At 68.9% G+C, this 86,927-nt stretch carries 74 protein-coding genes (1 of these 74 running past the window's edge); 56 read left to right on the top strand and 18 right to left on the bottom strand.

Translation table 11 applies throughout. The annotated features are described in order from the left end of the window. Nucleotides 1-645, bottom strand: partial view of an Rv2578c family radical SAM protein gene (locus tag AB0269_RS11610; protein WP_366211357.1) — the 5' portion only. Its footprint begins 399 nt before the window's first position; only the first 645 of its 1,044 coding nucleotides appear in the window; it begins with the start codon at nucleotides 643-645; its stop codon lies off the left edge, out of view. 82 nt (nucleotides 646-727) lie between these two features. On the opposite strand from AB0269_RS11610, the gene AB0269_RS11615 reads away from it, so the two are divergent. The 4 genes from AB0269_RS11615 (at nucleotide 728) to AB0269_RS11630 (ending at nucleotide 3,614) form a co-directional block, all read left to right on the top strand. Continuing rightward, on the top strand, nucleotides 728-1,654 hold the full coding sequence (locus tag AB0269_RS11615; protein WP_366211358.1) for a M15 family metallopeptidase: 927 nt from the start codon (nucleotides 728-730) through the stop codon (nucleotides 1,652-1,654). A gap of 153 nt (nucleotides 1,655-1,807) precedes the next feature. Then, nucleotides 1,808-2,971, top strand: coding sequence for an acyl-CoA dehydrogenase family protein (locus tag AB0269_RS11620; protein WP_175986697.1), 1,164 nt, complete (start codon nucleotides 1,808-1,810; stop codon nucleotides 2,969-2,971). A gap of 62 nt (nucleotides 2,972-3,033) precedes the next feature. Next, nucleotides 3,034-3,255 carry a ribbon-helix-helix domain-containing protein gene (locus AB0269_RS11625; RefSeq protein WP_366211359.1) on the top strand — a complete coding sequence of 74 codons (222 nt, stop codon included), beginning with the start codon at nucleotides 3,034-3,036 and terminating at the stop codon, nucleotides 3,253-3,255. Nucleotides 3,256-3,257: 2 nt separating this feature from the next. Continuing rightward, nucleotides 3,258-3,614, top strand: a complete 357-nt coding sequence (locus tag AB0269_RS11630) for a type II toxin-antitoxin system PemK/MazF family toxin (RefSeq protein ID WP_366211474.1) — start codon at nucleotides 3,258-3,260, stop codon at nucleotides 3,612-3,614. Nucleotides 3,615-3,623: 9 nt separating this feature from the next. Here the strand turns inward: AB0269_RS11630 and AB0269_RS11635 are convergent, their stop codons facing one another. Genes AB0269_RS11635 through AB0269_RS11655 form a run of 5 tightly spaced genes read right to left on the bottom strand, consistent with a single transcriptional unit; the run spans nucleotide 3,624 to nucleotide 8,212 of the window. Continuing rightward, complete coding sequence (locus AB0269_RS11635; RefSeq protein WP_366211360.1) at nucleotides 3,624-4,178, bottom strand: ECF transporter S component; 555 nt, start codon at nucleotides 4,176-4,178, stop codon at nucleotides 3,624-3,626. Then, nucleotides 4,175-5,050, bottom strand: coding sequence for a siderophore-interacting protein (locus AB0269_RS11640; protein ID WP_366211361.1), 876 nt, complete (start codon nucleotides 5,048-5,050; stop codon nucleotides 4,175-4,177). The genes AB0269_RS11635 and AB0269_RS11640 overlap by 4 nt, the downstream gene beginning before the upstream one ends. A 10-nt stretch (nucleotides 5,051-5,060) precedes the next feature. Beyond that, the gene (locus AB0269_RS11645; protein ID WP_366211362.1) at nucleotides 5,061-5,894 is read right to left on the bottom strand and encodes an energy-coupling factor transporter transmembrane component T; all 834 of its coding nucleotides are present in this window, start codon (nucleotides 5,892-5,894) and stop codon (nucleotides 5,061-5,063) included. Further along, nucleotides 5,891-7,609 carry an energy-coupling factor transporter ATPase gene (locus tag AB0269_RS11650; protein ID WP_366211363.1) on the bottom strand — a complete coding sequence of 573 codons (1,719 nt, stop codon included), beginning with the start codon at nucleotides 7,607-7,609 and terminating at the stop codon, nucleotides 5,891-5,893. The genes AB0269_RS11645 and AB0269_RS11650 overlap by 4 nt, the downstream gene beginning before the upstream one ends. A gap of 60 nt (nucleotides 7,610-7,669) precedes the next feature. Then, the gene (locus AB0269_RS11655; RefSeq protein WP_366211364.1) at nucleotides 7,670-8,212 is read right to left on the bottom strand and encodes an ECF transporter S component; all 543 of its coding nucleotides are present in this window, start codon (nucleotides 8,210-8,212) and stop codon (nucleotides 7,670-7,672) included. A 169-nt stretch (nucleotides 8,213-8,381) separates the two neighbouring features. Between AB0269_RS11655 and AB0269_RS11660 the strand changes: the two genes are divergently transcribed. From AB0269_RS11660 to AB0269_RS11720, 13 genes are all read left to right on the top strand, one after another. After that, entirely contained in the window at nucleotides 8,382-10,667 is a 2,286-nt protein-coding gene (locus AB0269_RS11660) for a carbon starvation CstA family protein (protein WP_366211365.1), read from the top strand. A 14-nt stretch (nucleotides 10,668-10,681) separates the two neighbouring features. Next, on the top strand, nucleotides 10,682-10,918 hold the full coding sequence (locus AB0269_RS11665) for a YbdD/YjiX family protein (protein WP_366211366.1): 237 nt from the start codon (nucleotides 10,682-10,684) through the stop codon (nucleotides 10,916-10,918). 198 nt (nucleotides 10,919-11,116) lie between these two features. After that, a complete protein-coding gene (locus AB0269_RS11670; protein ID WP_366211367.1) occupies nucleotides 11,117-14,005 on the top strand; it encodes a glycoside hydrolase family 3 N-terminal domain-containing protein in 2,889 nt (962 codons plus the stop codon). A 56-nt stretch (nucleotides 14,006-14,061) separates the two neighbouring features. Beyond that, complete coding sequence (locus AB0269_RS11675) at nucleotides 14,062-16,485, top strand: glycoside hydrolase family 3 C-terminal domain-containing protein (RefSeq protein ID WP_366211368.1); 2,424 nt, start codon at nucleotides 14,062-14,064, stop codon at nucleotides 16,483-16,485. After that, nucleotides 16,485-17,102 carry a hypothetical protein gene (locus AB0269_RS11680; RefSeq protein WP_366211369.1) on the top strand — a complete coding sequence of 206 codons (618 nt, stop codon included), beginning with the start codon at nucleotides 16,485-16,487 and terminating at the stop codon, nucleotides 17,100-17,102. Before AB0269_RS11675 ends, AB0269_RS11680 begins: the two co-directional genes overlap by 1 nt. Further along, on the top strand, nucleotides 17,099-18,154 hold the full coding sequence (locus tag AB0269_RS11685) for a glycosyltransferase family A protein (RefSeq protein ID WP_366211370.1): 1,056 nt from the start codon (nucleotides 17,099-17,101) through the stop codon (nucleotides 18,152-18,154). The genes AB0269_RS11680 and AB0269_RS11685 overlap by 4 nt, the downstream gene beginning before the upstream one ends. A gap of 10 nt (nucleotides 18,155-18,164) precedes the next feature. Beyond that, the gene (locus AB0269_RS11690) at nucleotides 18,165-18,887 is read left to right on the top strand and encodes a LytTR family DNA-binding domain-containing protein (protein WP_366211371.1); all 723 of its coding nucleotides are present in this window, start codon (nucleotides 18,165-18,167) and stop codon (nucleotides 18,885-18,887) included. Next, nucleotides 18,884-20,203: a GHKL domain-containing protein gene (locus AB0269_RS11695; RefSeq protein WP_366211372.1), complete on the top strand. Its 1,320-nt coding sequence runs from the start codon at nucleotides 18,884-18,886 to the stop codon at nucleotides 20,201-20,203. The genes AB0269_RS11690 and AB0269_RS11695 overlap by 4 nt, the downstream gene beginning before the upstream one ends. Beyond that, nucleotides 20,196-21,386 carry a sensor histidine kinase gene (locus AB0269_RS11700; protein ID WP_366211373.1) on the top strand — a complete coding sequence of 397 codons (1,191 nt, stop codon included), beginning with the start codon at nucleotides 20,196-20,198 and terminating at the stop codon, nucleotides 21,384-21,386. Before AB0269_RS11695 ends, AB0269_RS11700 begins: the two co-directional genes overlap by 8 nt. Further along, the gene (locus AB0269_RS11705) at nucleotides 21,383-22,102 is read left to right on the top strand and encodes a LytTR family DNA-binding domain-containing protein (RefSeq protein ID WP_366211375.1); all 720 of its coding nucleotides are present in this window, start codon (nucleotides 21,383-21,385) and stop codon (nucleotides 22,100-22,102) included. The genes AB0269_RS11700 and AB0269_RS11705 overlap by 4 nt, the downstream gene beginning before the upstream one ends. Further along, nucleotides 22,099-22,497, top strand: a complete 399-nt coding sequence (locus AB0269_RS11710) for a heavy metal transporter (protein ID WP_366211376.1) — start codon at nucleotides 22,099-22,101, stop codon at nucleotides 22,495-22,497. Before AB0269_RS11705 ends, AB0269_RS11710 begins: the two co-directional genes overlap by 4 nt. Next, nucleotides 22,494-23,951 carry a cation acetate symporter gene (locus AB0269_RS11715; RefSeq protein WP_366211377.1) on the top strand — a complete coding sequence of 486 codons (1,458 nt, stop codon included), beginning with the start codon at nucleotides 22,494-22,496 and terminating at the stop codon, nucleotides 23,949-23,951. The genes AB0269_RS11710 and AB0269_RS11715 overlap by 4 nt, the downstream gene beginning before the upstream one ends. Nucleotides 23,952-24,123: 172 nt before the next feature. Then, the gene (locus AB0269_RS11720; RefSeq protein ID WP_366211379.1) at nucleotides 24,124-27,165 is read left to right on the top strand and encodes a S8 family serine peptidase; all 3,042 of its coding nucleotides are present in this window, start codon (nucleotides 24,124-24,126) and stop codon (nucleotides 27,163-27,165) included. A gap of 238 nt (nucleotides 27,166-27,403) precedes the next feature. Here the strand turns inward: AB0269_RS11720 and AB0269_RS11725 are convergent, their stop codons facing one another. Both AB0269_RS11725 and AB0269_RS11730 read right to left on the bottom strand, forming a co-directional pair. After that, the gene (locus AB0269_RS11725) at nucleotides 27,404-29,014 is read right to left on the bottom strand and encodes a DUF222 domain-containing protein (protein ID WP_366211380.1); all 1,611 of its coding nucleotides are present in this window, start codon (nucleotides 29,012-29,014) and stop codon (nucleotides 27,404-27,406) included. Between the two features lie 83 nt (nucleotides 29,015-29,097). Continuing rightward, nucleotides 29,098-29,424, bottom strand: a complete 327-nt coding sequence (locus AB0269_RS11730) for a GNAT family N-acetyltransferase (RefSeq protein WP_366211382.1) — start codon at nucleotides 29,422-29,424, stop codon at nucleotides 29,098-29,100. Nucleotides 29,425-29,511: 87 nt separating this feature from the next. Here AB0269_RS11730 and recQ point away from each other — a divergent pair, with 87 nt between their 5' ends. Next, complete coding sequence (gene recQ / locus AB0269_RS11735) at nucleotides 29,512-31,515, top strand: DNA helicase RecQ (protein WP_366211384.1); 2,004 nt, start codon at nucleotides 29,512-29,514, stop codon at nucleotides 31,513-31,515. 1 nt (nucleotide 31,516) lies between these two features. Here the strand turns inward: recQ and AB0269_RS11740 are convergent, their stop codons facing one another. Beyond that, complete coding sequence (locus AB0269_RS11740; RefSeq protein WP_366211475.1) at nucleotides 31,517-31,924, bottom strand: OsmC family protein; 408 nt, start codon at nucleotides 31,922-31,924, stop codon at nucleotides 31,517-31,519. 272 nt (nucleotides 31,925-32,196) lie between these two features. On the opposite strand from AB0269_RS11740, the gene AB0269_RS11745 reads away from it, so the two are divergent. From AB0269_RS11745 to AB0269_RS11870, 26 genes are all read left to right on the top strand, one after another. Continuing rightward, the gene (locus AB0269_RS11745; protein ID WP_366211386.1) at nucleotides 32,197-34,251 is read left to right on the top strand and encodes an acyl-CoA dehydrogenase; all 2,055 of its coding nucleotides are present in this window, start codon (nucleotides 32,197-32,199) and stop codon (nucleotides 34,249-34,251) included. Nucleotides 34,252-34,279: 28 nt separating this feature from the next. Next, nucleotides 34,280-34,852, top strand: coding sequence for a DNA-3-methyladenine glycosylase I (locus AB0269_RS11750; RefSeq protein WP_366211387.1), 573 nt, complete (start codon nucleotides 34,280-34,282; stop codon nucleotides 34,850-34,852). A 118-nt stretch (nucleotides 34,853-34,970) separates the two neighbouring features. Next, on the top strand, nucleotides 34,971-41,054 hold the full coding sequence (locus AB0269_RS11755; RefSeq protein WP_366211388.1) for an Ig-like domain-containing protein: 6,084 nt from the start codon (nucleotides 34,971-34,973) through the stop codon (nucleotides 41,052-41,054). A 26-nt stretch (nucleotides 41,055-41,080) separates the two neighbouring features. Then, the gene (locus AB0269_RS11760; RefSeq protein WP_366211390.1) at nucleotides 41,081-42,052 is read left to right on the top strand and encodes a MoxR family ATPase; all 972 of its coding nucleotides are present in this window, start codon (nucleotides 41,081-41,083) and stop codon (nucleotides 42,050-42,052) included. Continuing rightward, a complete protein-coding gene (locus AB0269_RS11765; RefSeq protein ID WP_366211392.1) occupies nucleotides 42,052-43,311 on the top strand; it encodes a DUF58 domain-containing protein in 1,260 nt (419 codons plus the stop codon). Before AB0269_RS11760 ends, AB0269_RS11765 begins: the two co-directional genes overlap by 1 nt. Then, nucleotides 43,308-45,707, top strand: coding sequence for a transglutaminase-like domain-containing protein (locus tag AB0269_RS11770; protein WP_366211394.1), 2,400 nt, complete (start codon nucleotides 43,308-43,310; stop codon nucleotides 45,705-45,707). The genes AB0269_RS11765 and AB0269_RS11770 overlap by 4 nt, the downstream gene beginning before the upstream one ends. Further along, entirely contained in the window at nucleotides 45,704-47,011 is a 1,308-nt protein-coding gene (locus tag AB0269_RS11775; protein WP_366211395.1) for an RDD family protein, read from the top strand. Before AB0269_RS11770 ends, AB0269_RS11775 begins: the two co-directional genes overlap by 4 nt. Further along, nucleotides 47,008-47,823, top strand: coding sequence for a protein phosphatase 2C domain-containing protein (locus tag AB0269_RS11780; protein WP_366211397.1), 816 nt, complete (start codon nucleotides 47,008-47,010; stop codon nucleotides 47,821-47,823). The genes AB0269_RS11775 and AB0269_RS11780 overlap by 4 nt, the downstream gene beginning before the upstream one ends. Further along, the gene (locus tag AB0269_RS11785) at nucleotides 47,823-49,211 is read left to right on the top strand and encodes an FHA domain-containing protein (RefSeq protein WP_366211399.1); all 1,389 of its coding nucleotides are present in this window, start codon (nucleotides 47,823-47,825) and stop codon (nucleotides 49,209-49,211) included. The genes AB0269_RS11780 and AB0269_RS11785 overlap by 1 nt, the downstream gene beginning before the upstream one ends. Next, on the top strand, nucleotides 49,208-50,851 hold the full coding sequence (locus tag AB0269_RS11790; RefSeq protein ID WP_366211401.1) for a serine/threonine-protein kinase: 1,644 nt from the start codon (nucleotides 49,208-49,210) through the stop codon (nucleotides 50,849-50,851). The genes AB0269_RS11785 and AB0269_RS11790 overlap by 4 nt, the downstream gene beginning before the upstream one ends. Further along, nucleotides 50,848-52,203: an RDD family protein gene (locus AB0269_RS11795; RefSeq protein WP_366211403.1), complete on the top strand. Its 1,356-nt coding sequence runs from the start codon at nucleotides 50,848-50,850 to the stop codon at nucleotides 52,201-52,203. Before AB0269_RS11790 ends, AB0269_RS11795 begins: the two co-directional genes overlap by 4 nt. Before the next feature lie 13 nt (nucleotides 52,204-52,216). Beyond that, nucleotides 52,217-56,779, top strand: coding sequence for an FtsK/SpoIIIE domain-containing protein (locus tag AB0269_RS11800; protein WP_366211405.1), 4,563 nt, complete (start codon nucleotides 52,217-52,219; stop codon nucleotides 56,777-56,779). Nucleotides 56,780-56,860: 81 nt separating this feature from the next. Then, complete coding sequence (locus AB0269_RS11805; protein WP_366211407.1) at nucleotides 56,861-57,139, top strand: WXG100 family type VII secretion target; 279 nt, start codon at nucleotides 56,861-56,863, stop codon at nucleotides 57,137-57,139. 100 nt (nucleotides 57,140-57,239) lie between these two features. After that, nucleotides 57,240-57,464 carry a hypothetical protein gene (locus AB0269_RS11810; RefSeq protein ID WP_366211409.1) on the top strand — a complete coding sequence of 75 codons (225 nt, stop codon included), beginning with the start codon at nucleotides 57,240-57,242 and terminating at the stop codon, nucleotides 57,462-57,464. Nucleotides 57,465-57,474: 10 nt separating this feature from the next. Further along, nucleotides 57,475-59,151 (top strand): hypothetical protein, encoded by a 1,677-nt coding sequence (locus tag AB0269_RS11815; protein ID WP_366211411.1) that lies wholly within the window; start codon nucleotides 57,475-57,477, stop codon nucleotides 59,149-59,151. Between the two features lie 91 nt (nucleotides 59,152-59,242). Next, nucleotides 59,243-59,944, top strand: coding sequence for a hypothetical protein (locus tag AB0269_RS11820; RefSeq protein ID WP_366211413.1), 702 nt, complete (start codon nucleotides 59,243-59,245; stop codon nucleotides 59,942-59,944). Next, nucleotides 59,944-60,528: a hypothetical protein gene (locus AB0269_RS11825; protein ID WP_366211414.1), complete on the top strand. Its 585-nt coding sequence runs from the start codon at nucleotides 59,944-59,946 to the stop codon at nucleotides 60,526-60,528. The genes AB0269_RS11820 and AB0269_RS11825 overlap by 1 nt, the downstream gene beginning before the upstream one ends. Further along, on the top strand, nucleotides 60,525-61,118 hold the full coding sequence (locus AB0269_RS11830) for a type VII secretion system-associated protein (protein ID WP_366211416.1): 594 nt from the start codon (nucleotides 60,525-60,527) through the stop codon (nucleotides 61,116-61,118). Before AB0269_RS11825 ends, AB0269_RS11830 begins: the two co-directional genes overlap by 4 nt. Next, on the top strand, nucleotides 61,115-61,531 hold the full coding sequence (locus AB0269_RS11835) for a hypothetical protein (RefSeq protein ID WP_366211417.1): 417 nt from the start codon (nucleotides 61,115-61,117) through the stop codon (nucleotides 61,529-61,531). Before AB0269_RS11830 ends, AB0269_RS11835 begins: the two co-directional genes overlap by 4 nt. Before the next feature lie 128 nt (nucleotides 61,532-61,659). Further along, the gene (locus tag AB0269_RS11840; protein ID WP_366211476.1) at nucleotides 61,660-62,361 is read left to right on the top strand and encodes a hypothetical protein; all 702 of its coding nucleotides are present in this window, start codon (nucleotides 61,660-61,662) and stop codon (nucleotides 62,359-62,361) included. A gap of 2 nt (nucleotides 62,362-62,363) precedes the next feature. After that, nucleotides 62,364-62,996 (top strand): hypothetical protein, encoded by a 633-nt coding sequence (locus AB0269_RS11845; RefSeq protein ID WP_366211418.1) that lies wholly within the window; start codon nucleotides 62,364-62,366, stop codon nucleotides 62,994-62,996. Nucleotides 62,997-63,121: 125 nt separating this feature from the next. Continuing rightward, nucleotides 63,122-63,793 (top strand): hypothetical protein, encoded by a 672-nt coding sequence (locus AB0269_RS11850; RefSeq protein ID WP_366211477.1) that lies wholly within the window; start codon nucleotides 63,122-63,124, stop codon nucleotides 63,791-63,793. Then, nucleotides 63,793-64,434 carry a polymorphic toxin type 15 domain-containing protein gene (locus tag AB0269_RS11855; protein ID WP_366211419.1) on the top strand — a complete coding sequence of 214 codons (642 nt, stop codon included), beginning with the start codon at nucleotides 63,793-63,795 and terminating at the stop codon, nucleotides 64,432-64,434. Before AB0269_RS11850 ends, AB0269_RS11855 begins: the two co-directional genes overlap by 1 nt. 10 nt (nucleotides 64,435-64,444) lie before the next feature. Then, a complete protein-coding gene (locus AB0269_RS11860) occupies nucleotides 64,445-65,005 on the top strand; it encodes a GAD-like domain-containing protein (RefSeq protein WP_366211420.1) in 561 nt (186 codons plus the stop codon). A 130-nt stretch (nucleotides 65,006-65,135) separates the two neighbouring features. After that, nucleotides 65,136-65,864, top strand: coding sequence for a hypothetical protein (locus AB0269_RS11865; protein WP_366211478.1), 729 nt, complete (start codon nucleotides 65,136-65,138; stop codon nucleotides 65,862-65,864). Between the two features lie 34 nt (nucleotides 65,865-65,898). Continuing rightward, nucleotides 65,899-66,588, top strand: a complete 690-nt coding sequence (locus AB0269_RS11870) for a hypothetical protein (protein WP_366211422.1) — start codon at nucleotides 65,899-65,901, stop codon at nucleotides 66,586-66,588. A 46-nt stretch (nucleotides 66,589-66,634) separates the two neighbouring features. On the opposite strand, the gene AB0269_RS11875 is transcribed toward AB0269_RS11870, so the two are convergent. Both AB0269_RS11875 and AB0269_RS11880 read right to left on the bottom strand, forming a co-directional pair. Then, nucleotides 66,635-67,081: a dehydrogenase gene (locus tag AB0269_RS11875; protein WP_366211423.1), complete on the bottom strand. Its 447-nt coding sequence runs from the start codon at nucleotides 67,079-67,081 to the stop codon at nucleotides 66,635-66,637. Nucleotides 67,082-67,122: 41 nt separating this feature from the next. Further along, nucleotides 67,123-68,112: a malate dehydrogenase gene (locus AB0269_RS11880; protein WP_366211424.1), complete on the bottom strand. Its 990-nt coding sequence runs from the start codon at nucleotides 68,110-68,112 to the stop codon at nucleotides 67,123-67,125. A gap of 46 nt (nucleotides 68,113-68,158) precedes the next feature. On the opposite strand from AB0269_RS11880, the gene AB0269_RS11885 reads away from it, so the two are divergent. Further along, a complete protein-coding gene (locus AB0269_RS11885) occupies nucleotides 68,159-69,034 on the top strand; it encodes a neutral zinc metallopeptidase (protein ID WP_366211425.1) in 876 nt (291 codons plus the stop codon). Nucleotides 69,035-69,141: 107 nt separating this feature from the next. Then, nucleotides 69,142-70,107: a prolyl aminopeptidase gene (gene pip / locus AB0269_RS11890; RefSeq protein ID WP_366211426.1), complete on the top strand. Its 966-nt coding sequence runs from the start codon at nucleotides 69,142-69,144 to the stop codon at nucleotides 70,105-70,107. A gap of 2 nt (nucleotides 70,108-70,109) precedes the next feature. Here the strand turns inward: pip and AB0269_RS11895 are convergent, their stop codons facing one another. From AB0269_RS11895 to AB0269_RS11905, 3 genes are read right to left on the bottom strand one after another with little or no spacing between them, the layout of a single operon-like run. Further along, a complete protein-coding gene (locus tag AB0269_RS11895; RefSeq protein ID WP_366211427.1) occupies nucleotides 70,110-71,897 on the bottom strand; it encodes an aldehyde dehydrogenase family protein in 1,788 nt (595 codons plus the stop codon). Between the two features lie 29 nt (nucleotides 71,898-71,926). Continuing rightward, a complete protein-coding gene (locus AB0269_RS11900; protein WP_366211428.1) occupies nucleotides 71,927-72,085 on the bottom strand; it encodes a hypothetical protein in 159 nt (52 codons plus the stop codon). Nucleotides 72,086-72,134: 49 nt separating this feature from the next. Beyond that, nucleotides 72,135-72,398 (bottom strand): glutaredoxin domain-containing protein, encoded by a 264-nt coding sequence (locus AB0269_RS11905; protein ID WP_175986817.1) that lies wholly within the window; start codon nucleotides 72,396-72,398, stop codon nucleotides 72,135-72,137. Between the two features lie 142 nt (nucleotides 72,399-72,540). Between AB0269_RS11905 and AB0269_RS11910 the strand changes: the two genes are divergently transcribed. From AB0269_RS11910 to AB0269_RS11945, 8 genes are all read left to right on the top strand, one after another. Continuing rightward, nucleotides 72,541-73,749, top strand: coding sequence for a glycosyltransferase (locus AB0269_RS11910; RefSeq protein ID WP_366211429.1), 1,209 nt, complete (start codon nucleotides 72,541-72,543; stop codon nucleotides 73,747-73,749). A 123-nt stretch (nucleotides 73,750-73,872) separates the two neighbouring features. Further along, nucleotides 73,873-74,859 carry an intradiol ring-cleavage dioxygenase gene (locus AB0269_RS11915; RefSeq protein ID WP_366211430.1) on the top strand — a complete coding sequence of 329 codons (987 nt, stop codon included), beginning with the start codon at nucleotides 73,873-73,875 and terminating at the stop codon, nucleotides 74,857-74,859. Nucleotides 74,860-74,889: 30 nt separating this feature from the next. Next, a complete protein-coding gene (locus tag AB0269_RS11920) occupies nucleotides 74,890-75,141 on the top strand; it encodes a twin-arginine translocase TatA/TatE family subunit (RefSeq protein ID WP_366211431.1) in 252 nt (83 codons plus the stop codon). A 3-nt stretch (nucleotides 75,142-75,144) separates the two neighbouring features. Beyond that, the gene (gene tatC / locus AB0269_RS11925) at nucleotides 75,145-75,942 is read left to right on the top strand and encodes a twin-arginine translocase subunit TatC (RefSeq protein ID WP_366211432.1); all 798 of its coding nucleotides are present in this window, start codon (nucleotides 75,145-75,147) and stop codon (nucleotides 75,940-75,942) included. A gap of 1 nt (nucleotide 75,943) precedes the next feature. Next, the gene (locus AB0269_RS11930; RefSeq protein WP_366211433.1) at nucleotides 75,944-76,366 is read left to right on the top strand and encodes a Sec-independent protein translocase TatB; all 423 of its coding nucleotides are present in this window, start codon (nucleotides 75,944-75,946) and stop codon (nucleotides 76,364-76,366) included. A 211-nt stretch (nucleotides 76,367-76,577) separates the two neighbouring features. Then, complete coding sequence (locus tag AB0269_RS11935) at nucleotides 76,578-76,847, top strand: hypothetical protein (RefSeq protein ID WP_366211434.1); 270 nt, start codon at nucleotides 76,578-76,580, stop codon at nucleotides 76,845-76,847. Nucleotides 76,848-76,971: 124 nt separating this feature from the next. Next, nucleotides 76,972-78,084, top strand: a complete 1,113-nt coding sequence (locus tag AB0269_RS11940) for an acyl-CoA desaturase (RefSeq protein ID WP_366211479.1) — start codon at nucleotides 76,972-76,974, stop codon at nucleotides 78,082-78,084. A gap of 28 nt (nucleotides 78,085-78,112) precedes the next feature. After that, nucleotides 78,113-79,525 (top strand): amidase, encoded by a 1,413-nt coding sequence (locus AB0269_RS11945; RefSeq protein WP_366211435.1) that lies wholly within the window; start codon nucleotides 78,113-78,115, stop codon nucleotides 79,523-79,525. Between the two features lie 312 nt (nucleotides 79,526-79,837). Here AB0269_RS11945 and AB0269_RS11950 read toward each other — a convergent pair whose 3' ends face one another. The 3 genes from AB0269_RS11950 to AB0269_RS11960 form a co-directional block, all read right to left on the bottom strand. Beyond that, entirely contained in the window at nucleotides 79,838-81,238 is a 1,401-nt protein-coding gene (locus tag AB0269_RS11950; RefSeq protein WP_366211436.1) for a threonine/serine exporter family protein, read from the bottom strand. Between the two features lie 58 nt (nucleotides 81,239-81,296). Next, complete coding sequence (locus AB0269_RS11955) at nucleotides 81,297-81,713, bottom strand: hypothetical protein (RefSeq protein WP_366211437.1); 417 nt, start codon at nucleotides 81,711-81,713, stop codon at nucleotides 81,297-81,299. A 104-nt stretch (nucleotides 81,714-81,817) separates the two neighbouring features. Then, nucleotides 81,818-82,624 (bottom strand): class II glutamine amidotransferase, encoded by an 807-nt coding sequence (locus AB0269_RS11960; protein ID WP_366211438.1) that lies wholly within the window; start codon nucleotides 82,622-82,624, stop codon nucleotides 81,818-81,820. A gap of 125 nt (nucleotides 82,625-82,749) precedes the next feature. On the opposite strand from AB0269_RS11960, the gene AB0269_RS11965 reads away from it, so the two are divergent. Beyond that, the gene (locus AB0269_RS11965; RefSeq protein ID WP_366211439.1) at nucleotides 82,750-83,901 is read left to right on the top strand and encodes a glutamate--cysteine ligase; all 1,152 of its coding nucleotides are present in this window, start codon (nucleotides 82,750-82,752) and stop codon (nucleotides 83,899-83,901) included. Here the strand turns inward: AB0269_RS11965 and AB0269_RS11970 are convergent. Beyond that, nucleotides 83,879-84,205 carry a hypothetical protein gene (locus AB0269_RS11970; RefSeq protein WP_366211440.1) on the bottom strand — a complete coding sequence of 109 codons (327 nt, stop codon included), beginning with the start codon at nucleotides 84,203-84,205 and terminating at the stop codon, nucleotides 83,879-83,881. The genes AB0269_RS11965 and AB0269_RS11970 overlap by 23 nt on opposite strands. A 398-nt stretch (nucleotides 84,206-84,603) precedes the next feature. Here AB0269_RS11970 and AB0269_RS11975 point away from each other — a divergent pair, with 398 nt between their 5' ends. Further along, the gene (locus AB0269_RS11975; RefSeq protein ID WP_366211441.1) at nucleotides 84,604-86,067 is read left to right on the top strand and encodes a hypothetical protein; all 1,464 of its coding nucleotides are present in this window, start codon (nucleotides 84,604-84,606) and stop codon (nucleotides 86,065-86,067) included. Nucleotides 86,068-86,927: the final 860 nt, after the last annotated feature.

The raw sequence follows: 86,927 nt of genomic DNA on the forward strand, positions 1-86,927 counted from the left end.
ATCCGTCAGCGCACGGACCGTGTCGAGACGCGCCTGCGTCGACGGCGTGCCCGGTTCGATCGAATGCTGCAGATCGTCGTCGTACATTGCGATCGACATCTGCACGTCGACGGGCACCGACTTCGCGGCGTCGACCAGCAGCGGGATGTCGCGACGGATCAGCGTGCCCTTCGTGAGGATCGAGAACGGCGTGCCCGACTCCGCCAGAGCCCGGATGATGTCGGGCATGAGCCGGTAGCGCCCCTCCGCCCGCTGGTACGGGTCGGTGTTCGTGCCGAGAGCCACGGTTTCGTGGTTCCAGTTGCCGCGGCGCAGCTCGCGCTGCAGGACCTCGGCGACATTCGTCTTCACGACGATCTGCGAGTCGAAGTCTCCGCCGCCGTCGAGATCGAGGTACTCGTGCGTCCCACGAGCGAAGCAGTAGACGCATGCGTGAGAACATCCCCGGTAGGGGTTGATCGTCCAGCTGAACGGCATCCGAGATCCGCCCGGAACATGATTGAGCGCCGACTTCGCCAGGACCTCATGAAAGGTCATGCCGGCGAACTCGGGCGTCGTCACCGAGCGGACGATGCCGGTGCGGTTCTCAAGGCCGGGGAGCGCTGCGGCATCCTCGTCGTCGATCGTCTGTCCCTGCCACCGCATGCGAATATTCGAACAAAGAATCGATAACAAGTCAACCCGACGTGCGAATTATGTTCGATCCGACTTAAGCGACAATGGAACGATGAGCGACGCCCGGTACCCGCGGCACGCGTCGCGTCCGCACCGTGCACTCCCCATCGCCCTGCCGATCGGGATCGCGGTCACCGCTCTTGGAGCGCTGTGGGCGCTGGCCGACGTGCCGATGGCCGTCGACGCCGCCGTGCCGCCGGCCCCGGCGGCCGCGGCCCAGCTTCCTGGTGTCGAGGTCGCGTCGACCCTCGCCGCCGATCCGTGCGCCGACGCGTCCGTGGCCGGAGCGCTCGAGGCAGGAGACGATGAGGCGGTGGTGGAGGCCTTCGGCGGAGGCGTCGTGTTCCGCGATGCGGTCGTCGCCGGCAATGCTCCCTGCATCTCGCTCGCGGACCCCGCCCGCGCGTGGGTGGTCGTCAACAAGGCCCGGCCCCTCGCCCCGACCGACTACGTCCCCGCCGATCTCGTCGTCTCCCCGATCCAGCAGACGACGGCATCCCGCCTGATCCACCCGGATGCCGCCACCGCCCTCGGCGCGATGGCCACCGATCTCGCGGACGCCGGCGCGGGTTCGCTCGGCATGAACAACTCCTACCGCTCCTATCGGCTCCAGGTGTCGAACTACACCGGTTTCGTGAGCACTGAGGGGCAGGAGAACGCCGACCGGGGCTCCGCGCGCCCCGGGTTCAGCGAGCACCAGACCGGTCTCGCCGTCGACGTCGTCGCATGCAGTGCCGGATGCGGCGAGATCGCCGGGTTCGGCGGTACGCCCGAGAGTGACTGGGTCGCAGCGCACGCGTGGGAGTACGGGTTCATCGTGCGGTACGAATCGGGCGCGACCGGCACGACCGGCTACGAACCCGAACCCTGGCATCTGCGGTACATCGGCCCGTCGCTGGCCGCCGCGTATCACGAGGGCGAGTATCGCACGCTCGAGGAGTTCTTCGGACTGCCCGCCGCCCCCGACTACGCGCACTGAATCCGCGTGATCCGGCGGTTCTGTGGCATCCCACAAACGCGGAACCCGGTCTCACGCATCGTGGGATGCATTCTCACAACGCCCTGCCGCGGCATCCGCACTCCGGCATAGACTCACCGGAGCAAAGAAGCCAGACACGTTCGGGAGGACGGCATGGAACGCGACATCTACGACGAGGACCACGAGGCATTCCGCGACCTGGTCAAGGACTTCGTCAAGCGGCACGTGAGCACCGAGAGCATCGAGAAGTGGGAAGCCGCAGGCGAGATCGACCGCGAGACCATGCTCGCCGCCGGCGAGGCGGGCCTGATCGGCCTCTCCGTCCCCGAGGAGTTCGGCGGCGCCGGGATGCTGCAGGACTACCGCTTCCGCACGATCGTCATGGAAGAGGTCATCGCGGCCGGTGCCGGTTCCCTCGCGGGGGCCTTCGGCATCCAGGACGACCTGGCCGTCCCCTACCTCGTGCACATGGGCACGCAGGAGCAGAAGGAGAAGTGGCTGCCCCGCATGGCCAGCGGCGAGGTTCTCGGCGCTCTCGCGATGACCGACCCGGGTGCGGGTTCTGACCTCCGTGGCATCAAGACCAATGCGAAGAAGGTCGACGGCGGTTACATCGTCAACGGCGCGAAGACCTTCATCTCGTCCGGCACCACCGCCGACATCGTCGTCACGTTCGTCAAGACCGGCGAGGGCAACCGTCCCGACGCGTTCAGCCTGCTCATCCTCGAGAAGGGCATGGAGGGCTTCGACCAGGGCAAGAAGCTCAAGAAGATGGGCTTCCACGGCTGGGACACCGCCGAGCTCAGCTTCACCGACGTCTTCGTGCCCGATGAGAACCTCATCAGCGGCAAGGAGGGCCAGGGATTCATCCAGCTGATGATGAACCTGCCCCTCGAGCGCCTCTCGATCGGCGTCGCCGCGGCCGCTGCCGCGCAGGCCGCGACCGACTGGACCATCGCCTACACGAAGGACCGCGAGGCATTCGGCGAGCGGATCGCCGACTTCCAGAACACCCGCTTCCAGCTCGCCGACATGGTCACCACGACCGAGGTCATGTGGGCGTACATCGACCGCGCGCTGCTCGCCTACAAGGACAGCAAGCTCACCGCCGAGGATGCCGCCAAGGTCAAGTACTGGGCCACCGAGCGCGAGTGGGAGGTGCTCGACACGGGTGTGCAGCTGCACGGCGGTTACGGCTACATCATGGAGTACCCGATCGCCCGGGCCTTCACCGACGCCCGCGTGCACCGCATCTACGGCGGCACGAACGAGATCATGCGCGACCTCGTCGGCCGTCAGATCGCCGGCAAGCGCTGACGCGCTTGCCGGCCATGCTACTCCGGTAGCACTCTCGGTGCCACCGGAGTAGCATGGCCCGCATGGGCACCACGAAGATCAGTCTCAGCCTGAGCGAATCCGACCTGGCGTTCCTCGACTCGGAAGCGCTGGGCGGGCGGTACGCGTCGCGCTCGGCGGCAGTGCAGGACGCTGTTCGACTTCTGCGGGAGAGCCGCCTCGCGGACGCCTACGCGGAAGCGTTCGCCGAGGGCTACGACGAGGACTGGGACCTCGCGGCCGACGACGGACTGGCGTCGGCGTGACCGTGAGCCTGTTGCGCCGGGGCCAGATCGTCGTGGTGTCCTTGGATCCGGCGGTGGGGTCGGAATCCCGCAGAACGCGGCCCGCAGTGATCGTCAGCAACAACGCTGCGAACGGCGTGGCCGCGCGCACTCCGAACGCGACGATCACCGTCGTGCCGGTGACGTCGAACATCACGCGGGTGCTGCCTTTTCAGGTGTTGCTTCCGGCAGCGACGACGGGTCTCGATCGGGATTCGAAGGCTCAGGCCGAGCAGATCCGCACGATCGCGGTGGAACGAGTCATCCGTCCTGTCGGCTGGGTTCCCGCCGAGCTCATGGGCGCGATCGACGAGACGCTCCGGACGCATCTCGCGCTGTGAGCAGCGCCCTCAGCGCCGCCCTACGCCGGCGGCGCGCAGCCGGTCGGCGATGAGGATGCCGAGTGCGGTCGCGCCGATGCAGCTGGCGAAGGTGACCGCGAAGAAGAGGATCTGCGACCACAGCGGCTGCGATCCCATGTGGAAGAACTCCCACGAGAACAGCGGGTAGACCACACCGAGCACGGCCGCTCCGGCGTAGTGCATCCAGGTCTTCCAGTAGCGCCACAGCACGAGCATGAACGGCAGCTCGGCCGGCAGCGCCCAGGACGCGTTCGTGATCACGCTGTAGAAGCCGTACCCTGAGAACGGCACGATCACGAGGCCGGCGATGATGCCGACGAGGATGCCGACCAGGGGCTGGCGCAACAGGCGCAGCGCGATCACCGACGGCAGCACCCACAGTCCCGTGATCGCCACGGACAGCGTCGGGTTGCCCAGCGACAGCAGCACGGTTGAGAGCCAGTTCGCGGGCGCCAGCAGCAGCCCGCCGGCCACGCCGAGCGCGGCGCAGGTCAGCAGCAGCGTCGTCGGCATCGCCGATCTGCGCGGCGCGGTGCCGCTCATGCCAGCGGCTCCGCGGCGATCTCACGGGCGGTCTTCGAGCTCGGCGATGCGGCGCCGACCTTCCAGTACCCGCAGAAGCTGACGGCGTTCCGATCGACGCCGCGCTCGGTGACGAGCTGTTTGCGCGCTCCGGATGCGAGGGCCTGTTCGCCCGCCGCATACGCGTGGAACGGGGCATCCGGCAGTGTGATCCCGCGCAGCGCCTCGAGCGCGAGCGACCCGGGTTCGGCAGTGTGCGGCCGCACGATCCACTGAACGGTGATGCCGACCGGATGCGCGAAACCGAGCGCATCGTCCTGGCTCGGCACCTCGATGATGACGGTTCCGGATGCCGTCTCCGGCAGCGATGCGCAGATCGAGGCGATCGCCGGCACCGCGGTCTCATCGCCGACCAGGACGACGCGATCGGTGCCGCGCTCCGGGTTGAACATCAGCCCTTCGTCGATGATCAGCACGCGGTCGCCCGGCTCGCAGGTCTCCGCCCAGCGGGATGCCGGACCCGCCGTGCCGTCGGCGGCCGAACCGTGCAGGACGAAGTCGACGTCGATCTCGGCTCCGCGATCGCCCGCGGCCGGCCGGTACGCGCGCACGGTGTAGTTGCGCATGACCGGTCGCTCGCCGTCGGGGATCCGCAGGAACTTGAGGTAGCCGAACAGCTTGTGCGCCTTCGCCGGTACGCGTTCGAGTCCGGCGTCTCCGGCGACCGGGATGAACAGCCGGAACCACTGGTCGTAGCCCATCGGACGATACTTCTCGATCTCGCCGCCGCCGAGGGTGACGCGCATCCAGTGCGGCGCGAGCCGTTCAGTGCGGAGCACCTCGAGGGGGATGAGCTCCGTGCTGTGCGGCTTGACCTGTTTGCTGAATGCCATGCTGTGCCTCTCAGGCGGGTGCCCACGGGAACGTGAGCGCGAAGATCAGGGCGGATGCCGCGATGAAGGCGGCGATGAAGACGGTGTCGCGGGTGCGGAACGGCACGAGGTGCCGCTCGGTCCGTGTCGGGTGGGCGCCGAAGGCGCGGGCATCCATCGCCAGGGCGACGCGCTCGGCATGCCGGATGGCACCGGCCAGCAGCGGCACGATGTACCCCCAGCCGCGGGCCAGGCGCGCGAACGGCCCGCCGCCGCCGTGATGGCCGCGCACCCGGTGGGCTGCGCGGATCACGCTCAGCTCGTACCCGAACCGCGGCACGAAGCGGTAGGCGGCCAGCGCCGTGTAACCGATCCGGTACGGAACGCGCAGCTGTTGGATGCTCGCGCGCACGAGGTCGGGCCCGGTCGTGGTGAGCCCGCCGATGAGGGCGAGGGCGAGGATGGATGCCAGTCGCAGGGCGGTCGCGAACCCGATCTCGAGGGCGCCGGTGAACAGCGTCCACCCGCCGACCCGGAGCAGCGGCGCGGTGCCGTCGACGCCGGCGGCGTCCACCCACAGCGAGAACCCGAATCCGATGAGTGCGACACCGAGAGGGATCGCGAGGAAGAGCAGCGCCGCCGTGCGCGCGGCGATGCGGGTGCCGGACAGGATCAGCGCATAGGCGAGCGCGATGAACCACAGCGGCGTCTCGAGATCCTGCACGAAGACGAGCAGGACGATCGCCGGCAGGACCGCCGCCACCTTGGCCAGAGGATTGAGATGGTTCAGGTAGAGCCGTGCCGGGGCCGGGACTCCGGGCGAATACGGGTCGACGGTCGCCGTGGGCGAGGTGATGGCGGTCATCCGGCGGCCTCCGCGAGGATGCCGCGCAGCCGCGGGTTCAGGGCGCGGTGCAGCGCGGGGAGGCGGAGGCCCGCCGACTCAAAAAGCCCGTCCGCGGCGAACAGCTCGGCGGTCGGTCCCGACGCGTGCACCCGCCCCTCGGCGAGGATCACGGTATGCGTCGCGTGGTCGGCGACGAGCTGCAGGTCGTGCGTGACGATGAGGACCGTGGTCCCCTCGGCGCGCAGGTCCTCCAGCAGGCGCAGCAGTTCGTCGGCGCGGGCGCGGTCCTGCCCGAAGGTCGGCTCGTCGAGGGCGAGCACACCGGGGCGGGCGATCAGGGCTGTGCCGACCGAGAGCCGCCGCTTCTCGCCGCCGGAGAGCAGGAACGGATGCACCTCCGCCTTGTGCTCGAGTCCGAACCGTCGGAGCATCTCGGCGACGCGGTCCGCGATCTCGGCATCCGGCACGCGGCGAAGGCGGAGCCCGTGGGCGAGCTCGTCGAAGACGGTGTGCGCGATGAACTGGTGCTCGGGGTTCTGGAACACGAATCCGATGCGCGAGGCGATCTCGCGCGGGGATGCCCGACCCGGGTCGAGGTCGTCGATCATGACGCGGCCGCGTGGCGGAGGGACGACCCCGGCCAGCGCCTGGATGAGCGTCGTCTTGCCGGCGCCGTTCGCGCCGACGACGGCGGTGAGGGAACCTGCGGGGATGTCGACGTCGATGCCGTGCAGGATCTCGGCGCGTCCGCGCTTCACGGTGAGGTTCCGGGCGTGGACGATCGCCGCGGCCGATTTCGACTCGCCTTCGGCTCGCTCAATCCGTTTCGTCTCGCTGCGCTCGCTCAACGCCCCGTGGGGGAGATCCCCCTGCGGGTCGCCCACCATCCCCGCCAACTCATCCGGCGTGAGCGGCAGCGATGCCTCCGCCGGCAGGATGCCGCGTTCGCGCAGCATCCGACCCGCGAGTGTCGCGGCGGGCAGCCACACGCCCATCGTCAGCAGTTCGTCGGTGTGCTCGCGCAGCACCTGCCCGACCGGGCCGTCGAACGCGAGTCGCCCCTGCTGGTCGAGGACGATCGCCCTGGTCGCGAAGCGCATCGCGGCATCCAGGTTGTGCTCGACGAGGATGATCGCCCGATCGCCGGATGCGACGAGATCTGCGAGCGCCTCGTAGACGTCGTCGATGCCCTGAGCGTCGAGGTTCGCGGTCGGCTCGTCGAGCACGATCACGGGCGATCCCATCGCGATGGCGCACGCGATCGCCAGACGCTGGCGCCCTCCGCCGGAGAGGCGATCGGGGTTCCACCCGCGACGGTTCCACAGGCCGACACGGCGCAGTGCCTGCTCCGACCGCGAGAGCACCTCGTCGACCGGAAGGAGGAGGTTCTCGAGCGCGAACGCGACCTCGTCGAGCAGGGTGCCCGTGACGATCTGCGCATCCGGGTCCTGGAACACCATCGCGACGTCGGCGCTGAGGTCGGCCACCGGGGTCTCGGCGGTGCTCCGGCCCCGGACCTCGACCGAGCCGGTGACGGTCGCGGGCACCGACTGGGGGATGAGGCCGTTCAACGCCAGCGCCAGGGTGGACTTGCCCGATCCGCTCGGGCCGAGCACGAGCACGACCTCGCCGGGCGCGACATCGACGCTGACGGACCTCGGCGAGGGGTGCGTCGCGCCGGCGTGGGTGATCGACAGATCACGCACGCGGAGAAGAGGCGCGGACGGAGGCACCCCTTCAGGTTAGCTGAGCCTTACCTGATGCGCATACGACCGCATGCGGGGCGCGACGGGTCAGACGCGGATGACGCCCGCTCTGCGCAGGGCGCTGCCGATCGCGAGCCCGATCAGGGTCCACACCACAGGGCCGATGACGAAGAGCACGGCGAAGCCGGCCGCCGCCCATGGTGCGAGCGTCGAGACGTGGAATGCGAACCACAGCGGCACGGCGATCACGACTCCGGTGACGGCGGAGGACAGCAGGAACCGCCAGGGCTCCCAGTGCCGGTACCGGGTGAGGGCGGACACGCCCTCCTGCACGCCCCCGAACACGACGGCGGCGAGCAGATAGCGCCCCGCCATGGCGGGGACGAAGGCGAGGCCGATCAGTGCGGCGATCGCGTGCGTGATGAGTGCCACCCACGGCGCCCGCAGAACCTGTTGGGCGATGACCCCGGGGAGGACGTGGAATCCGAGGACGAGTCCGTACAGCGGAATCGCGCCCGCTGCGGCGATGACGTGGAGGCCCGCCCATCCGGCCGAGACGAGTCCCGTCGCGACGCCGACAGCGGCGCAGATGAGCAGCACGCGGGTCGACGGGACGCGGTTCTTCGGCACCAGATCAGCCTAGCGGCGCGGTCGTCGCACGGGCCCGGCGGCGACCGGTGAAAAGCCGTTCGTCGCCCGGTCGGTGCCGCTCGTCGCATCCGCCCGCCGATCGCCCCGCATCGGCACCGTCCGGTTCCTAGCGTTGGATCACGCAATGACGCGCACACAAGGAGCATCCATGTCATCACCTTCTTCGCGCCGCTCACGGGCCGGCGCCACCCTGGACGGCGAGCCCGAGCTCGTCGGCGACCCGAACCTCCCGCCCACCTCTCTCACTCCTGAGCAGGACGCCAAGGAATCCCGCTGGACCCTGCCGAAGATCATCCTCTGGGCCGCGATCGCGCTGCTGGGCGCCGTCGCCTGGACGATGCTCGCGATCGTCCGCGGTGAGACCGTCAACGCGATCTGGTTCGTGTTCGCCGCGGTCTGCACCTACCTGATCGGCTACCGCTTCTACTCCAAGGTCATCGAGCGCTACATCACGCGCCCGAACGACCGGCGTGCGACGCCCGCCGAGGTCAAGCAGGACGGCAAGGACTTCGTCCCCACCGACCGGCGCATCCTCTACGGCCACCACTTCGCCGCGATCGCCGGCGCCGGCCCGCTCGTCGGGCCCGTGCTCGCCGCGCAGATGGGCTACCTCCCCGGCACGATCTGGATCATCGTCGGCGTCGTGCTCGCCGGTGCCGTTCAGGACTACACCGTGCTGTTCTTCTCGATGCGCCGCGGTGGGCGCACCATCGGCCAGATGGCTCGCCAGGAACTCGGCAAGATCGGCGGCACGGCCGCGATCATCGCCGCGCTCCTCATCATGATCATCATCGTGGCGATCCTCGCCCTGGTCGTCGTCAACGCGCTCGGCGAGAGCCCGTGGGGCGTCTTCTCGGTCGCGATGACCATCCCGATCGCGCTGTTCATGGGCGTCTACCTGCGCTTCCTCCGCCCGGGCAAGGTCACCGAGGTCTCGATCATCGGCTTCGTGCTGCTCATGGCCGCGATCGTCGGAGGCGGCTGGGTTGCCGGCACCGAGTGGGGCGCAGCGATGTTCCACCTCGACCGCGGCGTCATCGCGTGGGGCATCATCATCTACGGCTTCATCGCCGCGATCCTGCCCGTCTGGCTGCTGCTCGCACCGCGCGACTACCTGTCGACCTTCATGAAGATCGGCGTGATCGTGATGCTCGCCGGCGCGATCGTGATCGTGCGCCCGGAGATCTCGGTCCCCGCCGTCACGGTCTTCGGCGAGAACGGCCTCGGCCCGGTGTTCGCCGGGCCCCTGTTCCCGTTCCTGTTCGTCACGATCGCCTGCGGTGCTCTGTCGGGCTTCCACGCCCTGATCTCGTCGGGGACGACCCCGAAGCTCATCGAGAAGGAGCGTCAGACGCGCTTCATCGGCTACGGCGGGATGCTCATGGAGTCGTTCGTCGCGATCATGGCGCTCGTCGCCGCGATCTCGATCGACCAGGGCATCTACTTCGCGATGAACGCGTCGGCGGCATCCACCGGCGGCACGGTCGAAGGAGCCGTGGCATTCGTGAACTCGCTGGGGCTCACGGGCGTGAACATCACGCCGGAGATCCTCACCGGCACGGCCCAGGCCGTCGGCGAGCCGTCGATCGTCTCGCGCACCGGTGGCGCCCCGACGCTCGCGCTCGGCCTCGCGCACATCATGCAGCAGGCGCTCGGCGGTCAGGCGCTCATGGCGTTCTGGTACCACTTCGCGATCATGTTCGAGGCGCTGTTCATCCTCACGGCTGTGGATGCCGGCACCCGTGTCGCCCGCTTCATGCTGCAGGACACGATCGGCGCCTGGTTCCCGAAGTTCCGCGACGTCTCGTGGCGTCCCGGCGTCTGGATCTGCACCGCGATCATGGTCGCCGGCTGGGGCTACATCCTCATCCTCGGCGTCACCGACCCGCTCGGCGGCATCAACACGTTCTTCCCGCTGTTCGGCATCGCCAACCAGCTGCTGGCGGCCATCGCGCTCGCCGTGGTGATGGCGATCGTCGCCAAGCGCGGCAAGAACTACCTGCGCTGGCTGTGGATCGTGGCTCTTCCGCTCGCCTTCACCGCCGTGGTCACCATCACGGCATCCATGTACAAGATCTTCTCCCCCGTGCCCGCGATCGGCTACTGGGCGAACAACTTCAAGTACCAGGAGGCGCTCGCGTCGGGCGACACGAGCCTCGGTGAGACCGCCGTGCTCGAAGCCGTCATCCGCAACACCGCCGTGCAGGGCACACTGTCGATCATCTTCGTGGTGCTCGCGATCATCGTGATGATCGTCGCGATCCTCGTGACGATCAAGGCGATCCGGAACGGCGGCGGCGAGAACACCGAGGACGAGCCGGTGGCGTCCCAGCGCTACGCGCCCGCCGGCTTCATCCCGACCAAGGCCGAGCGCGAGCTCGAGAAGGAATGGGAGCCGATCCTGGCAGACGAGCGCCGGACGTCGGCGCACTGAGAGGATCACATTCCATGACGAATCAGACGGATGCCGTGACCGACCCGCTCCGCGCGCTCGCCGCGTGGGCGGTCAGGGCCGGTCGCGGCATCCGCTGGTACATGCGCAATCTCATGGGCGACACCGCCTACGAGACGTATCTCGCGCATCACCGGCGGACGCATCCGGACGAGCAGCCCATGACCGAGCGGCAGTTCTGGCGCGACCGCATGGACGAGCAGGACCGCAACCCGGGAGCCCGCTGCTGCTGAGAAGGCGCCGGGCAACCTATGCTTCGGATGCAGTTCATGCGTCCAAAGCGACAGGTTAGGAAATCGACGAGGTCTCGGCCCTGCTGAGCAGATGAGATGGATGAAGGAGTACGGCGCAGGCCGTCATCATCCGCCTCCATCGTGGGAGGCGTCTGCACAGAGGAGACAGCATTGGGCTCTCACACGGCTAAGGCGCCGATGTCGAACAAGAAGTTCCTTGCCATCTGGATTCCGATCGTCGCTTTCGTGGCGATCCTCGCCGTCGGGGTGAACGTCGCCATCGGCATGTTCCGCGGCGCGATCGAGTCCTACATGGGTACGGGAACGTACACGGTCAACAAGGCCGAGGGAACGGACGACCTCGACACCGACTACTACACCGCCGACTACGAGACGGTGGACGAGGCGAAGGCCGCCTCGTCGCAGCTCGTGGCCGACATCGCCGACGAGGGCATGGTCCTCGTCAAGAACAACGGCACGCTGCCGATCCAGACCGGTGCGGTCACGCTGCTCGGGCGCGGTGCGGCCGACCCGGTGTACGGCGGCTCCGGTTCGGGGACGGCCGACACCCGCACGGCCGTGAACATCCGTCAGGGCATCGAGGATGCGGGCTTCACCGTCAACGACACGGTCTACCAGCAGCTCGCAGACTTCGCCGAGGCCAACCCCGCCTCCGAGGGCGGCCGCACAAACATCGTGATGGACGAGCCGGAGAAGTCGAACTACAACATCGGCGAGATGCCCGTCTCGGAGTACTCCTCCGCATCGCTGGACAGCTTCGCCTCCTTCGCGGACGCAGCGGTGATCGTCATCGGTCGCGGCGGCGGCGAGGGCGGCGACCTGGCGACCAACATGGAGGCCTGGGACGAGAACGCCGAGCCCGGTCAGCATCAGCTCGAGCTGAACAAGGACGAGAAGGACCTGCTCGCCCTCGCGAAGGAGAACTTCGAGAACGTCGTCGTGGTCGTCAACGCCTCGACCTCCATGGAGCTCGGGATCCTCGAGGAGGACGAGGGCGTGGACGGCATCATCCTCGCCGGCTCGCCCGGAGCCGCAGGATTCAGCGCGCTCGGCCGCATCCTCTCCGGTGAGGTGAACCCCTCCGGCCGCACGGTCGACATCTTCTCGTCCGACTTCACGGCCGACCCGACGTTCGTGAACTTCGGCGATTTCGCCTACTCGAACATCGACTCCGCCTACTTCGTGGACTACGAGGAGGGCATCTACTCGGGTTACCGGTACTACGAGACCGCAGCGGAGGAAGGGTTCATCGACTACGACGAGGCCGTCGTCTACCCGTTCGGATTCGGTCTGAGCTACACGACCTTCGACTGGGCGCTGACCGGTCAGGAGCTCGGCGGCACCGACGGTGAGATCTCGGTCGACGTCGAGGTCACGAACACCGGAGATGTCGCGGGCAAGGACGTCGTGCAGCTCTACTACTCGGCCCCGTACACCCCCGGCGGCATCGAGAAGGCGCACGTCGTTCTCGGCGCGTTCGGCAAGACCGGTCTGCTCGAGCCCGGAGCATCCGAGACCGTGACCCTGACGTTCGCGGTCGAGGACATGGCGTCCTACGACAGCGAGGGTGCGGGAGCATACGTGCTCGAGCAGGGCGAGTACGAGATCACGGTGCAGAAGGACTCGCACACCGTGGCCGACGGCATCGCCCCGATCGCGTACGAGGTGGGCTCGACCGTCGAGTACACGGACGGCCGCGCGAGCGACGACACCCCGGCCACGAACCGGTTCGATGACATCACCGAGGAGTTCACCTCCGGGGCTCGCACTGCGTTCTCCCGCGCGGACTTCGCCGGTACGTTCCCGACGGCACCCGAGGGCGACGACCTCGTCGCGAGCGACGCCACGGTCGCGGCCTACGAGCCCTACGACGCCGCCGCGGCGGCATCCGACTCCGACGCCGAGGAGCCGACCTGGGGCGCCGAGAACGGCCTGTCGCTGATCGACCTGCGCGGTCTCCCGTGGGACCACCCGGCCTGGGAGCAGCTGCTCGACCAGCTCGACGAGGACGAGGTGGTGGCGCTGCTGACCAGCGGCGCGTACAACACCGCCGCGATCGAGGACATCGGCAAGATCCGCACCGACGATCTCGACGGACCGGCCGGCTTCAGCTCGTTCATCAACCCCGATCTGTGGACCGGGACGGCGTTCCCCTCCGAGTACCTGATCGCACAGACCTGGAACGTCGACCTCGCCGAGCAGATGGGCGTCGCGATCGGCAACGAGGCTCTGACGATGGGCTCCAACGGCTGGTACGCGCCCGCCGTGAACCTGCACCGCTCGCCGTTCGCCGGCCGCAACTTCGAGTACTACTCGGAGGACCCGCTGCTCTCGGGTGCGCTCGGTACCGCCGTCGTCGACGGCGCGCTCACCAAGGGCGTCTACAGCTTCACGAAGCACTTCGCCATGAACGACCAGGAGACCAACCGCGTCAACGGCAAGGGGCTGTCGACCTGGGCGACCGAGCAGACGATCCGCGAGCTGTACCTGAAGCCGTTCGAGCTCATCGTGAAGGACGCCGCCGGTGAGGTGACCTACTACGACGCGGACGGCGAGGCGCAGACCACCGAGATCGGCAGCACTGCGGTGATGAGCTCGTTCAACCGGATCGGCGCCACCTGGGCCGGCGGTTCTGCGGCGCTCATGAACGACGTGCTCCGTGAGGAGTGGGGCTTCCGCGGCATGGTCATCACGGACTTCAACCTGTACGACTTCATGTACACCGACCAGGCCTGGGCGGCGCAGGGCACCGACCACATGCTGACGTTCGAGAACTTCAAGACGGTGGAGGACACCGACAGCGCGTTCGCGCAGCAGAACCTGCGCTTCGCGATCCACAACGTCCTGTACACGGTGGCGAACTCGAACGCGGTCAACGGCATCGCCCCCGGCGCCTCCCTCACGTACAACCCGGCGCCGTGGGAGATCTGGGTGCAGATCCTCACGATCGCGCTGTGGGTGCTCGTGGCGGCCGGCATCGCATGGATCCTGTTCCGCACGCTGCGCAGTCGCAACCGGCCCGCGGTGGAGACCGTCGATTCCGCCGTATCCGAGTCCGTCGACTGACACCTGAACGATGCGCGGCCGGGGGCTCCCCGGCCGCGCATCAGGAGATCGAGAACGTGAAAGACACCGCGGCGCTGCTCGCCGACCTCAGCCTCATCGAGAAGGCCGCCCTGCTCAGCGGGGAGAACACCTGGCAGACCAGGACCATCGAACGTCTCGGCATCCCGCCGGTATGGATGTCCGACGGACCGCACGGCGTGCGCAAGCAGGTCGGGTCGGCCGACCACCTCGGTCTGAACGACTCCGAGAAGGCCACCTGCTTCCCGACCGCGGCGACCGTCGCGTGCAGCTGGGATGAGGGGCTGGCCGCCGAGATCGGTGCGGCGCTCGGCCGCGAGGCGTCGTCCCAGGGCGTCGGCGTGCTGCTCGGACCCGGGCTGAACATCAAGCGCAGCCCCCTGGGCGGGCGGAACTTCGAGTACTTCTCCGAGGACCCCGAGCTCGCGGGACGCCTCGCGGCCGCGTACGTGCGCGGCATCCAGAGCGAGGGCGTCGCAGCGACCCCGAAGCACTTCGCCGTCAACAGCCAGGAGCTGCGCCGCATGGTGAGCGACTCGGTGATCGACGAGCGCACGCTGCGGGAGATCTATCTCACCGCGTTCGAGATCGTCGTCCGCGAGGCCGAGCCGTGGGCCATCATGTCCTCGTACAACCTCATCGGCGGCATCTACGCGCACGAGCACCCGCACCTGCTCACCGACATCCTCCGTGAGGAGTGGGGCTTCGACGGTGCCGTGATCAGTGACTGGGGCGGCGGGAACGACGCCGTCGCCGCAGCGGCCGCCGGTGGAACGATCGAGATGCCCTCGCCCGGATTCGACTCCGCGCGTGAGATCGTCGCCGCGGTCGAGAGCGGGCGCCTCGCACTCTCCGACCTGGATGCGCGGGTCGCCGAAGTGCTCACGCTCGTCCGCCGAGTGCACGAGCGCGTGGAAGCCGCCGTCGTCGACGCCGATGCCCACCATGCGCTGGCCAGACGCGCCGCCGCCGAGTCCGCGGTGCTCCTGCGCAACGAGGGCGACCTTCTCCCGCTCGCAGCCGGGACGCCGGTGGCGCTGATCGGCGACTTCGTGCGCCGCCCGCGTTATCAGGGCGCCGGCTCCTCTCTCGTCAACCCGACCCGCCTCAGCACGCTCGCCGATGCTGCCGAGGCTTCCGCGCTGGACGTGATCGGTATCGCCGACGGGTTCCGCCGCGACGGCACCGCCGACCCGCAGCTCGTCGCCGAGGCCGTCGCCCTGGCCACCGAGGTCGACGTGGTCGTCCTCGCACTCGGGCTCCCGGAGATCTCCGAGTCGGAGGGGCTGGACCGCTCCACGCTCGCGCTCCCCGAGGCCCAGCAGGTGCTGCTCCGCGAGGTCCACAGGGCCAACCCGCGCACGGTCGTCGTCCTCAGCGCCGGCGGACCGGTCGAGACCGCGCCGTGGATCGGATCGGCAGAGGCCCTCATCCACGCCCACCTGGGCGGGCAGGCGGGCGCCGAGGGGATCGTCGACGTGCTCACCGGTGCGGCGGGCCCCGGTGGGCGGCTCGCCGAGACGGCTCCGGTCGCTCTCGCGGACACCCCGACCGCTGGTCGGTTCCCCAGCACTCAGCGCACCGCGGAGTACCGGGAGGGCCCGTTCATCGGCTACCGGCACTATCTCAGCGCCGGCGTTCCGACCTCGTTCCCGTTCGGTTTCGGACTGGGGTACACGACGTTCGAGCTGACGGACTTCGAGGCGGATGCCGCGGGCGTGACCGTCACCGTCACCAACACCGGCGCCCGCGCCGGCAGCGAGGTCGTGCAGGTCTACGTCGGGCGGGTCGGTGACAGCCGCGTCGCACGGGTGGCCACCGAGCTCAAGGCGTTCACGAAGGTGCGCCTGGAAGCCGGTGCGTCCGAACGGGTGCACCTGCCGTTCACCGACCGCGCGTTCCGGTACTTCGACGTCGTCGAAGACCGGTGGAGCATCGAACCCGGTCGCTACCGAGTGACGGTCGGGCGCCATGCGGAGGACGATGAGCTCGCCGCCGAGATCGACGTCGTCGGCGATGATTCGTCGGTCCAGAGCGCTGCGGCCGGCACGTACGGCGGGTCGGACGCGGAGTTCGAGCGTGTGCTCGGGCGTCCGCTGCCCGAGGCGCAGTGGGGCACCGGGCCGCTCGGCATCAATGACCCGATCGACCGTCTGGCGGTCGCGCGGAACGGCCTCGCCAGAGCCGCGTTCCGCGTTCTCGACCGACGCCGACGCAAGGCCGAGGATGCCGGCACTCCGGACCTGAACATCCTGTTCATCTTCAACGGGCCGTTCCGCGTGATCTCGAAGATGAGCGGAGGCCTGGCGACCCGCGAGGTGACCGACGCCGTCCTGTCGCTCGTCAACGGACGCACGATCCCCGGTCTCGCCCGCGTCGTCGCCGCGTTCTTCCGCGGCAGGCGCGCCGAGAGGAAGACCCGCGCGGAGTTCCGATCCGCGAGTTCCGAGAGGAGTCGCTGATGCTGACCGCGATCAAGAAGTGGTGGGGCGAGTTCCAGATCAAGCATCCCGAGCTGTCCAAGTTCGGCATGTTCTTCCTGCTCTCCAACGGCGTGACGGTGCTGCAGCTGGCGCTCATGCCTCTCTCGCGCTGGTCCTTCGACACGTTCACGAACCTGACCGACGTCGACTTCCAGGTGCTGCCGGTCGGCTCCGACGTCGACGGCGGCCAGTACTACATGTTCGACTACGCGGCGGGGGCTCTCCCGGCCGGAGGAGGCGGCCTCGCCTACTTCCTCGCCGTGCAGCTGACGCTGCTCGTCGCGCAGGTGATCAACTTCTTCCTGCAGCGCAACATCACCTTCAAGTCGAACACCTCGGTGTGGGTCGCAGCGGCCTGGTACGCGGCGGCGTACGTCGTGATCACGTTCATCGCGGCCGCGGCGCAGGGGTTCTACAAGGCGCCGATCTACGATCTCCTCATGAACATCTGGGGATGGGGTGCGACGGGTGAGGTGATCGCCGATGTGATCACGATGATCATCAACTCGGCCATCTCGTTCTGGGTCTTCTACCCGATCTTCAAGCTCATCTTCCGTCAGCAGGCGCCCGTGGCCGCTCAGGCGGACGCGCCGTGAGCCGCGAGGGTGCGCAGGGAGCGACGCCTCAGCCGGTTCTGACGGTCGTCGTGCCCGCCTACAACGCCGAGGACTACCTGCGCCGGGCGCTCGATCCGCTGCGGACGGTGCGCGGCGTCGAGGTCATCGTCGTCGACGACGGGTCCTCCGACGGGACGGGTGCGATCGCCGACGAGTACGAGGCCGCCGAACCCGGTGTGTACCGCGTCATCCATCAGGTCAACGCCGGGCACGGCGGCGCGATCAACACCGGCCTCGCGCATGCGCGCGGCCGGTACTTCAAGGTTCTCGACGCCGACGACTGGTTCGATGTCGGATCCCTCGTGCGGACCATGAGCACGCTGGAGTCCCTCGAGACAGAGGGCGGCGTCGATGCGCTGTTCACGGACTACGTGCACGAGCGTCTCGGCAAGTCCGCCAAGCGCACGCGTTTCGGATCGGCGTTCCCGGCAGGGCGCGTGTTCGCCTGGGACGAGGTCGACCGGCTCGGCCGCCGTCAGATCCTGATGATGCACGCCGTGACGTACCGCACGGACCTCCTGCGCGAGATGGGCCTGCACCTGCCGGAGCACACGTTCTACGTCGACAACCTCTTCGTGGTGGCACCGCTGGCGCGGGTCCGGCGCATGTACTACCTGCCCGTCGAGCTGTACCGGTACTTCATCGGGCGAGCGGATCAGTCCGTCAATGCCGGGGTGATGCTGCGCCGGGTGGATCAGCAGCTGCATGTGAACCGCCTGGTCCTCGCGGCACTGCCCTCGCACGTGGACGTCGCCGGAGGGTCCGTGCCGACCCAGGCGTACGCGACTCTGCTGCAGTACGTCGAGGCGGTGTGCGCGGTCACGTCGGCGACGCTCGCGCGCGGCGGCACGGCCGAGCACCGCGCGCAGCGCGATGCTTTCTGGGCCGAGATCCGGGCGGACAACCCGTGGCTGTACACCCGGCTCCGCCGGACGTTCGTCGGTGCCAGTGCGAACCTGCCCGGTGAGGCCGGGCGGCGCATGACCACGCTCGCCTATCATGTAGCCCGACGTGTCGTGGGGTTCAGCTGACGGAGGTGGCGTGATACGCATCGGGGTCGTCGAGGACGAGCCGGACAGCATCGACCGGCTCCTCTCGCACCTCGACCGCTTCCAGCGCGAGAGCGGTGAGAGGTTCCATGTCGGCGCGTTCTCCGACGGCGCCGAGGTGATCGCGGACTACCGTCCGGAGTGGGACGTGCTGTTCCTCGACATCCGCATGGCGAAGGTCGACGGCATGACGGCGGCCCGCCGCATCCGCGAAGTCGACTCGCAGGTGATCATCGTCTTCATCACCAGCTCGCCGCACTACGCCGTCAGCGGGTACGAGGTCGACGCGCTGAGCTACCTGCTCAAACCGCTCGCGTACGCATCGTTCGAACAGGAGATGCGACGCATCCTCTCGAGGCTGCGGCAGCGCGAGCGGCGCGAACTGCTGTTCACCGCGGTGGACGGCGTGCACCACCGGGTCGCCGTGGACGAGATCCTGTACATCGAGAGCGCGGGACACCGCGTCGAGGTCCGAACCATGGACGCCGACCATCAGGTCGTCTCGACTCTGAGGGCGATGGAGGCAGAGCTCGCCGGCGACGGGTTCATCCGATGCCACAGCGGACTGCTGGTGAACCTCCGTCATGTCACCGGGGTCGAGGGCAGCGACTGCCGTATCCGCGGAGGGGCCCGCCTGCCGATCAGTCGCCCGCGCAAGAAGGACTTCCTCGCCGCGCTCACCGAGCACATCGGCTCCCGGGGGAGCACGGCATGAACGGTGCGGCCGAGGCCGTGCTGGCGGACATCCCGCGCCACCTCACGGCTCTCGCCGAGTGGAGCGCCTGCATGGTCTACGTGTGGCTCGCGGGTCGTCGGCGCGGACGGTGGACGACCGCGGGGATCGCCGTGGTGGGACTCGCGGTGCTGCTCGCCGTGCAGTGGTGGGCGGGGACGTTCCCGCTTGCCCTGTGGATTCCGGGGATGCTGCTCGCCGCCGCGACGATGTTCGGGCTCATCCACGTCTCGGCCCAGGCGACGGCGGTCACCTCCGGGTACCTCACGGCGCGGGCATTCGTGCTCGCCGAGCTCGCGGCATCCGCGTACTGGCAGCTGGACCGGTTCTACGGGATCGGCGACTCGCCGCTCGGCCAGACGATCGCCTGCCTGATCCTCTACGCCGTCGTCTTCGGCGCGGCCCGGTGGGTCGAGCGGTACAACTTCAGATCCGCCCCGCTCGTCGCCGCCCGCGGGGAGCTCATCGGGGCGATCGCGATCGCGGTGGGCACGTTCGGCATGTCCAATCTCAGCTTCGTCAGCGTGAACACGCCGTTCAGCGGCCGCTTCGGCCCGGAGATCTTCTACATCCGCACCCTCGTCGATCTTGCAGGCTTCATCGCCCTGTACGTGCAGCAGCGCATGCGCAACGAGGCCCGTGCGCGTCGGGACGCGGAAGCCATGGCGCAGCTTCTGCGCAGCCAGCACGATCAGTACGAGATCACCCGCCGTTCGATTGACGACGTCAACAGCAAATACCACGACATGAAGCACCACCTGGATGCGCTGCGGGCCGAAGGGGATGCCTCGGCGCGGGGCCGCATGCTCGACGAACTCGAGGACTCCCTGCGCGGCTACGGCGCGGTCGTGCACACCGGGAACCACGTGCTCGACGCGATCCTCACCGCCAAGCGCGGCTTCGCGAAAGAACACGACGTCGACGTCTCGTACGTCGCCGACGGCACGCTGCTCGACTTCCTGCGTCCCCTCGATCTGACCGCGATCGTCGGCAACGCGATGGACAACGCGATCGAGGCCGCCCGCGCACTGACGGACCCTGATCGCCGCATGGTTCGCCTCGCCCTGTTCGCACAGGACGATTTCGTGATGCTGCGCGTGGAGAACACCTACGACGGCGTCGTCGAACGCGAGAACGGGCGCATCGTCACGCTCAAGACCGGCGAGGGTCACGGCTACGGCCTCCGCAACATCGAGACCGCGGCCCTCGCGTACGACGGCACCGTGACGATCGTCGACGGAGACGAGTGGTTCTCGCTCCGCCTGCTCTTCCCGCGCGGGGCTGTGCGCCATGACTGACGCCGTCGTGCTCGCCGCCATCCTCGGCGTGCTCGGCGGCATTGTCCTGACCGTGCTGCTGCTGCTCGCGTGGCGGCTCGCACGCGGAACCGCGGATCTCGGCAGCGCCGCCGAACGGGCCTCCTACGAGGTCATGCACCATGCGAGCCTCGCCGCCCGCGACCTGCGCGGCGGGCTGAACGGGCACGACGTCGCTCGCGCGGCGCGGCACTTCCGTGTGCTGCTGGGCAGCGCTGCTGTCGCGATCGTCGCCGACGACGACTCGGTGGCGATCGACGGCGCCGCCGACGGGCTCGAATCGTCGGCCGTGCGGATCGCGGCCCGCGTCCGCGAGTCGGGCAAGCGGCAGGTCTTCCCGAATCCCGACGGCGAGGAGCTCGAGGCGGTCGGCGCTCCGATCGTCGTGGACGGTGCCGTCGTCGGCGTGGTGGTCGCCTTCGCGGCGCCGGTCCGCGCCGCGCTGGTGCGGGCGGCGGGCGAGGTCGCCGACTGGTGCGCGGCGCAGGTCGAGCTCGGCGAGCTGGATGCTTCGCGCACAGCACTCGCCGAGGCCGAGCTGCGCTCCCTACGCGCCCAGATCTCACCGCACTTCATCTACAACGCGCTCACCGCGATCGCGTCGTTCATCCACGCCGACCCGGAACGCGCGCGCGACCTGGTGCTCGAGTTCGCCGACTTCACGCGCTACTCGTTCCGGCGCCAGGGGGAGTTCACGACTCTGGCGGAGGAGCTGCAGAGCATCCACTCCTACCTCACCCTCGAGCGTGCCCGCTTCGGCGACCGTCTCGAGGTGACGCTGCGGATCGCGCCGGAGACCCTGGCCACCGTCATCCCGTTCCTGTCGGTCCAGCCGCTCGTCGAGAACGCCGTGCGGCATGGTCTGGAACCGGGCGAGGGCGGCGGGACGATCCGCATCGCGTCGGTGGACGACGGAACCCATACCGAGATCACGGTCGAGGACGACGGCGTGGGGATGGATCCCGAGTCGCTGCGGACGCTCCTGACCTCGGCGGTCGACGGCGCGCACGTGGGCCTGCGCAACGTCGACACGCGCCTGCGTCAGATGTACGGCAGCGACGGGGGACTGGTCGTGGAGACGAACACCGGCGCGGGTACGCTGGTGCGGATGCGGGTCCCGAAGTCGCAGCCGATGCACGACCCCGCATTGGATGGAGTGCGATGATCGACGTCCTCGTCGCCGATGACGAGCAGCCCGCGCGAGACGAACTGGCCCACCTGCTGCGGCGAGATCAGCGCATCGGCGAGATCGTCCTCGCGGCATCCGGCGCGCAGGCGCTGCGCGAGCTCACCGAGCGGGCCGTGACCATCGCCTTCCTCGACATCCACATGCCGGGGCTGGGCGGCATGGACCTGGCCCGCTCGCTCGCGGCGCTCGCCGAGCCGCCCGCCGTCGTGTTCGTGACGGCAGACGACGCGCGCGCGGTCGACGCGTTCGACGTGCGCGCCGCCGACTACCTGCTCAAGCCCGTGCGCACCGATCGGCTCCGGCGCGCGATCGACCGCGTTCTCGAGCTGGGCGGCGCGGCGGCGGCCCCGTCGGGCGACGAGGTCCTGACCGTCACCGTCGGGTCGAGCGTGCGCTTCGTGCAACGCAGCGAGGTGCGCTGGGTGCAGGCTCAGGGCGATTATTCGAGGCTGCACACGGCCGACGGGACCGGTCATCTCGTGCGCATCCCGATCTCGGAGCTCGAGCAGCGGTGGGCCGACGGCTTCGTCCGCGTGCACCGCTCCTATCTGGCAGCGGTCGCGGCGATCGACGAGGCGCGGCTGTCGGGCGCCGAACCGTCCGTGTCGGTCGGCGCGGTCGCGCTGCCGGTGAGCCGTCGTCTGCTCCCCGGCGTCCGTGAGGCGCTCGTCCGGCGCGAGGGTGCGCGATGACCGAGCATCCCCCGCGGCGTGTGCGGGTGACCGCCGACGCGCCGTCCGTCGCCCGCTCCCTGAGCCTGTCGAAGGGTGCCGCGGCCACCCGGGGCATCGCTCTGCCAGGATCGCCGGTCGACGATGCGGATGCCGTGTACGCGCGCGCCCTGCGCCGCAGCCAGCTGCGCCTCGCGCTCGGCACGGTCGCGGGCTTCGTCGTCGTCACGGCGGTGCTCACCCTCGTCATCGTGCTGATCCCCGAGATCGATCAGGTGATCGTCGCGGGGCTTCCGCTGTCATGGATCCTGCACGCCTTCGCCTTCTACCCCGTGATCATCCTCTTCGCGCTGCTGTACGCGCGCGGGGCCGCACGCAACGAGCGGGCGTTCCAGACGCTCGACGAGCGCGGATGAACCCCGTCTTCGACCTGGTCGGGGTCACGCTGGTCATCATCGCGACGCTGCTCATCGGCGTGTACGGGCTGCGGGTGTCGCGCACGACGGGCGACTTCTTCGTCGCCTCGCGCACCGTGCGGCCAGTGTGGAACGCCTCGGCGATCAGCGGGGAGTACCTCTCGGCCGGCACGTTCCTGGGGCTGTCGGGCCTCGTGCTGCTCGAGGGGGCCCGGGGGTTCTGGTTCCCGATCGGGTACGCCGCCGGCTACCTGCTCGTGCTCGTCTTCGTCGCGGCTCCCCTGCGGCGCAGCGGCGCGTACACGATCCCGGACTTCATCGAGGCGCGGCTGGAGTCCCAGCGCGCGCGACGCGTGACCAGCCTCGCCGTGCTCGTCATCGGATGGCTCTACATCGTTCCGCAGCTGCACGGGGCAGGCCTCACCCTGACCGTCGTCGCAGGGCTCCCGCCCTGGGCCGGCGAGGTGGCGATCGCCGTGCTCGTGGCGGGTTCCGTGGCGGCGGGAGGCATGCGTGCGATCACGTACGTGCAGGCGTTCCAGTACTGGCTCAAGCTCCTCGCCCTGCTGATCCCGCTCGTGTGCATCGTCTTCGCGCTGACCGGCGGTCCGCACGACATCGATCCTGTGGCGGTGTTCCCCGTCGAGGCGGGGCCCGCAGGGTTCGGGCTGTACGAGACCGTCTCGCTCATGCTCGCCCTGCTGCTGGGAACCATGGGCCTGCCGCACGTCCTGGTGAGGTTCTACACGAGCCCAACCGGCGTCTCGGCGCGGCAGACGACGGTGCTCGTGATCGTCATGGTGAGCGCCTTCTACGCGGTCTCGAGCGGAATGGGCCTGGTCTCGCGGATGGTGGCTCCCGACCTCGCCGATCCGGCGGTCGCCGACACCGCCGCGCTCGTCCTGCCGTCGCGGGTGTTCCCCGGCCTGTTCGGCGAGCTGCTCACGGCACTCGTCGTCTCCGGCGCCTTCGCGGCGTTCCTGGCGACATCGGCCGGCCTCATCGTGTCGCTCGCGGGGGTGGTGAGCCAGGACGTGTTCTCGGGATCAGTTCGCTCGTTCCGGATCTCGGCCGTGCTCTGCGCGGCCGTTCCGCTCGCGATCGCCCTCCTGACGGCCCCGGCCGGGCTGGGCTCGAGCGTCGGGATGGTGTTCGTGTTCGCGGCATCCATGCTCTCGCCCGTCGTGCTGCTCGGCGTCTGGTGGGCGGGGTTGACGGCGCGAGGCGCCGTCGCCGGCATCGTGACCGGGGGCGTCGCCTGCGCGCTGTCGCTCGTCGTGCACGCGGCCGTGGGCGGCATCGGTGTCGCCGCGCCCCTGCTGGCTCAGCCCGCGGCGTGGACCATCCCGCTGGCGACGGCGGTGAGCGTCGGCGTCTCGCTGCTCGACACCCGGGGCACGCCGAGCCGGGCCGACCGGTACCTCGCCCGGCTGCACACCCCGGAGCGGGGATAGGCTGCGGGACCCGCAGATCGCGGACCCACGCAGACAGGCGAAAGGCCCCGGTGGTCCCTGTCATAGGTCGCATGGTCTCTGGCGAATCGGCCAATAGCGTCCTCTCCGAGGCGCCATTAGCTTGAGCGACAGTGCCGGTCACGGGACCGCACACGATCATCGGAGAACCTCTATGGGTCGATCACCTCTCCGGTTGACGGTCGGCGTCACACTCGCCGCTCTCGTCATCGGATCCTCGGCAACCGCAAGCTTCGCAGGCGTCGAGGGGGTGACACATCCGACACCCGTCGACGGGACGCCAGGTCATTACATCGTCGTGATGAAGGCCGACCCGCTCGCCACCTACGAGGGCGACACCGCGGGGCTGCGTCGCACCAAGCCCGACAAGGGCAAGTCGCTCGACGCGCACTCCGCCGATTCGCAGAAGTACGTCGCCCACCTGAAGAACGAGCAGCGCAAGCTCGCGGAGACCGAGGGCGTCACACCGGATGCGACCTATCAGGTCACGCTCAACGGCTTCAGCGCCGACCTCTCGGGCGAGCAGGTCGATGCGCTGCGCTCCTCGAAGGACGTCCTGGGCGTGTTCCCCGACGAGATCCGTCACCCGGACGCGCAGTCCTCCACCGACTTCCTCGGTCTCGGGGACGACGAGAAGGGCAAGGGCGGCGTCTGGGAGGAGACCGGAGGCGTGAAGAACGCCGGCGAGGGCGTCGTGGTCGGCGTCGTCGACACCGGCATCGCTCCGGAGCATCCGTCCTTCAAGGGGGACAAGCTCAAGAAGAAGAACAACAAGAAGAGCGACGGCCAGCCGTACAGCGACGGCTCCTACGTCTACTTCGACAAGTCCGACGGCACGCAGTTCCGCAGCGCCATCGTCGGCGGCCAGGACTGGGACAAGCACGACTACACGACCAAGCTCGTCGGCGGACAGTACTTCTCCACCGGCGCCGCCGCGGCGGGCTTCGACTTCCAGTACGACTACCTCTCGCCGCGTGACGGCGACGGACACGGGTCGCACACCGCCAGCACGGCCGCGGGCAACTTCGGCGTCGAAGCGCAGGTCGAGGATGTCGAGTTCGGCACCGTCTCGGGTGTCGCACCGGCGGCGAAGGTCTCGGCCTACAAGGCCTGCTACGTCGGCCCGGATCCGCTGGTGACGACCGACGACATCTGCGCGCTCAGCGACCTGATCGCCGCGATCGATCAGGCGGTCGCCGACGGTGTCGACGTGATCAACTACTCGATCGGCGGCGGCGCGCCCTCTTCGGTGCTGCAGCCGGACGACATCTCGTTCTTCAACGCGGCCGCTGCGGGGGTCTTCGTCTCCGTCAGCGCCGGCAACTCCGGACCGGACGCCTCGACCGCCGATCACGCTTCGCCGTGGTACACCACGGTCGCGGCATCCACCATCCCGACCTGGGAGGGCACGGTCAGCTTCGACGGTTTCGAACAGGCCGGAGCATCCGTGTCGGTGCCGTTCGGCGAGACCGTCACGGGACCGGCGATCTATGCGGGCGATGCGGCGGCAGCAGGCGCCGCGGACCCGCGGCTGTGCCAGCCCGGCGCCCTGGACCCCGCCAAGGTGAGTGGTCACATCGTGGTCTGCGACCGCGGTGTCAACGCTCGTGTCGAGAAGTCGCAGGTCGTGAAGGATGCCGGCGGAATCGGCATGGTGCTCGTCAACGTGCCCGGTGAGGCGGACTCGCTCGACAACGACTTCCACGCCGTTCCGACCGTCCACCTCTCGTCGGTGCACCGCGAGGCCGTGCTGGCGTACGTGCAGGGCGGGGCGGACCGCCCGATCACCCTGACGGGTGAGAACACGACGGATGAGACCACTCCGGTCCCGCAGATCGCGGGCTTCTCGAGCCGTGGACCCATGCAGGCCGACGGCAGCGACGTCATGAAGCCCGATGTCGCAGCTCCCGGTGTGGCGATCCTCGCCGCGACGAACAACGCCAAGAAGGACAAGCCGACCTTCGGCATCCTGTCGGGCACGTCGATGGCTTCGCCGCACGTGGCGGGTCTCGGCGCGCTGTACCTCGGCGAGCGGCCGACCGCGTCGCCGGCCGAGGTCAAGTCCGCGCTGATGACCACGGCGTACGACACCGTGAACGCCGACGGATCGAAGAACACCGACCCGTTCGCGCAGGGCGCGGGTCAGGTCGATGCGACGCGCTTCCTCGACCCCGGGATGCTGTACCTGAACGGTGCGGCCGACTGGGCGGCTTTCCTCGAGGGCAAGGGGCTCGCGGAGTTCGACGGCATCGAGCCGATCGACGGCAGCGACCTCAACCTCGCGTCGATCTCGATCGGCACGCTCGCCAGCGCCCAGACTGTCACGCGCACCGTGACCTCGACGGCGGCGGGCACGTACACCGTGAGCGCTGACGTTCCGGGTGTGAACGTGAGCGTCGAGCCGGCCACGCTGTCGTTCGGCGGCGCCGGTGAGACCGCGACCTACACGGTCACGATCGAGAACGAGAGCGCGCCGGTCGAGGAGTGGGCGACCGGCTCGCTCACCTGGACGGGCGACGCGGGCGCCGTGCGCACGCCGGTCGCCGTGTTCCCGGTGACGGCGGATGCTCCGGCCGAGGTGGCCGGCACCGGTGTCGACGGATCGACCACGGTCGAGGTCACACCGGGGATCGACGGCCAGCTGCCGCTGAACCTCGCCGGTCTCACGCCGTTCGAGCTGCTCACCGACCCGGACAACCCGGTCGAGGGGCACTCGGGCGACCAGGATTCGGGCGACGCCAACAACGACGTCGCGTGGATCGTGGACGTGCCCGAGGGCACGACGCTGTCGCGCTTCGATCTGGATTCGTCGGACGACGAGGGCAGCGACCTCGATCTGACGGTGTACCGCGTGGTGTCGCCGGAGGATCTGCGCTACTACGAGATGTGGCAGTCGGCCACGGCATCCGCCGATGAGCAGGTGACGGTCACGACCCCCGCGCAGGGCACGTACCTCGTGGTCGCGAACGTTTACTCGACGACCGGGCCGATGACGTGGGACATGACCTACGCGAACGTCTCGGAGTCGGGTGAGGGCTCGTTCACGGCGACCCCGAACCCGCTCGAAGCGGTTCAGGGCCGGCAGACGAGTTATGACCTCAGCTGGTCGGGTCTCGCTGCGGGCACCCGCTACCTCGGTGTCGTGCAGTACGGCGACTCCGCGGTGCGGACCGTCGTTACGGTCGACGCCGAGTAGCGCCTGATCGACGAGGGCGTCCCGTGCTTCGGCGCGGGGCGCCCTTCTCGTGTTCGGCCGGGAAGGACTTGCGGGGCGACGGTCCGCACGGGTGACGGGGTGTGCCGGCGACGCGACGGCCCGCCCGAGCGACGGTCCGCTCAGATGGCGCTCCGCTCGGGAGACGGGCCACGTACGCGACGGCAACGTAGGCGACGGCAACGTACGCGACGGCCCGCTCGGACGACCACGCGCCCGTTCAGGTGAACATGAGGCGGAGGGGCGGTTCGTCGGTGTAGGTGCGGCCGAGGGGGCTGGTCCAGAGGATGACGCCATCGTCGAGTTGTCTCGCGGACCATCGGTCGCGGTCGTCGACGTCGGGATGCTTGAGCGGGTGGTGGCTGGTGCAGAACAGAGCGAGGTTGGACAGTGCTGTCGGTCCGCCCTCGGCGTGGTCGTGGTTGTGGTCGATCTGGCATCGGTGGGCGGGTGTTCGGCATCCGGGGAATCGGCAGTGCTGGTCGCGGGCGCGAAGGTACCGTTTCATGCCGGCTGTGGGGACGTAGTTGTCGGTTCGGGTGACCATGCCGTGTGGGTCGAGGAAGAGGCGATCCCAGCTGGTCGCGTGTCCGGCGAGGGTGCGCGCCAGGTCGTGGTCCATCGGCCCGTGCCCGTCGAGGAGGGCGAGGTGATCGTCGCCGCTGTCGCTGGTGTCGCTGCGGGTGAGTGCGGATGCGGGGATCGTGACCTGCACGGTGGCCTTCACCGATTCGAGAGCCGTTTCGGTGACGCTGGTGGGCGTTGTGGTGAGGAGCAGGTCGGCGAAGATGTCGGCGCGGAGCTGGTCGAGGCTGCGGGTGTCGTGTTCGACGGGTCCGTATCCGTCGTGCATCGGCGTGGACTCGTGGAAGACGGTGCTGGCGCCGGCGAAGTCGCCGATCGGGGCGGACCGGTCGGCCTGCTCCCTGTCGAACCGGTCGATGCAGGCCTTGTCGATGTGGGCTGGCAGGGCAGACGCAGCGTTGGATGCATCGGCGTCTGCCATGTCTTCCCAGGGCGGGGCCTGGTCGAACTCGCGTTCCAGGCGGCGCAGAAGCGCGTCGTCGAGGGCGTCGGGTGGGGGAGGCCCGGTGGGTTCCTGCTGTGCGAGGGCGGCCTCGCGTTCGGCGCGGATCTTCTCCAACGTCGACCGGCGGGGACGCCGCTGGCCTTCCGGGCGCGCTTGGATGACCTGGTTGCCCATCTGGGTGAGCCGGTCGTGGATCGCATAGGCGAGGACCTCGGGGAGGATCGCGATGAGCACGGCCATCCCGTCACCGTCGGCCCTGACCGTCACGGCCCGCTCGCCGCGCGCCCGCCGGTGCTGCTCGGTCGTGCCCTCGGGGAACACCGCGGCGGCGACCTCTCGGGCGGCTGCCCGGGTGCGGGCCGCGGTCTCCTGCTGCGCGAACGGGACGACCCGGTCCTCGTATTCGGTGCGGATGCGGTCGGCATCGGCGTGCCCGGGCACGTTCGGCGCGGCGGCGACGATCACATCCGCGTGACGCTTGCTGATCGTCCCCGAGCGAAGCGCCCCCAACGTGGCCGGGAGGGTGCGGGCCAGCATCCACGCCGCCGAGATCTGCGCGGCGAACGTCGACGGCGACACGTGACCGGCAGCGGCGTACTCGGCGCACATCGACCGGAACGCCATCTCGTCCCCGGACAACCGGTCCTGCGCGAGCAGGTCCAGACGCTGCGCCAGCAGCTCGACCCGGTCAGCCTCCAACGCCCCGATCCGCGCTCCGACGCCCACCCAGTCATCGAGCAGCGCGCCCTGAAGCACGAGGGAATCCTCGAGTGCTTGGGCCTGTGGGCTGAGCGTTGCCATGCTCTCAGTTTAGAACAAAGCTTCGAATATTACAAGGGTGAGGCGCAAGAAATCGCGAGCTCACCGGATGCTGCGCGGGTCGATCATTCCGCGCTGGCCTCTGTCGGGTCATCGGGCAGCTGCGGCCACCGGATCTCGGCGCCGGGAACGTCGTTGCGCTTCAGATAGCGAGCGATGTACGGGCAGTAAGGCACGATCGTGTCGCCCGAGGCCACGGCATCCGCCAGCGCCTGTGCGGCCAGAACCGGCGCGAGCCCTCGGCCCTGGAACGCCGGATCGAGTTCAGTGTGCACGAACAGGATCTCACCCGGGCGCTCCTTGTACTCGGCGAAACCGGCGAGGACGTCGCCGACGCGGATCTCGTAGCGCGACGTCTCGGCGTTGCGGGTGACAGTGGGCTCATCGGTCATGGCTGCTCCCTTGCTCGGCGCCCGTCGGGCGCGCGTTATCCCCACCCTAGAACCGCCCGTGTCGGCGCGGGTCGTTACGCTGGAGGGATGCCGCAGACATCCCGTGACCCGTACGAGGATCTGCCGTGGCCCGAGGAGCCGTGGGACGACGCTCCTCCGCCCGAGGACATGGACTGGGAGCCGCAGGGCGCCGGTTACGAGCCGCCGCTCGACTGGGGCGACGGGCCGCTGACCCCGGTCGCGGCGCCCGCACCGGCATCCACCCCTGCGTCGTCCCGGTTCGCGACGGCGGCCGAGGCGCTGCACACGGTCTTCGGCTACGACGCCTTCCGCGGCGACCAGGCCGCGATCGTCGACCGGGTCATCGCCGGCGGGGATGCCGTCGTGCTCATGCCGACCGGTGGCGGGAAGAGCATCACCTATCAGGTGCCGGCGCTCGTCCGTGAGGGCACCGGGCTCGTGATCAGTCCGCTCATCGCCCTCATGCACGACCAGGTCGACGCGCTGCGCGCGAACGGCGTGAACGCGGCGTACCTGAACTCCACCCAGGCTCCCGCCGAACGCGCCGAGGTCGAACGCGCCTATGTCGCCGGCGAGCTCGACCTCATCTACGTCGCGCCCGAGCGACTGTCGTCCACCGCGACCACGCGCCTGCTGCAGCGCGGCACACTCAGTGTCATCGCGATCGACGAGGCGCACTGCGTGTCGCAGTGGGGCCACGACTTCCGCCCCGACTACCTCGCGCTCGGTGACCTCGCCGAGCGGTTCCCCGGTGTGCCGCGCATGGCGCTCACGGCGACTGCGACCCGGGCCACGCACCGCGAACTCACCGAGCGCCTGCACCTCGACGACGCCGAGCACTTCGTCGCGAGCTTCGACCGGCCGAACATCCAGTACCGCATCGTTCCCAAGGTCGACCCGCGAAAGCAGCTGGTCGCCTTCATCCGCTCGATGCCCGAGGGCGCGGCCGGCATCGTCTACGCGCTCAGCCGCAAGTCCGTCGAGCAGACCGCGACCTACCTCGCCGCCCAGGGCTTCGATGCCCTGCCGTATCACGCGGGCCTCCCCGCCGAGGTGCGGGCGGCGAACCAGGCGCGCTTCCTTCGTGAGGACGGCGTCGTCATGGTCGCCACGATCGCGTTCGGCATGGGCATCGACAAGCCCGACGTCCGCTTCGTCGCGCACATCGACCTGCCGAAGTCCGTCGAGGGCTACTACCAGGAGACCGGTCGCGCCGGCCGCGACGGCGAGCCCAGCGTGGCGTGGATGGCCTACGGCCTCGGCGACGTCGTGCAGCAGCGGCGGCTCATCGACCAGAGCCCCGGTGACCGCACGTTCAAGATGCGCATGGGGCAGCACCTCGACGCGATGCTCGCGCTGTGCGAGACGGTCGAGTGCCGCAGGCAGAACCTGCTGAACTACTTCGGCCAGGAATCCGGCCCGTGCGGCAACTGCGACACCTGCCTCGAGAAGCCCGACACCTTCGACGGTCTCGTGCCGGCGCAGAAGCTGCTCTCGACGATCGTGCGCCTCAAGCGCGAGCGCAACCAGGCGTTCGGCGCAGGTCACCTCATCGACATCCTGCGCGGCTCCTCGAACGACCGCATCCGCCAGCAGAAGCACGACGGGCTCGCGACCTACGGCATCGGGGCCGACCTGTCGGATCAGGACTGGCGCAGCGTTGTACGGCAGCTGCTGGCCCGCGGCATCCTCGTGGCTCAGGGCGACTACGGCACGCTCGCCCCCGGCGAGGCGGCCGGCGGCGTGCTGAAGGGCGAGACCCCGGTGCCGCTGCGCAAGGACACCATGGGCAGGGTGAGCGGTGGTGGCCGCGCGCGCAAGGCGTCTGCCGCATCGGATGCCGTGGCCGAGGGCGACCGCTCGCTGTTCGAAGCCCTGCGGGTCTGGCGCGCAGAGACCGCGCGCGAGATCGGCAAGCCGGCGTACATCGTGTTCGGGGATGCGACCCTGAGGGCACTCGCCGAGCTGCGTCCGGCATCCATGGCGGACCTCGACGGCATCACCGGGATCGGTGAGAAGAAGCGCGAGGCTTACGGCGACGCCGTGCTCGCGGTGGTCGCCGCGAACTGACTCAACCTGCGAACGCTTCGGTGTGCACCGCGACCGTCGCGGCATCGGCCAGCAGCTTCGAGACCGGGCAGCGCGCGTGCGCCTGCGCGAGCACCTGCTCGGTCTCGTCGAGCGACGCGCCCTCGACCGACAGGTACGCGTCGACATGGAACTCGTAGCCCGGGCCGTCCGCCGCATCGTGCAGCTCGACCTCGACGCGCACCGCCGTGCGCTGCTCCGGCGCGACGAAAACGCGTGCCGTCGCGTTCAGGCAGGTGGCCCAGGCGAGGGCGAGAAGCTGCTCCGGGTTGCTCGCCGCCGGGTCGCGATCAGGGTTCAGGGGAGAGGCCACCGCGACCCTCATGCCGCCGGTGACGCTCGAGACGCCCGTCCCGCCGTCGCCGTTGCCCGCTTCCGTCCGATACCGCATGCTCACACCTCCATCCTCACCCGTCATCCGGCATCCGGCGCCATCCCGTCCGCGCCGATGGCGGATGTCGGATGCTTTTCGTAGGTTCTGACGCGGGCATAGCCGACTCAACTCATCCAGCATCGCCCGATCCCCCGGCATCCTGTCGGCTCGCGACAACCGGCCCAGGCCACGCCCGCCGTCACGATTGGAGATTCCGCACAGCACGCTTCGCCTCGGGTTGGAGAAGTTCTACGGTTGAAGCATCCTTACTTCTCTCGGAGAGGAACCTCATGGTCGACGCCGCTGTCCGCACTTCGCAGAAGACGGAAGACAAGAACCCGCAGATCGATGTGCCCCGGGTCACCGACCTCCTGCTCGGCACCTGGGCGGACACCCGCCGCACCGCGCGCGAGATGATCAAGGACCCCGCGTTCTGGCGCGACGACTCGCTCGGCAAGGACGAGCACCGCGAGCGCGTGCTCAGCCAGCTCCACCTGCTCGTGCAGAACGACGCCGTGCACCGCGCGTTCCCGAAGAAGTTCGGCGGCGAGGAGAACAACGGCGCCAACATCGCCGGCTTCGAAGAACTCGTCGCCGCCGACCCGAGCCTGCAGATCAAGGCGGGCGTGCAGTGGGGCCTGTTCGGTTCGGCCGTGCTGCAGCTCGGCACCCAGGAGCACCACGACAAGTGGCTGCCCGGCATCATGGACCTCTCCATCCCCGGTGCCTTCGCCATGACCGAGATCGGGCACGGCTCGGATGTCGCCGCGGTCGGCACGACCGCGACCTTCGATCCCGAGACCGACGAGTTCGTCATCAACACGCCCTTCCGGGCGGCGACGAAGGAGTACCTGGGCAATGCCGCTCTGCACGGTATCGCGGCCACCGTCTTCGCGCAGCTCATCACGAACGGCGTGAACCACGGCGTGCACTGCTTCTACGTCCCGCTGCGCGGCGAGGACGGCAAGGATCTGCCTGGGATCAGCCGCGAGGACGACGGGCTCAAGGGCGGCCTCAACGGCATCGACAACGGCCGTCTCGCATTCGACAACGTGCGCGTCCCGCGCACCAACCTCCTCAACAAGTACGGCGATGTCGACGAGAACGGCGTCTACACCAGCCCGATCGACAGCCCCGGCCGCCGTTTCTTCACCATGCTCGGCACGCTCGTGCAGGGCCGCGTCTCGCTCGACGGTGCAGCATCCTGGGGATCGGCCCTGGGCCTGTACATCGCGATCACCTACGCGACCCAGCGCCGCCAGTTCGACGGAGCGAACGGCGAAGAAGTCGTGCTGCTCGACTACGGCAAGCACCAGCGCCGGCTGCTGCCGCGCCTGGCCACCACGTACGCCCAGATCTTCGCGCACGACGAGTTCCTGCAGAAGTTCGACGGGGTCTTCTCCGGCCGCACCGACACCCCGGATGACCGGGAGGACCTCGAGACCCTCGCCGCGGCGCTCAAGCCCCTGTCGACCTGGCACGCGCTCGACACCCTCCAGGAGGCGCGCGAGGCCTGCGGCGGATCGGGCTACATGTTCGAGAACCGCCTGGTCGGGCTCCGTCAGGACCTCGACATCTACGTCACGTTCGAGGGCGACAACAACATCCTGCTGCAGCTGGTCGGCAAGCGTCTGCTCACCGACTTCGCGAGCCAGTTCAAGGACAAGGACGCCGCGGCGCTCGCCAAGTACGCCGTCGGGCAGACCGCGGGCAAGGTGTTCCACGGTGCGGGCCTGCGCCGCTTCGGTCAGGCGATCGCCGACTTCGGCTCGACGGCGCGCTCCGTCGAGAACGGTCTGCGGGCCGAGCAGCAGCACGAGCTGCTCGCCGACCGCGTGCAGCAGATGGTCGCCGACATCGCCGGACGCCTTCGTCCGGCCGGCAAGGACAAGGTGCTCGGCGAGAAGCTCTTCAACGAGAACCAGGCCGACCTCATCGAGGCCGCTCGCGCACACGGCGAGCTGCTGCAGTGGGAGGCCTTCACGGATGCCGTGAACAGCATCCCCGACGAGGGGACGCGGCAGGTGCTCACGTGGCTGCGCGACCTGTTCGGGCTGCAGCTCATCGAGAAGCACCTCGCGTGGCACATCATCAACGGCCGCCTCTCGACACAGCGCGCCGCCGCGGTCTCCAGCTACATCGACCGGCTGTGCCTGCGCCTGCGTCCGCACGCTCTCGACCTCGTGAACGCTTTCGGTTACGAGCCCGAGCACGTCCGCGCGCCCATCGCCAGCGGAGCCGAGCAGGTGCGGCAGGACGAGGCGCGTGCGTACTACGCCGAGCTCGTGGCATCCGGCAATGCCCCGGTCTCGGAGAAGGCACTGAAGAAGGCGGCCAAGAAGTAGTCGCTCCCGCGGTGCGTACGCTGGGTGCATGACCTCCCTCCTCACCGGAACCGACGGGCGCGCGCGTTGCGCGTGGATCGGGGCGGATGCCGAATACGCGCGCTATCACGACGAGGAGTGGGGGATGCCGTTGCACGGCGACCGCGCCCTGTTCGAGAAGATGTCGCTGGAGGGCTTCCAGGCGGGGCTGAGCTGGATCACGATCCTGCGCAAGCGGCCCCGCTTCCGCGAGGTCTTCGACGGTTTCGTCCCGGAGCGCGTCGCGGAGTTCGACGATGTCGACGTCGAACGACTGATGCAGGATGCCGGGATCATCCGCAATCGCGCGAAGATCCGCGCGACGATCGGCAACGCGCGCCTGGTGAGGGAGATGGCGGAAGGCGAGCTGGATGAGCTGATGTGGTCGTTCGCGCCACCGGCATCCGATGCGCGTCCAGCATCCTTCGCCGACGTGCCGGCCGTCACGGCGGAATCGACGGCGATGAGCAAAGCGCTTCGGGCGCGCGGCTTCCGGTTCGTCGGAGCCACGACGATGTACGCCCTGATGCAGTCGGCCGGGATGGTCGACGACCACGTCGAGGGATGCTGGCGCGCAGGCTGATCAGATGGGCATTTCTCCCCGTCGTGCCCTCCAGGCCCTGCAGTTAGTATGTACCGGTGCGTCCGGTCGATCTGCGTCCGCAGGCACGACGTGAACGTGTACCGGGGGGATACTGACGATGAAGGCGCTGTCATGGTTGCGCACCAAGCCGAAGACAGCCGCATCCATTGCGGGGGTCACAGCCGGCATCGTCGCGATCGGCACCCTTGCATTCGCCTATGAGGGCAACCCCACCACCAAGGTCGATCTGAACGACGGCAGCGTGTGGATCACCAAGTCCTCCGCGCTCATGGTCGGCCACTTCAACAACGAGTCGACACTGATCGACGGCGGTCTGCGCACGACGGGCGAGAGCTTCGACATCGTCCAGGACGAGTCGACGATCCTCGTCACCGACACCTCGAACTCGACTCTGACGGCCGTCGACCCCGCGCGCGTCTCCCTCGAGGACAGCACCACCATCCCCGGCGGCGCCAAGGTCGCCCTCGGCGAGCAGACGACAGCGATCCTCGACCCGCAGTCCGGCAATCTCTTCGTCGTGCCCGTCAAGGGCATCTCCGGGTTCGAGCTCGAGGGCGCCGAGCCGACCGCGGAGCTCGGCAAGAACTCCGACGTCACCGTCGGCGTCGACGGCACCGTCTACGCGGTCTCCGGCGAGAAGTCCGAGGTCGTCACGATCCCCGTCGACAACCAGGGCGAGCCTTTGGATGCGCAGACGGCGTCGCTCGGCGAGCTCGACACGTCCATCGCGCCGAGCATCACCGCCGTCGGCACGACCCCCGTCGTCCTCTCACCCGCCGACAGTGCGGTCATGACCCCCGGCGGGTTCCGCACCGAGATCACCGGCGCGGATTCCGCCGTGCTGCAGTTCGCCTCGGCGCCGACGGATTCCGTCGCCGTCGCCACGGCGTCTCAGCTTCTCGAGGTTCCGCTCGACGGCGGCGAGCCGACGGCTACGGATGCCGGTGGTGACGGCAGTCCCGCCGCGCCCGTCGCGCTCCTCGGCTGCACCTACGGAGCGTGGTCGGGCACGGGGCAGTTCGTGCGCGACTGCCCGTCCGATGCCGACGACGTGCATGAGGAGATCCCCGGGATCGAGACGTCCGCATCGCTGACGTTCCGCGTCAACCGCGAGGTCATCATCCTCAACGACACCGTCGGCGGGGCCGCGTGGCTCACCGACGAGAGCCTTCAGCAGGTCGACAACTGGGACGACCTCACCCCGCCCGAGGGGGAGACCGAGGACGAAGAGGACACCACGCAGGAGACCGTCGAGACGACCCTGCCGGTGCGCACCAAGGACAACACGCCGCCGGTCGCCGAGAACGACTCGTACGGCGTGCGTCCGGGTCAGACCACGGCGCTCCCCGTGCTCGACAACGACAACGACGCGGACGGCGATGTTCTCGTGGCATCCCTGGCCGAGAAGCAGCCCTCGATCGGCACCGTCCAGCCCATCTACGACGGCGGATCGCTGCAGATCGCCGTCGGCGAAGAGGCCTCGGGATCGGCATCCTTCACCTACGAGGTCGATGACGGCCGCACCGGCAAGGACACCGCGACCGTCAGCCTGACCGTGAAGGACTGGGACACCAACACCGCGCCCAAGCCGAAGCGCAAGACGGCGCTCGCGATCGAGACCGGAGGAACGGTCTCGTACAACATCCTCCCGGACTGGATCGACCCCGAGGGCGATGACATCTACCTCCGCGAGGTGATCGCCGCGCCCGGCGACGAGGTCGAGTTCACCACCGACGGTCAGATCACCTACCGCGCGACCGCGAGTCTGCAGGGCCGCAAGGAGGTCCAGGTCGTCGTCGCCGACGCGCTCGGCGAGGCGGCGACCGGGACGATCGTGCTCGATGTGCGGCCCTCGGGTTCCACGCTCCCCAAGACCAACGCCGATCACGTCCAGACGCGTGTCGGCGAGCAGGTGACCGTCTCGCCGCTCGCGAACGACTCGAGCGCCGGTCGCGAGCAACTCCGTCTGACCAAGGCCAAGCTCGAGGGCGAGTCCGGCGCGATGATCGAGCCGGACTACCCGAACAAGACCTTCACCTTCAGCGCCCCGGCCCCCGGCGTCTACTACGTGCTCTACGAGGTCGCCGCCGGCCCGAACGGCGTGCCAGGCATCGTCCGGGTCGACGTCGCCGACGCCGCCGAGCAGGATCTGCCGCCGATCGCCGTGCGCGATGTCGCGCTGCTGCCGACCGGCGGCGAGGTGCTGCTGGGCGTGCTGAACAACGACACCGATCCGTCCGGCGGCATCCTCGTCGTCCAGTCCGTCAGCGTCGAACCCGGCAGCGGGATCTCGGTGTCGGTGCTCAACCACGAGTCGCTCCGCATCGGCGACCAGGGGGCCCTCGACGAGCAGGTGACCATCACCTACCGGATCTCGAACGGGTCGAAGACGGCCGAGGGCGAGGTGATCGTCATCCCGATCCCCGCGCCGGACAAGATCATGCCGCCGGTGGCGACGCCGGACAAGGCCGTGGTTCGCGTGAATGACGTCGTGACCATCCCCGTGCTCGACAACGACAGCAGCCCGATCGGCGACGCCCTGTCTCTCGAACCCGAGCTCGTCGAGCCGCTCGTGGACCCCGAGGACGGCGAGATCTTCGTCTCGCAGGACACCGTGCGCTTCAAGGCGGGCCCCGAGGCGAAGACCGTCTATGCCACGTACGAGGTCTCGGACACCCGCGGCAACAAGGTCGGCGGGTACATCACGATCCAGATCGTGCCGGAGCAGGACGAGAACGCCGCCCCCCGTCCGAAGGACATCACCGCGCGCGTGCTGAGCGGCAACACGGCCAACATCGCCGTGCCGCTCGACGGCATCGACGAGGACGGCGACTCGGTCGAGCTCATCGGCCCGGCGACCAGCCCCGAGAAGGGCCGGATCACCGAGGTCGCCCAGAACTACTTCGTGTACGAGGCCTACGCCGACTCCGCCGGCGTCGACACGTTCTCCTACCGGGTCCGCGACCGGCTCGGCAAGGAGGGCACGGCGACCATCCGTGTGGGCATCGCCGCCGCCGAGGACATCAACCAGGCGCCGTATGCGGTCAAGGACTCCGTCGTCGTGCGGCCAGGACGCGAGATCGCCGTGCCGGTCATGGCGAACGACTCCGATCCCGAGGGCGACAAGATCTCCCTCGTCGAGGACGGCCTCGTCGAACCCGACGTGGAGGGCATGAGCGCCCGCGTCTCGGGCGACCGCATCCTCGTCCAGGCGCCCGACCGCGCGGTCGAGACCTCGCTGCAGTACACGATCGTGGACGCGCGCGGCGCGGAGGCACAGGCCGTGCTGCAGGTCAGCGTCGACGAGGACGTGCCGCTCGTCGCTCCGATCGCCCGCGACGACCGCGTGCTCCCGGCAGACCTCACCGACGGCGAGCTCACCACCGACGTGGACATCCTCGCCAACGACGAGGATCCTGACGGCACGACCGAGGGTCTGACGGTCGAGGTCGGCGACGGAGGCACGCTCCGCCAGGACGGCAAGGTGCGCGTCACCGTCGGCGAGCAGATGCAGCTCATCCGCTACACGCTGACCGACCGCGACGATCTGTCGACGTCGGCGTTCATCTTCGTGCCCGCGGTCAAGGATCTCCGGCCCACTCTCACCTCGACCAAGCCGGTCGAGGTGGTCAGCGGCGAGACCAAGGAGCTGCCGCTCGACGAATACGTCACGGTCGCCGGCGGCGGCTCGGTGACGCTGACCGAGCACGCCAAGGTCTCTGCGGCCCACAGCGACGGCTCGGACCTCGTCAAGGACGGCAGCACGCTCGTCTACACCTCGGCAGACCGCTACTTCGGCGAGGACGGCATCTCCTTCGAGGTCACCGACGGCACGGGGCCGGATGACCCGGAGGGGCGCAAGGCCACGCTGACGATTCCGATCACCGTGCTGCCGCCGGACAACCAGCAGCCCGAGTTCACGCGCGGCGAGGTCAACGTCGCGCCGGGCGAGGACGCCACCACGCTCGACCTCGCGGCTCTGACCACGGACCCGGACCCGGAGGATGCCGGAAAGCACACGTACCAGCTGGTCGGGAACGCCGGCGACGGCGTGAGTGCTCGCGTCGAGGGCGACACGCTCTCGGTCGAGGCTGCATCGAATGCGCGCAAGGGCACGTCGCAGACCCTGACGATCCGCATCTCGGACGGCGAGACGGAGCCCATCGAGGGCACGGTCGTCGTGAATGTCACGGCCTCGACGCGCGAGCTCGCGACGGCGAACACCGACACGATCGACGAGGCGAACCAGGGCGAGACGATCATGGTGCCCGTCCTGGACAACGACACGAACCCGTTCCCCGACACCCCGCTGGTCGTCCGAACCGTCAACATCGAGACCGGTGTCGGCACCGCCGAGGTCGTGGGCGACCAGGTGCAGGTCACGCCCGGTGCGGAGTTCGTCGGGCAGCTCGTGCTGCGCTACACGATCGAGGACGCCACGGAGGACCCCGACCGCCACGTGGACGGCCGGATCGTCCTGACCGTGCAGGGCGTTCCCGATGCCCCGGGCAGGCCGCAGGTGACGAGCGTGCAGGACCGAACCGTCGTGGTGTCGTTCTCGGCACCGTCGAACAACGGAGCCGAGATCACCGGCTACACGGTCACGAGCACCTCGGGCAGCTCCTACAGCAAGGAGTGCGCGACGACCACCTGCACCCTGGACGGCCTGACCAACAACGTCGAGTACACGTTCCAGGTCACCGCGCACAACCGCGTCGGAGAGTCGGATCCGTCCGGTGCGTCCGAGGTCGCGCGCCCCGACGCGCGACCGGACACCCCGGTGCCGCCGACGCTCGTGTTCGGCGACAAGTCGCTCAAGGTGGCGTGGAAGACGCCGACGACGCCCGGATCCCCGGTCGAGTCGTACAACCTGCAGATCTCGCCGGCCCCGCCGTCCGGCGTCACCGAGAAGACCGGCGTGACCGGAAACTCGCTGACCTGGGAGGGTTTGGAGAACGGCACGTCGTACCAGGTGCGGGTGCAGGCTGTGAACCGAGCGCCCGAGCCGTCGAGTTGGAGCGAGTGGTCGCTGGCGGAGATCCCCGCAGGGCCCCCGATGCAGCCCGCCGCGCCCACGACGGCAGAGCTCACGCCCGTCGGTGACCAGGCGCAGATGCAGGTGAGCTGGGTTGCGCCGAACAACAACGGCGCCCCGATCACCGGCTACCAGCTGCAGGTCCTCGAGGGCGGCACGACCGTGCGCACCGTCCCGGTGCCCGCGGGCCAGACGAGCCAGGCGGTCGTGGTGCCGACTTCGGAGGCGGCGTACTCGTACATCGTCCGCGCCGAGAACAAGGCGTCGTGGGGCCAGTGGAGCCCGGCGTCGGCCGAGCGCCGCGGTGCCATCCGGCCGGATGCCCCGGCCAAGCCGACGATCTCGGCCGGCGATCGGTCGATCACGATCACCTCGAACTACACCCTCACCGCCGAGCAGCGCAACGGCGCGAGGGCCTCCGAGATCACGTATCAGTACCTGCTCAACGGCGGTGGCGGCTGGAAGAACCTCACCAGCAACACGATCGGCGGACTGAGCAACGGCAACGACTTCTCGCTGCAGATCCGGGCGCTGTCGAACACCGGCACCGGTAGCTACACCGGCGTCGCCTCCGCGGCTTCGAACACGGTGACGCCGTTCGGCATCCCGCCCACGCCGAACGCCAGCGCGCGCAACAACGGCGGCAACATCACGATGAGCTGGAGCAGCAACGGCGACAACGGTGCCGCGATCCAGATGCAGATCCGCATCCGCGACCACAACGGAAACTGGACGGGCTGGCAGGACGTCGCCAACAGCGGCAGCCGCAACGTCGGCGGCCAGTATTCGCAGACGTGGGTGATCGAGGCTCGCGCGACGAACAAGGCCGGCCCGTCGGGCGTGGCCAGGGACTCGGCGACGACGGATGCCAAGCCGAAGCCGACGGCGAAGACCGGCAAGGGCGCGAAGGGCAACTGGCCGGGGGAGTGCACCCATTCCAGCTGCGCCTACCTGACCGTGACCGTGGCGAACTTCCCCGCAGGCAACTATCGCCTGTACTGCGATGACGGCGGACGCTTCGGCGGTGCGTCGAAGTATGTTCCGGCCAATGGCACGGTCCAGCTCGGCTGCTTCTACGGCCATCCGGGCAACTCGATCCGGGTGTACATCGACGGCTGGGGCTACGCGGACCCGATCACCTGGTGACGGAGAGAGAGAAAGAGCATCACGACATGACAATGACCCCCGAACAGGCGAGCTGGTTCCAGGGCACCTTCACCCGCCTCGTCGAGAACATCGACAAGGCCGTGCAGGGCAAGCACGAGGTCGTCAGCCTCGTCCTGGCATCCATGCTGGCCGAGGGCCACGTGCTCCTCGAGGATGCGCCCGGAACCGGCAAGACGAGCCTCGCGAAGGCGCTCGCCGCGACCGTCCAGGGCACCAGCTCTCGCATCCAGTTCACGCCCGATCTGCTGCCCTCCGACGTCACGGGTGTGACGATCTACGACCAGCAGTCGCACAAGTTCGAGTTCCACAAGGGCCCGATCTTCGCGTCGATCGTGCTGGCCGACGAGATCAACCGCGCCTCCCCGAAGACCCAGTCGGCGCTGCTGGAGGTCATGGAGGAGTCGAAGGTCACCATCGACGGCGTGACCCACGAGGCCGGCCGCCCGTTCCTCGTGATCGCGACCCAGAACCCCGTCGAGCAGGCCGGTACCTACAAGCTCCCCGAGGCGCAGCTGGACCGCTTCCTCATCAAGACCTCGATCGGCTACCCCGACCTGGCCGTGACCGAGAGCATCCTCGCCGGGGCCGCCGAGCGCAACCCGTCGTCGCACCTGACCGCGATCATCACCACGGGCGCGGTGGCCGACATGGCCGACCTCGCCGCGACCGTGCACGTCGAGCCCGCCGTCCTGCGCTACGTCGCAGAGCTCGCCGAGGCGACGCGCGAGGATGCCGGCGTGCGACTCGGCGTCTCCGTCCGCGGTGCCATCGCGATGATCCGTCTGGCGAAGGTGTGGGCGGCAGCGCGCGGGCGTCACTACGTCCTGCCCGACGACATCAAGGCACTCGTCGCGCCGGCGTGGCAGCACCGCCTCATGCTCGACCCCGAGGCCGAGTTCTCCGGCGTCACGGCCGACGTCGTCATCAGCCGCGTGCTCGAGCGCGTCGCCGCACCGCAGGCCAGAGCGGCGGCTTGATGACCGCAGAGGCGCTGCCCGTCGCACCCGAGACCGCCCGCGACGCCGGCTGGCGCGACATCGCGGCGCTCATCGCCGTGCGCATCGGCAACCGTCTCCGCAAGATCGCGGCGGTCATCCGTCCGCTCGCCTGGATCCTCATCGCGCTCGCCGTGGTGTTCTGGATCGTGGGCCTGAGCCTCGGCTGGCGCGAGCTCATCGTCACCGCGGTCGTCGTGACGATCACGCTGCTCATCTGCTCGGTGTTCCTCATCGGCCGCACCGAGTACGACGTGAACCTCGATCTCGCCCGGACGCGTGTCGTCGTGGGCGAGCGCGCCGTGGGGGCGCTGACGCTGGCGAATCCCGGCGGCCGCGCCATCCTCCCGTCGCGGGTCGTCCTCCCCGTCGGGAACGGCCGCGGGGAGTTCGGCATCCAGCGCCTCGCCCCCGGCGAGAAGGCGGAGGAGCTGTTCGCGATCCCCACCCAGCGCCGCGGGGTCGTCCAGGTCGGTCCGGTCAGTGTGGTCCGCGGCGATCCGCTCGGGCTGTTCGAGCGGGCGCATCGCCGCGACGAACCGGTCGACCTGTTCGTGCATCCGAAGACCGTGCTCTTCGACGGGCAGTCGCTCGGCTTCCTCCGCGACCTGGAGGGCCTGCCCGCCGCGGATCTGTCGCGCGACGACGTGTCGTTCCATGCGCTGAACGAGTATCAGCCCGGTGATGACCTGCGCCACGTGCACTGGCGATCGACCGCGCGCACCGGCATCATGATGGTCCGCCAGTACGAGGAGACGCGGCGCTCCCACTTCGTCATCGGCCTCTCCACCTCCAGCGGCGACTACGCCGACCCGGCGGATTTCGAGTTGGGCATCTCGGCCGCCGGCTCGATCGGCCTGCGGGCTCTGCGAGACTCGCAGCGCGTCGACGTCCGCGTCCAGGGGCGCGCGCTGCGTGCAGACACCGGCAAGCAGCTGCTCGACTCGCTCGCGGCCGTCGAGGGCAGCAAGCCGCGCGACGGCGGCATCGCCGAGCTCAGCGGCGTGATCGCCGCCACCATGCCGCTGGCGAGCGTCGTCGTGCTCGTGTGCGGCGCGCGGGTCTCGAACGAGGATCTGCGGATCGCCTGCTCTCGGCTGCCGTTCGGCGCCCGCGTCATCGCCGTCGTCACCGACACCGCCGTCGAGGTTCCGGCGCTGCGCCGCATCGGAGACGCCGACGTCGTCAGCGTCGGTGCGCTCGACCAGCTCCCCCTCGCGCTCCAGAAGGTGCTCGCATGACCGCGCCCGCATCATCGGAATCGATCCGAGAGCTGCCCCTGCGCCGCTGGGGTCTCGACATCGCGGCCGTGCTCGTCCTGCTCGGCTCCGCGGCCGTCGGTTTCTGGCCGAGCTTCGCCGGCCCCAGCTTCCTCGGCGCCGCGATCGGCGGCGCGGTCATCGGCATCGCGATCGCCGCCGTCTCGGCCTGGCGCCGGTGGGGGATCCTCATCATCGCCGGGCTCACCGTCGCGGCGTACTTCGTCTTCGGCGGTGCCTTCGCCCTGCCGCACACCGCGATCCTCGGGTTCATCCCGTCGCTGGAGACCCTGAAGCAGCTGGCACTGGGCGTCGTCACCTCGTGGAAGCAGCTGCTGACGACCGTCGCACCGGTCTCGGGCGCCGACGGGCACTTCATCGTCCCGTTCCTGCTCCTGCTCGTGACGGGAGTGCTGACGGCATCCCTGGCGCTGCGGCTCACGCAGCCGGCCTGGGCCCTCATCCCGGCCGGTGCCCTTCTCGCCACGGTCATCGCGCTCGGAACGCCCGAACCCGCCATGCCGCTGATCCAGGGCGCGGTGTTCGCCGTCGCGAGCATCGCCTGGCTCGCGGTGCGTCAGATCTGGATGCCGCAGAACGCCGCGGTCTCGGTCAGCGAGATCGACCCTGGCCGCGCGAACAGCATGCGCATGCGCCGCCTCGCGGCCGGCGGCATCGTGCTCGCCGTCGCCACGGGCACCGGCGTCGTGACCAGCGCCTTCACCGCACCGGGCGAGGTGCGTCACGTGCTGCGCGATACCATCATCCCGCCGTTCAACATCCGCGACTACCCGAGCGCCCTGCAGTCGTTCCGCGGAATCGTCCGCGACGACAAGGACTCCACGCTCTTCACCGTCCAGGGACTCCCGGAGGGCGCCCGCATCCGCCTGGCGGGAATGGACGAGTTCGACGGCCAGGTCATCAACGTCGTCGACGGCGGGCCGGGCACTTCGAGCGCGTTCGCGCCGATCCGATCCAACATGTCGCCGGATGCGGAGGGGCTGCCGGTGACGATGCAGGTCGACATCGGCGACTACACCGGCGTGTGGGTGCCGCAGGCCGGGCTCGTCTCGGAGATCCGGTTCACGGGCGCTGACGCCGACGAGCTGCGCCGCGGAACGTACTACAGCAACGGCTCCGCGACAGCGGTCGCGACCACGGGCCTGCACAAGGGCGACAGCTACACCGTCCAGACCACGATCCCCGCCGAGGTCACCGACAAGCAGCTCGGCGACGCCGAGTTCGGCAACGTGCGGATGCCGAAGAACAAGAACGTCCCCGAGGAGCTCACGACGCTCGCCGGCGAGATCGTCGCCGAGGCCGAGACGCCTGCTGAGCAGGCGCAGGCGCTCGCCGACCACCTGTCGGAGGAGGGCTTCTTCAGCCACGGGCTCGAGGGCGAGGTGCTCTCCCGCGCCGGCCACACCGCCGAACGCATCTCGACGCTCATCGGCGGCGACCAGATGGTGGGCGACGATGAGCAGTACTCCGTCGCGATGGCGCTGCTGGCCGGCGAACTGGGCATCCCCGCACGCGTCGTCATGGGCTTCTATCCCGATGAGCAGGATGAAGGGGCCTCGTCGTTCGTGGCGAACGGCGACAACCTGCACGCCTGGGTCGAGGTGAACTTCGACGGGTTCGGGTGGGTGCCCTTCGACCCCACCCCGCCGGAGGATCAGGTCCCCAACGATCAGAACACCAAGCCGCGCGCCGACCCGAAGCCTCAGGTCCTGCAGCCGCCGCCCCCTCCGCAGGAGCCGGTCGACCTGCCGCCCACGCTTCCGGACGACCGCGAGGCCGAGGACGAGTCGCTGAACATCGCCGGCATCATCCTCGCGATCCTCGCCATCGGCGGCATCTCGCTCGCCGTCATCGCGCTGCTCATGTCGCCGTTCATCGTGATCGGCGCGTGGAAGGCGTCGCGGAGACGCGCGCGCCGGTCGGCCGATCACACGGCCGACCGGATCGCAGGCGGTTGGGACGAGCTCACCGACCGCGCGGTCGACTACGGCGCGCGGCTGACGCCCGGCGCGACCCGCGGCGAGGAAGCGGTGCTCGTCTCGGACTCGCTCGCGGTTCCGACAGTGACGGCGCTCGCCGACCGGGCCGACGCCGAGGTGTTCGGCCCGCACGACCCGAGTCAGGAAGACGTCGACGCCTTCTGGAAGGAGGTCGACGAGATCGTGGTCGGCCTCGGCTCCGAGGCCGGATTCTGGAAGCGGATGAAGGCGCGCCTCAGCCTGCGCTCGCTGCTGGGAGGATCCGCGATCCAGTCCGGTTTCCAGGGACTGAAGGATGCCGCGACCGCGCGCGTCCGGCGAGAACCTGGCACCATCAAGAACAGCACGACCGAAGCACCCGAGAGCGAGACATCATGACGCAACCGACATTCGGCACCGTCGCCCCGACCTCCCGTCGCGCCGTGGCGTACATCATCGATGCGGCGATCGCCGCGGGCATCGGCGTCGTCCTGAGCATCCTGCTCGTCGTGTTCGCCGTCCTCGCCGGCCCGGACGGGATGCTCGGCGTCGTCGGCGTCGGCGCCCCGCTGATCTGGCTCGTGCTGCTCGGCTGGTTCGTGTTCTACACCGTCATGCAGGTCGGAGGCGGCTCGATCGGTATGCGCGCGCAGGGGCTGCGGCTCGTGCGCGAGGACGGTGCACCGCTCGGATTCTGGAAGGGTCTGCTGCGCAACATCATCTTCGGGCTCGCGGCATCCATCGTCGTGGGGTACTTCTCTCCGCTGTTCGACGGATCGGGCCGGTTCCAGGGCTGGCATGACAAGGTCGCCCGCTCGCTCATGCTCGACGCCCGCACCGGAGCGCGGGCGAGCACCGCTCCGCCGACCGTGGGCCTGCACGTCCCGCCGCGTCCGGAGACGCCGAACGGCGCGCCCCCGATCCCCGGGCTCGCCACGCCCAGCGGTGCCTCGTCGTTCGCCGCCCCGACCGCGCCGACCCCCGCTTCTCCAGGGCTCCGCGCGAATCCCGCGCTTCCGACGGCTCCGGCCATGCCCGCGTCCTACGCGCCGCCGACCGCACCCGCCGCCCCGACCGCGCCGTCCACGCCTGCTCCGTCGGTTTTCGACGAGACCGTCCGGGCTCCCGAGCCGGCGCGCCCGCAGGCTCCGTCGATCGCCCACCCCTCTGCCCCGGTGGCGGGGGAGTCGTCGCTGATCGCCTTCGTTCCGGGCATCACGCAGGACGGACCACCGGAGCGCAGCGCACCCGCGCAGGATGTGCCGCCCGTGCCCGAGGCCCCCGCGACCCCGGCGGTCGCGACGCCGGCCGAGACCGCAGGGCCGGCCCCCGCGACCGATGACGCCGGTGACATCGAGGACACCAGGATCAGCATCCCCGGACACCGCCTCGTGTTCACGTGGGACGACGGCACGCGGGTGACGGTCTCGCGCCGCACCCTGTTCGGACGCAACCCGGCACCCGAGGACGGCGCGACGGTCGTGTCGGTCCGCGACGAGACGCTGTCGCTGTCGAAGACGCACTTCGAGGCGGCGGCCGAGACGTCGGGCGGCTGGATCATGGATCGGCATTCGACGAACGGCACCGCGATCGTGCGCGACGGCCACCGCATCGTCTGCGAGCCGGGTGAGCAGGTGCGCATCCGTCTGGGGGACGCCATCGAGATCGGCGACCGCATCGTCACGGTCGGGGGCTACGCATGACCGCACCGCTCATCGTGTCGGCGGGGTCGGCGACCCACGCCGGCCTGCGCCGCACACTGAACGAGGATTCGATGCTGGCCAGCGCACCGATCTTCGTCGTCGCCGACGGCATGGGCGGCCACGAGGCCGGCGAGCGCGCGAGCGCAGCGGTCGTCTCGGAGTTCTCACGGCACATCGGACGCGAGAGCCTCGAGCTGGACGACGTGCTCGACGTGCTCAGCCGCTCGCGCGACGCCGTCGACGCGCTGTCGGTCTCGGCGATGGGCCGCGCCGGCACGACCCTCAGCGGCCTCGTGCTCGCCGACGTCGACGGCATGGGCTACTGGCTCAGCTTCAACATCGGCGACTCGCGCACCTACCGGCTCGCGGACGGCGAGCTCGAGCAGATCAGCGTAGATCACTCGGTCGTCCAGGAGTTGATCGAGTCCGGTGAGCTGAGCCCCCTCGAGGCCGCGTCCGACCACCGCCGCAACATCATCACGCGCGCGATCGGGGCAGGCAGCACCGGCGATGCGGACTTCTGGATGTTCCCCGCCGAGCTCGGCGATCGGATGCTGATCTGCTCCGACGGACTCTCGTCCGAGGTGACGGACGCCACGATCACCGAGATCCTGACCACCGAATCCGACCCGCAGACCGCGGCGTCCGCCCTCGTGCACGAGGCCGTGAACGCCGGCGGGCGCGACAACATCACCGTCGTGGTGGTGGATGCGATCTCCGTCGCATCCCGCCCCGGCGTGCGGATGCGCGCGGATGACGACATCGACGAAGACACCAGACCGCGTGAGGCGGTCGCCGGAGGGATGAGCTGATGCAGACCGCATATCGACCCGGACAGTGGCACACCCTGGTGGCGCCCGGCGCGCTCATCGCCCTGGCGCCCGAGGCGCCCGCCGAGCTCGTGCAGAGGCTCTGGGAGCGTCAGAGCGGCGGGGGCGACCTGGCCGCCGTCATCGATGCCCTGACCGAGCACGCAGGCGGCTCGTTCACCGCGATGCTCCCGTTCGCGGCGATCGTGCTCGAGGGCCCGAACGCCCGCATCGCGGTGCGCGGCGACGTGACGGTGCGGGTCGACGGCGCCGCCGGTGAGGAGAGCTTCACCGGTTCGAACGTCACCACCTGGAGCGAGCGCTTCGTCTCGGACGCGAGCCGCATCGCCGTCGCCGCCGGCGACGCCGACGACGTGTCGCTCCCGATCGCGGGCGGCATCGTGCGCGCAGCCGAGGCCACCGCAGAGATCGAACCGTCCGACATCGCTGTCCCCGAGGCGGATGCTGCGCCCGAGATTGATGCTGCGCCGGAAGCGGATGCTGCGCCGAAATCGGATGCTGGCATCGAGGCGGATGCCGCCGTCGCCGTGAGCGCCCCGGAAGCGATCGAGTCAGAGCCCGCTGAGGAGTCGGAGCTCGCTGATGTCGCCGAGCCGGTCGAAGAGCCCGAGCCGGTTGACGAGCCCGCGCCGGTCGACGAGCCAGCGCCGGTCGACGAGCCCGCGGCCGAGCTCGAGACCGAGCCGATTGACAGCCCGGTCGCGGAAGCAGAAGACGCCGCCGAATCGGAGCCCGAGGTCGTGAAGACCCCTGAAGCAGCCGGTGAGGACGACGCCGTGAACGGCGCCACGCTCACGCCCGACGAGGTGACCTACGCATCCGACGCCGACGAGTTCGAGCAGCTGTTCGGCGCGACGATCGCGGGCCCTCGGGCTCCTGCCGCGCCGCCGATGCCCCCGGCGCCCGCCGCAGCGGCCGGCGACCACGACGGCGAGACCATCTCGGTCGCCGAGGCGCGCGCGCTGCGCCAGAACGCGCCGACCGCAGGCCCCGACGCGCCCACCGCCGTGCTCCCGGTCGTCTCCGGCGGCGCGGGCCGTGTGCGCGTGTCGACCGGTCAGGTCGTGGGGCTCGACCGCACGGTCATCATCGGACGCCGGCCGCGCTCGACGCGCGCCAGCGGCGCCGACATGCCGCACCTCGTCGCCGTCGAGAGCCCCCAGCAGGACATCTCGCGCAGCCACCTCGAGATCCGTCCGGAGGGCGACACCGTCGTCGTCGTCGACCTGCACACCACGAACGGCTCGACACTGCTGCGCCCCGGCGCCGACCCGCTGCGCCTGCACCCCGGCGAGCAGACGCTGGTTCTGTCGGGCGATGTCGTCGATCTCGGCGACGGCGTCACCGTCGTCTTCGAGGATCTCCCGTGAGCAGACCCCCCTCTCCGCCGCCGGAGCTTCCCGGCTTCACCTACATCGAGCCGCTGGGCACCGGCGGCTTCGCCGACGTGTTCCTGTACGAGCAGCAGATGCCGCGGCGCCGTGTCGCCGTGAAGGTGCTGCTCGCCGACCGGATCTCGAGCGGCGCGGCGAAGGAGTTCGCCGATGAGGCGAACGTGATGGCGATGCTGTCGACGCATCCGGCCATCGTCACGATCTACCAGGCCGGCATGGCCGGCGACGGCAGGCCGTACCTGGTGATGGAGTACTGCCCCCGTCCGAACCTGCAGGTCCGTGCCCGCAAGGAGCCGTTCTCGGTCGCCGAGGCGCTGCGCGTCGGCATCCAGGTCGCGGGTGCCGTCGAGACCGCGCACCGCGCCGGGGTCCTGCACCGGGACATCAAACCCGCGAACATCCTCGTCACGGAATACAACCGCCCCGCCCTCACCGACTTCGGCATCGCCTCGACGACCGGGGCCGTGAGCGAGGCGACCGGCATGTCGATCCCGTGGTCGCCGCCGGAGTTCTTCGCCGAGCCGCCGCAGAGCGGTGCGCGATCAGACGTCTTCGCGCTCGGCGCGACGCTGTACACGCTGCTCGCGGGCCGGTCGCCCTTCGAGCGGCCCGGCGAGCGCAACACCAGCGCCGACCTCATCGAGCGCATCGAGCGCGCGCCGCTGCCGTCGCTGAACCGTCCCGACTCGCCGGGCAGCCTTCAGCAGGTCCTCGAGCGGGCGATGGCGAAGAGCCCCGATGCCCGCTACCCCAGCGCCGTCGCGTTCGCGCGTGCCCTGCAGAAGGTGCAGATCGAGCTGGCGCATTCCGTCACGCCGATCGACATCGTCGACGACCACCCGCTCCCGGAAGACCTCGAGGACGAGGACGAGGGCCTGACGCGCGTCCGCGACATCGTCAGCATCGAGCCGGATGCCGGCAGCACCCGCCCGTCCGCCACGACCCGCCCGTTCGGCTCACCGCAGCCGCAGCGTGCACCGGTGGGGGACCCCGGCCCTCGCTTCGACGCGGCGGCATCCACGTCGGCGTCCGCGGTCGAGGACACCGTCATGCGACCCGGCGCGGCGGCGCCCGCTCCCGCACCCGTCGACGAGGACCGGACGGTCCTGCGCGGCCCGCGCACCCTCTCGCCGGAGGCGCCCGCGATGCCGTTCCCGCCTTCCGGCGACGTCGCACCGGCATCCATCCCGACCGAGCCTAAGCCGAGGCCGCGGGTGGGCATGTGGATCGGAATCGCCGCCGCCGCCGTCGTCCTCGTCGGCGGCACGATCGTCGGCGTGAACCTGCTCCAGGGCACGGGAGAACCCGACCCCGTCGCGACGCAGGAGGGGGCGGTTCCGAAGGACCCCATCTCCGACGCGGTGCCCGCCGTCGACGACCTCACCGGCACGCGCGACGGCTCCACCATCACGTTCACCTGGACGAACCCGGCCGAAGAGGACGGCGACCTGTACCTGTGGAACACTGTGAGCCTCGACGGCACCGGGGTCCCCGAGTCGACCGAGGAGCCGACCGTGACGTTCGAGGGAGCCGCCACCGGACAGGTGTGCATCGATGTGCTGCTGCGCCGCGAGGACGGCCGTGCGTCGGAGCAGGTTCGGGGGTGCGTGGAGTGAGCTCGCGCGCTGATCGGTCGACGTCCTCCGAGCGCATGATCTGGGAGATCGAGGACGAGAAGGACGAGATCGAGGGCCTCGACGAGAACGGGCGCCCCGACCCGGCATACGCTGCCGCACTCGGCATGCTCTCGGCGCCCCTCGGCCGTCGCGCGCTCGCGCTGGTGATCGATGTCGCGGTCTGGCTCGTCCTCCAGCTGCCGCTGTGGCTGGGCGCTGTTCCCCTGCTGCTCAAGCTCGCCACCGGTTCGATCTCGCCGTACGGGCTCGTCAACCACCCGTCGTTCGTCCTCGCGATCGTCACGGCGTCGGCGACCGTCGTCCTGACCCTCGTGGTCAGCATCGTCCAGCTCGTGATGCACGGACGCGGCGGCAGGACCATCGGCAAGGCCGTCGTCGGCATCCGGTCGGTCAACGTGCGCACTCTGGGGCGCCCTGGCGTCGGCTGGGTGCTGCTGCGCTACCTGCTGATGGGCGCATCCGGGATCGTGCCGCTGATCGGACCGGTTCTGCTGCTCGCGTCCCCGACGTTCGACCCGGAGCGCCGCGGCCGAGGCCTGCACGACAAGGCGACACATGTCTGGCTCGTCGACGTGCGCAAGGGACTGAACCCGTACGACGACAAGCGCATGCGCGTCGCCCGCAAGCTCGTCAAGGCCGAGCCCGCGCCGGAGCGGTCCTCGCTGCCGTCGCTGGCGACGCCGCAGGATCCGGCGGTCGCTCCCCAGTACCGGCCGGGCACCCGGGTGAGCGCCGGTGTCATCGGCATCGCCCGTCCGCACACGCCCGACTCCCGCCCTGAGATCGGTGTGCCTCCCGTCGCCGCTCCGGCGACGCCTGCGCCCGTCGAGGCCGGCAAGCCGGTCATGGGCGGGTATCGCCTCGCCGGTGAGAACGCTGCTGCGCCGGAAGCCGCGCCGCAGTATCCGGTCGCGCAGGAAGCCCAGGCGGCCGCGCAGGTCCCCAGCCCGCAGCCGACCCCGCAGGCCGCTCGGCCGCAGCAGCCCGTGGCTGCAGCACCGCAGCCGGTCGTGTTCGGTCTGCGGCTGGACACCGGCGAGAGCATCCCGGTCACGGCACCGGTGCTGTTCGGGCGCAATCCGGATGCCGCCGGGCACCCCGGCGCGCACACGGTCGCCCTCACGGACGAGAGCAAGTCGCTCTCGAAGACCCACCTGCTCGTCCGCCCCGTCGAGGGCGGACTCGAGATCACGGACTGCGGGTCGACGAACGGGTCGGGTCTGGTCCGCGGCGGTACGGAGTACGAGGTCGTGGCCGGCTCACCGGTCGTGACGATCGAGGGCGACACGGTGCGGCTGGGCGACCGGCTCGCCGCGGTGATCCGGGTGTGATCGAGGGAGAACCATGAGACTGAAACTGACTCTGCACCGCCCGGTCGGCGACCCTGTCGACATCGTGATCACCACGGACTCGACGGCGACAGCCGCCGACGTCGCCCGGCACGTCGCCGAGGCCGATCCCACCCGTTCCGTGCCGGTCGCCGAGGGCGACGTCCTCACGCTCGCGGTCGCGCCGCCCACCGGCGATCGGCTCGTTCCGCTGCATCCGGAGACGCCGATCGGCGAGGCGCCGATCGGCTCCGGCTTCGCGGCATCCATCCTCAATCACGGCCCGGATTACTCCGGAGCGGGCAAGCGCGAGATCGTCGGCGTCCTGCGGGCGACAGCCGGCCCGCTGACCGGACAGGAGTTCCCGATCTCATCGGGCCAGATCGTCATCGGCCGCGACGCCGGCGCCGACGTCGTCCTGGCGGATCCGATGGTCTCCAAGCGCCACGCGCGACTCGAGGTCGGCCAGCACCTCGAGGTCATCGACCTCAACTCGGCCAACGGCGTCCTCGTCGACGGCGTCGCCGTGCAGCGCATCCGGCTGGAGGAGGGCACCCCGTTCGTCATCGGCGCGACGACCCTCGTCCCGCACCTGGCGCGCTCGTTCGACGGCACCGCCGCGGAGGAGCCCATCATCGAGCGCGGCGGCGGGCTGCTGTTCAACCGCAGCCCGCGCGTCGAGGTGCGCTATCCCGGCACGAACTTCAAGGCGCCGCGCATCCCGACCGAGAAGCTCGGCAAGATCTTCCCCTGGCCCATCCTGATCGCCCCGATCCTCATGGGCATGGCGCTGTACGTGCTGAACGGCAACCCCCGTTCGCTGCTGATGATCGTCATGACGCCGCTGATGGCGCTGGGCAACATCATCAACCAGACCAGGTCCGAGAAGAAGAGCTCGAATCACGAGTACCTGCTCTTCGAGCGGCAGTACGAGCAGCTCGAGGAGGACTTCTTCCGCGGCAAGCCGCAGGAGGAGGCGGCGCGCAACGCCGAGGCGCCTCCGGTCGCCGAGGTGTTCGATCACGCCATGCGGCTGGGACCGATGCTGTGGACCCGGCGCCCCGAGCACTGGAACTTCCTCGGCGTGCGGCTGGGCAGCTGCACGCTCCCGGCGCGCAACACGATCGCCGAGATGGACACGCCCGAGGGCCTTCCGGAGTTCCTCGAACGCGTCGACCGGCTCCAGGAGCGCTACTCGGAAGTCGACGACGTGCCGGTGTTCGAGCTTCTGGCGGATGCCGGATCGATCGGCATCGCCGGACCCCAGGGGCTCGCGGCGGACGCCATGCGCGGCATCGCCGTCCAGCTGTTCGGCCTGCACGCGCCGAACGACGTCGTGGCCGTCGCCTTCGCGGACTCGGCATGGACGGCGGAGCTGGACTGGCTCAAGTGGATGCCGCACACCTCGAGCGAGAAGAGCCCGTTCCGCGACGTCGCCCTCGCCGACTCGGCCCCGACCGGGGCAGCACTGCTCAGCATGCTCGAGGACTACGTCCAGCGCGCGGCGTCCGGCGGTGCGGAGAGCCGCGAGCCGCGCGGGCCGTTCAAGGACGAGTGGAACCCGCTGCTGTACGGCACCGACGTGTCGCGGGCGGCCGGAGACCACAAGCGGACGCCTGCGGTGTCGGTCATCGTCTTCGTCAGCAGCGAGGCGCCGGTCGACCGCGGGCGTCTCACCGACGTGCTCGACCGCGGCGCGGACCACGGTGTGCACGCCGTCTTCGTCTCGCCGACCGTGGAATCGCTCCCGGCGGTGTGCCGCAGCTACATCGACGTGACGAACGGACTGGAAGCGGCCAACGTCGGGCTCGTCCGCACCGGCGACAGCTTCGAGGGCGCGCGCGTCGAGGGCGTCTCCAACGCGTACATGCACATGCTCGCGAGGCGCATGGCCCCGGTCGTGGATGCCAGCACGGTCGTGCACGACGCATCCGACATCCCGAGCACGGTGGGCTTCCTGCAGCTCGTGGACCCCGCGATCGCGGAGGACCCGAGGGTCGTGATCGAGCGGTGGCGGCAGAACAACACGATCGTCGACCGTTCCCCGACTCCCCGTCCCCGTCTGAAGAAGGCCGGCAACCTGCGCGCGATCATCGGTCAGGGCGCCAGCGACGCCATGGCGCTCGACCTGCGCACGCACGGTCCGCACGCCCTCGTCGGCGGAACGACCGGCGCCGGAAAGTCCGAGTTCCTGCAGGCCTGGGTGCTCGGCATGGCCGCGGCGCACAGCCCGGACCGGGTGACGTTCCTGTTCGTCGACTACAAGGGCGGATCCGCGTTCGCCGACTGCGTCGATCTGCCGCACTGCGTGGGCCTGGTCACCGACCTGAGTCCGCACCTCGTGCGCCGCGCGCTCACGAGCCTCCGAGCCGAGCTGCAGCACAGGGAGCACCTGCTCAACCGCAAGAAGGCGAAGGACCTGCTCGAGCTCGAGAAGCGGCAGGACCCGGAGTGCCCGCCCGCTCTCGTGCTCGTGATCGACGAGTTCGCGGCCCTCGCCTCCGAGATGCCCGAGTTCGTGGACGGCGTCGTCGACATCGCACAGCGCGGCCGCTCGCTCGGCATCCACCTCATCATGGCGACGCAGCGTCCCGCCGGCGTCATCAAGGACAACCTGCGCGCGAACACGAACCTGCGCATCGCCCTGCGCATGGCCGACGAGGCCGACTCCCGCGACGTCGTCGACGACCCGGTGGCATCGACCTTCCCGGCATCGATCCCCGGCCGTGCCATCGCGAAGACCGGGCCGGGTCGGCTCGTGCCGTTCCAGTCCGCGTACGCGGGCGGATGGACGACGGAGGACGAAGGCGCCGCCGTCGAGGTCCGCGTGTCCGAACTGCGTTTCGGCGCCACCGCGGAATGGGAGCCCGAGCGCCCCGCCGAGGCCGAGACGCACGAGGAGGACCTCGGGCCCAACGACCAGAAGCGGATCGTGTCGACGCTCATCCGCGCCAGCGAGGTCGCCGGCCTGCCCGCCCCGCGCCGTCCGTGGCTCGACGACCTCGCCCCGGTGGTGGAGCTCGCCGATCTGCCCAACGCGGGCGACACCCGCATCCCCCTCGCGCTCATGGACGTGCCGGAGAAGCAGCAGCAGGAGCCCGCGGTGTTCGTGCCGGACCGCGACGGCTCGCTGGTGGTCTACGGCACCTCCGGTTCGGGCAAGTCCACCGTGCTGAAGACCATCGCGACCGCGGCCGGCATGCAGCCCGATCGCGGCCGAGTCCAGGTGTACTGCCTGGACTTCGCCTCCGGCGCGCTCGGACCGCTCGCCGACCTGCCGCACGTCGGCTCGGTCGTCGACGGTGCGGATGCCGAGCGCATCCAGCGCCTGTTCCGCACCCTCGATCGCGAGATGGACCGCCGCGCGGCCTCGTTCTCGGCGGCGAGCGCTGCGACCGTCCAGGAGTATCGCGAGATCGCGGACCCGAACATGCCGCGCATCCTGCTGCTCATGGACAACTTCCCCGAGTTCAAGAAGGACTGGGAGTACGCGCCGGGACGCGCTCCGTTCTACCGCACCTTCATGCGCATCCTCGGCGAGGGGCGGACGCTCGGTGTGCACATGGTCATCACGGCCGATCGCGGCAACGCCGTCCCCAGCGCCGTCGCGTCCAACATCTCCCGCCGGGTGGTGCTGCGCCTGGGCGACCCCGGCCAGTACATGCTGCTCAACGCTCCACGCGACATCCTCGACGAGCAGTCGGCGCCGGGGCGCGCCATCATCGACGGCCATGAGGCGCAGATCGCGGTCCTCGGCGGCACGCCGAACGTGGTGGAGCAGACCAAGGCCCTCACAGCCCTGGCCAAGACCCTCCGGGAGCAGGGTGCGCGGGACCTCCCGGAGATCGGCGCCCTGCCGACCATGGTGCCCGCCGCGGACATGCCGGCGATGGTCGACGGGATGCCCGTCTTCGGCATCGCCGACGACACGCTCGCGCCGCGCGGCTTCGAGCCCATCGGCTCGTTCGTCATCTCCGGACCGCCGGCTTCCGGGCGTACGAACGCGCTCAGGGCCCTGGTCATCGCGATGGAGCGGTTCGATCCGAACGTGCGGATGTACCACTTCGGCAACCGCCGCTCGCAGCTCAAGGACTTCCGTCCGTGGGTGCGCAGCGCGATCAAGCCGGAGGAGGAGAAGGAACTCGCCGAGCACCTGACCGAGCTGGTCACGAGCGACACGACGGAGGGCCGCATCCTCATCGTGATCGAGGACATCCCGCACCTCGCCGACGGCCCCGCCGATCGGCAGATGCGCACGCTGCTGCAGGCGATGAACAACAGCGACCACATGCTGATCGCTGACGCCGAGATCAGCCGCGCCAGCGGAAGCATCGGTGTGCTCGGCGAGTGGAAGACGGGTCGTCAGGGCATCATCCTCAAGCCGGACACGTACGACGGCGAGTCGATCTTCAAGACCGCGTTCAGCCGGATCAAGAGAAGCGACTTCCCCGTGGGGCGCGGCATCTTCGTGCAGGCCGGCCGCCTCGTCACGATGCAGATGCCGTTCGTCCCCGACGCGCCGGCGGTGGGCAGGACTGACATGGGTACCGCTCCCCGTTTGCGGGAGCGGGTTCGTTGACTAACCTCGTTCCAGGAGGCCGCAGGGGCCTGACGAGGGCCACACAGGCCGGAAACACCACGAACGCGGAGGGCAGTTCTCATGGCACATGACTTTGGTGCAACGTACAGCGAGATGGAAGACGCGGCACAGCGTCTGCGCGACGGACGCACGTCGATCGGTGACGCGCTGAAGGACCTCCAGGGCGTCATCGACGACCTGGTCCAGGACGGCTTCAAGACCGAGAACGCGTCGGAGCAGTACTCCACCGCCTACAACGACCTGACCACCTCGCTGGACGACGCCACCGAGGCCGTCAACGACATGGCGACGGCGCTGGACCAGATGGCGGACAAGATCCGCGACAACGACCAGCTCTGATCGGTCGCACCGAAGGCCGTGGGGCCAGTTCGACAGGACTGACTCCACGGCCTTCGTCGTTCCCCCTGATCGCGCAGAAGCAACGAATAGAATCGGGACCATGACCGGACAGCAGAGCTACTGGTACAACCTGTCGACCCAGACCGTGGTGCGCGCCGACGAGCGCCCCTCCGAGGACACGATCGGCCCGTTCGCCACGGCCGCCGAGGCCGAGGACTCGCCTGCGGTGCTGCTCGAGCACGCGCGAGCGTGGCTCGAGAGCGAGGAGAGCGAACCGTTCCGGGCGATGGCCGAGGAGAGCGGCGAAGACACCGACTACGTGTGACGGCCGCGGAATGAGGGGGAGACGCCGCGTCGCGGCACTGACCGCGCTCGCGCTCGCCGCGGGGCTGACGGCCTGCGCGCCGGCCATGCCGGAGTCTGTGATCCCCGGAACGGAGGTCGTCGTCGGGTGGACCGGGTCGTTGACCTCGACCAACGCGGCCGCATCCCCGACGAGCGGCAACATCGACGTCGCCGCGCTGACGCGAGCGCGATTCGGCGACGTGATCGACGGCGACTTCGTCGCGGACGAGAGCTTCGGCACGGTGACGATCCTCGAGGAGGAGCCGTTCACCGTGCGCTACGACCTCGCCGAACCCGCGTGGTCCGACAGCATCCCCCTCGATGCCGCGGACCTGCTGCTGGGCTGGGCAGGAGCTGCGGGGTACTTCCTGCCCGATGAGGCATCGGTCGTGGATACTCCGATCCCGGTCGTGGATGAGTTCACGCGGTCGATCGACGTGACCTTCGCGCAGCCGGTGAGCGACTGGCAGAGCATCGTGACCGTGCCGGTGCCCGCGCATGTGCTGGGGGAGCGCGCGCTGGGCATCGACGATCCGATGGAGGCCAAGCAGGCGGTCATCACCGCGATACGCACCGGAGACAGCAGCGCCCTGGAGAAGATGCGGACCGCATGGAACGAGGGCTTCGAGATCGGCGAGGGAGCCGTCGCCGACGACCTCCTGATCTCGAGCGGGCCGTTCATGGTCGATCCGGATGGAGCGGATGCCGAAGGGGCCGTGGCGCTCGTCCCGAACTCCGCGTTCCGCGGAGCGGTCACTCCCCAGGTCGCCCGCATCGAGCTGACGCCGCCCGGTGAGGATCCGCTCGCCGCCGTCGGAGATCAATTGGATGCCGTGCAGGTGCGTCCGGTCGCGGCGAATCGCGACGCCGTGCGCGAGCTCGAACGCAAGGACTTCACCGTCCAGATGACGAACGACGGCACGCTCTGGTCGATGCTCCTCCCGCCGTACGGCGTGTTCAGCGATGTGCGTGCGCGGACGTCGTTCATCCACTCCGCGACGGCCCGCGACCTCATGGATGCCGGTGCTGGGGACTGGGCGACTGCGTACGCCCCGAGCACCTCGATGACCGCGATCCCGAACTCGCGCGCGTACGACATCGTGAACGAGGACTCCGGATTCACGCAGACGCTCGGTGCGGCCGACGCCGATCCCGCCGCGGAACGGGCGGCTGCGGGCATCCCCGCCGGCACCCGTGTGTGCGTGCTGTACGACCGGCGCAGCGAGTTCGCGACGGGTGCCTTCGCCGCGCTGCAGACGGCCGCGGCGGAATCCGGCTGGCGAGTCGCGGACTGCGGCACCGACGACCTGCCTGCGGCGCTGGAGAAGCGCGACTGGGATGCGGTGATCATGCGCGTGCCCATCCCGCGGTCTCCGGCCCAGATCGCGGCGCAGTGGGGCACCGGGGGCGCCTCGTCGATCACGGGGCAGACCGACCCCGCGCGCGACGAGCTGATCGCGCAGCTCGCACAGACCACCGATGTGTACGAGGCGCGCGAGATCCACGCACAGATCGAGGCGACGATCGTGCGCGCGGCCGTCGCATCCCCGATCGCCGCGAACCCCGTCGTCACGATCACCGATCGCGACGTGTCCGGTGTCTCTGTGCGCGGCGGGGCGTCGGCGCCGCTGATGTCGGATGCCGCGCAGTGGGCGGTCGTGCCGTGAGCGGTCCTCGCACGGATTCGTGGGGTGTTCTCCCCATCGCGAGCGCATCCTCGAGGCCTCTAATCTCTTCAATGGAGGTTGTGCCGTGGGAATGATGTTGCCGAATGAGCTGATCTGGGTCATGGAGAAGCTGGGGTTCGATTGGCCCGATATCGATGAGGACGAAGTCCGCAAGGGTGCGACCCTCGTGCGCAACCTCGGCACGGACCTCGAGACAGTGATTCAGGCGGTCGACCGCAGGATGAACGGTGACATGACAGTGGCCATGCGGGGCCAGACGGGGCCGGCGACGGTGAGCGCCTGGAACACGAACCGGTCGACCAATCTGCAGAAGCTGGTGGACATCATGCCGCCGGCGGCGACGGCCATGGATGTCGGAGCCGACGTCGTCTTCGGTCTGAAGATGAAGGTGATCTTCGACGTCACGACGACGATGATCGCCCTGGTGGGGATGCTGACGAATCCGATCACGGCGCTGGGCGCGGGCCCGATGCTGCTCATCAAGAAGAAGCTCCTGAACGCCGCGGTCGACATCGCGGTGGAGCAGGTGCTCGAGCAGCTGCTGCCGATGGCGATCCAGCCGATGGCCGAGGAGCTGCCCGCTGTGCTCGACGCGATCCTGGATGCGCCGATGGTCGAGGGTACGGTCGGGGACACGGACGAGTTCTATGCGGATCTGCAGGCGCTCGAGGACGCGCAGTCGGCGATGAGGCTCCACGGTGAGGACATCTCGACCTTGACGGAGACGTTCTTCACGGAATTCTCTGCTCTTGACTTCGGAGGGGACGCCTGATGGGCAAGTTCGGCAACGCGTTCAGCGATCTCTGGCGCGCCATGACGAAGGGCGGCAAAGACGCGAACGTCAGGCTGCCTGAGGTGACGCGCAGGATGGATGATCACATCGAAGACTTCAAGCAGCGATTCACGCTGCTCGACGGCACCGAGGCTCCGGACCTGACCGGGAGTCAAACCAATCGGGTCGATCGGACGAGTACAGAATTGCTCTATCGATCGGACGGCCGCTCTCCCGACGTGATCTTCGCCGAGGGCTTCCAGGTCAAAGATCCGTCGAACAACGATCTCAGTACGTTCGTGCACACCAACGGGCCATCGAATTTTGTGAGCACGACGAGGGACCCGGATCTGTATCAGCGCTGGGGGTCGCCGTACCGCTACACCGTCGACGCTCCGGGCGGAATCGATGTCGACGCCACCATGCCGGATGGACCGTACGCGCCGCACAAGCCCAACCCCGAGCACGAGATCGCCTTCCAGGGCGGCATCCCCGCCGAGAACATCGTCGGCGCGCACCCGGTGCTGCCCGACAACACATTGGGTGATTGGATCCCGAACCCGAACTACAGTGGTGGGCGATGAACGAGAACGATCAGCAAGAGGAAGACCGGAACTCGGCGCCGACAACATCCGCACCGCCCGTCACGGACGACCTTCGGGCCGAGGCGCGAGCAAACCCCGGCGGATGGGTATACGCCGTCGACCCGGGATTCGAGGGATCCGCCGAAGTACCGCCCGAAGGGATCGTCGGCGCGTGGAAGGTGGATGAGAACGGCGAGCTCGAAGATGCCTTCACACCGAATCCCCGGTACCGCCCAACTCCGCAGGCTCGAGGGTGGTTCCCGCCGAAGACGCCGCTGGAGAGGGTGCTGCAGCTCGTGCTCTCTGGTTATCTGCCCGATGACCGGCTCGGTCGCGCTTTCGCTGAATCGGAGGTGTTCATCTTCAGTCGAGCAGAGGGCGGCATCTTCGTCGCACCAGCCGAGGACGGCGGAAAGCTCGTCTACGCGTTCACCGACGTCGACAAGGCCACGGCTTCCGGATACGACGAACACGCGTCGATGACAGGCGTCGAGCTCGCATCAGCACTGCCCGAAGGTGTTCGGATCGCGCTGAACGCCGGGCACAGTGTGTCGGCGATCATCCATCCCGCCGACGTGAAGACCGAATGATCCAGAGTCCGCAGATCGTGCGTGTCGCCCGGGACGGTATCACCCGTGAGGCGGAAGTGGCGTGGAGTTTCGACAACGTTGCGTGGACGGTGGAGATCCGGTCGGCCGGGTTCGGCGCGGAAGTGGCGCGCGCCGATGACGCGTTCGAGGCCCTGTGCCGTATTCGCGAGGAACTCGAGCCCTACGGCTGGCGCATCGGCGTGGCCGGCGCGCTCCCGAACGTCTGGCCGAGCGGAATGGCCCGCGATCAAGGTGGCGGACTCCGCGCCTACCGGCTCTCGATCCGCGGTGGGGAGGACCTCGTCGACACGTTCGAACCGGTGGACCCCTCGGTGACGGTGACGCTTGCCGAACAGCGGGCCGAGGTCGATCGACTGTACGAGCAGGCACGACAGCACGCACGCCCGGCATGAATCCGGCGCGTAGCTGATCAGCTGACCTCGCCGGAGAGTATCTGAACGCCTACGTGATGGGGACATCACCCCATCGCGCGCGGCACGGCTCACTCAGTAGCGTCTCCCACGGAGGTGCCGACGTGGGAATGATGCTGCCGAACGAGCTGATCTGGGTCATGGACAAGCTCGGCCTGGAATGGCCCGATATCGATGAGGACGAGGTCCGCAAGGCCGCACAGCTGGTGCGCACCTATCGCGACGACATGGAGACGCTCGTCCAGGCGGCGGATCGCCGGATCAACGGCGACATCGCAGCGGCGATGAGAGGGAACATCGGCACCGGCCACGTCGCCGCGTGGAACCGCAACCGGTCCGAGAATGTTCAGCAGCTGCTCGACATTCTGGGCCCGGCGTCGACCGGGATCGACATCGCTGCAGACATCGTCCTCGCGCTCAAGATCAAGGTGATCGTCGAGGTCACGCTGACGCTCGCCCAGCTCATCCCCCTTCTCGCGGCCGGGCCGTTCGGCGCCGGCGGCGCGGCCCTGCTGATCCTGGCCCGCAAGAAACTGTTCTCGATGGCGATGGAGGCCACGCTGGAGCAGGTGATCAACCAGGTGCTGCCGTTGGCGCTCGATCCCCTGGCCGAGCAGGTGCCCGGGCTCGTGCTCCGGCTGCTGGAGGCCCCGGTGGTCGAGGAGAACATCGGCGACGTCGACGAGTTCTACGCCGACCTCCAGGCGCTCGATCAGGCGGCGGACGACATGGATGGGGTCGCGACGGACGTCGAGGACCTCACCGATCGCCTGCTCGCCGACATCGCCAACCTGCAGATCTCAGGAGACTGACCATGCAACTGAAGAAACTGATGAAGGACCTCGTCGATGCCGTCGACGGAGCAGGGCGAGAGTTCAAGACCGGATTCTCCGGCGCTTTCCGCAAGCGCGGCGGCCGGCATCGTGCGGACGCCGATCGCGTGCGGCGGACCGATCGCGACGGGGCCGACAGGGTGCCCACCCATCGTGCCGAGAAGCCGACATCGCACGCGAAGAAGTACGACATCCTCAGGGACGTCTCCCGCGGCATCGAGACGCACGGACACGTGCCCCGTCATGCCAAGCCGGACTACAACCTCATGCAGGACCTCGGCCGATCCGTGGGCAAGAGCGTCCGTGACATCCCCGGAGACATCGTCGACGAGATCAAGGGCGTACCCAAGAAGGTGCCCGGTCAGCTCGTCGAGGAGCTCTACGAGGACGCCATCGGGCAGGACAACCCCGACAAGTACGGCAGGCAGGACGGCGACATGCGCTTCCTCGCGCCGGCGAGCGAGGCGGGTGACCTGAGCGGACTCGGCCAGAGCGCCCTCGAGACGCGTCTCGGGCTGGAATCGGGAGCCCTGGACGGCGCGACCGTCGAGATCGAGGAGATCCCGGACTCGCGCTTCGTCAGCGTGAAGATCGAATACCCCGAGCGCGACTGAAGCTTCCCGGGCAGATCCACCCGGGAAGCAGTACCCATCGTGATCTCGATGATCGTTGCCTACAGTCGTCTGCAGGAGGGGGTGCCACCGTGGGAATGATGTTGCCGAATGAGCTTGTCTGGGTGATGGAGAAGCTGGGGTTCGACTGGCCTGATATCGATGAGGACGAGGTTCGCAAGGGTGCGACTCTGGTTCGGAATTTCGGGACGGATCTGGAGTCGGTGATTCAGGCTGTCGACCGGAAGATGAATGGTGATCTGGGTGCGGCTTTGCGGGGGCAGACGGGTCCGGCGACGGTGAGTGCGTGGAATACGAATCGTTCGCAGAATCTGCAGCAGTTGGTGGATGTGATGCCGCCGGCGGCGACGGCGATGGATGTCGGGGCTGAGGTCATTCTCGGTCTGAAGATGAAGGTGATCTTCGATGTCACGACGACGATGATCGCGTTGGTGGGGATGCTGACGAATCCGATCACGGCGTTGGGTGCGGGTCCGATGCTGTTGGTCAAGAAGAAGTTGTTGAATGCTGCGGTCGATATCGTGATCGAGCAGTTGTTGGAGCAGTTGGCGCCGATGGTGATCGAGCCGATGGCGGAGAAGCTGCCTGCGGTGATCGATGCGATTCTGGATGCGCCGATGGTGGAGTCGACGGTGGGGGATTCGGATGAGTTCTATGCGGATCTGCAGGCGTTGGAGGATGCGCAGTCGTCGATGAAGCTGCATGGTGCGGATATTTCGACCTTGACGTCGACGTTCTTCACGGAGTTCTCGGCTCTTGACTTCGGAGGGGATGACTGATGGGTTCTGTCAAGCCGATCGTCCGCGAGCTCAAACAAGCCGTCCTCAAGGGGATGGGACACTCCAAGGACAGACTCCACCAGCTCACGGACAACATCGACAACCACGTCGGCGACGTCGTGCGCCGCGTCCGCGGTACAGACCACTTCGACGGGTCGATCGATGTCAACGTGCGGCCCTTCCGTCGCAACCGGAACCACGATTCCGCCGAGTACAACCGGCAGTACAACGAGCAGATGGACACGCTCCAGAACATGTCGGCTGCGGACTGGCTGCGCAACCGCATCGAATACCTCGAGCACGGTCGTCCGGCGGACTCTCTCCGTGCCCAGCAGGCGGCCAGGGACGCAGCGCTCGCGGACAAGATCGCAGAACTCCGTGCAGGCGGGATGAGCAGGAGCGAGGCGAGGGATGCCGCCAGCACCTGGATGCAGAGCCAGGCCGCCCTGCACCGACTCGACGGCATCGCGGGCGGCGACGTGACGGACATCTCCCGTGTCGGCGATTCGCGCGTCAACTCGTCGCTGGGATCGCAGTGGCGAACCCGAGTGGGTGACATCGATCGCGCCATCATCGACTACGTGAACGCGAACCCCGGCGTCGATCTGTCGACGCTCAACATAAACCTCGTCTTCGGGTAGGTTGAAAGCCATGGTTGAGATCGCTGACTTCGTTCCGCACGCTCCGGTGCCGGCAGAGATCGTCGACGAGTACCGGGGCCGGGTTCCGGATGAACTCGTGGAGATCTGGGAGACGTACGGGTTCGGAACCTTCGGCGAAGGCTTCCTGCGCATCATCGATCCGAAGCTGTACGAGGCCGAGGTCGGTGACTGCATCGGCAAGACGCAGGGGGACGGCATCGCTGTTCCGATCATGGTGACCGGCCTGGGCGACCTGATCACGTGGGAACCCAGCCTCGGTGTGGTGGCGATCCTCTTCCGGGAGGAGCGCATCGTCGGTCTCGGCACGAAGCTGAGCACGTTCCTCACGCTGGTGCGGCTGGATGGCGCTGAAGAGCTGTCGGAGACGTTCAACTGGACGCCGTTCCCCGAGGCCGTCGCCGCGCAGGGCGAGTTGCCGTACGACCAGTCGTTCATCTTCGTCCCTCTGCTGTCGCTCGGGGGCAAGGCGCAGGTCGAGAATCTGCACAAGCGTGAGACGATCCCAGCGATCCAGGTGGCCGTGGACCTCCAGGGCGTCATCGGGCACTGAACCTCGGCGTAGAGACCGACGTGACGCACGATCGGGCCCTTCACATGGCAAGATGTTCGCCGAGGGGGTTCGATACGTGACTGAGCTGAAGCCTGCCGCGACGGTTGAAGAGGGTGCCCAGGCGAAGGCCATGAACGGTGCGCCGCCATTGCGCCTGGAGTTCGCGGGGGAGTGGCACGAGCTGCCCTCGGACAAGCCGTTCATCATCGGCCGTGAGGGCGACCTCGAGATCGATGACAACCCGTACCTGCACCGGCACTTCCTCGAGCTGCAGCATCATGACGGCCTGTGGTGGCTGGCCAACGTCGGAGTTCGTCTCGCTGCGACGGTCTCCAGCGCGGGAGGCGCCGTGCAGTCGTGGCTGTCGCCCGGCGCGCGCATGCCGCTCGTCTTCGAGCGCAACGTCATCGTGTTCACGGCAGGCCCGGTCACCTACGAACTCAGCCTGCACACCGAAGAGGCGCCCTACGAGGTCTCCAGTCAGGTCGAGGCGTCGATGAGCGGCGAGACGACGGTGATGCCCGTGAGCTTCACCACCATGCAGAAGCAGCTGATCGTCGCCCTCGCCGAACCCATGCTGCGCCGGGAAGGCGTCAGCATGAACGAGCTGCCGTCGTCGAGCGACGCAGCCAAGCGTCTCGGCTGGAGCATGAGCAAGTTCAACCGCAAGCTCGACAACGTCTGCGACAAGCTCGACCGCATGGGGGTGCAGGGGCTGCGCGGCGGGCCGGGCAAGCTCGCCACGAACCGGCGCGCTCGCCTCGTCGAGTACGCCGTCACCTCGCAGGTCGTCACCCGTGCCGATCTGCCGCTCATCGACGACGAGGCGCTGCGGAATCAGAGCGACGCGGACGACTGAGTCCTGACGTGCGCGGAGTCCGCGCAGAGAGGAAATGATGCAGGCCGTATTCACCGAGATCGTTGACGGAGACGAGGCCGCGGTCCGCTCGCGGATCGAGAAGGACCCGAAGCTGGTGAACGCCGTCGCGACCGGATCGCCGAAGAAGTACGTCGGCCAGTCGGTTCTGCAGGTCGCCATCCGCACCGGGCGCTTCGGAATCGCCAGGATGCTGCTGGAAGCGGGGAGCGACCCCGCCTTCGTGGATGCGAAGTCGCCGACCGGGTGGACGAAGTCGGTTCTGCACGACGCCGCCGTGGCCGCGGTGATGCGGTCGCGCTGGTCCCGGCGGACGTTCGACGCCCAGTCGGAGCCGGTCTGGAAGACCGTGGAGGTCGAGAAGCACGACGAGGCCTACGCGATGCTCGTCGCCCTGATCGACGCGGGGGCGGATCCGACGGCCGAGGACTCGTTGGGCGCGACGCCGCTCGGGCGGGCGATCCACGCGGCGCACGACGTGCTTCCGCGACGCAACGACGAGAGGCCGGAACTCGTAGACGGTCGACCGCTCACGCGTGAGCTGCTCGACGACCTCAGCCGCATCTTCGCGCTCTTCCGGTCTCACGGGGCCGACCCCGACGAGGTCGACACGCAGTTCGGCACGCCGCTGACGCATCACTACCGCCATGAACTGGTCGGCAAGATCCTGGCGGGCACGGCAGAACCCGACGCTGCGAGCGCCTGACGACGATCGGGCTCGGCTGAGCGGCTCGGCTTTCCTGGCCGAAGGCTCAGCGCGCGGCGTCGGTCAGGTGCCGAGCCTGATGCCCGAGCACCTTGACCATGATGCCGCGGCTGCGCAGCGCTGCGGCGGTGCGGGTCTCCTCGTCGCGGTCGCGCCCGAGCGCGTGCACGTTCGCGACGACGAGCACGTCACCGCGCTGCAGGGTGTCGAGCAGGCGCCGGACGCGGTCCTCCCACGACTCAAGGATGTCGGGCGCTGGGTGCCGGAATCCCTCGATCGGCACGCCGAAGCGGGTGAGGTCCTCACGCTGCTCGGTGACGGACGGCATGCCCTCACGGGCCACGACCAGACCCACCAGGCGCGCTCCCTCCGGGTGGGCCGACCACCAGTCGTGGTCGAGGTTCGCCAGGCACTTCGGACAGTCGGCTGCCGCATGCGGCAGGTGCAGCGGACTCGTCAGCGCGGCATCCATCGTCTCGTTCACGTCGTTCATCCCCGAACCTCCGGCATCCATTCTGCCCTGCCCCGGTGACATCACAGCACTCCGAGCGCGCGCACCGCGTCGCGCTCGGCGACCAGCTCCGCGACGGACGCGTCGATCCGTCCGCGCGCCCATGCGCCCAGTTCCAGCCCCTCGATGATCTCCCAGCGGCCGTCGACCGCGCGCACGGGGAAGGACGACACCAGCCCCTCCGGGACCCCGTACTCGCCGTTCGAGACGACGCCGGCGCTCGTCCAGTCCTCCGTGCCCTGTACCCAGTCGCGCGTGTGCTCGATGGTCGCGTTCGCGGCGGATGCCACGGAGGACGATCCGCGCACCTCGATGATCTCCGCACCGCGCTTCGCGACCCGGGGGATGAAGGTCTGCTCCAGCCATGTCTCGACGTCGTCGACGCGCTCGGCGAGCGCATCGAGCACAGGCCTGCCGTCGACGGTCGCGTGCGCGACGTCGGGGAACTGCGTGGCCGAGTGATTGCCCCAGATCGACACGCGCCGGATGGCGGACACCGGAGCATCCAGCGCGGCGGCGAGCTGCGCGCGGGCGCGGTTCTCGTCGAGGCGGGTGAGCGCGGTGAAGCGCTCCGGCGGGATGCCGTCGGCGGATGCCGCGGCGATCAGGGCGTTCGTGTTGGCGGGGTTGCCCACCACGGTCACGCGCACGTCGGCTGCCGCGGAGCCGGCGATCGCGGCCCCCTGCGGGCCGAAGATCCCGGCGTTGGCGGCGAGGAGATCCGCGCGCTCCATGCCGGGGCCGCGCGGGCGGGCGCCGACGAGCAGGGCGAGGTTGCAGCCGTCGAAACCGCGGGCGGCGTCATCGGTCACCTCGACGCTCTCCAGCAGATCGAACGCGCCGTCCTGGAGCTCGAGCGCCGCCCCTTCGGCGGACTTCATCCCCTGCGGGATCTCGAGCAGTCGCAGCCTGATCTTCTCGCCCTGCCCGAGCATGTCGCCCGCGGCGATGCGGAACAGCAGCGCGTATCCGATCTGCCCGCCCGCACCCGTGATCGTGATCGTGGTCGCCATGAGAATGAGCCTACGTCGGCCGCTGGTGCGGGGGTACTCTCATCCCATGACGTTCAACCCTGACGCCGACATCTCCGGAAACCGCACTCGTCGCCCCGGTCGCACCGCCGCGATCGCCGGCGGCGGTGTCGGTGTGCTCGGCCTCGTGGCGCTCGTGGTCGCCATGCTCGGCGGTCCCGACCTCACCGGTCTCGTCGGCGGAGCACCCGGAGGCGAGCAGCAGCCGACATCGGGCGGGACGAGCACCCTCGCCGAATGTCAGACCGGCGAGGATGCCAACACGCAGGACGACTGCCGGATGGCGGGCGCCCAGGTGCTCCTCGACGACTACTGGGCGCAGCACGTCGACGGGTACATCCCGCCGCAGCTCTACGTGTTCGAGGGGCAGACGACGACGCAGTGCGGCACGGCATCCAACTCGGTCGGTCCGTTCTACTGCCCGCCCGAGCAGGGCGTCTACATCGACCCCGACTTCTTCCAGATCATGCGGCAGCAGTTCGATGCGTCGGCCGGCGAGCTCGCGCAGCTCTACATCGTCGGGCACGAGTGGGGCCACCACATCCAGAACATCACGGGGATCATGCAGAATCACCCGAACAACGGCACGGGTCCCGACAGCAACAGCGTGCGCACCGAGCTGCAGGCCGACTGCTACGCGGGCGCCTGGTTGGCCGATGCAGCCTCGCTCACCGACGAGAACGGCGTCGCGTATCTCGAGACCCCCACCGATGCCCAGCTCAAGGATGCCTTGAACGCCGCGTTCGCCGTCGGTGACGACCACATCCAGGAACAGGCCGGCTTCAACAACCCCGAATCCTGGACGCACGGCTCGAGCGAGCAGCGGCAGTACTGGTTCGCGAACGGCTACCAGAACGGCCTGGGCAGCTGCGACACCTTCTCGGTCGACGGCGCAGACCTCTGACCCCGGAGCCCTTCCCACCGCCGTGGTTCCGCGGGAGAACGGGCTCTCCACGGTACGGTGAATGAGGCGTCGAGCGCGACGCGAGCGTTATCCACCGGGGGACGAACATGAACACGGATGCACTGTATCCGCCGATCGAACCGCACGACAGCGGAATGCTGCTGGTTGGTGACGGTCAGCGCATCGCCTGGGAGGTCAGCGGCAACCCCGAAGGCAAGCCCGTCGTCTTCCTGCACGGCGGCCCCGGCGGGGGCACCGCACCGTGGCACCGCCGGTTCTTCGACCCCGAGAAGTACCGGATCGTGCTGTTCGACCAGCGCGGCTGCGGGCGCAGCACTCCGCACGCGAGCGCACCGGATGCCGACCTGCGCTTCAACACGACCGCGCACCTCATCGCCGACATCGAGCTGCTGCGCAAGAACCTCGGCATCGAGGCCTGGCAGGTCTTCGGCGGGTCGTGGGGCAGCGCGCTCGCGCTCGCCTACGCGCAGGCCCATCCGGATGCCGTCACCGAACTCGTGCTCCGGGGCATCTTCACCCTGCGCCGCGAAGAGCTGGAGTGGTTCTACGAGGGCGGCGCCGGGGCGCTGTTCCCCGACCTCTGGGAGGGGTTCATCGAACCGATCCCCGTGCTCGAGCGCAACCGCCTGATCGACGCGTACCACCGTCGCCTGTTCGACCCGGACCCGGCCGTGCACGTGCCCGCGGCACGCGCCTGGTCGAAGTGGGAGGGATCGACGATCACGCTCCTCCCCGACGAGGACACGATCGAGCGGATGACCGAGGATGCCACCGCCGTGGCCTTCGCGCGCATCGAGAATCACTTCTTCGTCAACCGCGGCTGGTGGACGGATGGTCAGCTCATCGCCGGTGTGGAGGCCATCCGGCACATCCCCGCCGTCATCGTGCAGGGCCGCTACGACATCTGCACACCGATGATGACCGCGTGGGACCTGCATCGGGCGTGGCCGGAGGCCGAGTTCGTCGTGGTCGACGACGCCGGGCACGCGGCATCCGAACCGGGCATCCAACAAGCCCTCCGCGACGCGACCGACCTCTTCGCCGACGACTGAGGTCAGGCGCGCAGCGCCTGCAGCAGCGTCTTCACGAGCCCGACCGCGCCGCCGTTCGCACGGAAGCGCGTGAGGCCCTCGCTGACGACGGCACCCGTACGCGCGGTCACGAACCACGGCGGCTTCGGCAGGATCGTGAACCGGCCGCCGCCGCCCTTCGACAGGCTCAGGGGCCAGACGGATGAGGCCGACCGCGGGAACGGGCGGAACGGCCCGCGCAGCACCGTGCGCTCGACGCGGTCCAGCAGCAGTGCGTTGTGGACGATGCCGATGCCGCTGCCGACATCCTGCAGCGTGTTGCCGGGGTACGCGCCCCAGGTGAGCGTCGGCGTGATGAACCCGAAGGCGGTCCAGGCGTTGATGGCGATCGAGCCGTAGCGCAGCGCCGTGATCGCGCGGTCGAATCCGGCGCCGAGGACCTTCTGAGTCGCGGGGTCGATCAGCACGTTCGCCCCGAGGGTGCCCTGGAGCCTGTCGTTCGCGTGCGCGACAGCGGCATCCAGGAAGTCCTGACCCGTTCCGGGGAGAGCGACGACGCCGAGCACCGGCGCGAAGTACTCGGTGGTCTCGAGTGCGGTGGCGTCGTCATCCGCCCCGAGCTCGACGAGCAGGCGGTCGCCGAGCACGAGCGCATCGGGGTAGTCGTCGTTCGCCTGCTGCATCCGTCCGTCCGAATGCGGGTACCAGATGGGACGCTCCGGAGCCTTCGCATAGGCGCGCCGCAGCGCCGCGCGGAACGCGTCTGCCTGAGCCCACTCGGACGACATGATCACGACCTGCCCGGCGATGCAGTTGTGCCCGCAGTTCTGCAGGCGCATCGTCGCGATGTGCTCTGCCTGGAACGTCAGGTCGGCGTCGGTCCACTCGCCGGGGACGACGATGATGGGCGAGACCCCGCCGAGCTCGGCCGTGATGGGCTTCTTCAGCAGAGGCCGGTTCTCGCGGCGCCGACGAGTGGCTGCGCTGCCGTTCCCTGAGCCTGTCGAAGGGGCACCCCACGTGATCGCATCGAACGTCGCGGCGGACCCCGTGATGTGCACGTGGACGAGGCTCTTGTGCCCGGTGAGATAGGCGCCGACGTCGCCGCCGCCGCGGACGATGCGCAGGAACCCGGGTTCGATGAGCGCCGCGAACGCGTGCTCGAAGACGGGGACGAGGGCGTCCTGCGTGGGATTGACCTTGAGCAGCACGGTGCGGTTGTGCGCGAGCAGCTCGTAGAGCACGTCGAGCACGGGGATCGAGGTCACGTTCCCGGCACCGAGCACGAGGCCGACCCCGCCCGGCTCGGCAGGGGTGCGCTGCGCGAGTCCGGCCGTCGCACGCGCGATGCGCGGCGTCGTCCCCGGCTCGAGCCACACCTCGCCGGTGAACCCCGACAGCAGCACCTTGTCGAGCCCCGTCAGCGGGAACGCGTGCACGCGGGCGCGTCCGCCGGGGGCGCGATCGATGCGGATGCCCTCGAGCGGGTTGCGGCCCGAGGCCAGGCGCGAGAGCGTCTCGGCGTACGCGTCGAGGGCGCCCAGGACGCTGTACGGGCCCGACAGCCACTCCTCGCCGCGGAGGGGATGGCTGCCGTTCAGACCCTTGGACGCGGCCGCCGTGTGCGCCCACTCCTCGGCGGATGACGCCACCGCGGTGCGCACCACGCGCAGGAGCTTGGCCCGCTGCCCGGCATCCAGCGCCGACCACGTCCGCGAACCAGCCTCGAGGGCGTCGATCGCCCCGTCGAGTCGCTCGCGCTGTTCGTCATCGAGGTCGGTCGTCGCGGTCGCGGTGGCAGCAGTCGTCATCGGCGTCTCCTTCGTGCGGGAACTCCAGCCTATGCGGGCGCTCCTGGGGGCGGCCCGGCCTCGGCGCGCTCGATGTCGGTGCGGCGCAGCCGATAGCGCGAGAGCGGCAGGATGCCGAGCACGACGCCCGCGATGACGCCCATCAGCAGGTATCCGCTCACCGGATCGCCGGTCGCTCGGCGCAGCAACGCCCGCACCGAAGAGCAGGCCGCTGAGCCTGCCGAAGCGTCCGGAGCGTCAGATCAGCGAGAGCTCGCGGAGCTTCGCGGCGACGTCGTCGTTCGACGGCTCGACGTGGTGCGTGGCGTCGGGGTAGACGACGACGGGGATGTTCGTGCGCCCCGAGATCTCCTTCGCGACGTCCGCGGCGGCGGGGTCCGCGACGAGGTCGACGTAGGTGTACTCGATGCCGAGCTCGTCGAGCTGCTTCTTGGTGCGGATGCAGTCGCGGCACCAGTCGGCGCCGAACATCGTGATCGTGTCCCGAGCGGTTTCAGTCATGCATCCAGGATATGCGCGTCTCGATGGGGAAGGGGCGATCGCGACCCCCTCGGCATGGCCGCGCGCAGCTTCCTCGGGGTGCAGGCTCCGCCCTCGTAGCGCCTGTGGACTGCGTGCATGTCCCATAGCAGGACATGGGACGATGGATGCCGTCGTCCAGCGAGCACGGAAGGGGACGCGCGTGGGCATCGCCATCACCGTCATCGTCCCTACCTTCAACGAGCGGGGCAACGTCGAAGAACTCGTCGAGCGCACGGCTGCGGCGCTCGTCGGGCGCGACGCCGAGATCCTGTTCGTGGACGACAGCACCGACGACACCGCCGCCGAGGTCGAGCGGGTGGGCTCCACGGCGTCGATTCCGGTGCGCGTGATCCACCGAAGCGCGAACACCGGCGGGCTCGGCGGCGCCGTCGTCCTCGGTATCGCTGAGGCGCGCGGAGACGTCTGCGTCGTGATGGACGGCGATCTGCAGCATCCCCCTGAACTTATCCCGGCCATGCTCGACCGCTTCGCGCAGGGCGATGCGGATGTCGTCGCGGCGTCGCGCTACGTCGGCGGCGGCGACTCCACCGGGCTCGGCACGACGCTGCGGTTCGGCGTCTCGCGGGCATCGACCTGGCTGACCAAGGCGATGTTCCCCCGTCGCCTTGCGAACGCGACCGATCCGATGACCGGGTTCTTCCTCGTCGACCGGACGCGCCTGGACGTCGCAGCGCTCCGCCCGCAGGGGTTCAAGATCCTGCTCGAGATCCTCGCCCGCACCGATGTGCGCGTCGCCGAGGTGCCGATGGAGTTCTCGGAGCGGCGCAGCGGAACGTCGAAGGCGTCGCTGCGGCAGGGGGCGACGTTCATCGCCCACCTCGCCCGGCTACGGTTCGGCAAGATGTCGCTGTTCGCGGTCATCGGGGCGATCGGAGCGCTCGCGAACCTCGGCATCATGTGGCTGCTCACGGCAGCGGGCATGCCGTACGTCTGGGCGGCGATCATCGGCGCCGAGGCCACGATCATCGGCAACTTCCTGTTGCAGGAGCGGTTCGTGTTCGGCGACATGCGCACCGACGCCCGCGGCGTGTGGGCGCGGTTCGCGGCATCCTTCACGTTCAACAACGTCGAGGCGGCGCTGCGCATCCCGATCATGGTGCTGATGGTCGAGACGTGGCACATCTCGAGCGTGCTGGCGACCGCGATCTCGCTCGTCGTCGCCTTCTTCGCGCGCTTCCTCTTCCACTCCCTGTTCGTGTACGCACCGCGCCGCGATCGCCGCCGGGAGCGGGCGCCGAAGGCCGACACGGCCGCGCAGCGCATCATCCGCGCGATCGACGCCGAGGCCATGCGTCCCGGCGAGCTCTGATTTGAGCATAGGAAACCAATAGTCGCTCAATAGGTTCCGCATGGAAGCGGCATAGTCTTCGCTCGGGTCGGACGCTCACTCTGGGTTCATCAATGAAACCGGACACGACCGAAGGGGCCCGACATGACCCGCATTCCCGAACCCGAGACCACCCCCGAGGGCCCCGCCTACGAGGGCCGGCTCCTCGACCGCCCGGACGAAGAGGTCGTCGACCAGGGCGCGCCCTTCGACATCGGCACGCTCATGACCCGCCGCGGCATCATCAGCATCGCCGCACTCGGCGTCGGCACGGCCGTGCTCGCAGCCTGTGCGCCGGCGGCGAGCACGAACAGCGGATCCGACCCGACCTCGACCTCGGGATCGAGCGACTCGTCCGAGAGCTCGAACACCACTGACAGCTCCACGAGCGTGACGGCAGAGGGCGAGATCCCCGACGAGACTGCCGGTCCGTACCCGGGCGACGGGTCCAACGGGCCCGACGTCCTCGAAGAGTCCGGGATCGTGCGTCAGGACATCCGCTCGTCGATCGACGGATCGGCGACCGCAGACGGCGTGCCGCTCACGTTCCGCCTCGAGGTCCTCGACATGGCGAACGGCGACTCACCCTTCGAAGGGGCCGCGGTCTACGCCTGGCACTGCACGGCCGACGGCGAGTACTCGATGTACTCCTCCGGCCTCGAGGACGTCACGTACCTGCGCGGTGTGCAGGTCGCGGATGCCGACGGGATGGTCTCGTTCACGTCGATCTTCCCCGGCTGCTACTCGGGCCGGTGGCCGCACATCCACTTCGAGGTGTACCCGGATGCCGCGTCGATCAGCGACGCCGCGAACGCCATCGCGACCTCCCAGATCGCCTTGCCGGAAGAGACCTGCAACGCCGTCTACACCGACTCGAGGTACAGCTCGTCCGTGCAGAACCTCGCGGGGATCACGCTCGCCAGCGACAACGTCTTCGGCGATGACAGCGGCGCGCTGCAGCTGGCGACCATGACGGGGGATGCCGCCAGCGGCTACACCGCCACCCTCCAGGTGCGGATCGACACCACCACGACACCGTCGGCCGGCTCCGCGCCGAGCGGCGGAGGCCGCGGCGACCGGCCCGGATCCTGACCATCGCGACCTCTTCGAAAGGACCTCATCATGCTCCAGAACCTCACCGGCTGGCACGCTCTCATCATCCTCGGCATCGTCATCCTCATCTTCGGGGCGGCGAAGCTCCCGGCGCTCGCGCGCAGCGTCGGTCAGTCGCTGCGCATCCTCAAGGCGGAGGCGCAGACCGTCGAGGCCGAGGCGCCGGTCGCGGCCTCCAGCGCGCCGGACAGCGCGTCCGCGAACACGGCGCCCGCTTCTACGGCCCCGGCGCCCGCCAGCGCCGCACTCCGGGCGGACTGAGTCGTGACGGCTCTCGTCGACGCGCCGGCGCCCGCGGACGCGCAGGCGGATGCCGCACGCATGCCGCTGTCCTCGCACCTGCGCGAGGCGCGGCGGCGGGCGGTGCGGGCGACCGTCGCGGGCGTCGTCGCGATCGTGGCCGGCTACGCGTTCGCCCCGCACATCCTCGATGCGCTGCGCGCGCCGATCGAGGAGCTCGCCGCCTCGCGTGACGCGAGCCTGAACTACGACAGCATCACCGGGGCCTTCGATCTGCGGCTCACAGTCGCCCTCTACACGGGGATCGTGCTGTCGAGCCCGGTGTGGCTGTACGAGCTGTTCGCCTACCTCGCACCGGGCCTGGCCCGGCGCGAGAAGAAGCACGCGTACGGGTTCCTGGGGGCGGCGGTCCCGCTGTTCCTCGCGGGCTGCACGACCGGCGCCCTGCTGTTCCCGCACATGGTGGAGCTGCTCGCCGGGTTCGCGGACACCGAGGACAGCACGCTGCTCCAGGCCTCCGACTACGTCGACTTCGTGCTCAAGATCGTCGTGGCGATCGGCGTCGCCTTCGTGCTCCCCGTCGTCCTCGTAGCGCTGAACATGCTCGGGATCCTGTCCGCGGCGACGATCGCGCACAGCTGGCGCATCGTGCTCGTCCTGATCGTCGTCTTCAGTGCCGTGGTGACACCCGCCGCCGACGTGCTGTCGATGTTCCTCGTGGCCGTGCCGATGGCTCTGCTGTTCGCTGCCGCGCTCGCCGTGACCTGGTGGCACGACCGGTCGATGCGTCGCCGCGATCGGGCGCAGAAAGATGAGGTGTGAGATGTTCGGCCTGACCATTGAGAAGCTCGTCCTGGTGGCGATCTGCGCCGCCGTCATCATCGGCCCGCACCGCCTGCCGGAGCATGCGCAGCGATTCTCCGCGGCCGTTCGACGCCTGACGCTGGCGGCGGCGGAGGCGCGCACGCGCACGATCGACGACGCCGGGGTCGCTTTCGTACGGGCGGACTGGCAGGCGCTCGATCCCCGGCAGTACGACCCGCGGCGGATCATCCGGGACGCGCTGCGCGAGGCCGATGCTCCGCCGCCGGTCGCGGAGGGCGATGCAGGGATAGTCGCTGTCGGTGAGCCGGACACGACTCCACTCACGCCGCGTGCGGGGCGCTGGGTGGTGGAGGGATCCTCCGCTCATCCCCGGCGCATCTGGGTGCCGGACGAGGAGGTCGTCGCAGCGGCGTCGAGCTGATTCTGGAGCCGTTGTCGCCGTCACTGCTACAATAGGTGGTGCAACGTGAATGATTCGCCGCGATTTCGGCGCGCACGATGCCACTGATCAGGGCCCATCCAAGGACCGCGCACACCGACGCGCGCGGCATCCGCTCTCGATCTCCAGAAATTCTGGATGCGCTTCGTGCGCGTCCGCACAGCAATGTGTGAACCAAGCAATGAGCAACACCATGAGCAACACCACCACCACCCATCCACCAGAACCCCTGACCTGGAAGCAGGCCGACGAAGACGTTCACGTCGCGACGCGAGCCGGCGAATACGCCGGATTCGTCGAACTCGACGTCGAAGGACATGTCGTCCGCGACAACCACGGCACCGAGCTCGGATCGTTCGCGACCCTCGCCGACGCGCGCCGCGCGCTCGAAGGATCGACGCAGCGGCGTACGCGTTCGTTCGTGCAGACCGTGCGCAGACACCTGGGCAAGGTGCGCGGCTGACCATCGGCTGAACAACTCCGATGTATGCGCAGTGTCGTATACGGCCCGGGTTAGCCTGAGACGAAGCGATCGGCAGCTGCCCTTGGCTTCACAGCTCAAGGGCTCCGATCGACAGGAGAGCAAGATCTCCATTGCACAGGTCGAACAGACCACAAGCACTCTTGGCCGCGTACGTCAGACTTACGCAGGCAACGCCGACTTCCCTCCGATGGCGAAGGCGTATCAGAACGTCTCGCAGGTCGTCCGCGAGATGGGGCTGCTGCAGCGCGCGCCCCGCTTCTACAGCTTCGTCGCCGTCGGCATCGCGCTCGCCCTCGGTGGCGCGATCACCGGATTCATCCTCTTCGGCGACAGCTGGTACCAGCTGCTCATCGCCGGGGCCCTCGGCATCATCTTCACGCAGATCGCCTTTCTCGCCCACGAGGCAGCGCACCGCCAGATCTTGTCGTCCGGGCCGGCGAACTTCCGCCTCGCGCGGATTCTCGCCGGTTCCATCGGCATGAGCTACTCCTGGTGGGACTCCAAGCACACCAAGCATCACGGCAACCCGAACATGGTGGGCCGCGACCCCGACATCGAGGTCGACACGATCTCGTTCCTCGAGGAGGATGCTGCGAAGTCGCGGGGGCTCATCCGGCTGATCACCCGGAAGCAGGGCTGGCTGTTCTTCCCGCTGCTCATGCTCGAGGGCCTGAACCTCCACTACCTCAGCATCAAGTACCTCCTCACCGAGAGGAAGGTCAAGGGCCGCTGGATCGAGCTCGGCATCATCGCGCTGCGCTTCGCCCTGCTGCTGACCCCTGTGTTCCTCTTCCTTCCGCTGGGCATGGCGTTCGCCTTCATCGGCGTGCAGATGGCGGTCTTCGGTGTCTACATGGGCGCATCGTTCGCCCCGAACCACAAGGGCATGCCGATCATCGAGCCCGGAGCACGGCTGGACTTCTTCACGAAGCAGGTGCGCACCTCCCGCAACATCTCCGGCGGATGGTGGGCGACCTGGCTCATGGGCGGCCTGAACTACCAGGTCGAGCACCACCTCTTCCCGAGCATGCCTCGCTTGCACCTGTCCCAGGCCCGCGGCATCGTCCGCGATTACTGTGCGGCGAACGACGTGCCGTACACCGAGACCTCGCTGACCCGCTCCTACGGGATCGTCATCTCCTATCTGAACCGGGTCGGCCTCGCCGCGCGCGACCCGTTCGACTGCCCGGCGGTCGCGCAGTTCCAGCGGGCGTAGGCTGCGCGCGCGGCCATAGGCTCGAACCATGTCCGAACTGCACGACCTGACCGCGACCGACCAGCTCGCCGCACTTCGCGCCGGCGAGATCGGCCCGGTCGACCTCGCGAAGCACTACCTCGACCGGATCGCACGTCTCGACGGTGGGCTCGGGGCGTTCGTCGAGGTGACGGCGGATGCTGCGCTCGCCCGGGCTGCGTCGTTGGCGCGGCATGAGCCGAATGGCGCGCTGTGGGGGCTGCCGTTCGGCGACAAAGACCTCGTGCCCCGCGCCGGCGTGCCCACGAGGTTCGGGTCGAGGCTTCACGTAGATCACGTCCCTGACATCACCGGTGATCAGGCCGCCGTGCTCGACGAGGCGGGCGGCATCAGCCTCGGCAAGACCAGCACTCCGGAGTTCGGGCTCACCGGCTACACCGAGACGCAGATCGGCCCGCCCGCGCGCGACCCGTGGAACACCGCGCACGGGGCCGGCGGATCGAGCGGCGGAGCGGCCGTCGCCGTGGCCGCCGGGCTTCTTCCTCTCGCGCCGGCATCCGACGGCGGCGGGTCGATCCGCATCCCCGCCGCGACCGTCGGCGTCGTCGGAATCAAGCCCTCGCGCGGGCGCGTGCCCTTCGCGTCGGGGCAGGACAGCCCGGGCGGACTCTCCGTCGCCGGGCCCATCGCGCGGACGGTCGCGGACGCCGCGCTGCTGCTCGATGTGCAGGTCAGCGGTCGCGCGCATCCGTACGCAACCGCGGCGCCGGGGGCGGGGCCTTTTCTCGATGCGGCGCGGCCGGGTGCGGGCACGGCTTCCGCCCGCGTGGGAGTCACGACCGTCTCGCCGTGGGACGATGCCGACGACATCCACCTCGACCCCGAGGCGGCACGTGCCGTGCGCGTGGCTGAGGATCTGCTGGCGGACGCCGGCACCGCCGTCGACGCGTTCGACTGGCGCCCGCACGGCTACGCCGAGCTGTTCATGACGCTCTGGCGCACGAGCGCCGCACGCATGGCCCTCACCGACGCCGAGCTCGACCTCGTCGAACCGATCACGGCGTGGCTCGTGCGGGAGGGGCGCCGGCTCACCGGCGTGCAGGTGCTCGACGCGCTCGCCGCGGCGGCGGTGTTCGAGCGCGAGACGATCTCGGCGTTCGCGCCTTTCGATGCGGTGCTCACTCCGGCGCTCGCGCTGCCGCCGCAGCCGATCGGCTGGTTCGATGCGTCGGATGCCGCGCGAAACTTCTCGCAGCAGGTACGGTACGCGCCGTACTCGAGCTTCGTGAACGTCGCCGGCCTCCCCGCGATCGTCGTGCCGGTGACGGTGGATGCCGCAGGGCACCCGGTGAGCGTGCAGCTGATCGGGCGCCCGGGTGGGGAGGCGGCGATCATCGCGCTCGCCGCTGTGCTGGAGGAGCGGCGCGGACCGCTGCCGCATCCGCCGGTGTGGGGCGCGTAGACCGGGGTACGTGCGGTTGCCGGGTCGCGGCCTGTGCGCCCGCGGCATCCGGGCCCTCGGGAGGGGTCGCAAATGGCGGCTAAGGCGTCCGCGTGGCGACCATTCGCGACACCTGCGCGCTCTGCGAAAGTCGTCTGCTCCAGGCGGGTGTCGCATCTGGCGGTCACCGCATCCGCATAGCGACCACTTGCGCCACCCGCGCGCGGGCTCGGACGCTCGCGTCGCGGAGGGGTCGCGCATGGCGGCTAAAGCGCACTCCTGGCGACCATCTGCGGCACTTGCGTGCGTGCTGATCCGGGCGCGCGCACGCCATCAGCGCCGCAGGCGGGCGCGCGACTTCGAGACTCCGGCGAGCGTGGCGCGCAGTGGGGTGCCGAGGTAGAGGCCCAGGGACGCTCCGGCCGCGAGTCCGATGCCGATGGAGCCGGCGAGGACGAGCGGGGCGACGCCGTCCAGCATCCCCTCGGCCGTCCCGTCCGAGTGGACGACGCCGAGCAGGCCGCGGAAGACCGCGGTGCCCGGCACGAGGGGGACGATCGCGGCCGTCGTGACGGCCACGGAGGGCACGTGCACGCCGCGGGCGGTGAGGATGCCGATGAAGCTCGCCAGCAGCGCGCCGATCGCGCTCGCCGCACCCGCGTGCACGCCGAGCGTGAGCGTGAGGCTGTAGGCGACGATCGCGATCGTGCTGAGCACGGCGCTGACGAGGATGATGCGCAGGCCCGCACCGTTGAAGAGGGCGACGGCGACGGCAATGATGATGGCACCGGCGATCTGGGCCAGCATCGATCCGAACGGAATCGCGTCGGTCGGGAGAGGGATGCTCACGCCGACGAGGCGCGCGAGTTCGAGCCCGATGAGGATGCCGAGCACGACGCCGAGCGTCTGCATCGTGAGGTCGAGGATGCGGCCGCCCGCGGTCAGCGCGAATCCGTCGATGGCGTCCTGCGCGGCGCCGACCACAGTGAGGCCGGAGAGCATGAGGACGATTCCGGATGCCACGATGATCGACGGCTGCACGTCCGTGAACAGCGGAATGCCCGCGGCGCCGAGCGCGGAGACCACGGTCGTGACGGCGGTGATGACGAATCCGCCGGCGATCTGGCTGAAGAACAGCGGCACCTGCAGGCGCGCGAGGCCCGCCTGCGTGAACGCGGCGCCGAGTGCGGCGAGGAAGCTCAGGAGGATGATCAGCGGGGACGCGTCGTAGAGGATCGCGACGCCGACCGCGAGCAGCGCGCGGGCGATGATGACGACGATCGGCCGGTAGAGGAACGGCGTGCGGCGGATGACACGAAAAGCCAGGCGGGCCTCATCCAGGTCCATGCCGTCCGTGATGTCGACGACGAGCGCCTGCAGTCGCTGCAGCTTGGCGTGGTCGGGGGATGCCGCGCGGACGACGCGGATCATCGTGGTCGGCCAGTCCTCCTCGCCGCGGTGGTACGAGACGCTGATGGCGTTGAAGTTCACGTCGACGTGGACACCGGAGAGCCCGTACACCTTGGCGACGCGGATGATCGCGAAGGTCACGTCGTGCGCGGACGCACCCGTCGCGAACATGGCCTCGCCGATCCGAAGGGCGAGGTCGAGGATCTTCACGACGACGGTCTCGTTCAGGACCGTGTATGCCTCGGTGAGCGCGACTTGGGCGGGGTCGGTGCGGATCACCCGGCGCATCGAGTCGAGCAGGCGCGATCGTCGTTCGGTGGCCATGTCTCCATTGTCTCGAGTCGTGGCGGCGGTGCGGCCATCCGTTCGGGGATGCCGGGAATCAGGTGGTGAGCTTCGCGATCAGGGTGCCGATCTCGTCGACGTTCGCGGTCGAGACGGCGACGAGCGGATGCGCGTCCTCGTCCTCCGGATCCTCGATGCGGACGAGGTGGAGGAGGTGGGAGGCGAGGAGCTGGTCGGCCTTGGCGATCGCGGCATCCAGGTCGTCGACGTCCCCGACCGCGTCGAGGTCGACGTCGGCGCGGAACACGCGGGGGAGTCCGGCGAGGGCATCGGCGAGCTCGACGCCGGTGTCGCTCCGGTCGAGGTAGGCGAGGGCGCCGGCGTCATCGAGGGCGTCGATCAGGGCATCCCGGGGGTCGTCTCCCGCCTCGACGGCGTCGAGCACCGCCGGGGCGAACTCGGGGTCGTCGTCCAGCAGGTTGCAGAGGCGGGTCCAGTCGTCGATCGTGGTCATCAGGTCGCTCCTCTCGGGTCATGGGTGCCGAGTGGCCAGCGTATCGCGCGAGGTCTCAGCCGTTCCGGCGCCAGTCGCCCGCGCCGGGGGGGCTTCGCACGGGATCAGCCCAGTGGAACCGGGTGCAGTCGCGAGACCTCGCGCGTGGCGAGGTCGATCATGACGGCGGCGTCCTCGGGGACCCTCGTCCACCCCTCGGCATCCACTCCGCTGGAGATGACGTGCACGGCGTCGTCGGTGATGCGGTAGTCCATCGCGTAGTACTCGGTGGCGTGGCTGGCGGGCATCGCCTCGACCGACTCGAACAGCTCGCGCAGCGACTCGACCGGCGAGTCCACCCGGCTGTTGATGTGGATCGCGAACAGCCTGCTCGGCGTCAGCAGCAGCGCGTTGAGGCTCGAGTTCGGGAACTCGCGCACGAGGATCTCCAGCGCCCGCGTGACCCCGGCGCCCTCATCGCCGCCGGCCTCGTCGATGCACTGCATGATCAGGCGGAAGTACCGCTCGCTGTCGGTCTCGCCGTGCAGTTTCGCGCGCGACTGCGGGCTCAGCTGCGCCTCGAGGTGGTCGATGGGAGCGATGTGCCCGTTGTGCGCGAACGCGTACCCGGCATCCGTGAAGGGGTGGGTGTTCTCGGGCGATACCGGCAGTCCGCCCGTGGCCCAGCGCAGGTGCACCAGTCCGCAGCATCCCAGCTGCTGCTCGGCGAGTTCCCGGTACAGCGGGTCGACCGACGCGTTGCGCGCCGATGAGACCGTCTCGATCTCGTCCTCCGGCGTGCGGTGCCAGGCCATGCCCCATCCGTCGCCGTGCACCTGGGTCAGCGCGGTGAACCTCTCGAAATCGTCTTCTCCGAGAACCTCGACGATCGACGTCGGGCGGGTGGTCACGTAGCCAAGCAGTCGGCACACAGTGCGGATTCCTCTCTTCTCTTCACCGAGCCTTCTCCTTTCCCGACCGGCAGGCAACTTCTCACGTCGGCGCGTGTCGCCGCAAGGGTTTTCTTCCGGCGCGGTCGGGCTGACACACTGGGGCCATGCGAACGGTAGGCGTGGAAGAAGAACTGCTGCTGGTGGATGCGGAGAGTGGGCGGCCCCGGTCGGTCGCGGCGCGCACGCTACGCTACGCGGCCGAGGCGAGCGATCCGGCCGAGGGCGGGGTGGATGCCGATGCGGCACCCGCGGCGCCCGACGACGTGCCGGGCGGATCGATCGACCACGAGCTGCAGAAGCATCAGGTCGAGACCGACACCGTGCCGCACACCGACATGACCGCGCTCGGGGAGAGCGTGCGCGAGTGGCGTAGCAATGCGATCACCGCGGCGCGGCGGGCCGGCGCGCGGGTGATCGCGGCGGGGACCTCGCCGCTGCCGGTCGCATCATCGATCGTCGAGAAGCCGCGCTACCTGCAGATGGTCGAGCACTTCGGGCTCACCACCTCCGAGGCGCTAACCGGGGGATGCCACGTGCACGTCTCGGTGGAGTCGGATGACGAGGGGATCGCGGTTCTCGACCGCATCCGGGGCTGGTTGCCTGTGCTGCTGGCGCTCAGTGCGAACTCGCCGTTCTGGCACGGCGACGACACGAAGTACGCGAGCTTCCGCTCGCAGGCGATGGGGCGCTGGCCGACGGCCGGGCCGCCCGAGGCGTTCGGGACGGCACAGGCGTATCACGAGCTCGTCGACACGATGATCGCATCGGGCGCCATCCTCGATCAGGGGATGATCTACTTCGACGCGCGGCTGTCGCATCACTACCCGACTGTCGAGGTGCGGGTCGCCGACGTCTGTGCGGATGCGGCCGACACCGTGCTCATCGCGGCGCTCAGCCGCGGACTCGTCGACACTGCGGCTCGCGAATGGCGTGCTGGCGTCGACCCGTTGCCTCTGTCGGTGGCGATGCTACGGCTCATCACCTGGCAGGCCGGGCGGTTCGGCATCGAGGGAGAGCTCGTCGACCCGAGAACCGTCACGCCGCACCCGGCCCGCGACGTCGTGGCCGCTCTCGTCGAGCATGTGCGCGAGGCCCTTCGCGAGAACGGCGACGAGGAGTTCGTCGACGCGCAGGTGGAGGAGATCTTCGCCCGCGGCAACGGCGCGATGCGCCAGCGGGCCACGCTCGAGAAGACCGGGCAGCTCAGCGACGTCGTGGCGGAGCTCGCCAGGATCACCGCGGGGCTCGAGGGCTGAGAGCGGCGGCGGCCGAGACGGATCCCGGCCGCCGCGTCAGGCGCTCACCCGTTGAACGTCGCGGGGTGCGGGCCGTGCGTCCGTCGCGCTCGAGGGCGTCGATCGCGGCCATCTCGTCGCCGCCGAGCTCGAAGCCGAACACGTCGATGTTGGCGGCGATGCGCGCAGGCGTGACCGACTTCGGGATCACCGCGGGCACGGTGCCGCCGAGGGCAGTGATGCGGTCGACGTGCTCGGGGATGAAGTTCGAGACGCCGATCGCACGTGAAGGCCAGCATCGGCGATGTCCTGCATCCCACGCCACGCGTCGATGTAGGCGTCGGTGGCCGGAGCCGGCCAGTGGATGAGGTACAGGTCGTCGTGGCTCAGGCCGGCGCGCCCGACGCACGACCAGGACGAAACGGGCTGAGTGACCGGAGGGAGTCGACGTCGATGCTCCCCGCCGCAGATACGAAGAAACCCCCGTGAGTAGAAGCCTCACGAGGGTCCCAGTGGCTCCGACGGGCGTCGATCCCGTGACCTCACGATTTTCAGTTGGATGCGGCGGGCCAACGGGTGCTTGTTGGTCGCCGTCTGCCGCGTGATTCTGCGGGAGTCGTCGCGGTTGGTCTCGGCTGGTGGAGGGTGGTTTCAGCGGAGCTACCGGCACGGAACCGGCACAACAGCACGGTCGAGGCACGGCAGACCCGGTACGTTGATCCAATGGTCGCTTCGAAGTTTCCGCAATTCTCATCGCTTGATTTCGGACGTCTCGACGCTCGGGAAGAGGCGAGGCGGGCACCCGATCTTTTGATCAACGGCTACTTCGACTTTGAGAACGCCGCATACGACGTCGCCTCGGGTCAAGCGTGGGTTCTGATCGGTCCGAAGGGGGCGGGCAAGTCAGCTTGTCTGGAGCATCTCGGCCTAATTTGGCGTGGGCAGCATGATCGGTTTCTCTCGCGTTGGGACCTCGGCAGCTTCCCCGTCGCGGACGTAACCAAGATTCAAGTGGGGGCTTCTCCGGGGCCGACCAGCACCCGGGCCGCGTGGGAGTTTCTCCTCCTTCTGCGCGTGTTCGAATCGCTGATGGCGGATCAATCTGCCACGTACTCCGCCACGATTACCAGCTTCCACAAGTCCCTTGTCACCGCGGGCTTGCTCGGCGGACCAGATTTGCGCACAAAGTTCTTCGACTGGTCTAAGACGACCGTGAAGTTCAATGTGCTCATGTTCGGCGTCGAGGGGAGCACTCAAGAGACCGAAGCCACCCCACTGCAATTGGTGGAGCTCCTGCGGCACGCCATAGGTCTTATAGAGAGCTCCTCCCGACATGTCGTTTCGGTTGACGGGCTCGACTCCTTCTTCGCTCAAGCGCAGGATCAGCGAGACTCCCTCGGTGCGCTCGTCGATGCTTCCCACGAGGTCAATCACTTCCTACTAGACACGCAGGCTCGATCGTCTGTCGTGTTGGCGATCAGACATGACATGTTCGTGTCGCTACCTAGTACCGACTCAGCGAAGCTCGGCGACCATGCGGTCGAACTCGATTGGAGCCGGGGCGGCACGAGCAAGGGGGAGGACCTCTGGAAGCTCATCGGTACCAAAGCGAAAAGCTCCGTGCCAGCTTCACACACAGGTCTAGCCCTCGGTGACGTTCGTAAGGCCTATCTCGCTGAACCGATCGGCATCGGACCGCACAACGACTTGCCCTCATACTTGCTGGCGCAGACGCGGCTGATCCCGCGCGATCTGGTCGCCCTAATGGGCGCGCTTCAGAAGCTGCATAAGGGGGCCGGCCAGATTCAGGAGTCGACGGCCGTGGCCGCGGTCAAGCAATACGCTGACACGTATTTCATTCGGGAGATGCGAAATAATCTGAGCCATGTGTTGCCAGGCCAAAGTGATAAAGTTTCGGCCTTCTTTGATGCATTGAGCGTGCTGAACTCTCGTGATTTCAACGCAGATTCGCTGAGCCCTGAGCTGGATGGCATTGTAGACAAGCGTGAGCTGAGGGCTTTGCTGAACCAGCTCTTCTTGTCGGGCGGACTAGGAGTGCGGTCTCGTAGCGGAGGGTCGACTCACACGAACTTCATCTTCCGCAAGACGTCCGGTGGTGGGTTCTCCTTCATCGCGGACTACGTGCTTCACAACGCGTTAGTTTCGGCGCTGAACCTCAACTGGTGAAAGATCTTCGGCCATCCGTGCGGGGAGTTTCGGTAGGAAAATAGGCTCAATGCAATGGCACGCGCAGCGCGATTCGACTTACTGCACTCGCAGATCGACCGAACCGGATCTGGCAGCTGCGAGCGACTCGGAGCCCGCGCCTCACACGTAGAAGCTAGGAGAGGGTTTCTGGGTCCGTTGTAGCGACGATCCTTGTGGCTCCGACGGCCGTCGATCCCGTGACCTCACCATTTTCAGTTACATTCCGCGCGGCAGTGGCTTCTCGTTGGTCGCCGTTTGCCCCGTGATTCCGCGGAAGTCGTCATGGTTGGCCGCGGCTGGTTGAGGGCGGTTTCAGCGGAGCTTTCGGCACAGAACCGGCACGGCTACCTACGACTGAGACGTCTGGCCGTCGACAGCAGTTTGGTGACGAATTCGTGTACGGCTCCTGTGGTCGAAGTGTGGAGATTCTGTTCCAGAACGTCGCTTACCCAACTTGGGCCATGCCCGCCCACTTGCGGAAAGAAGCGCTCGAGCTCGCCGACCGGAACTACGAGGAGACCATGTTCGTCGACCTTGGACACCAGAGTCTCAGCGGCGGCAGTGGGTTCGCCTTGAGGTAGGCCTGACAGCCCGGCCCGTTTGGCGCGGTCCCAGCCGTTCTCCGTTTTCAGGAGCTTCCGGATGTCATCAATGTCGATTCGACTGAGCGGATCGCTGGCAGTCGATAGACGGTCCACTACCGCTTCCGATACGGCTGTTCTGCTCGGTGGGCGTCCTTCGTCGCTAGGCCGTGTTGATCAAGAGGTTTCGGTGTTCGGTGGGCGAGTCTTGAACCGTGACGCGACAGGAGATCTCCGACGAGGTGTGGGCCGTGCTCG

It is taken from the genome of Microbacterium sp. NPDC077644, assembly GCF_040702785.1.
In the GTDB taxonomy this organism is placed as follows: domain Bacteria; phylum Actinomycetota; class Actinomycetes; order Actinomycetales; family Microbacteriaceae; genus Microbacterium.

Bases quoted from the DNA above. Each gene is read 5' to 3' on its own strand.
- AB0269_RS11615 (WP_366211358.1), top strand. From the start codon at position 728: ATGAGCGACGCCCGGTACCCGCGGCACGCGTCGCGTCCGCACCGTGCA.
- AB0269_RS11620 (WP_175986697.1), top strand. From the start codon at position 1,808: ATGGAACGCGACATCTACGACGAGGACCACGAGGCATTCCGCGACCTG.
- AB0269_RS11625 (WP_366211359.1), top strand. From the start codon at position 3,034: ATGGGCACCACGAAGATCAGTCTCAGCCTGAGCGAATCCGACCTGGCG.
- AB0269_RS11635 (WP_366211360.1), bottom strand. From the start codon at position 4,178: ATGAGCGGCACCGCGCCGCGCAGATCGGCGATGCCGACGACGCTGCTG.
- AB0269_RS11640 (WP_366211361.1), bottom strand. From the start codon at position 5,050: ATGGCATTCAGCAAACAGGTCAAGCCGCACAGCACGGAGCTCATCCCC.
- AB0269_RS11645 (WP_366211362.1), bottom strand. From the start codon at position 5,894: ATGACCGCCATCACCTCGCCCACGGCGACCGTCGACCCGTATTCGCCC.
- AB0269_RS11660 (WP_366211365.1), top strand. From the start codon at position 8,382: ATGTCATCACCTTCTTCGCGCCGCTCACGGGCCGGCGCCACCCTGGAC.
- AB0269_RS11665 (WP_366211366.1), top strand. From the start codon at position 10,682: ATGACGAATCAGACGGATGCCGTGACCGACCCGCTCCGCGCGCTCGCC.
- AB0269_RS11670 (WP_366211367.1), top strand. From the start codon at position 11,117: ATGTCGAACAAGAAGTTCCTTGCCATCTGGATTCCGATCGTCGCTTTC.
- AB0269_RS11680 (WP_366211369.1), top strand. From the start codon at position 16,485: ATGCTGACCGCGATCAAGAAGTGGTGGGGCGAGTTCCAGATCAAGCAT.
- AB0269_RS11695 (WP_366211372.1), top strand. From the start codon at position 18,884: ATGAACGGTGCGGCCGAGGCCGTGCTGGCGGACATCCCGCGCCACCTC.
- AB0269_RS11700 (WP_366211373.1), top strand. From the start codon at position 20,196: ATGACTGACGCCGTCGTGCTCGCCGCCATCCTCGGCGTGCTCGGCGGC.
- AB0269_RS11705 (WP_366211375.1), top strand. From the start codon at position 21,383: ATGATCGACGTCCTCGTCGCCGATGACGAGCAGCCCGCGCGAGACGAA.
- AB0269_RS11710 (WP_366211376.1), top strand. From the start codon at position 22,099: ATGACCGAGCATCCCCCGCGGCGTGTGCGGGTGACCGCCGACGCGCCG.
- AB0269_RS11715 (WP_366211377.1), top strand. From the start codon at position 22,494: ATGAACCCCGTCTTCGACCTGGTCGGGGTCACGCTGGTCATCATCGCG.
- AB0269_RS11720 (WP_366211379.1), top strand. From the start codon at position 24,124: ATGGGTCGATCACCTCTCCGGTTGACGGTCGGCGTCACACTCGCCGCT.
- AB0269_RS11725 (WP_366211380.1), bottom strand. From the start codon at position 29,014: ATGGCAACGCTCAGCCCACAGGCCCAAGCACTCGAGGATTCCCTCGTG.
- AB0269_RS11730 (WP_366211382.1), bottom strand. From the start codon at position 29,424: ATGACCGATGAGCCCACTGTCACCCGCAACGCCGAGACGTCGCGCTAC.
- recQ (WP_366211384.1), top strand. From the start codon at position 29,512: ATGCCGCAGACATCCCGTGACCCGTACGAGGATCTGCCGTGGCCCGAG.
- AB0269_RS11740 (WP_366211475.1), bottom strand. From the start codon at position 31,924: ATGCGGTATCGGACGGAAGCGGGCAACGGCGACGGCGGGACGGGCGTC.
- AB0269_RS11745 (WP_366211386.1), top strand. From the start codon at position 32,197: ATGGTCGACGCCGCTGTCCGCACTTCGCAGAAGACGGAAGACAAGAAC.
- AB0269_RS11750 (WP_366211387.1), top strand. From the start codon at position 34,280: ATGACCTCCCTCCTCACCGGAACCGACGGGCGCGCGCGTTGCGCGTGG.
- AB0269_RS11755 (WP_366211388.1), top strand. From the start codon at position 34,971: ATGAAGGCGCTGTCATGGTTGCGCACCAAGCCGAAGACAGCCGCATCC.
- AB0269_RS11760 (WP_366211390.1), top strand. From the start codon at position 41,081: ATGACAATGACCCCCGAACAGGCGAGCTGGTTCCAGGGCACCTTCACC.
- AB0269_RS11765 (WP_366211392.1), top strand. From the start codon at position 42,052: ATGACCGCAGAGGCGCTGCCCGTCGCACCCGAGACCGCCCGCGACGCC.
- AB0269_RS11770 (WP_366211394.1), top strand. From the start codon at position 43,308: ATGACCGCGCCCGCATCATCGGAATCGATCCGAGAGCTGCCCCTGCGC.
- AB0269_RS11775 (WP_366211395.1), top strand. From the start codon at position 45,704: ATGACGCAACCGACATTCGGCACCGTCGCCCCGACCTCCCGTCGCGCC.
- AB0269_RS11780 (WP_366211397.1), top strand. From the start codon at position 47,008: ATGACCGCACCGCTCATCGTGTCGGCGGGGTCGGCGACCCACGCCGGC.
- AB0269_RS11785 (WP_366211399.1), top strand. From the start codon at position 47,823: ATGCAGACCGCATATCGACCCGGACAGTGGCACACCCTGGTGGCGCCC.
- AB0269_RS11800 (WP_366211405.1), top strand. From the start codon at position 52,217: ATGAGACTGAAACTGACTCTGCACCGCCCGGTCGGCGACCCTGTCGAC.
- AB0269_RS11805 (WP_366211407.1), top strand. From the start codon at position 56,861: ATGGCACATGACTTTGGTGCAACGTACAGCGAGATGGAAGACGCGGCA.
- AB0269_RS11810 (WP_366211409.1), top strand. From the start codon at position 57,240: ATGACCGGACAGCAGAGCTACTGGTACAACCTGTCGACCCAGACCGTG.
- AB0269_RS11815 (WP_366211411.1), top strand. From the start codon at position 57,475: ATGAGGGGGAGACGCCGCGTCGCGGCACTGACCGCGCTCGCGCTCGCC.
- AB0269_RS11820 (WP_366211413.1), top strand. From the start codon at position 59,243: ATGATGTTGCCGAATGAGCTGATCTGGGTCATGGAGAAGCTGGGGTTC.
- AB0269_RS11825 (WP_366211414.1), top strand. From the start codon at position 59,944: ATGGGCAAGTTCGGCAACGCGTTCAGCGATCTCTGGCGCGCCATGACG.
- AB0269_RS11830 (WP_366211416.1), top strand. From the start codon at position 60,525: ATGAACGAGAACGATCAGCAAGAGGAAGACCGGAACTCGGCGCCGACA.
- AB0269_RS11835 (WP_366211417.1), top strand. From the start codon at position 61,115: ATGATCCAGAGTCCGCAGATCGTGCGTGTCGCCCGGGACGGTATCACC.
- AB0269_RS11840 (WP_366211476.1), top strand. From the start codon at position 61,660: ATGATGCTGCCGAACGAGCTGATCTGGGTCATGGACAAGCTCGGCCTG.
- AB0269_RS11845 (WP_366211418.1), top strand. From the start codon at position 62,364: ATGCAACTGAAGAAACTGATGAAGGACCTCGTCGATGCCGTCGACGGA.
- AB0269_RS11850 (WP_366211477.1), top strand. From the start codon at position 63,122: ATGGAGAAGCTGGGGTTCGACTGGCCTGATATCGATGAGGACGAGGTT.
- AB0269_RS11855 (WP_366211419.1), top strand. From the start codon at position 63,793: ATGGGTTCTGTCAAGCCGATCGTCCGCGAGCTCAAACAAGCCGTCCTC.
- AB0269_RS11860 (WP_366211420.1), top strand. From the start codon at position 64,445: ATGGTTGAGATCGCTGACTTCGTTCCGCACGCTCCGGTGCCGGCAGAG.
- AB0269_RS11865 (WP_366211478.1), top strand. From the start codon at position 65,136: ATGAACGGTGCGCCGCCATTGCGCCTGGAGTTCGCGGGGGAGTGGCAC.
- AB0269_RS11870 (WP_366211422.1), top strand. From the start codon at position 65,899: ATGATGCAGGCCGTATTCACCGAGATCGTTGACGGAGACGAGGCCGCG.
- AB0269_RS11875 (WP_366211423.1), bottom strand. From the start codon at position 67,081: ATGAACGACGTGAACGAGACGATGGATGCCGCGCTGACGAGTCCGCTG.
- AB0269_RS11880 (WP_366211424.1), bottom strand. From the start codon at position 68,112: ATGGCGACCACGATCACGATCACGGGTGCGGGCGGGCAGATCGGATAC.
- AB0269_RS11885 (WP_366211425.1), top strand. From the start codon at position 68,159: ATGACGTTCAACCCTGACGCCGACATCTCCGGAAACCGCACTCGTCGC.
- pip (WP_366211426.1), top strand. From the start codon at position 69,142: ATGAACACGGATGCACTGTATCCGCCGATCGAACCGCACGACAGCGGA.
- AB0269_RS11895 (WP_366211427.1), bottom strand. From the start codon at position 71,897: ATGACGACTGCTGCCACCGCGACCGCGACGACCGACCTCGATGACGAA.
- AB0269_RS11905 (WP_175986817.1), bottom strand. From the start codon at position 72,398: ATGACTGAAACCGCTCGGGACACGATCACGATGTTCGGCGCCGACTGG.
- AB0269_RS11910 (WP_366211429.1), top strand. From the start codon at position 72,541: ATGGATGCCGTCGTCCAGCGAGCACGGAAGGGGACGCGCGTGGGCATC.
- AB0269_RS11915 (WP_366211430.1), top strand. From the start codon at position 73,873: ATGACCCGCATTCCCGAACCCGAGACCACCCCCGAGGGCCCCGCCTAC.
- AB0269_RS11920 (WP_366211431.1), top strand. From the start codon at position 74,890: ATGCTCCAGAACCTCACCGGCTGGCACGCTCTCATCATCCTCGGCATC.
- AB0269_RS11930 (WP_366211433.1), top strand. From the start codon at position 75,944: ATGTTCGGCCTGACCATTGAGAAGCTCGTCCTGGTGGCGATCTGCGCC.
- AB0269_RS11935 (WP_366211434.1), top strand. From the start codon at position 76,578: ATGAGCAACACCACCACCACCCATCCACCAGAACCCCTGACCTGGAAG.
- AB0269_RS11945 (WP_366211435.1), top strand. From the start codon at position 78,113: ATGTCCGAACTGCACGACCTGACCGCGACCGACCAGCTCGCCGCACTT.
- AB0269_RS11950 (WP_366211436.1), bottom strand. From the start codon at position 81,238: ATGGCCACCGAACGACGATCGCGCCTGCTCGACTCGATGCGCCGGGTG.
- AB0269_RS11955 (WP_366211437.1), bottom strand. From the start codon at position 81,713: ATGACCACGATCGACGACTGGACCCGCCTCTGCAACCTGCTGGACGAC.
- AB0269_RS11965 (WP_366211439.1), top strand. From the start codon at position 82,750: ATGCGAACGGTAGGCGTGGAAGAAGAACTGCTGCTGGTGGATGCGGAG.
- AB0269_RS11975 (WP_366211441.1), top strand. From the start codon at position 84,604: ATGGTCGCTTCGAAGTTTCCGCAATTCTCATCGCTTGATTTCGGACGT.